Annotated in this window: 105 protein-coding genes, 4 tRNA genes and 1 pseudogene (2 of these 110 cut by a window edge); 69 read left to right on the top strand and 41 right to left on the bottom strand. The window is 67.4% G+C overall.

Features of this window, described 5'->3' with window-relative positions; all coding sequences use genetic code 11:
* On the top strand, nt 1–1,010 hold the 3' portion of the coding sequence (locus BM133_RS14940; protein WP_093434741.1) for an inorganic phosphate transporter. The gene continues 1 nt to the left of window position 1, outside the view; the window shows 1,010 of its 1,011 coding nt (coding positions 2–1,011); its start codon straddles the left edge of the window (only 2 of its three bases are visible, at nt 1–2); its stop codon occupies nt 1,008–1,010.
* A 95-nt stretch (nt 1,011–1,105) separates the two neighbouring features.
* Here the strand turns inward: BM133_RS14940 and BM133_RS14935 are convergent, their stop codons facing one another.
* Nucleotides 1,106–1,552, bottom strand: coding sequence for a TM2 domain-containing protein (locus BM133_RS14935; protein WP_093434740.1), 447 nt, complete (start codon nt 1,550–1,552; stop codon nt 1,106–1,108).
* Entirely contained in the window at nt 1,549–2,073 is a 525-nt protein-coding gene (locus BM133_RS14930) for a GNAT family N-acetyltransferase (protein ID WP_093434738.1), read from the bottom strand. Before BM133_RS14930 ends, BM133_RS14935 begins: the two co-directional genes overlap by 4 nt.
* A 191-nt stretch (nt 2,074–2,264) precedes the next feature.
* Here BM133_RS14930 and rpsP point away from each other — a divergent pair, with 191 nt between their 5' ends.
* The 7 genes from rpsP to hisC all read left to right on the top strand — a co-directional run bounded on the left by rpsP (nt 2,265) and on the right by hisC (nt 7,370).
* The gene (gene rpsP / locus BM133_RS14925; protein ID WP_013540078.1) at nt 2,265–2,528 is read left to right on the top strand and encodes a 30S ribosomal protein S16; all 264 of its coding nucleotides are present in this window, start codon (nt 2,265–2,267) and stop codon (nt 2,526–2,528) included.
* Between the two features lie 15 nt (nt 2,529–2,543).
* Nucleotides 2,544–3,101, top strand: a complete 558-nt coding sequence (rimM, locus tag BM133_RS14920; RefSeq protein WP_093434737.1) for a ribosome maturation factor RimM — start codon at nt 2,544–2,546, stop codon at nt 3,099–3,101.
* A 17-nt stretch (nt 3,102–3,118) separates the two neighbouring features.
* Nucleotides 3,119–3,865: a tRNA (guanosine(37)-N1)-methyltransferase TrmD gene (gene trmD, locus BM133_RS14915; RefSeq protein ID WP_093434735.1), complete on the top strand. Its 747-nt coding sequence runs from the start codon at nt 3,119–3,121 to the stop codon at nt 3,863–3,865.
* Nucleotides 3,866–3,978: 113 nt separating this feature from the next.
* On the top strand, nt 3,979–4,362 hold the full coding sequence (rplS, locus tag BM133_RS14910; protein ID WP_018903298.1) for a 50S ribosomal protein L19: 384 nt from the start codon (nt 3,979–3,981) through the stop codon (nt 4,360–4,362).
* A 125-nt stretch (nt 4,363–4,487) separates the two neighbouring features.
* Complete coding sequence (locus BM133_RS14905; RefSeq protein WP_093434733.1) at nt 4,488–5,228, top strand: CoA pyrophosphatase; 741 nt, start codon at nt 4,488–4,490, stop codon at nt 5,226–5,228.
* A 41-nt stretch (nt 5,229–5,269) separates the two neighbouring features.
* The gene (locus BM133_RS14900) at nt 5,270–6,271 is read left to right on the top strand and encodes a CobD/CbiB family protein (protein WP_093434732.1); all 1,002 of its coding nucleotides are present in this window, start codon (nt 5,270–5,272) and stop codon (nt 6,269–6,271) included.
* Between the two features lie 10 nt (nt 6,272–6,281).
* On the top strand, nt 6,282–7,370 hold the full coding sequence (gene hisC / locus BM133_RS14895) for a histidinol-phosphate transaminase (RefSeq protein ID WP_093434730.1): 1,089 nt from the start codon (nt 6,282–6,284) through the stop codon (nt 7,368–7,370).
* Here the strand turns inward: hisC and rsgA are convergent.
* The 3 genes from rsgA to BM133_RS14880 are packed head-to-tail and all read right to left on the bottom strand — an operon-like array spanning nt 7,364 to nt 9,983.
* Nucleotides 7,364–8,323 (bottom strand): ribosome small subunit-dependent GTPase A, encoded by a 960-nt coding sequence (rsgA, locus tag BM133_RS14890; RefSeq protein ID WP_093434729.1) that lies wholly within the window; start codon nt 8,321–8,323, stop codon nt 7,364–7,366. The genes hisC and rsgA overlap by 7 nt on opposite strands.
* 12 nt (nt 8,324–8,335) lie before the next feature.
* A complete protein-coding gene (locus tag BM133_RS14885) occupies nt 8,336–8,686 on the bottom strand; it encodes a 4a-hydroxytetrahydrobiopterin dehydratase (protein ID WP_093434727.1) in 351 nt (116 codons plus the stop codon).
* A gap of 31 nt (nt 8,687–8,717) precedes the next feature.
* Nucleotides 8,718–9,983 carry a M48 family metallopeptidase gene (locus BM133_RS14880; protein WP_093434726.1) on the bottom strand — a complete coding sequence of 422 codons (1,266 nt, stop codon included), beginning with the start codon at nt 9,981–9,983 and terminating at the stop codon, nt 8,718–8,720.
* A 59-nt stretch (nt 9,984–10,042) separates the two neighbouring features.
* Here BM133_RS14880 and orn point away from each other — a divergent pair, with 59 nt between their 5' ends.
* The 6 genes from orn (at nt 10,043) to BM133_RS14850 (ending at nt 16,783) form a co-directional block, all read left to right on the top strand.
* Entirely contained in the window at nt 10,043–10,639 is a 597-nt protein-coding gene (gene orn, locus BM133_RS14875; RefSeq protein WP_177224805.1) for an oligoribonuclease, read from the top strand.
* Between the two features lie 251 nt (nt 10,640–10,890).
* The gene (locus BM133_RS14870) at nt 10,891–12,828 is read left to right on the top strand and encodes a DEAD/DEAH box helicase (protein WP_177224804.1); all 1,938 of its coding nucleotides are present in this window, start codon (nt 10,891–10,893) and stop codon (nt 12,826–12,828) included.
* Between the two features lie 215 nt (nt 12,829–13,043).
* Nucleotides 13,044–14,117 (top strand): NAD/NADP-dependent octopine/nopaline dehydrogenase family protein, encoded by a 1,074-nt coding sequence (locus BM133_RS14865; RefSeq protein WP_093434721.1) that lies wholly within the window; start codon nt 13,044–13,046, stop codon nt 14,115–14,117.
* Nucleotides 14,107–15,111, top strand: a complete 1,005-nt coding sequence (locus BM133_RS14860) for a 3-hydroxybutyryl-CoA dehydrogenase (RefSeq protein WP_093434720.1) — start codon at nt 14,107–14,109, stop codon at nt 15,109–15,111. Before BM133_RS14865 ends, BM133_RS14860 begins: the two co-directional genes overlap by 11 nt.
* Nucleotides 15,108–15,908: an alpha/beta fold hydrolase gene (locus BM133_RS14855; protein WP_093434718.1), complete on the top strand. Its 801-nt coding sequence runs from the start codon at nt 15,108–15,110 to the stop codon at nt 15,906–15,908. Before BM133_RS14860 ends, BM133_RS14855 begins: the two co-directional genes overlap by 4 nt.
* A complete protein-coding gene (locus BM133_RS14850; RefSeq protein WP_093434717.1) occupies nt 15,905–16,783 on the top strand; it encodes a quinone oxidoreductase family protein in 879 nt (292 codons plus the stop codon). The genes BM133_RS14855 and BM133_RS14850 overlap by 4 nt, the downstream gene beginning before the upstream one ends.
* Before the next feature lie 10 nt (nt 16,784–16,793).
* Here the strand turns inward: BM133_RS14850 and BM133_RS14845 are convergent, their stop codons facing one another.
* Nucleotides 16,794–17,276: a MarR family winged helix-turn-helix transcriptional regulator gene (locus tag BM133_RS14845; protein WP_093434715.1), complete on the bottom strand. Its 483-nt coding sequence runs from the start codon at nt 17,274–17,276 to the stop codon at nt 16,794–16,796.
* A 144-nt stretch (nt 17,277–17,420) separates the two neighbouring features.
* On the opposite strand from BM133_RS14845, the gene BM133_RS14840 reads away from it, so the two are divergent.
* The 22 genes from BM133_RS14840 to BM133_RS14735 all read left to right on the top strand — a co-directional run bounded on the left by BM133_RS14840 (nt 17,421) and on the right by BM133_RS14735 (nt 42,057).
* Nucleotides 17,421–19,613 (top strand): thiamine pyrophosphate-dependent enzyme, encoded by a 2,193-nt coding sequence (locus BM133_RS14840; protein ID WP_093434714.1) that lies wholly within the window; start codon nt 17,421–17,423, stop codon nt 19,611–19,613.
* Between the two features lie 4 nt (nt 19,614–19,617).
* Nucleotides 19,618–21,123: an indolepyruvate oxidoreductase subunit beta family protein gene (locus BM133_RS14835; RefSeq protein WP_093434712.1), complete on the top strand. Its 1,506-nt coding sequence runs from the start codon at nt 19,618–19,620 to the stop codon at nt 21,121–21,123.
* 14 nt (nt 21,124–21,137) lie between these two features.
* A complete protein-coding gene (locus BM133_RS14830) occupies nt 21,138–22,130 on the top strand; it encodes a PDR/VanB family oxidoreductase (protein ID WP_093434711.1) in 993 nt (330 codons plus the stop codon).
* Nucleotides 22,131–22,146: 16 nt separating this feature from the next.
* The gene (locus BM133_RS14825; protein ID WP_093434709.1) at nt 22,147–23,460 is read left to right on the top strand and encodes an aromatic ring-hydroxylating dioxygenase subunit alpha; all 1,314 of its coding nucleotides are present in this window, start codon (nt 22,147–22,149) and stop codon (nt 23,458–23,460) included.
* On the top strand, nt 23,460–23,948 hold the full coding sequence (locus BM133_RS14820) for an aromatic-ring-hydroxylating dioxygenase subunit beta (RefSeq protein WP_093434707.1): 489 nt from the start codon (nt 23,460–23,462) through the stop codon (nt 23,946–23,948). Before BM133_RS14825 ends, BM133_RS14820 begins: the two co-directional genes overlap by 1 nt.
* Before the next feature lie 7 nt (nt 23,949–23,955).
* The gene (locus BM133_RS14815; protein ID WP_093434706.1) at nt 23,956–25,581 is read left to right on the top strand and encodes an AMP-binding protein; all 1,626 of its coding nucleotides are present in this window, start codon (nt 23,956–23,958) and stop codon (nt 25,579–25,581) included.
* Nucleotides 25,578–26,750, top strand: a complete 1,173-nt coding sequence (locus BM133_RS14810; RefSeq protein ID WP_093434704.1) for a thiolase family protein — start codon at nt 25,578–25,580, stop codon at nt 26,748–26,750. The genes BM133_RS14815 and BM133_RS14810 overlap by 4 nt, the downstream gene beginning before the upstream one ends.
* Nucleotides 26,747–28,000, top strand: a complete 1,254-nt coding sequence (locus BM133_RS14805; protein ID WP_093434703.1) for an SDR family NAD(P)-dependent oxidoreductase — start codon at nt 26,747–26,749, stop codon at nt 27,998–28,000. Before BM133_RS14810 ends, BM133_RS14805 begins: the two co-directional genes overlap by 4 nt.
* Before the next feature lie 16 nt (nt 28,001–28,016).
* Complete coding sequence (locus BM133_RS14800) at nt 28,017–28,829, top strand: cyclase family protein (protein ID WP_093434701.1); 813 nt, start codon at nt 28,017–28,019, stop codon at nt 28,827–28,829.
* Nucleotides 28,826–29,557: an SDR family oxidoreductase gene (locus tag BM133_RS14795; protein WP_177224803.1), complete on the top strand. Its 732-nt coding sequence runs from the start codon at nt 28,826–28,828 to the stop codon at nt 29,555–29,557. Before BM133_RS14800 ends, BM133_RS14795 begins: the two co-directional genes overlap by 4 nt.
* 48 nt (nt 29,558–29,605) lie before the next feature.
* Nucleotides 29,606–30,775, top strand: a complete 1,170-nt coding sequence (locus BM133_RS14790) for an ABC transporter substrate-binding protein (protein WP_093434700.1) — start codon at nt 29,606–29,608, stop codon at nt 30,773–30,775.
* Between the two features lie 50 nt (nt 30,776–30,825).
* A complete protein-coding gene (locus BM133_RS14785; protein ID WP_093434698.1) occupies nt 30,826–31,971 on the top strand; it encodes an ABC transporter substrate-binding protein in 1,146 nt (381 codons plus the stop codon).
* Between the two features lie 16 nt (nt 31,972–31,987).
* Nucleotides 31,988–33,307 carry an aromatic ring-hydroxylating dioxygenase subunit alpha gene (locus BM133_RS14780; protein ID WP_093434697.1) on the top strand — a complete coding sequence of 440 codons (1,320 nt, stop codon included), beginning with the start codon at nt 31,988–31,990 and terminating at the stop codon, nt 33,305–33,307.
* Nucleotides 33,304–33,768, top strand: a complete 465-nt coding sequence (locus BM133_RS14775; RefSeq protein WP_093434695.1) for an aromatic-ring-hydroxylating dioxygenase subunit beta — start codon at nt 33,304–33,306, stop codon at nt 33,766–33,768. Before BM133_RS14780 ends, BM133_RS14775 begins: the two co-directional genes overlap by 4 nt.
* Before the next feature lie 40 nt (nt 33,769–33,808).
* Nucleotides 33,809–34,972: an ABC transporter substrate-binding protein gene (locus tag BM133_RS14770; protein WP_093434694.1), complete on the top strand. Its 1,164-nt coding sequence runs from the start codon at nt 33,809–33,811 to the stop codon at nt 34,970–34,972.
* Between the two features lie 71 nt (nt 34,973–35,043).
* Entirely contained in the window at nt 35,044–36,099 is a 1,056-nt protein-coding gene (locus BM133_RS14765) for a branched-chain amino acid ABC transporter permease (protein ID WP_093434692.1), read from the top strand.
* Nucleotides 36,096–37,883 carry a branched-chain amino acid ABC transporter ATP-binding protein/permease gene (locus BM133_RS14760; RefSeq protein WP_093434691.1) on the top strand — a complete coding sequence of 596 codons (1,788 nt, stop codon included), beginning with the start codon at nt 36,096–36,098 and terminating at the stop codon, nt 37,881–37,883. Before BM133_RS14765 ends, BM133_RS14760 begins: the two co-directional genes overlap by 4 nt.
* Complete coding sequence (locus tag BM133_RS14755) at nt 37,880–38,611, top strand: ABC transporter ATP-binding protein (protein ID WP_093434689.1); 732 nt, start codon at nt 37,880–37,882, stop codon at nt 38,609–38,611. Before BM133_RS14760 ends, BM133_RS14755 begins: the two co-directional genes overlap by 4 nt.
* Nucleotides 38,601–40,187 (top strand): ATP-dependent acyl-CoA ligase, encoded by a 1,587-nt coding sequence (locus BM133_RS14750; protein WP_093434688.1) that lies wholly within the window; start codon nt 38,601–38,603, stop codon nt 40,185–40,187. The genes BM133_RS14755 and BM133_RS14750 overlap by 11 nt, the downstream gene beginning before the upstream one ends.
* A 93-nt stretch (nt 40,188–40,280) precedes the next feature.
* A complete protein-coding gene (locus BM133_RS14745) occupies nt 40,281–41,057 on the top strand; it encodes an SDR family NAD(P)-dependent oxidoreductase (protein WP_093434686.1) in 777 nt (258 codons plus the stop codon).
* Nucleotides 41,054–41,584 (top strand): MarR family winged helix-turn-helix transcriptional regulator, encoded by a 531-nt coding sequence (locus BM133_RS14740; protein WP_093434685.1) that lies wholly within the window; start codon nt 41,054–41,056, stop codon nt 41,582–41,584. The genes BM133_RS14745 and BM133_RS14740 overlap by 4 nt, the downstream gene beginning before the upstream one ends.
* 8 nt (nt 41,585–41,592) lie before the next feature.
* Nucleotides 41,593–42,057 (top strand): acyl-CoA thioesterase, encoded by a 465-nt coding sequence (locus BM133_RS14735; protein WP_093435352.1) that lies wholly within the window; start codon nt 41,593–41,595, stop codon nt 42,055–42,057.
* Nucleotides 42,058–42,060: 3 nt separating this feature from the next.
* Here BM133_RS14735 and BM133_RS14730 read toward each other — a convergent pair whose 3' ends face one another.
* A complete protein-coding gene (locus BM133_RS14730) occupies nt 42,061–42,444 on the bottom strand; it encodes a hypothetical protein (protein ID WP_093434683.1) in 384 nt (127 codons plus the stop codon).
* A gap of 155 nt (nt 42,445–42,599) precedes the next feature.
* Here BM133_RS14730 and BM133_RS34620 point away from each other — a divergent pair, with 155 nt between their 5' ends.
* From BM133_RS34620 to BM133_RS14710, 5 genes are all read left to right on the top strand, one after another.
* On the top strand, nt 42,600–42,803 hold the full coding sequence (locus tag BM133_RS34620; protein ID WP_143100134.1) for a hypothetical protein: 204 nt from the start codon (nt 42,600–42,602) through the stop codon (nt 42,801–42,803).
* 376 nt (nt 42,804–43,179) lie between these two features.
* A tRNA-Arg gene (locus tag BM133_RS14725) sits at nt 43,180–43,256 on the top strand.
* 36 nt (nt 43,257–43,292) lie between these two features.
* On the top strand, nt 43,293–43,499 hold the full coding sequence (locus BM133_RS14720; RefSeq protein WP_093434682.1) for a short-chain dehydrogenase: 207 nt from the start codon (nt 43,293–43,295) through the stop codon (nt 43,497–43,499).
* Nucleotides 43,500–43,524: 25 nt separating this feature from the next.
* A tRNA-His gene (locus BM133_RS14715) sits at nt 43,525–43,598 on the top strand.
* 53 nt (nt 43,599–43,651) lie between these two features.
* Nucleotides 43,652–44,215, top strand: coding sequence for an HNH endonuclease (locus tag BM133_RS14710; RefSeq protein ID WP_093434680.1), 564 nt, complete (start codon nt 43,652–43,654; stop codon nt 44,213–44,215).
* 87 nt (nt 44,216–44,302) lie between these two features.
* On the opposite strand, the gene BM133_RS34615 is transcribed toward BM133_RS14710, so the two are convergent.
* Nucleotides 44,303–44,668, bottom strand: a complete 366-nt coding sequence (locus tag BM133_RS34615; protein ID WP_143100133.1) for a hypothetical protein — start codon at nt 44,666–44,668, stop codon at nt 44,303–44,305.
* Between the two features lie 83 nt (nt 44,669–44,751).
* On the opposite strand from BM133_RS34615, the gene BM133_RS14705 reads away from it, so the two are divergent.
* The gene (locus tag BM133_RS14705) at nt 44,752–45,174 is read left to right on the top strand and encodes a hypothetical protein (protein WP_093434679.1); all 423 of its coding nucleotides are present in this window, start codon (nt 44,752–44,754) and stop codon (nt 45,172–45,174) included.
* A 71-nt stretch (nt 45,175–45,245) separates the two neighbouring features.
* On the opposite strand, the gene BM133_RS14700 is transcribed toward BM133_RS14705, so the two are convergent.
* Nucleotides 45,246–45,321 (bottom strand) — tRNA-Lys (locus tag BM133_RS14700).
* Between the two features lie 142 nt (nt 45,322–45,463).
* Here BM133_RS14700 and BM133_RS14695 point away from each other — a divergent pair.
* Nucleotides 45,464–46,171: an SDR family NAD(P)-dependent oxidoreductase gene (locus BM133_RS14695; RefSeq protein ID WP_093434677.1), complete on the top strand. Its 708-nt coding sequence runs from the start codon at nt 45,464–45,466 to the stop codon at nt 46,169–46,171.
* Between the two features lie 51 nt (nt 46,172–46,222).
* Here BM133_RS14695 and BM133_RS14690 read toward each other — a convergent pair.
* Nucleotides 46,223–46,298: transfer RNA gene (locus tag BM133_RS14690), tRNA-Ala, on the bottom strand.
* A gap of 89 nt (nt 46,299–46,387) precedes the next feature.
* Here BM133_RS14690 and BM133_RS14685 point away from each other — a divergent pair.
* Entirely contained in the window at nt 46,388–47,254 is an 867-nt protein-coding gene (locus BM133_RS14685; RefSeq protein WP_093434675.1) for an alpha/beta hydrolase, read from the top strand.
* Nucleotides 47,255–47,279: 25 nt separating this feature from the next.
* Here BM133_RS14685 and BM133_RS14680 read toward each other — a convergent pair whose 3' ends face one another.
* A complete protein-coding gene (locus tag BM133_RS14680; protein WP_093434673.1) occupies nt 47,280–48,257 on the bottom strand; it encodes a GMP reductase in 978 nt (325 codons plus the stop codon).
* Nucleotides 48,258–48,463: 206 nt separating this feature from the next.
* On the opposite strand from BM133_RS14680, the gene BM133_RS14675 reads away from it, so the two are divergent.
* The 3 genes from BM133_RS14675 (at nt 48,464) to BM133_RS14665 (ending at nt 56,355) form a co-directional block, all read left to right on the top strand.
* Nucleotides 48,464–50,881 carry a UvrD-helicase domain-containing protein gene (locus BM133_RS14675; protein WP_093434671.1) on the top strand — a complete coding sequence of 806 codons (2,418 nt, stop codon included), beginning with the start codon at nt 48,464–48,466 and terminating at the stop codon, nt 50,879–50,881.
* A gap of 123 nt (nt 50,882–51,004) precedes the next feature.
* Nucleotides 51,005–54,847 carry a DUF2339 domain-containing protein gene (locus BM133_RS14670; protein ID WP_305728062.1) on the top strand — a complete coding sequence of 1,281 codons (3,843 nt, stop codon included), beginning with the start codon at nt 51,005–51,007 and terminating at the stop codon, nt 54,845–54,847.
* Nucleotides 54,844–56,355 carry a DUF3999 domain-containing protein gene (locus tag BM133_RS14665; protein WP_093434667.1) on the top strand — a complete coding sequence of 504 codons (1,512 nt, stop codon included), beginning with the start codon at nt 54,844–54,846 and terminating at the stop codon, nt 56,353–56,355. The genes BM133_RS14670 and BM133_RS14665 overlap by 4 nt, the downstream gene beginning before the upstream one ends.
* Before the next feature lie 15 nt (nt 56,356–56,370).
* Here BM133_RS14665 and BM133_RS14660 read toward each other — a convergent pair whose 3' ends face one another.
* The 3 genes from BM133_RS14660 to BM133_RS14650 are packed head-to-tail and all read right to left on the bottom strand — an operon-like array spanning nt 56,371 to nt 58,686.
* A complete protein-coding gene (locus tag BM133_RS14660) occupies nt 56,371–57,201 on the bottom strand; it encodes a BPSS1780 family membrane protein (protein WP_093434665.1) in 831 nt (276 codons plus the stop codon).
* Nucleotides 57,202–57,217: 16 nt separating this feature from the next.
* Nucleotides 57,218–58,267, bottom strand: a complete 1,050-nt coding sequence (locus BM133_RS14655) for a homoserine kinase (RefSeq protein WP_093434663.1) — start codon at nt 58,265–58,267, stop codon at nt 57,218–57,220.
* 56 nt (nt 58,268–58,323) lie between these two features.
* Nucleotides 58,324–58,686: a hypothetical protein gene (locus BM133_RS14650; RefSeq protein WP_093434662.1), complete on the bottom strand. Its 363-nt coding sequence runs from the start codon at nt 58,684–58,686 to the stop codon at nt 58,324–58,326.
* A 97-nt stretch (nt 58,687–58,783) separates the two neighbouring features.
* Here BM133_RS14650 and polA point away from each other — a divergent pair, with 97 nt between their 5' ends.
* From polA to BM133_RS14635, 3 genes are read left to right on the top strand one after another with little or no spacing between them, the layout of a single operon-like run.
* Entirely contained in the window at nt 58,784–61,597 is a 2,814-nt protein-coding gene (polA, locus tag BM133_RS14645) for a DNA polymerase I (RefSeq protein WP_093434660.1), read from the top strand.
* Between the two features lie 29 nt (nt 61,598–61,626).
* Nucleotides 61,627–62,913, top strand: a complete 1,287-nt coding sequence (locus tag BM133_RS14640; RefSeq protein ID WP_093434658.1) for a M20/M25/M40 family metallo-hydrolase — start codon at nt 61,627–61,629, stop codon at nt 62,911–62,913.
* 16 nt (nt 62,914–62,929) lie between these two features.
* Nucleotides 62,930–63,832, top strand: coding sequence for a LysR family transcriptional regulator (locus tag BM133_RS14635; protein ID WP_093434656.1), 903 nt, complete (start codon nt 62,930–62,932; stop codon nt 63,830–63,832).
* Here the strand turns inward: BM133_RS14635 and BM133_RS14630 are convergent.
* Nucleotides 63,829–64,440 (bottom strand): FMN-dependent NADH-azoreductase, encoded by a 612-nt coding sequence (locus BM133_RS14630; protein ID WP_177224802.1) that lies wholly within the window; start codon nt 64,438–64,440, stop codon nt 63,829–63,831. The genes BM133_RS14635 and BM133_RS14630 overlap by 4 nt on opposite strands.
* A 148-nt stretch (nt 64,441–64,588) precedes the next feature.
* Between BM133_RS14630 and BM133_RS14625 the strand changes: the two genes are divergently transcribed.
* From BM133_RS14625 to BM133_RS14615, 3 genes are all read left to right on the top strand, one after another.
* Nucleotides 64,589–66,010, top strand: coding sequence for a MocR-like pyridoxine biosynthesis transcription factor PdxR (locus BM133_RS14625; protein ID WP_093434652.1), 1,422 nt, complete (start codon nt 64,589–64,591; stop codon nt 66,008–66,010).
* Nucleotides 66,011–66,117: 107 nt separating this feature from the next.
* Nucleotides 66,118–66,585, top strand: coding sequence for a carboxymuconolactone decarboxylase family protein (locus BM133_RS14620; RefSeq protein ID WP_093434650.1), 468 nt, complete (start codon nt 66,118–66,120; stop codon nt 66,583–66,585).
* Nucleotides 66,586–66,588: 3 nt separating this feature from the next.
* On the top strand, nt 66,589–66,909 hold the full coding sequence (locus BM133_RS14615) for a DMT family transporter (protein WP_093434648.1): 321 nt from the start codon (nt 66,589–66,591) through the stop codon (nt 66,907–66,909).
* 10 nt (nt 66,910–66,919) lie between these two features.
* Here BM133_RS14615 and BM133_RS14610 read toward each other — a convergent pair whose 3' ends face one another.
* Complete coding sequence (locus tag BM133_RS14610; protein ID WP_093434646.1) at nt 66,920–68,131, bottom strand: D-amino acid dehydrogenase; 1,212 nt, start codon at nt 68,129–68,131, stop codon at nt 66,920–66,922.
* Nucleotides 68,132–68,329: 198 nt separating this feature from the next.
* Between BM133_RS14610 and BM133_RS14605 the strand changes: the two genes are divergently transcribed.
* The 5 genes from BM133_RS14605 to BM133_RS14585 all read left to right on the top strand — a co-directional run bounded on the left by BM133_RS14605 (nt 68,330) and on the right by BM133_RS14585 (nt 72,385).
* Entirely contained in the window at nt 68,330–69,220 is an 891-nt protein-coding gene (locus BM133_RS14605; protein ID WP_093434644.1) for a transporter substrate-binding domain-containing protein, read from the top strand.
* A 24-nt stretch (nt 69,221–69,244) separates the two neighbouring features.
* Nucleotides 69,245–69,985, top strand: a complete 741-nt coding sequence (locus tag BM133_RS14600) for an aspartate/glutamate racemase family protein (RefSeq protein WP_093434643.1) — start codon at nt 69,245–69,247, stop codon at nt 69,983–69,985.
* A gap of 139 nt (nt 69,986–70,124) precedes the next feature.
* Nucleotides 70,125–71,024 (top strand): dienelactone hydrolase family protein, encoded by a 900-nt coding sequence (locus tag BM133_RS14595; RefSeq protein WP_093434641.1) that lies wholly within the window; start codon nt 70,125–70,127, stop codon nt 71,022–71,024.
* A gap of 109 nt (nt 71,025–71,133) precedes the next feature.
* On the top strand, nt 71,134–72,036 hold the full coding sequence (locus tag BM133_RS14590; RefSeq protein WP_093434640.1) for a ZIP family metal transporter: 903 nt from the start codon (nt 71,134–71,136) through the stop codon (nt 72,034–72,036).
* Nucleotides 72,037–72,172: 136 nt separating this feature from the next.
* Entirely contained in the window at nt 72,173–72,385 is a 213-nt protein-coding gene (locus BM133_RS14585) for a hypothetical protein (protein ID WP_093434638.1), read from the top strand.
* 6 nt (nt 72,386–72,391) lie between these two features.
* Here the strand turns inward: BM133_RS14585 and BM133_RS14580 are convergent, their stop codons facing one another.
* From BM133_RS14580 to BM133_RS14545, 8 genes are read right to left on the bottom strand one after another with little or no spacing between them, the layout of a single operon-like run.
* Nucleotides 72,392–73,849, bottom strand: a complete 1,458-nt coding sequence (locus BM133_RS14580) for an N-acyl-D-amino-acid deacylase family protein (protein WP_093434637.1) — start codon at nt 73,847–73,849, stop codon at nt 72,392–72,394.
* A gap of 16 nt (nt 73,850–73,865) precedes the next feature.
* Nucleotides 73,866–74,861 (bottom strand): ABC transporter ATP-binding protein, encoded by a 996-nt coding sequence (locus BM133_RS14575; protein ID WP_093434635.1) that lies wholly within the window; start codon nt 74,859–74,861, stop codon nt 73,866–73,868.
* On the bottom strand, nt 74,858–75,883 hold the full coding sequence (locus tag BM133_RS14570; protein ID WP_093435351.1) for an ABC transporter ATP-binding protein: 1,026 nt from the start codon (nt 75,881–75,883) through the stop codon (nt 74,858–74,860). Before BM133_RS14570 ends, BM133_RS14575 begins: the two co-directional genes overlap by 4 nt.
* A gap of 7 nt (nt 75,884–75,890) precedes the next feature.
* Complete coding sequence (locus BM133_RS14565; protein ID WP_093435349.1) at nt 75,891–76,781, bottom strand: ABC transporter permease; 891 nt, start codon at nt 76,779–76,781, stop codon at nt 75,891–75,893.
* Between the two features lie 26 nt (nt 76,782–76,807).
* Nucleotides 76,808–77,743 (bottom strand): ABC transporter permease, encoded by a 936-nt coding sequence (locus tag BM133_RS14560; protein WP_093434634.1) that lies wholly within the window; start codon nt 77,741–77,743, stop codon nt 76,808–76,810.
* A 24-nt stretch (nt 77,744–77,767) separates the two neighbouring features.
* On the bottom strand, nt 77,768–79,348 hold the full coding sequence (locus BM133_RS14555; protein WP_093434632.1) for an ABC transporter substrate-binding protein: 1,581 nt from the start codon (nt 79,346–79,348) through the stop codon (nt 77,768–77,770).
* A gap of 41 nt (nt 79,349–79,389) precedes the next feature.
* On the bottom strand, nt 79,390–80,841 hold the full coding sequence (locus BM133_RS14550) for a M81 family metallopeptidase (RefSeq protein WP_093434630.1): 1,452 nt from the start codon (nt 80,839–80,841) through the stop codon (nt 79,390–79,392).
* A 41-nt stretch (nt 80,842–80,882) separates the two neighbouring features.
* A complete protein-coding gene (locus tag BM133_RS14545; protein ID WP_093434629.1) occupies nt 80,883–82,043 on the bottom strand; it encodes an NAD(P)/FAD-dependent oxidoreductase in 1,161 nt (386 codons plus the stop codon).
* Nucleotides 82,044–82,247: 204 nt separating this feature from the next.
* On the opposite strand from BM133_RS14545, the gene BM133_RS14540 reads away from it, so the two are divergent.
* The 4 genes and pseudogenes from BM133_RS14540 (at nt 82,248) to BM133_RS35750 (ending at nt 86,546) form a co-directional block, all read left to right on the top strand.
* Nucleotides 82,248–82,982: a helix-turn-helix domain-containing protein gene (locus BM133_RS14540; protein WP_093434627.1), complete on the top strand. Its 735-nt coding sequence runs from the start codon at nt 82,248–82,250 to the stop codon at nt 82,980–82,982.
* 46 nt (nt 82,983–83,028) lie between these two features.
* Nucleotides 83,029–84,054, top strand: coding sequence for a phosphotransferase enzyme family protein (locus tag BM133_RS14535; protein ID WP_093434626.1), 1,026 nt, complete (start codon nt 83,029–83,031; stop codon nt 84,052–84,054).
* 435 nt (nt 84,055–84,489) lie between these two features.
* Nucleotides 84,490–85,635 carry an MFS transporter gene (locus tag BM133_RS14525; RefSeq protein ID WP_256219174.1) on the top strand — a complete coding sequence of 382 codons (1,146 nt, stop codon included), beginning with the start codon at nt 84,490–84,492 and terminating at the stop codon, nt 85,633–85,635.
* Nucleotides 85,636–85,653: 18 nt separating this feature from the next.
* Nucleotides 85,654–86,546: pseudogene (locus BM133_RS35750) on the top strand (SDR family oxidoreductase).
* 19 nt (nt 86,547–86,565) lie between these two features.
* Here the strand turns inward: BM133_RS35750 and BM133_RS14515 are convergent.
* Both BM133_RS14515 and BM133_RS14510 read right to left on the bottom strand, forming a co-directional pair.
* Nucleotides 86,566–86,895: a hypothetical protein gene (locus BM133_RS14515; protein WP_093434623.1), complete on the bottom strand. Its 330-nt coding sequence runs from the start codon at nt 86,893–86,895 to the stop codon at nt 86,566–86,568.
* A 108-nt stretch (nt 86,896–87,003) separates the two neighbouring features.
* Nucleotides 87,004–87,408 (bottom strand): Imm70 family immunity protein, encoded by a 405-nt coding sequence (locus BM133_RS14510; protein ID WP_093434621.1) that lies wholly within the window; start codon nt 87,406–87,408, stop codon nt 87,004–87,006.
* A 752-nt stretch (nt 87,409–88,160) separates the two neighbouring features.
* On the opposite strand from BM133_RS14510, the gene tuf reads away from it, so the two are divergent.
* Nucleotides 88,161–89,354: an elongation factor Tu gene (tuf, locus tag BM133_RS14505; protein WP_218158365.1), complete on the top strand. Its 1,194-nt coding sequence runs from the start codon at nt 88,161–88,163 to the stop codon at nt 89,352–89,354.
* 185 nt (nt 89,355–89,539) lie between these two features.
* On the opposite strand, the gene BM133_RS14500 is transcribed toward tuf, so the two are convergent.
* On the bottom strand, nt 89,540–89,890 hold the full coding sequence (locus BM133_RS14500; RefSeq protein WP_093434620.1) for a hypothetical protein: 351 nt from the start codon (nt 89,888–89,890) through the stop codon (nt 89,540–89,542).
* Nucleotides 89,891–90,255: 365 nt separating this feature from the next.
* On the opposite strand from BM133_RS14500, the gene BM133_RS14495 reads away from it, so the two are divergent.
* On the top strand, nt 90,256–91,524 hold the full coding sequence (locus tag BM133_RS14495; protein ID WP_093434618.1) for a glutamate carboxypeptidase: 1,269 nt from the start codon (nt 90,256–90,258) through the stop codon (nt 91,522–91,524).
* Nucleotides 91,525–91,548: 24 nt separating this feature from the next.
* On the opposite strand, the gene BM133_RS14490 is transcribed toward BM133_RS14495, so the two are convergent.
* The 11 genes from BM133_RS14490 to BM133_RS14435 form a co-directional block, all read right to left on the bottom strand.
* Entirely contained in the window at nt 91,549–93,555 is a 2,007-nt protein-coding gene (locus BM133_RS14490) for a DUF3300 domain-containing protein (protein ID WP_256219172.1), read from the bottom strand.
* A 198-nt stretch (nt 93,556–93,753) separates the two neighbouring features.
* A complete protein-coding gene (locus tag BM133_RS14485) occupies nt 93,754–94,275 on the bottom strand; it encodes a CHAP domain-containing protein (RefSeq protein WP_093434617.1) in 522 nt (173 codons plus the stop codon).
* A complete protein-coding gene (locus BM133_RS14480; protein ID WP_093434615.1) occupies nt 94,272–94,940 on the bottom strand; it encodes a hypothetical protein in 669 nt (222 codons plus the stop codon). Before BM133_RS14480 ends, BM133_RS14485 begins: the two co-directional genes overlap by 4 nt.
* 12 nt (nt 94,941–94,952) lie before the next feature.
* Nucleotides 94,953–96,152: a hypothetical protein gene (locus BM133_RS14475; RefSeq protein WP_143100132.1), complete on the bottom strand. Its 1,200-nt coding sequence runs from the start codon at nt 96,150–96,152 to the stop codon at nt 94,953–94,955.
* Nucleotides 96,153–96,322: 170 nt separating this feature from the next.
* The gene (locus BM133_RS14470) at nt 96,323–96,970 is read right to left on the bottom strand and encodes a DUF3299 domain-containing protein (protein WP_093434612.1); all 648 of its coding nucleotides are present in this window, start codon (nt 96,968–96,970) and stop codon (nt 96,323–96,325) included.
* Nucleotides 96,971–96,973: 3 nt separating this feature from the next.
* Nucleotides 96,974–98,236 carry an ABC transporter permease gene (locus BM133_RS14465; RefSeq protein WP_093434611.1) on the bottom strand — a complete coding sequence of 421 codons (1,263 nt, stop codon included), beginning with the start codon at nt 98,234–98,236 and terminating at the stop codon, nt 96,974–96,976.
* On the bottom strand, nt 98,233–98,979 hold the full coding sequence (locus tag BM133_RS14460; RefSeq protein ID WP_093434609.1) for an ABC transporter ATP-binding protein: 747 nt from the start codon (nt 98,977–98,979) through the stop codon (nt 98,233–98,235). The genes BM133_RS14465 and BM133_RS14460 overlap by 4 nt, the downstream gene beginning before the upstream one ends.
* A gap of 4 nt (nt 98,980–98,983) precedes the next feature.
* Nucleotides 98,984–99,562 carry a DUF2796 domain-containing protein gene (locus BM133_RS14455; protein WP_093434608.1) on the bottom strand — a complete coding sequence of 193 codons (579 nt, stop codon included), beginning with the start codon at nt 99,560–99,562 and terminating at the stop codon, nt 98,984–98,986.
* Nucleotides 99,559–100,467 carry a sulfurtransferase gene (locus BM133_RS14450; protein ID WP_093434606.1) on the bottom strand — a complete coding sequence of 303 codons (909 nt, stop codon included), beginning with the start codon at nt 100,465–100,467 and terminating at the stop codon, nt 99,559–99,561. Before BM133_RS14450 ends, BM133_RS14455 begins: the two co-directional genes overlap by 4 nt.
* Before the next feature lie 26 nt (nt 100,468–100,493).
* Nucleotides 100,494–101,411, bottom strand: coding sequence for a DMT family transporter (locus tag BM133_RS14445; RefSeq protein WP_093434605.1), 918 nt, complete (start codon nt 101,409–101,411; stop codon nt 100,494–100,496).
* Between the two features lie 147 nt (nt 101,412–101,558).
* On the bottom strand, nt 101,559–102,698 hold the full coding sequence (locus BM133_RS14435; RefSeq protein WP_093434603.1) for an aromatic ring-hydroxylating oxygenase subunit alpha: 1,140 nt from the start codon (nt 102,696–102,698) through the stop codon (nt 101,559–101,561).
* 388 nt (nt 102,699–103,086) lie between these two features.
* Here BM133_RS14435 and xseB point away from each other — a divergent pair, with 388 nt between their 5' ends.
* The 4 genes from xseB to BM133_RS14415 all read left to right on the top strand — a co-directional run bounded on the left by xseB (nt 103,087) and on the right by BM133_RS14415 (nt 107,337).
* Nucleotides 103,087–103,353: an exodeoxyribonuclease VII small subunit gene (xseB, locus tag BM133_RS14430; RefSeq protein ID WP_093434602.1), complete on the top strand. Its 267-nt coding sequence runs from the start codon at nt 103,087–103,089 to the stop codon at nt 103,351–103,353.
* On the top strand, nt 103,350–104,264 hold the full coding sequence (locus tag BM133_RS14425; protein WP_093434600.1) for a polyprenyl synthetase family protein: 915 nt from the start codon (nt 103,350–103,352) through the stop codon (nt 104,262–104,264). Before xseB ends, BM133_RS14425 begins: the two co-directional genes overlap by 4 nt.
* 19 nt (nt 104,265–104,283) lie before the next feature.
* Nucleotides 104,284–106,140: a 1-deoxy-D-xylulose-5-phosphate synthase gene (gene dxs / locus BM133_RS14420; protein ID WP_093434599.1), complete on the top strand. Its 1,857-nt coding sequence runs from the start codon at nt 104,284–104,286 to the stop codon at nt 106,138–106,140.
* Between the two features lie 114 nt (nt 106,141–106,254).
* Nucleotides 106,255–107,337, top strand: coding sequence for a TRAP transporter substrate-binding protein (locus BM133_RS14415; RefSeq protein ID WP_093434597.1), 1,083 nt, complete (start codon nt 106,255–106,257; stop codon nt 107,335–107,337).
* Between the two features lie 116 nt (nt 107,338–107,453).
* On the opposite strand, the gene BM133_RS14410 is transcribed toward BM133_RS14415, so the two are convergent.
* Together BM133_RS14410 and BM133_RS14405 are read right to left on the bottom strand one after the other, a co-directional pair.
* Nucleotides 107,454–109,307, bottom strand: a complete 1,854-nt coding sequence (locus BM133_RS14410) for a TRAP transporter large permease (protein WP_093434596.1) — start codon at nt 109,305–109,307, stop codon at nt 107,454–107,456.
* 26 nt (nt 109,308–109,333) lie between these two features.
* A complete protein-coding gene (locus BM133_RS14405) occupies nt 109,334–109,987 on the bottom strand; it encodes a TRAP transporter small permease subunit (RefSeq protein ID WP_093434594.1) in 654 nt (217 codons plus the stop codon).
* 163 nt (nt 109,988–110,150) lie between these two features.
* Between BM133_RS14405 and BM133_RS14400 the strand changes: the two genes are divergently transcribed.
* Entirely contained in the window at nt 110,151–111,449 is a 1,299-nt protein-coding gene (locus tag BM133_RS14400; RefSeq protein ID WP_093434593.1) for an SUMF1/EgtB/PvdO family nonheme iron enzyme, read from the top strand.
* A gap of 27 nt (nt 111,450–111,476) precedes the next feature.
* Here the strand turns inward: BM133_RS14400 and BM133_RS14395 are convergent, their stop codons facing one another.
* Nucleotides 111,477–112,045, bottom strand: the 3' end of a protein-coding gene (locus BM133_RS14395; RefSeq protein ID WP_093434591.1) for a pectin acetylesterase-family hydrolase. 1,141 nt of this gene lie beyond the right edge of the window; only the last 569 of its 1,710 coding nucleotides appear in the window; the start codon falls outside the window, past its right edge — the gene reads right to left on this strand; the stop codon is at nt 111,477–111,479.

Below are 112,045 nucleotides of genomic sequence, written 5' to 3'. Positions count from 1 at the left end.
TGGCAACGGTTCAGGTCGCCCTCTGGGTGGTGATAGTGCTGGTCGTGCTCGCGATCCTGTTCGACTTCATGAACGGGTTCCACGACGCCGCCAATTCGATCGCGACGGTGGTCTCCACCGGCGTGCTCAAGCCCGGGCAGGCCGTGGTGTTCGCGGCTTTCTTCAACCTGGTCGCGATCTTCATCTTTCATCTGAGCGTGGCCGCCACGGTGGGCAAGGGCATCGCCCAGCCCGGGGTGGTCGACGTGCACGTGGTGTTCGGCGCGCTCATCGGCGCCATCAGCTGGAACCTGGTGACCTGGTACTACGGCATTCCGAGCAGCTCGTCGCACGCGCTGATCGGCGGCATCGTGGGCGCGGTGATCGCCAAGACCGGCACCACGGGCCTGGTGGCCTCGGGCATCTGGAAGACGGTGGCCTTCATCTTCGTGTCGCCGCTGCTGGGCTTTCTCCTGGGCTCGATGATGATGATCGCGGTGGCCTGGGGCTTCCGGCGTGCCACGCCCTCGCGCGTGGACCGCTGGTTCAGGCGGCTGCAGCTGGTGTCTGCCGGCGCCTACAGCCTGGGCCACGGCGGCAACGACGCGCAGAAGACCATCGGCATCATCTGGATGCTGCTGATCGCGACGGGCTACGCCTCGGCCGCCGATTCGGCACCGCCGACCTGGGTCATCGTGAGCTGCTATACCGCCATCGCGCTGGGCACCATGTTCGGCGGCTGGCGCATCGTGAAGACGATGGGCCAGAAGATCACCAAGCTGAAGCCGGTGGGCGGCTTCTGCGCCGAGACGGGCGGGGCGCTGACGCTGTTCCTGGCGACGGCGCTGGGCATTCCGGTGTCGACCACCCACACCATCACCGGCGCCATCGTGGGCGTGGGCTCCACCCAGCGCGCGAGCGCGGTGCGCTGGGGCGTGGCGGGGAACATCGTCTGGGCGTGGATCTTCACGATCCCGGCGTCGGCCTTCGTGGCCGCGATTGCCTACTGGCTGAGCATTCAGCTGTTCTGACAGCGGCCGGACCCTTCAAGGGGCGCCGCGCACGGCCGCCCCGGCAGGGGATAGGCGAAGCGACACGAAGTGCGCGCTGCCCGGAGGCGAGCTGATTACTGCGAAATCTTTCGGCCTTCTTCGATCTGGTGCTCGAAGTACCGCTGGAAGCTGAACACGATGCTGGCCATCAGGATCGTGCTGCCGAAGAAGAGCGACAGCACCACGGCGCCGATGGTGAACCAGTTGGTCTGGCCCGGCGCGGCATCCACGGGTGCGCTCGCGTTGAAGCGGGCATTCCACTTCTCGGGTGTCATGAGCCCGTAGACGATCGCCATCAGCGCGCAGCCTGCGATGGTGAAGCCCAGCAGCGGAATCAACGCCCAGCTCAGGCCATCGTCCACGCCGTACATGCGCACGCGCTCGATGCCGTAGATGCCCAGCGCCGTCGGAATGGGCAGCAGCCAGCCCAGCAAGTCGCCCATGCCGCGCAGGTAGAAGCGGTGCAGCCCCAGGGGGCCACCGAGGAAGGAGAGCCACGCTGCGGTAGTTTTGTTTTTCATTCGGGTTTTGTCGTGCTGCCTTCGCCGAGCACCTTTTCCATCAGGACCACGTCGCGCCATTCGCCGAACTTCCAGCCGCAGTCCTTCAGCACGCCCACGTGCGTGAAGCCCTGGCTGCGATGCACGCCGACGGAGCCTGCATTGGCGGAGTCGCCGATCACCGCGATCAGCTTGCGCACGCCGACAGCTTGCGCAGCCTGCGAGAGCGCCGCCAGCAGCTTGGCGCCCAGACCCTTGCCGCGTGCTGACTCCGACATGTAGATCGAGTCTTCCGCGGAGAAGCGGTAGGCCGGGCGAGGCTTGAACCAGTTGCAGTAGGCAAAGCCCAGTATTTCGCCATCTTCCTCGGCGACCAGGTAGGGCAGGTTCTTGCCCAGCACGTCGGCGCGGCGCGCGGCCATGTCGGCGGCGGAGGGCGCCTCGGTCTCGAAGGTGCCCGTGCCGTGCAGCACATGGTGGGCGTAGATGGCCGAGATGGCCGCGACGTCGTCGTCGCGGCTGGGGCGGATGCAGAGGGTCATGGGTGAAAAAGAGACGGCGCGGGGCCGAAAATTCGGAGAAAACGCGTAGCGGGCTATAATCGCAGGCTTTTCAGCGTGTCGCTGGCCGGGTGGCCATGTCGCGTGTCTCGACGCTGGAAGAACATTGTGACCGGGCCTTCTCATCTAGAAAATCTGGAGATGGGGCTTGTTGCACCACCCAAGGATAAATCATGGTCGTCATTCGACTCTCCCGCGGCGGCTCCAAAGGCCGTCCGTTCTTCAACATCGTCGTGTCGGACAAGCGCGTTCGCCGCGATGGCCGTTTCATCGAGCGCCTGGGTTTCTACAACCCGACCGCCAAGGAAAACGAAGAAAGCATCCGCATTGCCCAGGATCGCCTGACCTACTGGAAGAGCGTTGGCGCGCAAGCCTCGCCCACGGTCCTGCGCCTGATCAAGCAAGCTGCAGCCGCAGCGCCCAAGGCGGCAGCCTAAGCCGCCGGCCCGGCGATGTTGCCCGCACTCGAAGCCGCCGAATTGCCGGCGGACGCGATCGAGGTAGGACGCATCGCCGATGCATGGGGCATCAAGGGCTGGTTCAAGGTCCTGCCCCACAGCGCCCAGCCCGAGGCGCTTTTTTCTTCCAAGCGCTGGTTCCTGCAGGCTCCTGGAGCCTCGTCGAAAACCGCCGCTTTCCGGCTCGCGATCCGCGAAGCCAAAGAACATTCCGACAGCATCGTCGCCTCGTCCGAGGACGTGCCCGACCGCAATGCGGCCGAGGCCCTGCGCGGCGCGCGCGTGTTCGTGCCGCGCTCCAGCTTTCCGACCGCGGGCATCGATGAGTACTACTGGGTCGACCTGATCGGCCTTTCGGTCGTCAACCGCGAAGGCGTCACGCTCGGCACGGTGCGCGAGCTGCTCGCCACCGGTCCGCAGACCACGCTCGTGCTCACCGCCGAAGAAGACGGCAAGGCCGTCGAGCGGATGGTGCCCTTCGTCTCTGTCTTCGTCGACAAGGTCGATCTGCCCGGCCGTCTCATCACGGTCGACTGGCAACCCGAGTTCTGACCCCGGGCCGCGCACGCATGCGCTTCGACGTCCTCACGCTCTTTCCCGAACTGTTCGCGCCCTTCATGGCCAGCGGCGTGACGCGCCGTGCCTACGAGTCCGGGCAGGTCGAGGTCGTGCTCTGGAATCCGCGCGATTTCGCGCAGGGCAACTACAAGCGCGTGGACGACCGCCCCTTCGGCGGCGGCCCCGGCATGGTGATGATGGCCGAGCCATTGACGGCCTGCCTCGATGCGGCGCTGGCCGCGCGTGGCGCGGCGGCGCCCGTCGTGCTGTTTTCCCCCATCGGCGAGGCGTTGCGCCACGAAGCGGTCGAGCGCTGGTCGGCCAGCGAAGGCGCGGTGCTGGTCTGCGGTCGCTACGAAGGCATCGACCAGCGTTTCATCGACGCGCGTGTCACCCATCAGATCAGCCTCGGCGACTTCGTCCTCTCGGGCGGCGAGATCGCGGCCATGGCGCTGCTCGACGCCGTGGCGCGGCTGCAGCCCGGCGTGCTGGGCGACGAGGCCAGCCATGTGCAGGACAGCTTCAACCCCGCGCTCGACGGCCTGCTCGACTGCCCGCACTACACCCGGCCCGAGCAGTGGAACGGGCAAGGCGTTCCGGCGCCCTTGCTCTCGGGCCACCATGCGCAGATCGAGCGCTGGCGCCGTGACCAGCGGCTGGCCATGACAGCTGCCCGGCGCCCTGATCTCATCGATGCCGCCCGCGCTGCCGGCCGCCTGGACAAGGCCGATGAGACGGTGCTGAAAAAAAAGCTATAATCTCGGGCTCCCCGATCCTCTGCCCGGCCGCGCCTGGCCTTCTGCCCACCCCCGGGTGACAGATACCAACGGCGCCTTTTGTGTAGCCCGACACGATCGAATATCAGGAAATCATGAACCTCATCGAAACCCTCGAGCAGGAAGAAATCGCCCGCCTCGGCAAGAAGATCCCCGATTTCATGCCCGGTGACACGGTCATCGTCAGCGTGAGCGTCGTCGAAGGCACCCGCAAGCGCGTGCAGGCCTACGAAGGCGTCGTGATCGCCAAGCGCAATCGCGGCCTCAACAGCGGCTTCACCGTGCGCAAGATCTCCAGCGGCGAAGGCGTGGAACGTACGTTCCAGACCTACAGCCCGCTGATCGCCGGCATCGAAGTCAAGCGTCGTGGCGATGTGCGCCGTGCCAAGCTGTACTACCTGCGCGAACGCAGCGGCCGTTCGGCACGCATCAAGGAAAAGCTGCCGGGCAAGTCGCAAGCAGCATCGGCCGCCAAGTAAGCAGCCCTTCCTGCAGTGCAAAAAGCCGCCGTTCTGGCGGCTTTTTGCGTTGTTGTTTTCGCTCAAAGACAACTTTCGATTTTTCCGCTCTACTTCTTCTTTCCGGCTCCGGTACTTTTCATCTCTTGACCTCCTCATCCACTTCCCCGCAGGACGCCTCCCTCGAACCCGTCAACGCCGTGGCGCCGTCCACGCTGCCGCCGTTCGATCCGCGCAAGGCGCCATTCGCGGTGAAGAACGATGGGCTGCCGGCAGTGCCGGCCGCGCAGTTGACGGCGCAGGCCCTGCGGGCGCGTTTCGAGACGCCACCGGTCTGGACCCCCGAGCTGCGCCGCGAGCCGCGAATGACCGAGCGCGCACCTGCTCAGGCCGCCGTGCTCGTGCCGATCGTGCAACGCCCGCAAGGCGCGACCGTGCTGCTGACCGAGCGCACCGCACACCTCTCGACCCATTCGGGCCAGGTCGCATTTCCTGGTGGGCGTGTCGACCCCGAGGACGCGAACCTCGCGGCTGCCGCGTTGCGCGAGGCCTGGGAAGAGGTCGGCCTCTCGGCGCAGTACATCGAAGTGCTCGGCAACCTGCCGACCTACACGACGGTCACCTCCTTCATCGTGACGCCGGTGGTCGCGCTGGTGCAGCCCGGGTTCGAACTCACCCTCAATCCCTACGAAGTCGCCGATGCCTTCGAAGTGCCGCTCGAGTGGCTGATGGATCCGGCCAACCATCGCCACCACACCGTGCCGGCCCCCGACGGCACGAAGCGCCAGTGGTACTCGATGCCCTACCAGGACGGCGCCGACGAGCGCTTCGTCTGGGGCGCCACCGCCGGCATGCTGCGCAATCTTTACCGTTTCCTGAGCGCCTGACCCTCGCCCGAACCTTCGGGCTCTCTCGCTATCATCGAAGGATGAGCTTCTTTGCCATCCTGTGCGCGTTGCTGATCGAGCAAGTGAGGCCGCTGGGCCCTCACAACCCCGTGTACGGCACCGTTCTCGCGTGGACCCGCTGGACCAGCCGCAATTTCGATGCGGGCAAGCCCCATCACGGATGGATCGCCTGGGGGCTCGCCGTCTTCGTGCCCACGCTCGTGTCGCTCGGCGTGCATTGGCTGCTGGTGCTCACGCTGGGCCTGCCGTTCGCGGTGCTCTGGAGCATCGCGGTGCTCTACGTCACGCTGGGCTTCCGGCAGTTCAGCCACCACTTCACCGACATCCGCGATGCGCTCGACGAGGGCGACGAGCCGCTCGCGCGCTCGCTGCTGGCGCACTGGCAGGGCGTCGATGCCGCCGAGTTGAAGCGCAGCGAAATCGTGCGCCATGTGATCGAGCATTCGGTCATCGCCGCGCACCGCCACGTGTTCGGCGTGCTGGCGTGGTTCTCGGTGCTCGCCGCCATCGGCCTCGGACCGGCCGGCGCGGTGTTCTACCGCATGAGCGAATTCGTCGCACGCTATTGGGCCCACAAGAACGGCGCGGCAGTACAGCCGTCGAGCGTCTCCGTGCAGCAGGCGGCCGAGAGCGCCTGGCACGGCATCGACTGGCTGCCCGCGCGCATCACGGCGCTCGGCTTCGCGGTGGTTGGCAGCTTCGAGGAAGCCATCGACTGCTGGCGCAACGACGCCCGGCGCTTTCCGAACGAGAACGACGGCGTGATCCTCGCGGCCACCTCCGGCGCGGTCAATGTGCGCCTGGGCGGCGGTTCGCTGAGCCCCATTCCGGTCACCGACCCGCTGCCGCGCGCGCAGGCCGGCGAATCCGTGATCGACGACCGCAGGCCCGACAGCGGCAGCACGCCGGGCCGCGAGCCCGAGCCCGGGCACCTGCGCAGCGTGGTCGGCCTCGTCTGGCGTTCGGTCGTGATGTGGATGGTGCTGCTGGCGTTGCTGACGCTTGCCCGTCTGCTCGGTTGAGCGGCGCGACATGACCACCGCAGTACCGGTCTTCTGGAGCCCGCGCATCGGCGCGCTCGAACCTTACGTGCCCGGCGAGCAGCCGCGCATCGCGAACCTCGTCAAGCTCAACACCAACGAGAACCCGTATCCGCCGTCGCCGCTGGCCATCGACGCGATCCAGCAAGCCGCTGCGAATGGATTGGAGCGCTACCCCGATCCCACCTCGCTCGCGCTGCGCGAAGCGGTCGCGCAACGGCACGGGCTGGCGGTCGACCAGGTGTTCGCCGGCAATGGCTCGGACGAGGTGCTCGCGCACGCCTTCTTCGCCTTCTTCCAGCAGGCCGAGCCCTTGCTCATGCCCGACGTGAGCTACAGCTTCTACAAGGTCTATGCCCAGCTCTACGGCATTGCCTGCGAACTGCAGCCGGTCGATGAGGGCCTGCGCATCGACGTCCAGGCCATTGCGGCGCGTGCACGCGGCGGCTGTGCGGGCATCGTGATCGCCAATCCGAATGCGCCCACGGGCATCGGGCTGCCGCTGCCGCAGATCGAACAGCTGCTCTCGGCGTGTCCCGACCGCGTGGTGCTGGTGGACGAGGCGTATGTCGATTTCGGCGGCGAGAGTGCGCTGCCCTTGATCGGCAGGTACCCGAACCTGCTGGTGGTGCAGACCCTCTCCAAGTCGCGTTCGCTGGCCGGGCTTCGCGTCGGCTTCGCCTGCGGCCAGCAGCACTTGGTCGAGGCCCTGGTGCGCGTCAAGGACAGCTTCAACTCCTACCCGCTCGACCGGCTCGCCACGGCGGGCGCCGTGGCTGCGCTAAAGGACGAGGCGTGGTTCGACACCACGCGCAACAAGATCATCGATACGCGCGAAGGGCTCAGCCTTCAGCTTGAAGACCTGGGCTTCGAGGTGCTGCCTTCGCAGGCCAACTTCGTGTTCGCGCGCCATCCGCAGCGCGATGCGGCCGAGCTGGCTGCCTTGCTGCGCGAGCGCGCGGTGCTGGTGCGCCATTTCAGGCAACCGCGCATCGCGCAGTACCTGCGCATCAGCATCGGCACGCGCGAGCAATGCAGCGCGCTGGTGCAGGCGCTGCAAGCCATCCTGGACGCTCAGTAGCGCGTCTGGCTCAACTCGGCGAACAGCTCGCCGTAGATCTTGTAGCGCGATGCGCTGATCGGGCCCGCGTGCGTCGGCGTCTCGACGTTCGAGATCACGCCGCAGCCGGGTTCGTGCAGGTGGGTGCAGTTGTAGAACTTGCAGTCCCCCGTGTGCTCGGCGATGTCGGGCATCAACCCGGCGAGCTGCATCGGCTCGATGTGGTTGAGGCCGAATTCCTGGAAGCCCGGCGAGTCGATCAGGCCGGTGGTGCGGGCTTCGTCGATCCAGTACCAGGTGGTGCTCGTGGTCGTGTGCTTGCCCGAATTCAGCGCCTGCGAAATCTCCTGGGTCAGCACCGTCGCGCCCGGCACCAGCAGGTTGGTCAGCGTGCTCTTGCCCGAGCCGGAAGGGCCGAGGACGAGGGTGGATTTGCCGGACAGCAGCTTCATCAGCGAGGCGTAGTCCGCCTCGCCCGATGCCTTGAGCGAGAGCGGCAGCACGCCGTGGTGCATGCGGCGATAAGGCGCCAGCTTGTTCCAGGCGCGCTCGAAGGGCTCGACCAGGTCGCTCTTGTTGAGCGCGATGATCGGCGTGATGCGCTGGGCTTCCGCCGCGATCAGCGCACGCGCCAGTTGGTGCTCGGAAAACTCCGGCTCGGCCGCGATCAGGATCAGCACATGGTCCAGGTTCGCTGCAAAGGACTTCGTGCGGATCTCGTCCTGCCGGTAGAAGAGGTTGCGCCGCGGCAGCACCTCCTCGATGGTGCCTTCGTCCTCGGTGGCCTGCCAGCGCACGCGGTCGCCGACCACGGCCTGGCTCTTCTTGCCGCGCGGGTGGCAGATCAGCCGCTCGCCCGTGGGCGTTTCGACGAGGCAGTGACGCCCGTGGCTGGCAACGACGAGGCCGTCGTGGTGCGCCTTCCCCGCGTTGTGCGCAGCGGGGGTGAAGGCGGCGCGGCCCGGCTTAGCCACAGGCGTGTTTCCTCACGCGGCGGGGCTCGCAACCAGCGCGTCGGCCTGCCGCGCGCAATCGAAATCGGTGACCGACAGGCCATTCACGTCGTGCGTGTTGAAGCGCACCACGCAGCGGTTGTAGTGCACCAACAGGTCGGGATGGTGGTCCTGCGTGTGCGCCACGAGCGCCAGCGCGTTCACGAAGGCGATGGTCTCGAAGTAGTTGGCGAAGGTGAAGGTCTTCTCGATGGCGACATCGGCGCCGTCGCCGGTGAGCTTCCAGCCGTCGAGCTTGGCGAGGCCGGAAACGATCTCGGTGGCGCTCAGGGCCTGGCGGGGAGGAAGGCTCTTCCAGTCCTTGGGTTTGAACATGCTGCTCATGAGGGGCTCTGCTGAAGGGTGGGGCGGTTGATCACGCCGCGGTCATGCGCGCAAGGCGCTCGGACGCGGGCGGATGGGAGTAGTAGAACTTGACGAACACCGGGTCGGGCGTGAGCGTCGAGGCGTTGTCCTGGTAGAGCTTGAGCAGCGCAGCGGAAAGGTCGGCACCGCTGGTCTGCGCGACGGCATAGGCATCGGCCTCGAACTCGTGCTTGCGCGAAAGGCGCGCCGGCAACGGCGCCACGAAGAAGCCGAACACAGGCACCGCGAGCATGAACAGCAGCAGGGCCAGCGCGCTGTTGGGCGCGGCTGGCGACATGTTCGGCTGCACGCCCAGGCCGGTATAGAACCAGACCTGGGTCGAGACCCAGCCCAGCAGCGCGAAGCCTGCCAGGCTCAGCGCGAACATCGCGATGAGCCGCTTCACGATATGGCGGTGCTTGAAGTGGCCGAGTTCGTGCGCGAGCACGGCCTCCACTTCGCCGGCATTCAACTGGCGCAGCAGCGTGTCGTAGAACACCACGCGCTTGCTCGCGCCGAAGCCGGTGAAGTAGGCGTTCGCGTGGGCGCTGCGGGTGCTGCCATCCATCACGAACAGGCCCTTGGCTGCGAAGCCGCAGCGCTTCATCAACGCCGTGACGCGCGCCTTCAGGGTGGGGTCGTCCAGCGGCTTGAACTTGTTGAACAGCGGCGCGATGAAGCTCGGGTAGATCAGCATCAACAGCAGGTTGAAACCCATCCATGCAGCCCAGGCCCAGAGCCACCAGAGCGTGCCGGCAGCGCCCATGAGCCAGAGGATCAGCGCCGCGATCGGCAGTCCGATCAGCGCACCGAGCAGCGTCGACTTGACGGCGTCCGCCAGCCAGAGCTTGAAGGTCATCTTGTTGAAACCGAAGCGCTCTTCGAGCCTGAAGGTCTGCCACAGGGTGAACGGCAGTTCGAGGAGGCCGCCGATGGCCGCGAAGGCGGCCAGCAGCAACAGTTGCTGCACCATCCCGCCACCGAGCCACACCAGCAGCAGCTTGTTGAGCACATCGAGCCCGCCGAGCAGCGTCCAGCCCAACAGCAGCGCCGCGCTCCAGGCCATTTCGACCAGGCCGAAGCGGGCCTTGGCGATCGTGTAGTCGGCCGCCTTCTGGTGGGCTGCGAGCGTGATGGTCTGCGCGAAGGCTTCCGGCACGGTGCCGCGGTGCTGCGCCACATGGCGCACCTGCCGGGAAGCGAGCCAGAACTTCACGAGCAGGCCCGCAACGAGCGCCACCGCGAAAGCGATGGTGAAGATGAGTGAATAGGACATGGAGCGGCGAGTTTAGTCTCCGGTAAATCGGGGCGCAGGCCTTCGACGACAATCCTGCGATGCCCGAATCCCTTGACCCGACGCCCCCCGCAGCCGTACCCACCCTGAAGAAAAGCGACCAGAACCTGGTCTGGCTGGACTGCGAGATGAGCGGCCTGGACCCCGAGAAAGAGTTCCTGCTCGAGATCGCCGTGGTCGTCACCGGCCCCGACCTCACGCCCCGCATCGACGGCCCGGTGCTCGTCATCCACCAGAGCGATGCCGTGCTCGACGCCATGGATGCCTGGAACAAGGGCACCCACGGCCGCAGCGGCCTGATCGACAAGGTGAAGGCCTCCACGCTGGACGAAGCCGCGGCCGAACAGCAGCTGCTCGAATTCATCGCCAAGTACATCCCCCGCAGCGGCTCGCCGATGTGCGGCAACACCATCGGGCAGGACCGGCGATTTTTGGTCAAGTTCATGCCCAGGCTCGAGGCGTACTTCCACTACCGCAACCTGGACGTCAGCACCCTGAAGGAACTGGCCAAGCGCTGGAAGCCCTCGGCCTACAGCGCCTTCAAGAAACAGCAGGCGCACACCGCGCTGGCCGACGTGCACGAGTCCATCGAGGAACTCGCCCACTACCGCGAAACCTTCATTCGCCTGACCGATTGACAAGGGATTAGGTAAAAACCCGAAGCCGTGCCATAATCGCAGGCTTCGCTGATTTGCATTTGTCACAGGACACAGTTCAGCGTCTCTTGCATCTCCCTATCTTGCACACCGCGCCCGATCGCATCCGCTGATCAAAAAGGGCCACAGCCTCAGGCGTTAGCCGGAAGCTGAATGTCGTTGGATGGTTGATGTTTTTAACCACCAACGGGGCGCCGCCTACGGCAGCGCTCGCGTTTGAGATTGATATTCACATGACCGACGCTTTTGAAGCGCAGGGCGAGTTCGCGCCTGTGCAATCCGCTACCAACAACGAATTCACCGCCGCCGTGGACACTGTGTCCGAAGCGCCGATCCTCGAGGCGCTCGATGCAGCCGCCCCCGAGGCCGCTGCGGTCGAACAAGAACCCAGCCTGCCCAACGGTTTCATCCGCCTGGGCCTCGCACCTGAACTGATCGCCGCCGTGGCCGACCTGGGCTTCACCCAGCCGACCACCGTGCAAGACAAGGTGATCCCGCTCGCCATGGGCGGTGAAGCCGGCCAGGACGGCAAGGCCCGTTTCGTCGACCTGATGGTCTCCAGCCAGACCGGTTCGGGCAAGACCGCAGCCTTCCTGCTGCCCGTGCTGCACACCCTGCTGAAGCGCCAGGCCGAAGCCGAAGCCGAAGCCAAGGCCGAATTCCAGCGCCAGGCCGCCGAAGCCGCCGCCCGCGGTGAAGCTGCCCCGAAGAAGCCCAAGCGCAAGGACCCGACCAACGCCCGCCACTTCAAGGCCGCCACCCCCGGCGCCCTGATCCTGTGCCCGACGCGCGAACTCGCGCAGCAGGTCGCGCACGACGCCATCGAACTGGTTCGCCATTGCCGCGGTCTTCGCATCGCCAACGTGGTGGGCGGCATGCCTTACCAACTGCAGATCGCCAAGCTGCAGAACGCCGACCTCGTGGTTGCCACGCCCGGCCGCCTGCTCGATCTGCAACGCTCGCAGCAACTCAAGCTCGACCAGGTCAAGTTCCTGGTGGTCGACGAAGCCGACCGCATGCTCGACCTGGGCTTCTCCGACGACCTGGCCGAAGTCAACCAGCTCACCATCGAGCGCCAGCAGACCATGATGTTCAGCGCCACCTTCGCGCCGCGCATCCAGCAGCTGGCCCAGCGCGTCATGCGCGAGCCGCAACGCATCACCATCGACAGCCCGCAGGAAAAGCACGTCAACATCAAGCAGTCGCTGTACTGGGCTGACAACAGCCAGCACAAGCGCAAGCTGCTGGACCACTGGCTGCGCGACACCAGCATCAACCAGGCGATCGTGTTCGCCAGCACGCAAGTCGAGTGCGACGGCCTCGCCAACGACCTGCAGCAAGAAGGCTTCAGCGCCGTGGCGCTGCACGGCGCCCTGAGCCAGGGCCTGCGCAACCGCCGCCTGATGGCGCTGCGCCAGGGCCAGGTGCAGATCCTGGTGGCCACCGACGTTGCCGCCCGCGGCATCGACGTGCCGACCATCACCCACGTCTTCAACTTCGGCCTGCCGATGAAGGCCGAGGACTACACCCACCGCATCGGCCGCACCGGCCGTGCCGGCCGCGATGGCCTGGCCATCACGTTTGCAGAGTTCCGCGATCGCCGCAAGATCATGGACATCGAGCAATACAGCCGCCAGCAGTTCAAGGCTGAAGTGGTTGCCGGCCTCGAGCCGCAACAGCGCATGCCGCAATCGCGCCCCCCGATGGGCGAGTACCGCGGTGGCCGTGGCGACAACCAGTCGCGCGACCGCAAGTTCGGCAATGGCGGTGCAGGCGGCGGCGGTGGCTACCGCGGCAACAACGGCGGCGGCTACGCCGGTGCCAGCGGCTTCAACGACCGCAATGCACGCGGTCCGGCGCCGAGCCAGGGTCATCAGGCCCCGCGCGGCTACCAGGGCGGCAACAACGCCGGCTTCGGCGGCGGTCGTGACGACGGCGGCAACAACGGCGGTGGCGGTTACGGTCGCAAGCCGGGTTGGGGCGACAGTGCTCCGCGCGGCGGCCACGGCCACGGTGGTGGTCGCGGCGAAGGCGGCGGTTTCGCTCCCCGTGAAGGCTTCGCACCCCGCGAAGGTTTCGCACCGCGCGGCAATGGCGCAGGCCACGGCGGCCCGGGCAAGGTCTTCGTGCCCCGCGACGCACAAAAGCGTGCGTTCAAGCCCACGCGCTGATCCATTTCAGAGCGGCCGAACGGCCGTCTCGCCCCAAAAGAAAGCCCGCGCTTCGCAAGAAGCGCGGGCTTTTTCATTGCGGGTTTCCGAGGGGGCCGTTGGCGCTGGATTTGATTGACATCTGAATCGATGAAAAGTAATGTAATAGCGCATTGCCTCTCCGGGGCCGCACATCGGTTACCGGTTCATCGACATCTGCTTTCAAAATCCCGAACATGAAAATTGCGATTCTTGGCGGTGGTCACGGTGCTTACGCAGCTGCCGCGGACCTGTCCGAAGCTGGCCACGAGGTGCGCTTGTGGCGTCGCGATGCCGCCGCGCTCGAGCCAGTCATGCAAGCCGGCGCGATCACGCTGAAGGATGCGAAGGGCACGCGCGAGGTGCCGTTGGCGCTTGCGACGCCCGATATCGGCGCGGCCCTCAAGGGCGCCGAGCTGATCGTCATTCCCACGCCCGCCATCGCCCAGCACGACATCGCGCTCGCGATGGCGCCGCACCTGGTCGACGGCCAGGTCGTCTTCCTGCCGCCCGGCACCTTCGGCAGCTACGTGATGGCGCGAACGGTGAAAGAGGCCGGCAACCGCGCCGACGTGGCCTGGGCCGAAACCGGCACCCTGCCGTATCTCGCGCGCAAGCACGGCGAGCGCGAAGTGAATGTCACGGTCCGCGCCATCCGCCTGCCGACCGGCGTCTACCCCGCGCGCAAGGAGTCCGAGGCGATCGCCGTGATCCGCAAGGCCTACCCGGCCGTGCATGGCTGCGGCGACGCGCTCTCGGGTGCGCTGATGAACGCCGGCCCGGTCATCCACCCGCCGCTGATGGTCATGAACGCTGCCCCGCTGCAGCACTTCGAGCGCTGGGACATCCACAACGAAGGCACCCAGCGCGCGGTGCGCGACGTGACCGACCGGCTCGACCGCGAGCGCATGGCCGTGCGCGAAGCCTTCGGACAGGGCGCGCCGCACTATCCGCTGGCCGATCACTACAACAACGACCAGTGGATGTACGGCGACGCGCACAAGCAACTCGTCAAGTCGGGCGACTGGCGCGAGAACATCGACCTGCACACGCACCGCTACATCACCGAAGACACCGAACTCGGCCTGGCCTTCCTCGCCTCGGCCGCGCGCCATGCGGGCGTGGATGCGCCCATCGCACACGGCCTGCTGGCCATCGTGGGCGGTTTTCTCGGCCGCGACCTGCGCCATGGCCCGCGCACTTTCGAAAGCCTGGGGCTCGCCGACCTGAGCGCGGCGCAACTCAAGCAGAGGCTGCACGATGGCGAATGAGCGCGCGCTGCCCCGCTTCGCAGCCGTCGGCGCCGGCCGCATGGGGCGCGGCATCGCGATCGCGTTCGCGTATGCCGGCCATCGCATCTCGCTGATCGACCTGCGCCCGCGCGGCGACGAAGCCTGGCGGCGCCTGCGCGACGAAGCGAAGGCGGAGATCGAAGCCAGCCTCGCAGGCCTCGCGCAACTCGGCGTGATCGATGCAGCGCAGATCCAGCCCATCGCCGCCCGTGTGGATTTCGTGAATGCGGCGGCCGCCCCGCAGGCGCTCGCCGCCGCCGAACTGGTGTTCGAAGGCGTCCCCGAAACCATGGACGCCAAGCGCGAAGCCTTCGAGCAAATCAACCGCCATTGCCGGGACGACGCCATCCTCACCTCGACCACCAGCAGCATTCTGGTGACGCAGCTCGCGGCGCTCGTGCGGTTGCCCGAACGCTTCCTCAACATGCACTGGCTCAACCCGGCCTACGTGATCCCGGTGGTCGAATTGAGTTGCCACCCCGGCACCGACGCCGTCGTGCTCGCGCGCACCAAGGCGCTGATGGAAGAGATCGGCAAGCTCCCCGTGGTCTGCGGCGCATCGCCCGGCTACATCGTGCCGCGCCTGCAGGCGTTGGTGATGAACGAAGCCGCCCGCATGATCGAGGAGGGCGTCGCCACCGCCGAGGAAATCGACAAGGCCACGCGTTACGGCCTGGGCCTGCGCTTCGCCGCGCTCGGCGTGGTCGAGTTCATCGACTTCGGCGGCTGCGACATCCTGCACCACGCGAGCCGCGAGATGTCGGCCTCGATCGACAAGGGCCGCTACACCGCGCCGGCCATCGTCGATCGCATGGTCGGGGAAGGGCGCCTCGGCCTGAAGAGCGGCAGCGGCTTCTACGACTATGAAGGCCGCGACATCGCCGCGTACCGGCGCGACGTGCTCTCGCGCACGCTGGGCGAGTTGAAGCACGCGGGCCTCTGGCGCGCGCCTGCCGGCGAGACGCTGTCATGACGATCCGCCGCGCCTTTGCCGACCTGTCGGTGGGACAGGTGCACTGCGCGTCGTGCGGCGATGCGGATGCGCCGGCCGTGCTGCTGCTGCACCAGTCGCCGCGCAGCTGGGCCGAGTACCGCGACGTGCTTCCGCTGCTCGGCGCGCGGTACCGCGCCATCGCGATGGACACCGCGGGCTTCGGCGATTCCTCGGACGGCGGTGTGCCCGCGAGCATCGGGCAATGGGCGCGCGTGGCGTGCGAGTTGCTCGATGCGCTGGGCATCCGGCAGGCCGATGTCGTGGGCCATCACACGGGCGGCGTCGTTGCGATCGAACTGGCGGCCGCGTTTCCGGACCGTGTGCGCAGCCTGGTGTTGTCGTCCACGCCATGCACCGACGAACCCTTTCGCATCGCGCGCGCCCAGCGGCCGCCCATCGACGAGGTTGCGCCGAGCGAAGACGGCAGTCATCTGGCTGCCCTTTGGCAAAAGCGCCAGGGCTTCTATCCGGCGGGGCGGCCCGACTTGCTCGAAGCCTTCGTGCTCGACGCATTGAAGGTCGGCCATCGCGTGGAAGAGGGCCATCGCGCCGTCGCGTCCTACCGCATGGAGGATCGCATCGGCCGCGTGACACAACCCACCCTCATCATCCGCGCCACCGACGATCCGTTCGCCGCACCGCATGCGGTCGAGCTGCAGCACCATCTGCCGCAAGCGCGCATCGTCGACATCGAAGGCGGCATGGTGCCCCTGCCGGACCAGATGCCCGAAGCCTTCGCGCAGACCGTGATCGACTTTCTTTCGACGCTGCCATGAAAGCCATTCGTATCCACGGTTTCGATGCGGTGCCCGTGCTGGAAGAGGTGGCCGAGCCGGCGCCGCGCCCCGGCCGCAGCATCGTTCGCATGCAGGCCGCCACGGTCGGTCACATCGACCGCACGGTGTGGCGCGGCAGCTTCCTGCGGCATCCGCCGTTGCCCTACACACCGGGTGTGGAGGCCGCGGGCATCGTCGTCGCGAGCGAGCGCCACGAGGTCGGGCAGCGCGTGTGGCTGCGCGGCAGCGGGCTGGGTACGCTGTTCGACGGCACCTGGAGCGAACTGATCGATGCGCCCGACGAAGCCCTCGGCCTCTTGCCCGATGCATTGCCGATGATGCTCGGTGCCGCATTTTTCTCGCCCACCACATCGGCATGGGTCGCGCTGCATGAGGTCGCGAAGCTGCAGGCCGGCGAACGGGTGCTGGTGACAGGCGCCAGCGGTGCCGTGGGCTCTCTGGCGATGCAGCTCGCACGCGATGCGGGTTGCACCGCGACGCGGGTCGATCCCGACGCCGGACCGCCCGCCGTTGCCAGCGCAGATCTGCTCATCGACACGGTCGGCGGGCATGTCCTTGCGACGGCGTTGCCCGCCGTGCGGCCCGGTGGACGGGCGGTGCTGATCGGCTACACCGCAGGCCCCGCGCTGCAACTGGACATCGCGCATTTCCTGCAGCGCGACGTCGCACTGTTGCCGCTCAACATGTTCAGGCGGGAGGCGGCAGGCCGTGCCGCCGCGCCCGAATTGCTCGCGCGATTGGCCGATGGCCGCCTGCATCTCGATGTGCAGAGCTTCGCGCTGGCCGACGCCGCGACCGCGCTCGATTGGATCGCGCAGCGCGGCCATCGTGGCCGCGCCGTGCTGGTGCCCTAGGGCGCCTGCCTCAGTCTTCTTCCGGCTCCGGTTCCTCGAGCGGCACATGCACGTGCAGTTCGATCATTCGCCGCAGCGTTTCCTTCAGTTCTTCGGCCCGCCGCAGGCCGAAGGGCTCGAGCACGCGCCGCTCGTGCTCGCGCGCCAGTTCCATCAGGTGTTCGACCGCCTTCAGTCCCTTGCGCGTGATGCGCACCAGCGTGATGCGGCGGTCACTTTCGTGGGGCAGGCGCTCGACCTGCCCGCGCGATTCCATGCGGTCCAGCAGGCGCGTCACCGTCGGCTGCTTGGTCACCGTCACCTGCGCGAGCTGGCCGATGCTGATGGGCTCGCTGCCCGCCAGCGACGCCATCACGCGCCACTCCGACACCGAAAAGCCCTGCTGCCGCGCCACCTCGTGGAACTCCGAAGAGATCAGCTGGCTGGCCTGCGCCAGCAGCGCCGGCAAGTAGTCGTCGACGAAACGATGCGACTCGACGGATTCATCAGCCATGAAGGTGCCTCACGGTTGCTGCGGGCACACTGCTTGCATGTCTAGGGTAATTCATGATTGTGGATACATTCATTTGTCAACATTATAGAAAGCGTGATGTGGCACCTGAAGCGCATCCTCCCACGAGAAAGAAGAAGGACCCACATGGCTGAGCGTTCGTTCGTCGAAGAAGTCAAGAAGCTGCGGCTTTCGGATGGCGAGGTATTTCGCGGTGAAGGCATTCTGGCGGTCACCAAGGCCTTGCTCGAATCGGGAGTTTCCTATGTGGCTGGGTACCAGGGCGCACCCATCTCGCACCTGATGGACGTGCTGGCCGATGCGCAGGACATCCTTGCCGAGCAGGGCATCCGCTTCGAGAACAGCGCGAGCGAAGCCACCGCCGCCGCCACGCTCGCGGCCTCGGTCAACTACCCGCTGCGCGGCGCCGTCACCTTCAAGGCGACCGTGGGGACCAACGTCGCGTCGGACGCACTGGCCAACCTCGCCTCGGGCGGCGTGACCGGCGGCGCGCTCATCATCGTGGGCGAGGACTACGGCGAAGGCTCGTCGATCATGCAGGAGCGCAGCCATGCGTTCGCGATGAAGTCGCAGATCTGGCTGCTCGATCCGCGGCCCAACCTGCCCAGCATCGTCGATGCGGTGAAGACGGGCTTCGATCTCTCCGAGGCCAGCAACACGCCCGTGATGCTGCAGCTGCGCATCCGCGCCTGCCACGTGCACGGCCACTTCATCGCCGGCGACAACAAGCGCGCGAAGTTCACGCTGCAGGAAGCGCTGGAGAACCCGCAGCGCGACGTCAGCCGCATCGTGCTGCCGCCCGCGAGCTTCGTGCACGAACAGGAGAAGGTGAAGGACCGCTGGCCCGCCGCGGTGCGCTTCATCGAGGAGCGCCAGCTCAACGAGTTCTTCTCCGAAGACGCCGACGACATCGGCATCATCGTGCAGGGCAGCAGCTACAACACGCTGCTGCGCGCGCTGGAGCGGCTCGACCTGGCCGACGTGTACGGCAACACCAAGGTCCCGCTCTACGTGATGAACGTGGCCTATCCCGTCATCGAGAGCGAAGTCATCCGCTTTTGCGAAGGCAAGCGCGCGGTGATGATCGTGGAAGAAGGCCAGCCCAACTTCGTCGAGCAGAACCTGGCGACCATCCTGCGCCAGGCCGGCTCGACGACCGCGCTGCACGGCAAGGACATGCTGCCCGTCGCCGGCGAATACACATCGTCCGAATTGCTCAAGGGCGCACGCACCTTCTGCGAGCGCTACGAGCGCCTCGCACCGCTGCCCGTACCTGTGCCGGTGCGCAAGGTGATCCCGCTCAGGGAAGTGGCCGCCATCGGCGTGGACGCCGCGCCCGAGCCGGTCGTGCCGTCTTCCGCGCTCGGCGACGTGGTGCATGCCCGTCCGCCGGGCTTTTGCACCGGCTGCCCCGAGCGCCCGATCTTCAGCGCCATGAAACTGGTCGAGCGCGAACTCGGCGCGCACCACGTGAGCGCCGACATCGGCTGCCACCTGTTCTCGATCCTGCCGCCCTTCAACATCGGCAACACCACCATGGGCTACGGCCTCGGCGGGGCGGGGGCCTCGGCACTCAATGCACCGGCCGGCAAGCGTGCGATCTCGATGATGGGCGACGGCGGTTTCTGGCACAACGGCCTCACCAGCGGCGTGGCGAATTCGGTCTTCAACAAGAGCGACAACCTCACCATCGTCGTCGACAACAACTACACCTCGGCCACGGGCGGGCAGGACATCCTCTCGTCGAACGCCGTCAACAAGACGCGCAGCACCGGCCACGAAATCGAGCGCGCCGTGCGCGGCGTGGGCGTCGAGTGGGTGAAGACGCTGCGCCGCACCTACGACGTGGCTGGCATGCGCGATGCGCTGAAAGAAGCGCTCACCACGACGAAGAAGGGGCCCAAGGTCCTGATCGCGCAGTCGGAGTGCATGCTCAACAAGCAGCGCCGCGAGAAGCCGCTGGTGCGCAAGGCCATCGCCGATGGCAAGCGCATGGTGCGCGAAAAATTCGGCGTCGATTCCGACACCTGCACCGGCGATCACTCGTGCATCCGCTTGTCGGGCTGCCCGTCGCTGTCGATCAAGCCCAACCCCGATCCGCTGCGCACCGACCCGGTCGCGACCGTGCTCGACAGCTGCGTGGGCTGCGGCGTGTGCGGCGAGGTCTCGCACGCCGCGGTGCTGTGCCCCTCGTTCTACAAGGCGCAGATCGTGAGCAACCCGAGTCGCTGGGATGTGCTGCGCGAGCGCGTGCGCAGCGCCGTCATCGGCTGGCTGCAACGTGGCGAAGCGCGCCGCCGCGAAACCTATGCGTTCTGAAGCGATGACGAACAAGGCGCAACCCATCAAGATCGCGATCCTCGCCATGGGTGGTGAGGGCGGCGGCGTGCTGGCCGACTGGATCGTCGACATGGGCGAAGCCAACGGCTACGTCGCCCAGACCACCTCGGTGCCGGGCGTGGCGCAGCGCACCGGCGCGACCATCTACTACGTCGAGCTGTACCCGATCGCGCAAGCCGATGCGGACGGCGGGCGGCCGGTGCTGGCGCTGATGCCGTTGCCCGGCGACGTCGACGTGGTGCTCGCATCGGAACTCATGGAAGCTGGCCGCGCCGTACAGCGTGGGCTCGTCACGAACGATCGAACCACGCTCATCGCCTCCACGCACCGCGTGTTCTCCATTGCGGAAAAGAGCGCGCTCGGTGACGGCCGCGTCGACAGCGCCCAGTTGCTCGCGCACACGGCCAAGGCGGCCAAGCGTTTCATCCGTTTCGACATGGAGAAGGCGGCCGAAGCTTCGGGCAGCGTGATCAGCGCAGTCTTGTTCGGTGCGCTGGCGGGCTCGGGCGTGCTGCCGTTCAGCCGCGCGCAGTTCGAAGCGACCATCGAACGCGGCGGCGTCGGCGTGAAGCCGAGCCTCAAGGCTTTCGGCGCGGCATTCGCGCGCGCCCTGGGCGGCGACGACGGCGAGACCCCGCCGGAAACGGTGGCCGCCACAGCGGCCCCGCAGCCGCGTCATCCGGCCGTGCGTGCGCTTGTCGAGCGCGTGCAGCACGACTTTCCCCTCGCCGCGCAAGACTTCCTGCTCGAGGGCGTGCGTCGCCTCATCGACTACCAGGACATTGCCTACGCCGGCCTGTACATCGATCGCGTCGCCGCCGCCGCGCTGCCGGGCGACGAAGACCACCGCCTGCTGCGCGAAACAGCCCGCCACCTCGCGCTCTGGATGTCCTACGAAGACACCGCGCGCGTCGCGGCCCTCAAGACCCGCGCCACCCGCTTCGAGCGCGTGCGTGGCGAGGCCCGCGTGCAGCCGGGCCAGGTGCTCGCCATCAACGAATACATGCACCCGCGCCTGCAGGAAATCTGCGAGACGCTGCCGGGCGGCATCGGCCGCTGGCTCATGGGCTCCAGGCTGCCGAAGAAGATCGTCGAGCGCTTCACCCAGCACGGCCGCGTGATCCAGACCAGTTCGCTGCGCGGCTACCTGATGCTGCGCACCGTCGCCGCCATGAAGCGCTGGCGTCGCTCGACGATGCGCTACGCCGAAGAAAACCGTCGCATCGAGGAATGGCTGCAGCGCATCGCCGCCACCGCGCAGCGCAACCCCGAACTGGCCGTCGAGCTGGCGCAGTGCCAGCGCCTGGTCAAAGGCTACAGCGACACGCACGAGCGCGGCATCCGCAACTACGACACCGTGATGCGCGCGGTCGAGCGCGCCGGCGCGCAGCTCGCACCCGCCACGTTGCGCGAGCTGCGCGACGCGGCGCTCGCCGACGAACACGGCCACAAGCTGCAAGCCGCGCTGGTGCAGCACGCACTGGCCTGAAGAGACAACGCACGATGACCGCTCCCACCGCCACGCTCCAGCTTCGCGTCGCCGAAGCGCGCGAACTCAACCCGCTGATCCGCATGCTGCGCCTGCGCGCGGAAGACGGTCGCCCACTGCCGGGCTTTGCAGCCGGCGCGCACATCCGCGTTCAGGTGACGCTGCCCGATGGCAAGACTGATTGGCGCCACTACTCGCTGATCAACTTCGGCACGGCACGCAACGCCACCAACGCGCCCACGGAATACGTGATCGCCGTGCGCAAGGAGGCCGAAGGCCGGGGCGGCTCGCTCTTCATGCACGAGAAGCTGAACGAAGGCGACACGCTCGCCATCGAGGCGCCGAAGAACGACTTTCCGCTGCACACCGGCCCCGGCGGCTCGGTGCTGGTCGCCGGTGGCATCGGCGTCACGCCGCTCGCCACCATGGCCGCTCGTCGTCGCGCCGAAGAGGCACCGGTGCGGATGCACTACGCCGGCCGCAGCCGCGAGCTGATGGCTTTCCTGTCCGAACTGCAGGCGCTGCTGGGCGACGACCTTCGCGTGCACACCGACGCAGAGGCCGGCGCGCCGCTCGACATCGACGCGCTGCTGGACGACGTGCCTGCCGGCGACCGCCTCTACGTCTGCGGCCCCAAGGTCATGCTCGACGCCGTGCTCGCGCGCACCCAGGCTCGCGGTTGGGAGCACGATCGCGTGCACTTCGAGCTCTTCACCGAATCGGTCGCCGAAGCGGGCGACCAGCCCTTCGAGGTCGAACTCGCCCAGTCCGGCCAACGCTTCACCGTCGCGGCCGACCAGAGCATCCTGGACTGCCTCATCGACAACGGCTGCGACCCGATGTTCGACTGCAAGCGCGGCGAATGCGGCGTGTGCGCCGTGCCGGTGATCGAAGGCGAGATCGAACACCGCGACTACGTGCTCACCGCCCGCGAGAAGGCGGAGGGCAACGTCATGCAGATCTGCATCTCGCGCGCCAAGGGTGCGCGCCTGGTGCTCGACCTCTGAAGGAGCCGTGAGACCCATGACCTCGTACCGAGACAACCCCGGCGCCGTGCGCGCACTCGTGCGGAACGACCGCGTGCACCGCGACCTGTACACCAGCCAGGAACTGTTCGAGCTGGAGCAGGAACACTTCTTTGCCAACACCTGGAATTACGTCGGCCACGAGAGCCAGTTGCCGAAATCCGGCGACTGGATCAGCAACGAGATCGCCGGCCGCCCGCTGATCGTCGTGCGCCACACCGACGGCAGCGTGCGCGCGATGATGAATCGCTGCGCGCACAAGGGCTCGCGCCTGGTGAGTGCGCCCTGCGGCAACACCGGCAAGTTCTTTCGCTGCCCGTACCACGCGTGGACTTTCAAGACAGACGGCTCGCTGCTGGCGATTCCGCTGAAGACCGGCTACGAGAACACCGCGCTGCACGAATGCGAATCCGCCAAGGGGCTCACCACGCTGAAGCACGTGCGCAGCCACCGTGGCTTCATCTTCGTGAAGATCAACGACGCGGGCCCCGACTTCGAGGCGTACTTCGGCGACTCGCTGAGCTCCATCGACAACATGGCCGACCGCTCGCCCGAGGGCGAACTGGAAATCGCCGGCGGGTGCCTGCGCTTCATCCACCAGTGCAACTGGAAGATGTTCGTGGAGAACCTCAACGACACCATGCACCCGATGGTGGCGCACGAGTCCTCCGCCGGCACCGCCAAGCGCATGTGGGCCGACAAACCCGCCGATGAACCCAAGCCCATGGCGGTCGAGCAGTTCGTGCCTTTCATGTCCGACTACAAGTTCTTCGAGGACATGGGCATCCGAACCTACGACCACGGCCACAGCTTCACGGGCGTGCACTTCAGCATCCACAGCAAGTACAAGGCGATCCCCGAGTACGACGACGCGATGAAGGCGCGCTACGGCGAAGAGAAGACCGCGCAGATCCTGGGCATGGCGCGGCACAACACGGTGTACTACCCGAACCTCACGATCAAGGGCGCGATCCAGGCGATTCGCGTGGTCAAGCCCATCTCGGCCGACAAGACGCTGATCGAGAGCTGGACCTTTCGCCTGAAGGGCGCCCCGCCCGAGCTGCTGCAGCGCACGACCATGTACAACCGGCTCATCAATTCGCCGTTCTCGGTGGTGGGACACGACGACCTGCAGGCCTATCGCGGCATGCAGGCCGGGCTGCACGCGAGCGGCAACGAGTGGGTGAGCCTGCACCGCGACTACGACCCGTCGGAGCTGAAGGGCGGCGAAATCACCACCGGCGGCACCAACGAGTTGCCGATGCGCAACCAGTATCGAAGCTGGGTCGAGCGCATGACGGAGACGATGTGATGGCCGGCACCGAAGTCACGCGCCAGGACCTGATCGACTTCGTGGTGAACGAAGCGCACCTGCTCGACACGCGCCGCTACGAAGAATGGAACGCGCTTTTCACCGACGACGCCTTCTACTGGGTGCCGCTCGTGCCCGACCAGGAAGACGGCCTGAACCACACCTCGCACCTCTACGAAGACAAGCTGCTGCGCGAGCTGCGCATCGAGCGCCTGAAGAGCCCGCGCGCGTTTTCGCAGCAGCCGCCGAGCCGCTGCCACCACCTGCTGCAGGTGCCGGTGGTCGAGACCTTCGATGCCGAGGGCAATCGCTTCGTGGTGCGAACCGGCTTCCACTACACCGAGTCGCAGGGCGACGAACTGCAGTTCTACGTCGGCACCTTCTTTCATCACCTCACGGTGCACGGCGGCGCATTGCGCATGACGCTCAAGCGCGTGAACCTGCTCAACTGCGACGCGGCGCTTCCGGCCGTGCAGCTTTTCATCTAAGGACGCGATGCAAGACTCCACCGTCCATCAAGTCTTCGCGGCGACCGCCGCGCGCACGCCGCAGGCCGAGTTCCTGTTCACCGAATCGGTGACCGCAGCCGCCTACGGCATCGCGGCCGGCGCCATTCGCTGGGGCGAGGCTGCAGCCGAGGTCGAGCGCCTGCGCGCGGCCTATGCAAAGGCCGGCTACGGGCATGGCCATCGCGTCGGCCTGCTGCTGGAGAACCGGCCCGCGTTCCTCTTTCACTGGTTCGCACTCAACGCCCTGGGCGCGAGCGTGGTACCGATCAACGCCGAGATGCGCTCGGCCGAACTCATCTACCTCATCGGGCACAGTGAAATCGGTCTCGCGGTGACCCTGCCCGAACGCGCTGCCGACTTGCGCGCGGCTGCGGCGCAAGCCGGCGTGGCCTTCGAGACGATGGGGCCCGACGATGCGGTGCCGAGCGCGAAGACGACCGCACCGCGCGCCGGGGACGCGATCGGCGCCGATACGGAATGCGGCCTCCTCTACACCTCGGGCACCACCGGGCGCCCCAAGGGCTGCATCCTGAGCAACGCCTACTTCCTGCGTGCAGGCGAGTGGTACGCAGCGCTCGACGGCGTGTGCGGCATCCGCCCCGATACCGAGCGCGTCATCACGCCGCTGCCCCTGAACCACATGAACGCCATGGCGTTCTCCACCATGGTGGTGCTGGTGGCGGGTGGGTGCCTGGTGCAGCTGGACCGCTTTCATCCGAAGACCTGGCTTGCCAGCGCCCGCGAAAGCGGCGCGACCATCGTGCATTACCTGGGCGTGATGCCGGCGATGCTCTTGTCGGCCAATGCGTCCGCGGCCGACAAGGACCATGCGATCCGCTGGGGTTTCGGCGCCGGCGTGGACCGCAAGAACCACGCCCCTTTCGAAGAGCGCTTCGGCTTCCCGCTGGTGGAGGCCTGGGCCATGACCGAGACCGGCGCGGCCGCCTGCATCATGGCCAACCGCGAGCCGCGCCTCGTGGGCACGAGCTGCTTCGGGCGGCAGGAAGAGTTCGTCGAGCTCCGGCTCGTGGGCGAGGACGGCAACGACGTCGGCGTCGACTTGACGGGTGAACTGCTCGTTCGGTCAACCGGCGGCGACCCAGAACGCTACTTCTTCTCCGGCTACCTGAAAGACGAGGAAGCCACGCGCGAAGCCTGGTCCGGCGGCTGGTTCCACACCGGCGATCTCGTGCGGCGCGACCCCGAGGGCAACTTCTTTTTTGTCGACCGCAAGAAGAACGTGATCCGCCGCAGCGGCGAGAACATCTCGGCCGTCGAGGTAGAGAGCGTGCTCAACCAGCACCCGGCCGTGAAGACATCGGCTGTGGCCGCCACGCCCGACGAAGTGCGCGGCGACGAAGTGCTCGCTTGCATCGTGGTGCGAGAAGGCACCGATGCATCGCAACGCGCGCAGATCGCCGCGAGCATCGTCGAGCATGCGCTGGCCCAACTCGCTTATTACAAGGCGCCCGGCTACGTCGCTTTCGTCGACGCGCTGCCTCTCACGCCTTCGCAGAAGATCCAGCGCGGGCAACTCCGCGAGATGGCGCATGCATTGCCCGGGCAGGGCCATTGCATCGACACCCGCGCGATGAAAAAGAGGCAGCCATGAGCCGCAACCGACTTTCCTACGAAGGCGTCGCGGTGGCCGTGCCCATCACGGTGCCCTATGTGCGCTACTCCACGCGCACCGCCCACTGGTTCATCGGCCAGGCCGTCGAGGCGCTGGTCCAGGCGAGCGGCGTCGCCAAGGAGCAGATCGACGGCCTGTGCCTCAGCAGCTTTTCGCTGGCGCCGGACACGGCCGTGGGCGTCACCCAGCACCTGGGCCTCTCGCCGCGCTGGCTCGACCATGTGCCCACGGGCGGCGCCTCGGGCGTGATGTGCCTGCGCCGCGCCGCGCGCGCCGTGCAGGCGGGCGATGCCGACATCGTGGCCTGCGTGGGCGCCGACACCAACCATGTCGACTCCTTCCGTCAGACGCTCGGCAGCTTCAGCAACTTCGCGCGCGATGCGAGCTACCCCTACGGCTCGGGCGGGCCGAACTCGATCTTCGCGTTCATCACTGCCAACTACATGCGCACCTACGGCGCGAAGCGCGAAGATTTCGGCCGCATCTGCGTGGACCAGCGCACCAACGCGCTCGGCAACCCGAACGCGATGTTCAAGAAGGCGCTCACGCTGGACGAGTACATGGCCGCACGCCCCATCTCGGACCCGATCCACCTCTTCGACTGCGTGATGCCCTGCGCCGGCGCCGATGCCTTCCTGGTGATGAGCGAGGAGCGCGCACGCGACCTGGGCCTGGCGCACGTGGTGATCCGCGGCGCCATCGAGCGCCACAACGCCTATGCCGACGATCCGGTGATGGTGCAGGGCGGCTGGCGCAAGGACCGCGACGACCTCTATGCGCAGGCCGGCGTGCAGCCCACCGCACTCGACTTCGTGCAGACCTACGACGACTATCCCGTCATCGTGATGATGCAGTTCGAAGACCTGGGCTTTTGCGAGAAGGGCGAGGGCTCGGCCTTCGTGCAATCGCACACCATGACTTTCGACGGCAGCTTTCCGAACAACACGAGTGGCGGGCAGCTTTCGGCCGGGCAGGCTGGTGCGGCGGGCGGCTTCCTCGGCATGGTCGAGGCGATCCGCCAACTGACGGATCAAGCCGACAAGCGCACGGTGCCCGATGCGCAACTGGGCCTCGTCGCCGGCTTCGGCATGGTGACCTACGACCGCTGCCTCTGCACAGGCGCAGTCATCCTCGGGAGACCCGCATGACGATGCCGATGATGCGCCCCCCGCGCAAGAACCCGGTGCTGCGCACCCGGCAGATGAACCTGCCGCCCGGCGCGCGCGGCCGCGTGGCGCTCGGCCTCACGGCCGCCGCCGCAGAAGGCCGCTTCGAACTGCAGACCTGCGAGGACTGCGGCACCGTGCAGTACCCGCCGCGCGAGGTCTGCCACAAGTGCCTTTCTGCTGCGCTGCGCTGGCGCCAGCAGAGCGGCGAAGGCGAACTGCTCGGCAGCACCACGCTGCATCACAGCAACGACCTGTTCTTCCGCGAGCGGCTGCCCTGGCGGCTGGGCCTGGTGCACCTGGACGTCGGCCCGACGCTCATGGTCCACCTGCACGGTGAAGTCGGCGACGCGCCGACGCGAGTGCGTGTCGGCGCCCGGCTCGACCGCGCGGGCCAGGCCGTTCTCATTGGTTTTCCGAATGAAGGGAGTGCCCACATGGCCGACGACAAGATGCTCCGAGAAATGACCAGCGACCCCAAGTTCCGCAAGGCGCTGGTGACCGACGGCAAGACCGAGACCGGCCAGGCCATCGTGCGTGCGCTGGTGAAGGCCGGCGCCGACATCGTCTGGGTCGGCCACGCCGAGCCCTGGAAGAAGATGGGCGACGGCCTGGACGACATCTCGGCGTTGCCGCAGGTCACGCTCGTGCCGCTGGACCTCACCAACGGCCGGCAGGTGACCGAGCTTGCGGGCTCCATCGGCGGCAAGGTCGACATCGTGATCAACAACGCCGAGGTGCACCGCACCTTCGGCATCGGCGCGCGGCGCGGCACCGACGTGGCCAAGGCCGAGATGGACATCAACTACTTCGGCCTGCTGCGCCTCGCGCAAGAATTCGGCCCCGCGCTCAAGGGCCGCTCGGCCGATGGCGCGACGGGCGCGACGGCGTGGGTCAACCTGCTGTCGATCTACGCGCTCAGCAACTTCCCGCCGCACGGCACCTTCAGCGCCTCGAAGGCGGCGGCGCATTCGCTTGCGCAGTGCCTGCGCGCCGAGATGCGGCCGGCCGGCATCCGCGTGATCAACGTGTTCCCGGGGCCCATCGACGACGAATGGAACCAGCACACGCCGCCGCCCAAGCTGGCGCCCACGGCGTTGGCCAACGCCATCGTGAAGGCGCTGCGCGATGGCGTCGAAGACGTCTATCCGGGCGACGTGGCGCAGGAGTGGCTGGAGCGCTGGCGCGACAACCCCAAGGTGCTCGAACGCGAACTGGCCGCAGGCGGCTGAGAACAGGAGCCACACGATGACGACAACCACCGAACCGATGTCCGCCGCCGAAATCCTCGGTGGCCTGGTGACCGCGATGGCCACTGGCCGCATCCGCGTGATCGACCTCACGCAGACGCTCACGCCCGAGTTCCCGCAGATCGCGCTACCGCCCGAGATGGGCCAGTGCTGGCCCTTCCGCATCGAGGAGGTGTCGAAGTACGACGAGCGTGGCCCGGGCTGGTACTGGAACAACTTCTCCTGCGGCGAGCACACGGGCACGCACTTCGACGCACCGATCCACTGGATCTCCGGACGCGACCTGCCGAACAACTCGGTGGACACCATCCCCGTGCAGAACTTCGTGGCGCCGGCCTGCGTGATCGACTGCTCGGCCGAGGTGCAGGGCAACGACGACTACCTGTTGAGCGTGGCCGACATCGAGCGCTACGAAGCCGCCCATGGCCGCATCCCGAAGGGCGCGTGGGTGCTGATGCGCACCGACTGGTCCAAGCGCAGCGACCCTGAGGCGTATCAAAACTTCGACGAAACCGGCCAGCACACGCCCGGCCCGAGCACCGAGGCCGTGCGCTTCCTGGTGGAGCAGCGCGACGTGCTGGGCTTCGGCTCGGAGGCCATCGGCACCGATGCGGGGCAGGGCTATCACCTGCGTCCACCGTATCCGTGCCACTACTACATGCACGGCGCCGGGCGCTACGGGTTGCAGTGCCTGAGCAATCTCGACCTGCTGCCGCCCGCGGGCGCGGTGCTGATCTGCCCGCCGCTCAAGATCGAGAAGGGCAGCGGCAGCCCGCTGCGTGTGCTGGCGTTGGTGGGAGCGCAGGCATGAACACGGTGCCCAAGGTCGCGGCCGTCACCGGCGGCAGCGCCGGCATCGGCAAGGCGATCTGCGAGGACCTGCTCGCGCAAGGCTACGAGGTGGTGTCGCTCGCGCGCCGCAAGGCCGAGATCGACCATCCGAAGCTGCACAGCCTCGAGGTCGACCTGAGCGACCGCGCCGCCACGGGCGAAGCGGTGCGTGAACTGGTCGAGCGCTTTGCGCCGACCACCATCGTGCACAACGCCGGCGTGATCCGCGCAGCCTTGTTGCCCGAGGTGAAGCTGGACGATCTCGATGCGCTGGTCGACTTGCACCTGGGCTGCGCGATCCAGCTCGTGCAGGGCGCATTGCCCGCCATGCGCGCGCAGCGTTTCGGCCGCGTGGTGCTGCTGTCGTCGCGCGCCGCACTGGGTCTTGCGACCCGCACCAGCTATTCCGCGACCAAGGCCGGCATGCTGGGCATGGCGCGCACCTGGGCTCTGGAACTGGCCGCCGACGGCATCACGGTGAACGTGGTGGCGCCGGGACCGATCCGCACCGACATGTTCTACGACGTCGTCGAAGCCGGCAGCGAGAAGGAGCGCGCGCTCGCGGCCTCCGTGCCCGTCAAGCGCCTGGGCGAATCGGCCGACGTGGCACGCGCCGTGCGTTTCTTCGCCGATGCGGACAACAGCTTCGTTACCGGCCAGGTGCTCTACGTGTGCGGCGGCACCAGCGTCGGCAGCCTGGTCCTCTAGTTCTCAGCGTTCGTTTCGTTCAAAAAACATCACCTCTGGAGCATCGCCATGAAAGTCCTGAACCGATTCCGTGCCCTCGCGGGCATCGCCGTGGGCCTGGGCGCCCTGAGCGCCGTCGCTGGCGCCTGGGCTGCTGACCTCAAGGTCGGCTTCATCACGTCGCTCTCGGGGCCGGTGTCGTCGCTGGGCATCCCCTACGAGAAGGGCATGAAGGCCGCGCTCGCCTACAAGGCGGACCTGGGTGGCCGCAAGATCCAGCTGGTGCAGCTGGACGATGCCTCGGACCCGACCACGGCCGCGCGCAACGCCCGCAAGATGATCGACGAGGACAAGGTCGACGTCATCATCGGCACGGCAGGATCGCCCGGCGCGCTGGCCATCGCGGGCGTGGCGCGCGAGACGAAGACGCCGCTCATCTCCATCGCCAACGCCAACCTGCCGGGCGAAGAGGGCGCGTGGATGGTCACGCTGCCGCAGCCCGCGCCGCTCATGGTGAGCGCGGTGGTCGAGCGCATGAAGAAGTCGGGCGTGAAGACGGTCGGCTACATCGGCTTCTCCGACGCCTGGGGCGACCTGGTGTACGACGCGCTGCAAAAGAGCGCGGAGCCGGCGGGCATCAAGATCGTGTCGAACGAGCGCTATGCGCGCGCCGATTCGTCGGTGACGGGCCAGGTGCTCAAGATCGTGGCGCTGCGCCCCGACGCGGTGATCACCGGCACCTCGGGCACGCCCGGCGCGCTGCCGTACCTGGCGCTCGCGGAGCGCGGCTACAGGGGCCAGATCTACGGCATGCATGCGCTCATCAACCCCGACTTCGTGCGCGTGGGCGGCGCGGCCGTCGAAGGCCTGCTCGCACCCACCGGCCCGGTGATCGTGGCCGAGCAGTTGCCGGGCGACAACCCGATCCGCAAGGTGTCGATGGACTTCCGCGCGGCCTACCAGAAGGCCAACGGCGCGGCGCCTACCGATGCCTTCTCGGCCTACACCTTCGATGCCTGGCTGCTGTACTTGGACGCCGCCCAACGCGCGCTCGCCACCAAGGCCGAGCCGGGCACGCCGCAGTTCCGTCTCGCGCTGCGCGACGCGATCGTGAGCACCAAGGAGCTGGTGGGCACCCACAGCGTCTACAACTTCAAGCCGACCGACCGCTATGGATCGGACGAACGCTCGCGTGTGGTCGTGAAGCTCGAAAAGGGTCAGTGGAAGCTGGTTCCCTGATTCAACGCACGCAACGCACACAACATACGCCACACGCTGGAGCAATCTCAATGAAAAAGAAACTGGCCCGCCTCCTCGGCCTCACCGCCGTCGCATTGGCAACTGCACAGGCCATGGCGGCCGACCTGAAGATCGGCTTCATCAGCTCGCTTTCGGGCCCTGTCGCCGCACTGGGCGTTCCCTACGAAAAGGGCATTCGCGCAGCCATTGCCGAGCGTCCCGAGATCGGTGGCCGCAAGGTCCAGTTGATCGTGCTCGACGACGCCTCCGACCCGACCACCGCCGGCCGCAACGCCCGCAAGCTGGTGACGGAAGACAAGGTCGATGTGCTCATCGGCACCTCGGGTGTGCCGGGCGCGATGGCCATCGCCTCGGTGGCGCGCGAGCTCAATACGCCGCTGATCTCGCCCACGCCGGTGACCATCGCCGGCCCGGAAGGCGCGTGGACGGTGACGGTGTCGCAACCGTTCCCGCTCATGGTCGCCGGCGTGGTGGACCGCATGCAGAAGTCGGGCGTGAAGACCGTGGCCTTCATCGGCTTTTCCGATGCGCTGGGCGACCTGGCCTACGACTCGCTGATGAAGAGCACGGCCGCCGCCGGCATCAAGGTGGTGGCGAACGAGCGCTATGCACGCAGCGATTCGTCGGTGGCGGGGCAGATCCTGAAGATCGTCGCGGCGCGGCCCGATGCCGTGTTCGCGGGCAACTCCGGCACGCCCGGTGCGCTGCCCTACATCGCGCTCGCCGAGCGTGGCTACAAGGGCAAGATCTATGGCACGCACGGGCTCATCAACGCCGACTTCGTGCGCGTAGGAGGTGCTTCCATCGAAGGCCTGCAGGTGCCCAGCGGCCCCGTGCTCGTGGCCGACCAGCTGCCCGACAGCAACCCCATCAAGAAGGTGTCGATGGGCTTTCGCAACGCCTACCAGAAGGTGAACGGCGCGGTGCCCACCGATGCCTTCTCCTCGTACACCTACGACGCCTACCTGCTGCTGGCCGACGCCGCCTCGCGCACCAAAGGCGAGCCGGGCACGCCGCAGTACCGCACCGCGCTGCGCGACGCCATCGTGAGCACGAAGGAGCTCGTGGGCACGCACGGCATCTACACCTTCAAGCCCGACGACCGCTATGGCTCCGACCAGCGCGGCGTGGTGATCGTGCAGATGAACAAGGGCCAGTGGAAGCTCGTTCCTTGAGAAGCCGAGTGCCCCGATGACCAGCTACCGCCATCATCCCGACCGCATCGCCGCCCTGGTGCAGGACGATCGCGTGCACCGCGACCTGTACCTGAGCGAGGAGATCTTCGCGCTCGAACAGGAGCGCCTGTTCGCGAACACCTGGGTCTTCCTCGGCCATGCGAGCCAGGTACCGGAAGCGGGCGACTTCGTGACGCAGGAGGTCGCGGGCCGACCGCTCCTGATGGTGCGGCAGCCCGACGGCGCGGTGCACGTGATGTACAACCGCTGCGCCCACAAGGGCACGCAGCTGGTGACGGACGAAAGCGGCAACACCGGCCGGTTCTTTCGCTGCCCGTACCACGCGTGGACCTACAAGCTCGACGGCGCGCCGCTCGGCGTGCCGCTGAAGAACGGCTACGAGGGCACGCAGCTCAAGGCCTGCGAATCGGGGCAGGGGCTCTCGGTGGTGAAACACGTGAAGGTCTACCGCGACTTCGTCTTCGTGCGGCTCTCCGACACCGGCCCTGCGTTCGAGGACTATTTCGGCGAAGTGCTCGGCGCCATCGACAACATGGTCGACCGTTCGCCCGAGGGCAAGCTCACCGTGGGTGGCGGCGTGCTGCGCAACATCGTCCATTGCAACTGGAAGATGTACCTGGAGAACATCAACGACACGGTGCATCCGATGTCGGCGCACGAATCGGCCACCAAGGCGGCCGAGGCGCTGTGGGAAGGCCATGCGCCCACCGATCCCAAGCCGATGGCGATGGAGCAGATCCTGCCCTTCGGCTCGGGCTACGAGTTCTTCGACAAGATGGGTGGGCGGGTGTTCGCCAACGGGCACAGCGTGCTGGGCGTGAACTTCAGCATCCATTCCAGCTACGCGCAGCTGCCCGAATACGAAGCCGCGATGCAGGCCGCGCACGGGGCCGAGCGCGCGGCCGACATCCTGCAGCGCTCGCCGCAGAACTCGGTCTTCTATCCGAGCCTGTCGGTGAAGGGCTCGCCGCAGGCCATCCGCGTGATCCGTCCGCTGGCGGCCGACCGCACGCTGATCGAGGCCTGGAGCTTCCGCGCAGCCGGCGCGCCCGCGCTGCTGTTCGAGCGCGCGATGAGCTACAACCGGCTCGTGTTCTCGCCGATGTCGGTGGTGGCGCACGACGACGTGCACCTGTTCGAGAGCATCCAGCAGGGCCTGCGCGCCGGCGGCAACGAATGGGTGAGCCTGCACCGCGACTTCGACGCGGCCGAGCTCGCGCGATCGACCATCACCACCAACGGCACGAACGAGTTGCTCATGCGCAACCAGTTCCGCGCCTGGGCGAAGGCGATGGCTTCGGAGGTCGCGGCATGAACGACCCGCGCGACTTCATTGCCCACGAGGCGGCCCTGCTCGACGAGCGGCGCTTCGACGACTGGCTGGCGCTGTTCTCCGAAGACGGCCACTACTGGGTGCCGCTGCTCGGCGCCGCGCAGGCCGATCCGTTCTCGCACAACTCGCTGGCCTACGAAGACCGGCTGCTGCTGCAGCTGCGCGTCGATCGCCTGAAGAACCCGCGCGCGCATTCGCAGCATCCCGCCAGCCACAGCCAGCACGTGCTGCAGCCCTCGCGCATCGAGAACGAGACGGGCGACGAGGTGCACCTGCGCACGCCGTTCCTCTATGTGGAGGCGCGCGGCGAATCCCAGATCCTGCTGAGCGGCACCGCGCGCCACCACCTCGTGCGCACCGTCTCGGGCTGGGCCATCCGCCAGAAGCGCATCGACCTGCTCAACGCCGCGCGCGCGTTGCCGGCGATCCAGTTGTTCATCTGAGTTACCCGTTCATTCCATCCATCCTCACTGGAGCTACGACATGAAGAGCCTGATGCTGACCCTGACGCGCGGTGCCCTCGCCGCGGCGCTCGCCGCCTGTGGCGTTGCGAGCGTTTTTGCGGCCGACCTGAAGGTCGGGCTGAGCGTGTCGCTGTCGGGGCCCAATTCCTCGCTGGGCGTGCCCTATGCGAAGGGCATGCAGGCTGCACTCGCCTACAAGCCCGAGATCAATGGCCGCAAGGTGCAGCTCATCGTGCTGGACGACGGCTCCGACCCGACCACGGCCGGGCGCAATGCACGCAAGCTGATCGAGGAGGACAAGGTCGACGTGCTCATGGGCACCTCGGGCGTGCCGGCCGCCATCGCGATGGCGCAGGTGGGCAAGGAGGCGAAGACGCCGATGATCGGCCTCACGCCCATCCTGCTCGACCCGAACGAGAACCCCTGGGTCATGACCGTTGCGCAGCCCACGCAGCTGATGATCGACGCCGTGGTCGAGCGCATGAAGCGCAACAACGTGAAGACCGTGGGCTACATCGGCTTCACCGACGCGTGGGGCGACCTGGTGTACGACGCGCTCATGAAGGCCGCACCGGGCGCCGGCATCAAGGTGGTGAGCAACGAGCGCTATGCGCGCGCCGATGCCTCGGTGACCGGACAGGTGCTCAAGATCGTGGCGCTGCGCCCGGACGCGGTGATGACCGGCGGTGCGGGCACGCCGGGCGCGCTGCCGTTCCTCGCGCTGCAGGAGCGCGGCTTCAAGGGCGGCGTGTACGGCCAGCACGGGCTGATCAACCCCGATTTCGTGCGCGTGGTCGGCGCAGCTGGCCAGAACGCGCTGATGCCCACCGGTCCGGTGATCGTCGCCGAGCAGTTGCCGGACAGCTACCCGACCAAGAAGATCGCGACCGAGTTCCGCGCCGTGTTCCAGAAGGTCAACAACGCACCGACCAGCGACGCCTTTTCGGCGTACTCGTTCGATGGCTGGCTGGTGTTCGCCGATGCCGCTTCGCGTGCGATGAAGAAGGCCGAGCCGGGAACCGCCGAGTTCCGCGTCGCATTGCGCGATGCCATCTTCAGCACCAAGGAAGTGGTGGGCACGCACGGTGTCTACACCTTCAAGCCGGGCAGCCTCTACGGCGTGGATGAACGCGCCCGCGTGATCGTCAAGCTGGACAACGGCCAATGGAAGCTGGCACCTTGACCAATGCCCCGTTCCCGAAGAAGACAAGAAAAAAGATGAAGAAAGATGAAAGCAATGCCTGAGGTTTTCCCATGACGTGGGACGTCGCGCTGATCCTCCTCACCGACGGCCTGGCCAACGGTGCCGTCTATCTGCTGGCCGGGCTCGGGCTGGTGCTGATCTTTTCCGTGACGCGCGTGGTGTTCGTGCCCTTCGGCGACATCGCGGCCTTCGCGGCCCTGTCGCTCGCGGCCTTCGAAACCGGCCGCGTGCCGGCGACCATCGGCATGGTGGCGGTGCTCGCGGTGCTGGCGCTGGCGACGGAAATCGGCAGCCTGCTGCGGCGCGGGGAGGCCTCGCGCATTCCCAAGGCGGTGCTGATGTGGGGCGTGCTGCCCGCGATTCCGTGCGTGCTCGCATGGCTGGCGGCCCGGCCGGGCGTGCCGGTGGCGGTGCATATCGCGGTGGCCGTATTGCTGGTGGTGCCCATCGCGCCGCTGCTCGCGCGGGTGGTGTTCCAGCCGATCGCCGATGCATCGGTGCTGGTGCTGCTGATCGTGTCCCTCGCACTGCACTTCCTGCTCTCCGGCCTGGGCCTGCTGTTCTTCGGTCCTGAAGGTTCGCGCACCACGCCGCTCACGAGCGCGGTGTTCACGCTGGGCGACGGGTTCACGGTCAGCGGCCAGGTGGTGCTGATGGTGGGCGCGGCGATCGTGTTGAGCGGCCTGTTCTTCCTGGTGTTCGAGCGCACGGTGGCCGGCAAGGCGCTGCGCGCCACGGCGGTCAATCGGGTGGGTGCGCGGCTGGTCGGCATCCGGCCGGTGCGCACGGCGCTGCTGGCGTATGGCTGTGCGTCGCTGCTGGCCGGGCTCATCGGCGTGCTGATCGCGCCGGTGACGACCATGTATTACGACTCGGGTTTCATCATCGGCCTGAAGGCCTTCGTGGCCGCGATCATCGGCGGGCTCGTGAGCTATCCGATGACGGCCGTGGGTGCGCTCGCGGTCGGCGTGGTGGAGAGCTTCGCCTCGTTCTGGAGCGGTGCGTTGAAAGACGTGATCGTGTTCAGCTTGCTCATACCGGTGCTCATGCTGCGCTCCTTCATGGTGACCCATTCGGAAGAGGAAGAAGACGAGGTGGACCAATGAACGGCAACCGCAAACGCATGGGCTGGATCGCCGCGGTGGTCGTCGTGCTGGCCCTCGTGCCGGCGGTGGCGGGCAGCTTCACGGTTTCGCTGCTCAACGACATCGGCATCGGCGCCCTGGTGGCGCTCGGTCTGGTGCTGCTCACGGGCGTGGGCGGCGCGACCTCGTTCGGGCAGGCGGCCTTCGTGGGCATCGCGGCCTATGCGACGGCGTGGCTCACGACGGCGCAGGGCATGTCGCCGTGGATCGGCCTCCTGTTCGCGCTGCTGCTCACGGGCCTCTCGGCGCTGGCCATCGGCATGCTCACGCTGCGGCTCGGCGGTCACTTCCTGCCGCTCAGCACCATCGCGTGGGGCCTGTCGATCGCGATGCTGTTCGGCAACGTCGATGCGCTCGGCCGGCACACGGGGCTTTCGAACATTCCGGCGCTGCAGGTCGCGGGCTGGTCGCTGGCCGATCCACGGTCGATGTACTACCTGATCTGGGTGGTGGTCGGCCTCGCCTGTCTGTTCAGCCACAACCTGCTGCAGTCGCGGCCCGGGCGCGCGATTCGCGGGCTGCGCGGCGGCGCGACGCTGCTGGCGAGCGTGGGGGCGGACGCGTACCGCGTGCGGCTCTCGCTGTTCGTCACGGCCGCGTTGTTCGCGGGGCTGGCGGGCTGGCTCTATGCGCACATGAACCGCTTCGTGAGCCCGTCGCCCTTCGATGTGCGCGCGAGCATCGAGTACCTGTTGATGGCGGTGGCCGGCGGGCTCGGGCAACTGGCGGGCGCGCTGGTGGGTGCCGCGCTGGTGCTGGTGCTGAAGAACGGGCTGCAGGACGTGTTGCCGATGCTCACGCAGCGCGCCGGGCAGCTGGAGGCCGTGGCCTTCGCCGCGCTCTTCATCCTGCTGCTGCACTTTGCGCGTGGCGGGTTGATGGGGTTGCTGCGGCGCTGGACGCGTCGGCGCGGCGGCACGCAGGGCGTCTCGCGCCACGAGGCGCCACGGGTCGATCCGCTGCCGCATCGGCAATTGCCGGCGCGTGGCACGCAGGTGCTGTCGGTGAACGGCGCGGTCAAGCGCTTTGGCGGCCTCGTGGCGGTGAACGACGTGAGCTTCGACGTGAAGGCCGGCGAGATCGTCGGGCTGATCGGGCCGAACGGCGCGGGCAAGTCGACCATGTTCAACCTGCTGACCTGCACGCTGCCGATGACCTCGGGGCAGGTGCGCTTTCTCGACCACGACATCGCCGGCATGCCGCAGCGGCAGGTGGCGCGGCTGGGCCTGGCGCGCACCTTCCAGCATGTGAAGCTGCGGCCGCGCATGAGCCTCTTGGACAACGTGGCGCTGGGTGCGCATTCGCGCACGCGCTCGGGCATCCTGAAGGCGGGCCTGCGGCTGGACCGCACCGAAGAGAACCAGATCCTGCAGGAGGCGCAGCGCCAGCTCGACCGCATCGGCCTGGGCGACCGCGCGCACGAGCTCGCGGGCAGCCTGCCGCTGGGCACGCAGCGCATCCTGGAGATCGCGCGCGCGCTGGCCGCCGACCCGGTGCTGCTGGTGCTCGACGAGCCCGCGGCGGGCCTGCGCCGCAAGGAAAAGATGGCGCTCGGCGACCTGTTGCGCAAACTCCGCGAGGAGGGCGTGACCATCCTGATCGTCGAACACGACATGGACTTCGTGATGAAACTGGTGGACCGTCTGGTGGTGATGAACTTCGGCTCCAAGCTCGTGGAGGGCGTGCCGTCGGCGGTGCGCGCTGACGAGCGTGTGCAGGCGGCTTACCTGGGGAGCGTCGTATGAGCGCGATGCTGGAGATTGGTGACCTGCATGTCTCTTATGGACAGGTCGAGGCGGTGCGTGGCGTGTCGCTCGACTTGCAACCCGGCCAGATCATCTCGGTGATCGGGCCGAACGGCGCGGGCAAGACCACGCTGCTGGCCGCCGCCATGGGCTTGCTGCCTTGCAAGGGCACGCTGCGCTTCGAGGGTGAAGACCTGCAAGGGCTCGATGTGGAGGCGCGCGTGGAGCGGGGCCTGTGCCTCGTGCCCGAGAAGCGCGAGCTGTTCGGCGAGCTCACCGTGCTCGACAACCTGCAGCTGGGCGCGTATGCCAAGCGGCTGCGCGGCGATGCAATGAAGAAGCGACTGCAATCGGTGTACGACCGCTTTCCGCGGCTGGCCGAGCGCCGTGCGCAGCGCGCCGACACGCTCTCGGGCGGCGAGCGGCAGATGCTGGCGGTGGGGCGGGCGCTGATGTCGGCGCCGCGCCTCCTGATGCTCGACGAGCCCAGCCTCGGCCTCGCGCCGCTGATCGTGCGGGACATCCTCACCATCGTGCGCAAGCTGCGCGAAGACGGTGTCTCCATCCTGCTGGTCGAGCAGAACGCCCGCGCGGCGCTCGAAAGCTCGGACGAGGGGTATGTGCTGGAGACGGGCGAGATCGCGCTCTCGGGCGCTTCGGCCGAACTGGCGAGCGATCCGCGCGTGCAGGCGACCTATCTCGGAGGGGGCACGCACGATGACGAGTGAGGTGCGCGCACTGCCGCCGGCGCAGCGCACGCTGCCCGCGATGCTGCAACGGCAGTCGGCGTTGTTCGGTGCGCGTGCGCTGCTGCGGGTGGCGGGGCGGCAATGGACGCACGGCGACGCGGCGGAAGCCGCTGCGGTACGTGCCGGGGCACTTGCGCAGGCCGGCGTGGCGCGCGGCGACCGCATCGCGGTGATGTGCGGAAACCGCATCGAGTTTCTTGAAACTTTTCTCGGCGCGGGATGGATGGGCGCGTCGGTCGTGCCGGTCAACACGGCGTCGATGGGGCCGCAGATCGAATACTTCCTGGCCAACAGCCAGGCTAGGCTGCTGGTGATCGAGGCGGGTTTTCTCGAGCGGTTGAAGACGGCAGATCTCGGGCGTACGTTGCTGCGCGAAGTGTGGGTGGTAGGCGAAGGCGATGCGTCCTGGGAGCCGCCCGCCGATGTGCGCGTCTCGAACTACCCGGAAGGCTCGCAAGCCATTGCGCCTGCCGCGGTGCAGCCGGGCGATCCGCTCGCCATCCTCTACACCTCGGGCACCACCGGGCCGGCCAAGGGCGTGATCTGCCCGCATGCGCAGTATTTCTGGTGGGGCGTGAACAGCGCCGAGGTGCTCGGTGTCGGGCGCGACGACGTGCTGTGCACCACGCTGCCGCTCTTCCACATCAATGCGCTCAACACTTTCGCGCAGGCCGCGCTGACGGGGGCCGAGGTCGTCTTCGAATCGCGCTTCTCGGCATCGGGCTTCTGGCCGTCGATGCGGGCGAGCGGCGCGACCGTGGTCTACCTGCTGGGGGCGATGGTGCCGATCCTGCTCGCGCAGCCCGAGGGCGAAGGCGAGCGCGATCACCGCGTGCGCATCGGGCTCGGGCCGGGCGTGCCTGCGGCCGCGGGGCAGGCTTTCAAGGCGCGCACGGGCGTGTCGCTGCTCGAAGGCTATGGTTCGACGGAAACCAATTTTGCGATCGCCACTGCGCCGGATTCGCCGCGCGGCGGTGTCATGGGCTGGTTGCGGCCCGGCTTCCAGGCCTGCGTGGCCGATGAAGACGACGCCGCGCTGCCCTCCGGCGAGGCCGGCGAGTTGCTGCTGCGCGCGGACGAGCCCTACGCCTTTGCGAGCGGCTACTTCAACATGCCGGAGAAGACCGTCGAGGCCTGGCGCAACCTGTGGTTCCACACGGGCGACCGGGTGGTGCGCGATGCGGACGGCGCGTTTCGGTTCGTGGACCGCATCAAGGACGCGATCCGCCGGCGCGGGGAGAACATCTCTTCGTTCGAGGTCGAACAGGTGCTGCTGAGCCATGCGGCCGTGGCCTCGTGCGCCGTGTATCCGGTGCGCTCCGAACTCGCGGAGGACGAAGTGATGGCCGCGCTGGTGGCCCGCGAAGGTACCCATATCGATCCGGTCGAGCTCGCGCGCTTCTGCGAAGGGCGCCTGCCTTACTTCGCGGTGCCGCGCTACATCGACGTGCTGCCCGACCTGCCGCGCACCGAGAACGGCAAGGTGCAGAAGTTCAAGCTGCGCGAGCGCGGCGTGGGGCCGCAGACCTGGGACGGCCGGCCGCGGGCTTCATGACGGGGGCGCTGGATCTCGAAGGGATCGTTTCATGCAGTGACAGTCCGGGCTATCGGACATCGCTAAAATGATTCAGAACTAAACCATTCAGGTATGCAATCAAATTTACTCACTGGCCGTCATGCCCTGGTCACCGGCGCGGCGCGCGGCATCGGCGCCGAGATCGCCCGCACCCTGGCGTCCGAAGGCGCTGTGCTGACCTTGCTGGGGCGCGACCGCGAGGCACTTCAGCGCGTGGCCGATACGCTCGCCGGCAGCGGTCACGGCGTGGCGGCAGCTGACGTGGCCGATCAGGAGGGCGTTCAGGCGGCCTTCGCGCAGGCTCGTGCGGCGCGAGGCCCGATCGCCCTCCTGGTCAACAACGCAGGCGCTGCAGAGAGCGCGCCGTTCCTCAAGACCTCGGTCGAACTGTGGCAGCGGATGCTGTCGGTGAATCTCACCGGCAGTTTTTTGTGCGCGCAGGCTGCATTGCCCGACATGCTCGAGGCGGGCTGGGGCCGCATCGTCAACATCGCGAGCACCGCGGGGCAGAAGGGCTACGCCTACGTCTCGGCCTACACCGCGGCCAAGCACGGCGTGATCGGCCTCACGCGCTCGCTCGCGCTCGAAGTGGCGCGCAAGGGCATCACGGTGAATGCCGTGTGCCCGGGCTATACCGACACCGACATCCTGCGCAACAGCGTCGCCAACGTGGTCGGCAAGACCGGGCGCAGCGAGGCCGATGCGCTGGCGGAATTCTCCAGCGTCAACCCGCAAAAGCGCATCGTGCAGCCGTCCGAAGTGGCCGATACCGTGCGCTGGCTGTGCGGGGAGGGCGCGGCGTCGGTCACCGGCCAGTCGATCTCGGTTTCGGGAGGAGAAGTGACATGACACGCAACGACGCCTCGCACGCCGCGCTCAGCGATGCCGAGGAACTCGGCCACGAGGGGCGCGCCGGCCACGAGGACCACGCGATGCTCAAGCTGTGGCTGCGCATGCTCGCGAGCACCACGCAGATCGAGGCCGAGATTCGCCGCCGTCTGCGCGAGCGCTTCGGTATCTCGCTGGCGCGCTTCGACTACATGGCGCAGCTGCATCGGTACAAGGACGGGCTCAAGATGCGCGTGCTGTCGCGCTACCTGATGGTGACCGGCGGCAACGTGACGGGCCTGACCGACGAGCTCGAGCGCGAAGGCATGGTGGCGCGTGCCCCGAGCCCCGACGATCGCCGCGCATGGATCGTGAGCCTCACGCCCGCGGGGCGGCGCACCTTCGAGACCATGGCGAGCGAGCACGAGCAGTGGATCCTGGAGATGTTCTCGGGCCTGGACATGAAGACGGTCAAGCAGATGCACAGCCAGCTCGGACTGCTGCGCGTGCATGTGATGCGCGGCGAAGCCGGGGTCGAGGAGGGTTGAGCATGAGCATGAGCGACGCCACGCATGTCGACCTCGCGGCGGCGAGCACGGAGTTCCGGCGGCCGCGGCTGATCCGGTTTTCGGACTGCGATCCGGCGGGCATCGTGTTCTATCCGCAGTACTTCGTGATGCTCAACGGGCTCATCGAAGACTGGGTGAACGAAGGCTTGGGGCTCAGTTATCACGGGCTCGTGGCCGAGCGCCGCATCGGGCTGCCGACCGTGAAGCTCGAGGTGGATTTCCGCGCCGTGAGCCGGATGGGCGATCGGGTGATGCTGGGCCTTGCGGTGGAGCGGCTGGGTTCGCGCTCGATGACGCTGGCGGTGCGCTGCTTCGGTGCCGAGTCCGGCGAAGTGCGCATGCAGATGACGCAGGTGATCGTGACGACATCGCTCCAGACGCATCGCGCCGTCGCCATTCCCGATGACATGCGCGCTGCGATCCTGCGCGACGCGCCCGCATTGGCGGGTTGAAATTCAGGGCGGCGGGTCGGCGTCCTGGACGTGTTTCTTCAGCCAGCCGCCGAGTTCTCGTTTCCCTTTGGCATTGGCGGTGCGCCATGCCTGTCTTGCGGCCGCGATGAATCGATCTTCCGCAGCATCCGGCACCTCGGAGGGCCGGTCTTCCTTGTCGAGCCAGCCGGCCTCCACATCGCAATGCCGCTCGATTTGCCGCGCGAGGTTGTCGCCGATGGGCCGGGAACTCTTGATCTGGCTCCACATGCTGGGGGAGATTTCGATCTTCTTCGCAAAGGACTGGTCCAGCCCCTTGGCTGGCAGGCCCGCGGCAACGGCGCCCTCGAGAAAGCGGCGATGCAGCGCAAGGACATTGCGACGACGCGCGACGGTGATATTGGGCACTGTTCAAAAACAACAACAACGAGACAAGAAAAGATTGTCCCGGTTGTTGACGTCGCCGTAAACACTATTTACAGTCAACCTCACTCGCGGCTCAAGCCGTCCCCTTTTTCCAACCCTTAACAGCCGACAGCGGCAATTTTTGATCAGGAACCATCGTGAACACCGCATTGACCCTCACCAACATTCGACCCGCATCGGGCCGGGCGTTCGTGCGCGTGTGGTCGTGTGGCGGTGGGTTCGGCATGCCGTCGTCGAAATCGAATCTGCGCCAGAGCCATGTGCATGCCACGCAAACCGCAGCCCGCCTGCGCGTTGGCAAGTTCGAGGATCAGGTGCTACCGGGTGGAGGTTGCGCATAGGCGCATACCTTCCAAGCTCTCTCCAGCAGAGGCCCGGACACCGAAAGGTTTCCGGGCCTTTTTGTTTTGTTTTTTGCTTTTGCTTGTCGTGCTTTGCCATTTCGGGTGTGCCTTCACCACACCGCCAGGACCCACCGCGTAGACGGTCTGGCGGGATGTGCAGGAACTGATCCCTCCTGTGCAGCGACGTCGTACGGGACAGCGCCCAGCGCGCTGTCCGTCGCGTGAGGACACAACCGAAATGGAAAAGCGGTCATTCGTTTTTTCGCACCGAACCCGAGCGGGACCGGGCCATTGCAGATGGTCCTTCCGCGGAAACCGGCCGCAAAGATTGGGCGGCGCCGGAACTCGTAACCGGACACTTTTTGCTTTTCATCCCGCGTTAGCTCAATGGATCAGAGCACTTGCCTACGAAGCAAGGGGTTGCACGTTCGAGTCGTGCACGTGGGGCCATTTTGTTTTGCTGTCACCAACAACCAAGGAGTCACCATGCGCAAGCGCAACACCCCGATCCGGATGATCACCGTGCGCCCGGCCCAGCCGCGCAGCCGCATGGTGCTCGCCTGGCTTCGCCGTTTCGGTATCGGCGCCGATGCGCGGCGTGCAGCGGCGAATTCGTCCGCTTCGCTTGGTCATTCGCGCCTGCGCGAGTGCCTCGATCTCGACCAGCGCGTGCGCGAAGTGGGCGAGTGGTAGCTGGCCGACCGGCTTTCTCTTCACGGTGCGCGTAGCTCAACGGCAGAGCCGCGGGCTGTGATCCCGCTGACGACGGTTCGATTCCGTTCGTGCACCCCATCTATTTTTTCCTTCAACTCATTCGACCATCGCCGCAAAGGAGGCGAGCCATCATGCACCCTCACGTCCTGCAACTCGATATCCAGGGCACGCCGCAGGCCTGGATTTCACTGGAGCAGGCGGTGTTGCACTACGCCACCGGATCGGTCGCGTGGGAAGACGGCGTCCTGCCGCTGGCCACGCTGCGCGGCGGTTTCAACGTCGCGCGTGGTGTGCAGTCGCGCATCGACGTGGCGCCCATCATCGCGCTGCGTGGTGCCTCGAAGATCAACCTGTTCGACGTGGTGCCCGGCGTCACCAAGGGCAAGCTGGTGCGGCGCGATCGCCACACCTGTGCGTACTGCGCGGGCGTGTTCCACGAGCGCGACCTGCAATGCGAGCACGTGCTGCCCGAATCGCGCGGCGGTCCCTGGACCTGGACCAACCTGGTGAGCGCGTGCGCCGTCTGCAACAACAGGAAGGCCGCGCGCACGCCCGAGGAAGCCGGCATGCCGCTGGTCTATCTGCCCTACGTGCCGAGCCGTTTCGAGAACTTCCTGCTCGAGGGCCGCAACATCCGCGCGGACGTGCACGAGTGGCTGGCCAAGCGGCTGCCCAAGGGCTCGCGGCTTCAGTGAGAGGGCGTTGCTGTGCATTGGCTCGGCCCTCATGCAAAAAGCCCGCTGTCATTGGACAGCGGGCTTTTTGTTGTGTGGACGGAACGCTCAGCGCCCGACGCCGAACACGCGGTAGGCGATCACCCCCGCAGCCGCGAGGCCGCCGATGATGATGCAGAGAACTTTGGTGACCCGACCATTGCCGCGCCTGGAGCGGCCCCAGTGTTCCGGCCCGATCAGGTCGATGGGGACGGTGGGTTTGCCTATGTCGGAAGCCTTTTCCATGGCAGAAATATAGCGCAGGCCAGCAACCACTTCGCCGGGCCCGTGGATTGTGTTGTCGCCGAACGTCGCTGTTCGCCCTGGATGCGGGAGGGCAAAAAATAACCCGCCGAAGCGGGTCCAACGAGCTTTTCGCTTCGAAGTTGATGTCCCTGGAATCCTGATTGTTGTGATGCGTGACAGCAGGTACAAGATGCCATGTCGCGCACTGGACTTTGTGGATCTGCGTTTTCGAAGGCCAGAACTGACAGTCTTAAATGTGAAATAGTGCTTGTATGAACAAAGAAATCATCCTCGAGAGTTTGACGCGTGCGCTCGAAAGCTGGGTTCGCAATGCGTCCGCGGCACAGCTCTGGCAGGTGCATCAGGCGGGCGGGCTCGGCGCGTCCATTCATTCGGACAGCGACGTCGTCCAGGTGCGTGTCGCGCTCGGCGCCCCGCGCAATGCACTGTCGGACATCGGCAAGACCGATGGGCGGTTGCCGGTCACCGAAGCGTTCCTGGGCAAGAGTGTTGCCACCTGGGGCACGCCGCCGCCGCAAGGCAGCCCCGTGCGGGAGCAGTGGTTCCTGTCGAACGAATTGGCCCAGGAACATGCACGCCAATATCTGGCGGCCGAGATCGGCGAGAAGCGGGATGTGCTCGCGCGTTTCGTCGACGACTGGATGATGCGGCAGGGTGAGGCAGGTTCGCCGTGATCCCAGCGGGCAAATAAAAAAGCCTGCTACCGGTGAGGTAGCAGGCTTTTTCAGCGTTTCCGCCATGTTGGTGGTGGGCCCTGAGTGACTCGAACACTCGACCTACGGATTAAGAGTCCGCTGCTCTACCAACTGAGCTAAGAGCCCCAGCGCTGTAAACGACTAGCGTTTTCAGGCAAGACCACGAGTATATCCCAGAATTTTCCGGCGTCCAAAAATTTTGTGAGTCGCAGCGTTAGGATGCGCCACCGATGGGGCCACGCCCCTCCTCAATCAGGAGCATTTTCTTATGAGCGATGCAAACACCACGCCCCATGTCGTGATCACCGGTGCCGCGGGCGCGCTGGGTCGTGCGGTGGCGCAGCACTTCCTCGACCAAGGCGCGCGTCTTGCCCTGGTCGACCATCATGCGGGCCGCTTGGCTGAAGTCTTTCCGGGGCTGGACAACTCGCAGCACCTGCTGCTCGCAGGCGATGTGACCTCGGCGCCCGACATGGCCGAACTGACCGGCCAGGTGCTCAAGGCCTTCGGCCGTGTCGATGCGCTCGTGCACATCGCCGGTGGTTTCGAGATGGGCGAGGCAACGCATGCGCTGTCGCGCGCGAGCTGGGACCGGATGATGAATCTCAACGCGTGGTCCTTCGTCGCCGTGACGCAGGCCGTGCTGCCTTCGATGATCGAACGCAAGGCGGGCCGCATCGTCGCCGTGACAGCGAAGGTCGCGGCACGTGGCGTGCCGGCGATGGCTGCCTACATCGCCTCGAAGAGCGCATTGCAGCGCCTGGTGGAAGCCATGGCGGCCGAAGCCGCGCCGCACGGCGTCAGCGTGAACAGCGTGGCGCCCAGCGTGCTGGACACGCCGGCAAACCGGCAGGCGATGCCCGATGCGAATCCGGCCGAGTGGGTGTCGACGTCGGTCGCTGCGCAGACCATCGGCTTTCTCGCATCGCCCGCAGCCGCGGCGTTGCATGGCCAGCATCTGACGCTCGATACCTGAGTCACCCAAAAGAAAAGGCCTTGGCGGTTGCCAAGGCCTTTTCAAATCGGTTGGTGGAGAGGATGAGGATCGAACTCACGACCTCCGCATTGCGAACGCGGCGCTCTCCCAGCTGAGCTACCCCCCCAACACGACGTAAATTCTAACCAGACTCCCGCCCCCGCGCACGTTGTCGTGCCAAGATTCGCGCCTCGCAAAACCAAGAGCAGCAATCGCATGGCCTCGTACGACCCCGCCTGGCTGGAAGGCATGTACAACAACCTCGCGCGGGTGAAAGACCACCCGGCGTACTTCGAGCGGTGGACGCGCGAATCGGCAGCGGTGCGCGATGCCTTGCCCGGCCGGATCGACCTGCGCTACGGCGAGGGCCCGAACGAGACGCTCGACGTCTTCCCCGCGCCGATCCCCGACGCGCCGGTGCTGGTCTTCATCCACGGCGGCTACTGGCGCGCAATGGACAAGAGCCAGCATTCCTTCATCGCGCCGTCGTTCAACGACCGCGGCATCTGCGTCGTCGTGCCCAACTACGCGTTGTGTCCCGGACCGGTCGAGGCGCCCGTCACGGTGCCGGGCATCCTGCTGCAGATGGTGCATGCGCTCGAATGGACCTGGCGCCACGTCGCGGCCTATGGCGGCGATCCTTCGCGCATCACCGTTGCGGGGCATTCGGCCGGCGGCCACATGGCGGCGGCCTTGTTGTCCTGCGATTGGAAAGCCGTTGCCCCCGATCTGCCCGCGCAGCTCGTGCGCAACGCGCTCTCGATCTCGGGCCTGTACGACCTGCGGCCGCTGCAGCGCACGCCGTTCCTGGAGAACACGCTGAAGCTGACCGATGCGGACGCCCGTCGTGCGAGCCCGGCGCTCTGGCCCGCGCCACCGCGCGGCCAGCTCTACGCGGCCGCCGGTGGCGAAGAGAGCCCCGAATTCATCCGCCACAACGCGATGATCCGCAACGCCTGGGGCCACAACACCGTGCCGGTGTGCGAGGTGCTCCCGGGCCTGGACCACTTCGGCGTGGTCGATGCATTCGCCGATCCGGCCCACGCGTTGCACCGCCATGCGGTGCAACTGCTCGAAGCCTGACCGACACAGCCCTGGGGCAGGGCACTTACATCAACAGGTGCTCACCCGCGTTGTCGCCGCCCAGCGTGACGTAGTTGACCTTGCGGATGTCCATCAGCGTGCGGCCGCCCGCGTAGCTGATCGAGCTCTGCACGTCCTGCTCCATCTCGATCAGCGTGTCGGCCAGCTTGCCCTTGATGGGCTCCAGGATGCGCTTGCCCTCGACGTGCTTGTATTCGCCCTTGTTGAAGTCGCTGGCCGAGCCGTAGTACTCCTTGAAGAGCGTGCCGTCGACTTCGACCGTCTTGCCGGGCGACTCCTCATGGCCCGCGAACAGCGAGCCGATCATCACCATCGATGCGCCGAAGCGCACGCTCTTGGCGATGTCGCCATGGTCGCGAATGCCGCCGTCCGCAATGATCGGCTTGGTCGCCACGCGCGCGCACCACTTGAGCGCCGACAGCTGCCAGCCACCCGTGCCGAAGCCGGTCTTGAGCTTGGTGATGCAGACCTTGCCCGGGCCGATGCCGACCTTGGTCGCGTCCGCGCCCCAGTTCTCCAGGTCGATCACGGCCTCGGGCGTGCCGACGTTGCCGGCGATCACGAAGGCCTTGGGCAGCTTTTCCTTCAGGTAGCCGATCATGTTCTTCACGCTGTCGGCGTGGCCGTGCGCGATGTCGATCGTGATGTATTCGGGCACGAGGCCCTGGGCCACCAGCAGGTCGACGGTCTCGTAGTCGGGCTTCTTCACGCCCAGCGAGATCGAGGCGAACACGCCCTTGCCCTGCATGTCCTTGACGAATTTCACGTTGTCCAGGTCGAAGCGGTGCATCACGTAGAAGTAGCCGTTCTGCGCGAGCCACAGGCAGATCGACTCGTCGACCACCGTCTTCATGTTGGCAGGCACCACCGGCAGGCGGAAGGTGCGTTCGCCCAGCGTGACGCTGGCGTCGCATTCCGAGCGGCTCTCCACGCGGCACTTGCGAGGGAGCAGAAGGATGTTGTCGTAATCGAAAATTTGCATGACCAGGCTCCTGAAAGGAATCGTTGAGAAGAACGAAAGAGCGCTTGGTCCGGCCGGCTTTTGCGGCGCCTTTTGAAGAAAAGACGGGCACAAAAAACCGGGCGCAAGAATCTTGGGCCCGGTGATTGATTTTACGCGGTGTCCCGATGGCGGGTCTTCCAGTTCTTCGTATAACCCGCATACGCGGTGGTTTCTACAATCGGTGGATGTTGTTTAACGATCCCGCGGCTGATGCCAACCCCCCGAATCATTCGGACATGCCCCTGCTGCAGAACCTGAACCCGGAGCAGCGCACTGCGGTCGCCCTGCCCGCGGGCAATGCGCTCATCCTGGCGGGCGCCGGCTCCGGCAAGACGCGGGTGCTCACCACCCGCATCGCCTGGCTGCTGCAGACGGGCCAGGTCTCCGCAGGCGGCATCCTGGCCGTGACCTTCACCAACAAGGCCGCCAAGGAAATGATGACGCGGCTGACGGCGATCCTGCCGGTCAACGTGCGCGGCATGTGGATCGGCCCCTTCCACGGCCTGTGCAACCGCCTCTTGCGCGCGCACTGGAAGCTGGCCAACCTGCCTTCGACCTTCCAGATCCTCGATACGCAAGACCAGCTCTCGGCCATCAAGCGCCTGATGAAGCAGTTCAACGTGGACGACGAGCGCTTCCCCGCCAAGCAGACCCAGTGGTTCATCGCCGGCGCCAAGGAAGACGGCCTGCGCCCGAAGGACGTGGAGATCCGCAGCGACGACGACAGGAAGAAGGTCGAGCTCTACCAGCTGTACGAAGAGCAGTGCCAGCGCGAGGGCGTGGTCGACTTCGGCGAGCTCATGCTGCGCAGCTACGAACTGCTGCGCGACAACGACCCGGTGCGCGAGCACTACCAGCGGCGCTTTCGCCACATCCTGATCGACGAGTTCCAGGACACCAACCGCCTGCAATACGCGTGGATCAAAATGCTCTCGGGCCACACGGTCGGCGGGCAGTTCACGCCGAACCCGAACAACAGCGTGATCGCCGTGGGCGACGACGACCAGAGCATCTACGCCTTTCGCGGCGCGCGCGTGGGCAACATGGCCGACTTCGTGCGCGAGTTTGACGTGCAGCACCAGATCAAGCTGGAGCAGAACTACCGCAGCTACAGCAACATCCTCGACTCGGCCAACGAGCTCATCAGCCACAACAAGAAGCGCCTGGGCAAGAACCTGCGCACCGACCAGGGCCCCGGCGAGCCGGTGCGCGTGTACGAGTCGCCCACCGATCTGGCCGAAGCGCAGTGGATGGTCGAGGAAATGCGCCAGCTCGTGCGCGACGGCTTCGACCGCAAGGAGATGGCCGTGCTCTACCGCAGCAATGCGCAGAGCCGGGTGATCGAAACCGCGCTCTTCAATGCCTCGGTGCCGTACCGTGTGTACGGCGGCCTGCGCTTCTTCGAGCGCGCCGAAATCAAGCAGGCGCTGGCCTACCTGCGCCTGCTGGAGAACAAGGACGACGACACCAGCTTCCTGCGCGTCGTCAACTTCCCGCCGCGCGGCATCGGCGCGCGCACGCTCGAAACCCTGCAGGACGCGGCGCGCGCGGCCGGGCGCTCGCTGCACGATGCGGTCAGCGTCGTCGGCGGCAAGGCGGGCGCGAACCTCACCGGCTTCGTCGCCAAGATCGACGTGCTGCGGGAGCAAACCCAGGGCGTGAGCCTGCGCGAGATCATCGAGCTGGTGCTCGACCACAGCGGCCTTGTCGAGCACTACAAGACCGACCGCGAAGGCGCCGACCGGCTGGAGAATCTGGAAGAACTCGTGAACGCGGCCGAGAGCTTCGTCACGCAGGAGGGCTTCGGCCGCGACGCGGTGGCGCTGCCTGTCGACGAGCTGCGCCAGTCGCCCGCGAGCCAGGGCATCGATCCGAGTCGCCCGGTGCTCGACGAGCCGCTCGCGCCCGATGCCGAGACTGGCGAAACGCTGAGCCCGCTGGCCGCGTTCCTCACGCACGCCGCGCTCGAATCGGGCGACAACCAGGCGCAGGCCGGCCAGGACGCGGTGCAGCTCATGACGGTGCACGCCGCCAAGGGCCTGGAGTTCGACTGCGTGTTCATCACCGGCATGGAGGAGGGGCTCTTTCCGCACGAGAACTCGATGAGCGACTTCGAGAGCCTGGAGGAAGAGCGCCGCCTGATGTACGTGGCGATCACCCGCGCCCGCAAGCGCCTGTACCTGAGCCATTCGCAGACGCGGATGCTGCATGGGCAGACCCGCTACAACGTCAAGAGCCGTTTCTTCGACGAACTGCCCGAAGGCGCGCTCAAGTGGCTCACGCCGAAGAACCAGGGCTTCACGCCATCGGCCTTCGGCTACGGCGGCGGCTACGCCAGCACGCGCGGCGGCAGTGGCGGTTACAGCGGTGGCAGCAGCTACGGCGGCAGCAAGGACACCTTCGCCAGCCCGCCGGTGCCACCGCAGAAGACAGCGCCTTCGCACGGCTTGCGCTCGGGCATGCAGGTGTTCCACAACAAGTTCGGCGAGGGCACGGTGGTGGCCCTCGAAGGCTCGGGCGACGACGCGCGTGCGCAGGTCAAGTTCACGCGCCACGGCGTGAAGTGGCTGGCACTGTCGGTGGCCAAGCTCACGCCGGTCTGAAGTTGCTACCAAAGCTATAGCTGACGGCATAGGCAGGACGGGCATCACGGCGGTTTTCGCCGGGATCAGCCGTACACTCCGGACTCGCCAAAACATGGGGAGTCAGGGATGTGGTTCATAGGCATGATTGCCGGCCTGTTCATCGGGGCGATCTTCGAATCGGTGCCCGTGGCGCTGGTTCTCGCACTCGTCGGCGCGTTCGCGTTCTCGCAGCTGTTCGGCAAGAAGAAAAAAGACGCGCCGCAGCGCACCGAGGCTGAAGGCGCGCTGTCCGACGGCCGAGCCGCCGGCGCACCGTCGGCAACGGGTGCGCCCGCAGGCGGCGTGCTGAAGCTGCAGCAGCGGGTGACCGAGCTCGAAGAGCGCGTGAGCCAGCTCGAACGCCGGCTCGCGCAGGGCGCGGGCGAGGCGATCGCTGCACCCGCACCGGCCATCGCGCCGACCGGAGATCTCGCCACATCCATGGGCGGCAAGCCCGTCGCGCAGGCGCCTTCGCTGCCGTTGGGCCAACCGGCGACCGCACGCGCCGCCGAGATGACGCGGCCGCGCATCGCGACCATGCAGGTTCCGCCGCCCGCCGTCGTCGCCAAGACGCCCATCGCAGAGCCGCAGGCCACACCCGCACCCGCACCCGCCGCACCCGCCCTCGACAAGCCCGCCGCACCGCGCCCGCCGGAAACCGTCGCCGCACCCGCGCCAGTCGCCGTGCCGCCGCTGGTGCGCCGTCCGCCACCGCCGCCGCCCCCACCCCCGGTCCCGCTGCGCGACCGCCTGCCCGCACCGATCGCCAACCTGATCTTCGGCGGCAACATGCTGGTGAAGCTGGGTGTGCTGATCCTGTTCCTCGGCCTGGCCTTCCTGCTGCGCTACACGGCCGAGCGCGTGACGGTGCCGATCGAACTGCGCTACGCCGCAGTCGCCCTGGTGGGCGCGGTTCTCCTGGTGCTGGGCTGGCTGCTGCGCCACAAGCGCGCGGGCTATGCGCTGATCCTGCAGGGCGCGGGCATCGGCGTCTTCTATCTAACGACGCTTGCGGCCATGAAGCTCAGCGGCCTGCTGCCGGCCAGCGTGGGCTTCGCGTTCCTGTTCGGCGTGGCGGTGCTCAGCGCTGCACTGGCAGTGCTGCAGAACGCGCCCTTGCTCGCCATCGTCGCGGCGCTCGAAGGCTTCGCGGCGCCGGTGCTGGCATCGACCGGCTCGAACCAGCCGGTGGGCCTCTTCACCTACCTGCTGGTGCTCGACGTGGGCATCGTGCTGATCGCCTGGTTCAAGGCCTGGCGCGTGCTCAACCTGATCGGCTTCGTGGGCACCTTCACCCTCGCGGCCGGCTGGGCGCACAAGTACTACACCGACGACCAGTACGGCATCGTGCAGCCGTTCCTCGTCGTGTTCTTCCTGCTGTTCACCGCGATCGGCCTGTTCTTCGCGCGCCGCACGCTGTTCGATGCGCCGGTGCAGCCCGCGCAGCCGCTGGCCACGCGCGCGCTCGACACGCTGCGCCGCGCCGGCCGGGTCGACAGCTCGCTGGTGTTCGGCACGCCGATGGTCGCCTTCGGCATGCAGTACCTGCTGATGCACCCGTGGGAATACGGCGCCGCGTTCTCGGCGATGGCGCTCGCGGCGTTCTATCTCGTGATGGGCCGGCTGGTGTTCGCCACGCAGCCCAAGGGCCTGGCGCTGCTGGCGGAGGCCTACGCCATCGTCGGCGTGATCTTCGGCACGCTCGCCATTCCGCTCGGCCTCGAAGGGCAGTGGACCGGCGCGGCGTGGGCGGTCGAGGCCGCAGGCATGTACTGGCTGGGGGCGCGGCAAGGGCGCGTCTATGCGCGCGCCTTCTCGTTCCTCGTGTTTGCCGGCGCAGTGTGGAAGCTGCTCGAAGCCACGCAGGTCGATGGGGCCGCCGGGCACCCGCTGCTGCAGGGTTCGGTGATCGGCCCGCTGCTGGTGGCGGCGAGCGCCTTCGCGATGTGGGCCATGCACCGCCGCGCGAAGCTCGACGTGGGCGACAGCCTCGAAGCCATCGTCGGCAGCGCCTTGCCATGGCTCGGCATGGCCGCGCTCACGCTGCTCGTGTGGCAGTGGTTCACGCCGCCCTGGGCCGCGGCCGCGACGGCGGTGCTCGCATCGGCCACCTTCGCGGTGGCGGTGCGTTTCGCGCTGCTGCCGCTCACCTATGTGAGCTTCGGCATGCAGGCGCTGGCGGTGGCGGGTTTCATCGCCACGCTGCATCGCGCGGGCGATGGCCTCGATGCCCGGCAGGCGCTCGAAAGCGGCTGGCAGGGCGCCGCGGCCGCGTGCCTGATCGCGCTCAGCGTGCTCGGCAACGCCGCCTGGTCGATGCTGCAGGCGCACCGCGCGGCACTCGCGCGCGGCGTGCAACCCGTGTGGTCGGTCGGCAATGTGGTGGGCGTGATCGCGGGCGTGGGCCTGCTGCACCTGGCGATGCTGTTCCAGATCAGCCTCACGCAAGCCGCGCTGCTGTGGCCGCTGACCGCCACCGTCGTGCTGTGGGTCGCGCTGCGCATGGCGCACCTGCCGCTCGCGGCGTTCGCCGGCGTGCTGCATGCGGTCTCGGCGATCTTCTTCATCGTGCTGGCGGAGATGGGCGGCGACATGCGCGTGCTGCGCCCCGCCTTCGGGCACCTGGGCTTCTGGACGCCGGTGGTGCTGGGCCTTGCGGCGCTGCTGGCCGGCGACTGGCTGCGCGACGAGGCGCGGCCGCGCGCGGGCGAGCCCACCGGCGTGGCGCGCAAGCGCTGGGTCAACGCGTGGTGCGCCCATCCGGTCGTGCTGTGGGTGCCCGTGGTCTGGGGCCTGGGCTGGTGGCTTTTCGGCATGCTGGACGAAAGTGTCCGCGCGCTGAACCTTCACGCGCTCGCGAGCCACGTGCCCGCGGCCGTCATGGCGGTGGTGCTTGTCACGTCGGTGCTGTCCGCGCTCGTGGCGCATCGGCGCGACTGGTCGCAACTCGGCCAGGCGACGATCGCCACGCTGCCCGGCTTTGGCCTGATCGCCGCCTACGGCATCGCGGGCGGGCCGACGCCGTTCTACGTGCCGTCGAGCGCCCTCGGCTGGATCGCCTGGCCGCTGGCGCTCGCGTGGCACCTGCGCCTGCTGCGCGCGCAGAAGCGCTGGTTCGGCGCCTCGGCGCTCACGCCGTTCCATGTCGCGGGCTTCTGGCTCTTCCTGCTGCTCGCGGCGCGCGAATGCCAGTGGCAGCTCGGCCGCATCGGCGCCGAATGGTCGAGCTGGCAACTGCTGGGCTGGGCCGTCGTGCCGGCGCTCGTGCTGTGGGCGCTGCGCTCGCGCGTGCTGCTGCAGCGCTGGCCGCTCAGCGAGTACCGCAGCGCCTACCTGGAGTTCGCGGCGACGCCGGTGGCGGTGTACCTGCTTGCATGGGTGTGGGTCCCCAACGCCGTCAGCCCCGGCGATGCGGCGCCGCTGCCTTATGTGCCGCTGCTCAATCCGCTCGAACTCGCGCAATGGCTCGTGCTGTTCGCGCTGGTGCTCTGGTGGCGCGCGTTGCCCGAGGGCTCGTTCGCGCGCGTGCAGCCGATGGTCGCCAAGGGCGCGGTCGGCTTCACCGGCCTCGCGCTGCTGACCGGCATGGTGCTGCGCACCTGCCATCACTACGCGGGCGTGGAATGGCGCTTCGACGCGCTCTATGCCTCGTGGCTCACGCAGGCGGCGCTGTCGATCACCTGGGCGATCTGCGGCGTGGTCGCGATGGTGCTCGGCCACGGGCGCCGGGTGCGGACCTTGTGGATCGCGGGGGCTGCGCTGCTCGGCGTGGTGGTGCTGAAGCTGTTCTTCGTCGAATTGGCGGACCGCGGCGGGCTGTTCCGCATCGTGTCGTTCATTGCGGTCGGCGCGCTGCTGCTGTTGGTGGGGTACTTCGCGCCCGTGCCGCCGAAGAAGGAAGAGGCGGCGCCGAAGCAGGCCCCGGCCGAAGGAGGTGCAGCATGAGCGCCCACGCAATGCGTGTCGTCTTGGCCGCACTGATGGCAACGGTGGGCGCTGCAGAGGCGCAGCCAACCACCTCCGTGCCCATCGCGCTGCAGGGCACCGGGCCGTACCACCGGCTCACGCTGCCGCTCGCCATCTACGGCCGCGCCGCCTACGGCGACCTGAGCGACCTGCGGGTGCGCAACGCCGCCGGGCATGCGGTGCCCTACGCCTGGCTGCGCAACGAAGCCGCCGCGCCACGCACGGCCTCGCAAGCGGTGCCGATATTCGCCTTGCCCGGCAACCCTGCATCGGGCGACACCGCGCTCGCTTTCACCGTGCGGCCCGATGGCTCTCTGGCGCTGGACAGCAAGACCGCTGCCAAGCCGAACGACGCGGCGCAGTGGCTCATCGACGTGAGCCAGGTCAAGGGCAGCCTGCTGCAGGCGCGCCTGGAGATCGCGCCCGATGCGCGCGGCCTGTTCGCCTTCCGGCTGGAGGCCAGCGAGGACCTGCGGCAATGGCGCCCGGTGGGCGACGAGGAGCAACTGGTGCGCCTGGCCCATGGCGGCCAGACCATCGAGCGGCTGGCGGTCGACCTGGGCAACCTGCGCACGCGCTTCCTGCGCCTGCGCTGGAGCGATCCGCAGCGCGGCGCGCCGCTCGCCAAGGTGGAGATCGACAGCGTGCAGGAGGTCGAACCGGTGGCGCCGATCGAATGGTCCGGCGCGCTGAAGCCGGAGCGCTGCGCGGAGGACCACTGCGACTACCTGCTGCCGCGCGGCCTGCCGGTGCAGAGCCTGCGCATCGACCTGGCCGACATCAACACGCTGGCGCAGGTCGGCGTGTCGGGGCTGGTCGATGCTGCGCCGGCTTCGGCTTCGGCTTCGGCTTCGGCTTCGGCTCCGTCGCCGCAGTTCGTGCCGCGCAATCCGCTCTACGCATTGCGGAACCAGCAACGTCGAACCACCGCGCTGCCCAGCGGCCCGGGCGAAGCGCCGCTGCTCGACACGGTGGTGTACCGCCTTGCCCAAGCTGGCGGCGAGGCGCGATCGCCGGTGCTGGCACTCGATGGCGCCGTGTATTCGCGCCTGCGGCTGCGCACTTCCGGCCCGGTGAGCGTGCTCGGTGCAACGCCTCCGACGATTGCGGTGGGAGCCACGCCGCGCACGCTGGTGTTTCTCGCCCAGGGTGGCGCGCCGTTCTCGCTGGCCTGGAGCGCGGCAGTCGGCAAGGGTGCGGTGCAAGGTGCGGTGCCGGGTGCGCCGCTCGCGCTGTCCACGCTGATCCCGGGCTACGCCGCGGACAAACCTGTCGCGGCGGATGACGCCTCGGTCACGCTGCCGGTGGCTGCGGTCGATGCCGCTGTCGCAGCCGCGGCGCTTGCGCCCGTTCCCGAGACGGCGCCGCACGATCCGTCGCGCAAGTGGTGGCTCTGGGGTGCCCTGGGTGTCGGCCTGCTGTTGCTGGCAGGCATGGCGTGGTCGCTGTTCGCGAGCCTGCGCAAAGACAGGGCTGCAACGGACTGAGCGGACCGACCGCGGTCAGTTTGGATCGAAGCTGTCGCGGAAGGTGAACCAGGTCGAGCTCAGCGACATGGCCGCGAGCACCAGCGCCGTGCCGATCATCAGGATGTTGCCGACCGCTACGGCCGCGCCGCCCGCGCCCAGCGCGCCGACGCCCACCAGCACGGTCGCGACCAGGCCCATGGCGATGCCGGCCAGCAGGAACACGCCGAACCACGCGAGCACGAACAGCGCATAGGCGCCGAAGTTGCGGAACAGCGCGACGATGCTGAAGAAGATGCTCTTGACCGGCTCCACGCGATGCCAGTGCACCAGCGCCGGCGCATGCCACATGGCCAGCGACAGCGGCAGGTTCAGGCACATCAGGAGCACGCGAGCCAGTTGGAAATCGCTGCTGGCCATCACCTCGGGTGTGATCGCGTCGTCCAGCAGGTAGGCACGCATGAGCTGCCCGCCATCGACCAGCGCGGTGACCATCACCGCGAACACGAAGTAAATCGCCGAGATCACGCCCAGCACCACCAGCGAGCGCCACTCGGCGCGCATGGCGCCGAACACCGCCACGAACATCGCGGAGCCCGTGGGCCGCTGCGCATCGCCAGCATGGCCGAGGCCGTCGGCGTTGTCGTCGTAGGCCACCGAGGTCGCCACCATCAGGCCCAGCGTCATGAAGGGCAGGAACACCGGCGCGACGATGCTGCCGATGAGCGGAAGCACCGACACCGTCGAGATCACCGCCATCAGCAGGAAGAACAGCGAGATGAAGGCGAGCGGCTGCCGCCAGAAGGTCTTGAGCCCGGAGCGGACCCATTCGGCGCCGGTTCGCGCCGGCACGAGGTTGAGTTTCATGGGTTCCGGATCGGGATCATGCGGCCATGAGCGGCTCGAGGGCCTGCGCCATGGCATGCGGGTGGGTGGCGCGTTGGCGCAGCACGCGCTCGAAGTGCGTGGGGTCGTGGGGCTTGAGCATGCTGGCCTCGCGCGGCAGGTGGAAGTCCCACAGGCGCGAGATCCAGAAGCGCAGCGCCGCGGCGCGCAGCATCGCGGGCAGCAGGGCGCGCTCGGAGGCGTTCAGCGGGCGCACGGTCTCGTAGGCCGAGAGCAGGGCGTCGGCGCGCCCGGCGTCGTGTACGCCGGTGGCCAGGTCGATCGCCCAGTCGTTCAGGCACACCGAGAGGTCGAAGAGCCAGGTGTCGGTGCCGGCGAAGTAGAAGTCGAACACGCCAGTGAGAAGCGGCGCCGAGCCGGGCTCGCCGCCGGTCGCGAACATCACGTTGTCGCGGAACATGTCGGCGTGCACCGGCCCGCGCGGCAGCGCCGCGTAGGCCGACGATTCGGCGATGTGGTTCTGGTAGGCGAGCTCGGCGCGCAGGAGCGCGGCCTGCGGCTCGTCGATGTAGGGCAGCACCACCGGAACGGTCTCGTTCCACCATGGGAGGCCGCGCAGGTTCGGCTGGATGCGCGGGAAGTCGCGCGCGGCGATGTGCATGCGCGCCAGCATCGCGCCCAGTTCGGCGCAGTGGGCCTGGGTCGGGGCGAGTTCGCTGTGGCCCGACAGGCGCTGCACCAGCGCCGCCGGCTTGCCCGCCACGATGTGCAGCAGCTCGCAGGGCGCATTGGCGGGAACCGTCAGCGCGTGGCCCTTGGGCGCCTGCACCGCAGGGTCGGCCACGGGCTCCGGCACCGGCAGGCCGCGGCCGGCCAGGTGCTTCATGAGACAAAGGTAGTAAGGCAGTTGCTCGGCACTCAGGCGCTCGAACAGCGTGAGCACGAACTCGCCGGACTCGGTGGTCGCGAAGTAGTTGGTGTTCTCGATGCCGCCCTCGATGCCGCGCAGGTCGCGCAGCGCGCCCATGCCCAGGCGCTGGACGAGCGCGTCTGCCTCGCCGAATTCGACTTCGGTAAAAACTGCCATGGGGGTGCTCAGCGAAGAGCCGGAAATGCGGTGAACAGGAGCGGCGAAGGCACGGGTCAGAACTTCATCACGTTCCAGACGCGGGCGCCGGTGCCGGAGGAGTTCGTTTCGTTCCCGCGGGCGGTGCCGGCGTCGTTGGGCAGCACTTCGTAGCCCGGCATGTTCGACTTGGGCTTGACGTTGATGCTCTGCGTGCGGCCGCCGTAGCGGACTTCGTCGACCGAGGCGCCGCTGTCTTCCGTGTGGATGTGCTCGACCTTCTGGTTGCGCCGGCCGTCGGCCTGCTCCTGATTTTGTAGCGGCTCCGCCGGGGCCGGGGTGGCAGCGGGCGCGGTTTGCGCGTGCACGGCGGCGAAGGGGGCTGCAAAGGCCAGCGCCAGCAGGATGCGGCGGGCGATCAGGAGTGTGGAGCTAGGCATGCCTTGATTGTAGGCGCGCCCCCGCGCGAGGGGTGTCGGCGCGCAGCGCATGGCGTCGTGGTTCCAGGCGCCGGTCCGGGCACGGCAAAATGGCCCGATGACCGACAAGAAAACGCTGCTGCTCGTCGATGGCTCGAGCTACCTGTACCGGGCCTTCCACGCCATGCCCGACCTGCGCGCCGTGCCCGGCGATTCGAAGAGCCCCGCCACCGGCGCCATCCGGGGAATGATCAACATGATGACGGCGCTGCGCCGCGAGGTGCGCGCCGACTACGCGGCCTGCATCTTCGATGCGCCCGGCAAGACCTTTCGCGACGACTGGTACCCCGAATACAAGGCCAACCGTTCGCCGATGCCCGACGACCTGCGCAGCCAGATCGACCCCATCCACGAAGTGGTGAAGCTCCTGGGCTGGCCGGTGCTCAGCGTGCCCGACGTGGAAGCCGACGACGTGATCGGCACGCTCGCCAAGATTGCGGCGGCGCAGGGCGTCGAGGTGATCGTCTCCAGCGGCGACAAGGACCTGAGCCAGCTGGTCGACGAACACATCACCATCATCGACACGATGAACGGCAAGAAGCGCGACGTGGCCGGCGTGACGGCCGAGTTCGGCGTGCCGCCGAACCTCATGGTCGACTACCAGACGCTGGTGGGCGATACGGTCGACAATGTGCCCGGCGTCGAGAAGGTCGGCCCCAAGACGGCCGCCAAATGGCTGCTCGAATACGGCTCGCTCGACGCGCTGGTCGAACGAGCCGCCGAAGTGAAGGGCGCCGCCGGCGAGAACCTGCGCAAGGCGCTCGACAAGCTGCCGCTGAGCCGGCGCCTGGTCACCATCCGCACCGACTGCGACCTCGAAGGCCACGTCACCGGCCTGCCGTCGCTCGAAGGCCTGCCGGTCGGCGCGCCGCAGACCGAGGAACTCAAGCCCTTCTACGAGAAGTTCGGTTTCAAGAGCCTCGTCAAGTCGCTCGAAGCGCAGGCGGTTCCGCCCGAGCTGATCGAAGAGAACATCAAGAAGAAGGCCGCCAAGGCCGACACCGACCAGGGCGGCCTGTTCGATGAGCCCGCCGACCTGAGCGCGCTCGATGCCGCCGCGCCCGCGAGCAACCTCAAGTACGACACGATCACCACCTGGGAGCAGTTCGACACCTGGCTCGCCAGGCTCGAAGCCGCAGAGCTCGCGGCGGTCGACACCGAGACCACCTCGCTCGATGAAATGGTCGCGCAGATTGTCGGCGTGAGCTTCAGCGTCGAGCCCGGCGAGGCGGCCTACATTCCGCTCGCGCACAACTACCCCGATGCACCGGCGCAACTGCCCATCGACGAGGTGCTCGCGAAGCTCAAGCCCTGGCTCGAGAACGCCGAGAAGAAAAAGCTCGGCCAGCACATCAAGTACGACCGCCACGTGTTCGCCAACCACGGCATCGAGGTGGAGGGCTACGCGCACGACACCATGCTGCAGAGCTATGTGCTCGAAGTGCACAAGCCGCACGGCCTCGCGAGCCTGGCCGAGCGCCACCTGGGGCGCAGCGGCATCTCCTACGAAGACCTCTGCGGCAAGGGCGCGCACCAGATCTCCTTCAGCCAGGTCGACATCGCCAAGGCGGCCGAATACTCGTGCGAGGACAGCGACCAGACCCTGGACGTGCACCGCACGCTGTGGCCGCAGCTCGAGGCCAACGAGAAGCTGCTCTACGTCTACCAGCTCGAGATGGATTCGAGCGAGGCGCTGTACCGCGTGGAGCGCAACGGCGTGCTGATCGACAGCCCCACGCTCGCCGCGCAGAGCCACGAACTGGGCACGCGCATCATGGCGCTGGAGCAGGAGGCCTACGAGATCGCGGGCCAGCCCTTCAATCTCGGCTCGCCCAAGCAGATCGGCGAAATCTTCTTCACCAAGCTGGGGCTGCCGGTGGTCAAGAAAACGCCGAGTGGCGCGCCCAGCACCGACGAAGAGGTGCTGGAGAAACTGGCGGAAGACTATCCACTCCCCGCCAAGATCCTCGAACACCGCGGCCTCTCCAAGCTCAAGGGCACCTACACCGACAAGCTCGGCCAGCTGGCCAACCCGCGCACCGGCCGCGTCCACACGCACTATGCGCAGGCCGTGGCCGTCACGGGGCGCCTGAGCAGCAACGACCCGAACCTGCAGAACATCCCGATCCGCACCCCCGAAGGGCGCCGCGTGCGCGAGGCTTTCGTGGCACCGGCGGGCAGCGTGATCGCCAGCGCCGACTACTCGCAGATCGAGCTGCGCATCATGGCCCACATCAGCGGCGACGAGTCGCTCCTGCGCGCCTTCACCGAAGGCATCGACGTGCACCGCGCAACGGCGGCCGAAGTGTTCGGCTCCACGCCCGACCAGGTATCGAGCGAGCAGCGCCGCTATGCGAAGGTCATCAACTTCGGCCTCATCTACGGCATGAGCAGCTTCGGCCTCGCGCGCAACCTGGGCATCGAGACCAAGGCCGCGGCGTCGTACATCGAGCGCTATTTCGCGCGCTACCCGGGCGTGAAGGCGTACATGGACGAGACCAAGGCGCTTGCCAAGGAGCAGGGCTATGTGGAGACCGTGTTCGGCCGGCGCCTGTACCTGCCCGAGATCAACTCGCCCAACGGCCCGCGCCGCGGCGGCGCCGAGCGCGCGGCCATCAACGCGCCGATGCAGGGCACCGCGGCCGACCTCATCAAGCTGAGCATGGTGAAGGTACAGAACGTGCTTGACGAAGAGAAGCGCGCCACCAAGATGATCATGCAGGTGCACGACGAACTGGTGTTCGAAGTGCCCGAGGCCGAGGTCGAATGGGTGCGCACCGAAATCCCGCGCCTGATGGCCGGCGTGGCGGCGCTGAAGGTGCCGCTGCTCGCCGAGATCGGCATCGGTCCCAACTGGGACAAAGCCCACTGACGAGACAAGACGAAAGAAGAACCGCATCCATGAAAATCCAGCCTCGCAAATTCCTGCTCGCCGCCGTCTGCGCCGCCTTCCTGGGCACCGCCTTCGCCGCGCCCGATGCCCGCATCGCCTCGCTCGCCGCGAAAGAAAAGCCCGCGCTGCTCGACACGCTCAAGGAGCTGGTCTCCATCGAGTCGGGCAGCCGCGACCTGGAAGGCCTGGAGAAAATCTCCGACCTCATCGCCGCGAAGTTCAAGGCGCTGGGCGGCGAGGTCGAGCTGATCGATCCGAGCGCCGAGGCGTACCGCATGGACGACACGCCCGAGAAGATCGGCCGCGTCGTGCGCGCCACCTTCAAGGGCACGGGCACGAAGAAGATCATGCTCATCGCGCACATGGACACGGTCTACACCGTGGGCATGCTCAACCGGCAGCAGTTCCGCATCGAGGGCGACAAGGCCTACGGCCTGGGCATCGCCGACGACAAGCAGGGCGTGGCGGTCATCACCCACACGGTGGCGATGCTGCAGGCGCTGAAGTTCAAGGAGTACGGCACGCTCACCGTGCTGATCAACGGCGACGAGGAAATCAGCTCGCCGGGCGCACGCGCGCTCATCACGCGGCTGGGCGGCGAGCACGACGCGGTCATGTCGTTCGAAGGCTCCTCCATCAAGGACGACAAGCTTTCGCTCGCGACCGCGGGCATCGCTTCCGTCACCCTGCATGTCGCGGGCAAGGCGTCGCATGCGGGCTCCGCGCCCGAGTTGGGCGTGAATGCGCTGTACGAACTCTCGCACCAGATCCTGCAGATGCGCGATCTCTCGGACCCCGCCACCGGCCTCAAGATGAACTGGACCATCTCGAAGTCGGGCACCAACCGCAACGTGATCCCGGCGTCGGCCACCGCGAGCGCCGACGTGCGCGTGCTCAGGGTCGCCGACTACGACCGCATCGAGCAGCAGGTCAACGAGCGCGTGAAGAAGCAGCTGATTCCCGAGGCCAAGGTCGAGCTGAAGTTCGAGCGCCGCCGTCCGCCGCTCGAAGCCACCGCCGCCTCGGTCGCGTTCGCCAAGCATGCGCAGGCCATCTACAAGGACGAGCTCGGCCGCCCGCTGGGCGCCGACGACAAGGCCGCCGGCGGCGGCACGGATGCCGCCTTCGCCTCGCTCAAGACCAAGGCGCCCGTGGTCGAGCGCTTCGGCCTGCAGGGCTTCGGTGCGCACTCGGCCGATGCCGAATACGTGCTGCTCGATTCGATCGAGCCACGCCTGTATCTCGCCACGCGCATGGTGATGGACATCTCGCGCGGCAAGACCGGCGGCAACTGATCCCCACCACCCGTTCATGCGGCTGCGCCACATCGAGGTCTTCAACGCGATCATGCTGACCGGCAGCGTGAGCGCGGCGGCGCGGCTCATCAACATCACGCAGCCGGCGGTGAGCCGCACCTTGCAGCATGCCGAGCTGCAGCTGGGCTTTCCGCTCTTCCAGCGCGCCAAGGGCCGGCTCTCGCCGACCACCGAGGCGCTCACGCTGTACCCGCACATCGAGCGCCTCTTCGCGCAACTGGACGAAGTGCAGCGGCTGGCGGCCAACCTCAAGGCCGGCAGCGACACGGGCGAGCTGCGCATCCTGAGCGTGCTCGCGCTGAGCTACGAGATCTTGCCGCGCGCGCTCAAGGCCTTCCGCGAAAAGCACCCGGGCTATGCGATCACGGTCGAGTCGCTGCATTCGCCGCAGATCATGTCGGCGCTGCTGCTGCAGGAGGCCGACGTGGGCTTCGTCTTCAGCCCCGCGGTGCATCCCTCGCTCACGCAGGAGACGCTGGCCGACAGCCGCATGGTGTGCATCGCGCCCAAGGGCATGCTGCCGCGCGCGCTGGTGCGCAACGGCTCGGTGGCGCTGCACGACCTGGTCGACCGTCCGGTGATCGGCCTCGACAGCCGCGACCCCGTCGGCACGAGCCTGAGCCAAGCCTGCCGGCAGGCCGGCGTGGGTTTCCAGCAGGCGGTGGTGACGGTGCAGACCTACCACGCGGCGCTCGCCATGGCGCACCACGGCCTGGGCGTGGCGCTGGTCGATGGCTGCACGGCGCGTTCGGCCGATCGCGAGAAGGTCGACGTGCTCACGCTCGAGCCGCACATCCCGGTGCCGGTGCGCGCGCTGCGTTTCACCGGCCGGCCGGACTCGGTGGCGGTGCGCGGCATCACGCGCTGCATGCAGCAGGCGATTCAGGAAACGCTTTAGCCGCGCGGCAAAAAATACGCCTGGAGAGCCTCGTCGGCGTGCATCCTGGACTTCTCGAGAATCTCCGGCCCCAGGCCCGTTCCCTGGACGGAGAAGAAATGCAGGTCCTTCAACCCGATCTGGGCCAGGATGACGGTCAGGTACGGCGTGAGGAAATCCGGCTGCCGCGCGTACTCCCCGGAAAAACTGCCACCCGACGCCACGGCGATGAACACCGGCCGGTCGCGCAGCAGGCCCACCTTGCCGCCCGGGCCCGTGTCGAACGTGCGGCGCGCCCGGACGACATGATCGATCCACGCCTTCAGCGCCGAGGGCACGCCGAGGTTGTGCATCGGCGTTCCGATGACCACGGCATCCGAATCTTCCAGCTCCCGGATCAGTTCATCGGACCGGGCCACGGCCCCGTCTTGCGTGATCCCGGGCGTGGCCGAATGCTGGCCGAGCGCATAGTTCGCGTCGATGTGGGAGAGGGCATTGCCACCGATCACCCGGTCCATCACCGTTGCGGCCGGCTCGCGGCCCATCAGGCGCGCGACGATTTTTCGGGAGAGCCTGTAGCTCTCGGAGGCTTCCCCGCGGGGGCTGCAGACGACATGCAGGATCTTCATGGTGACTACTTCAGGTTCTTGTGAAAGGAGGCAGTCTAGGAAGCGCATGGCCTATGTCATAGATCCATGAATGAAGATTGAGGCTGATCCATAATTTGCCTCACCGCGGCGCGCCCATCCCGGGCGGGCCGATCGAAAAGGCACCGCCATGACCGCCGGCAAGACCAGCAACATCCCGCCCCTGGACCCCAGCGCGGCCGAGCCTTTCTACCGCCAGATCTACGAGCGCTTTCGCAGCGCCATCGCCAGCGGGCTGCTCAAGCCGGGCGACCGGATTCCTTCGGCGCGTGCGCTGACGAAAGAACTGGGCCTGGCACGAGGCACCATCGAGACCGCGTATTCGCTGCTGGCGGCCGAGGGGTACATCCAGGCCCGCGGCCAGGCCGGCACCATCGTCACGCCGGGCCTGAAGCCGCGCACGCCCGTGGCCACCCCGCCGCCCGTGATCGACACCGGGACTTCCTCGATCGGCTTTCGTCCGTATTCGATCCTTCCGTTCCAGATGGGCTTGCCTGCGCTGGACGAATTTCCCCGAAAGATCTGGGCCCGCCTCGGGGCGCGGTGCGCGCGCGCCATGCAGCCGTCCGACATGACGCACCCCTCCGTCTTCGGGCAGCCGATGCTGCGCGCGGAAATCGCCGCGTACCTGCAGATGTCGCGTGGCATCCACTGCACGGCATCGCAGGTGTTCGTGACCTCGGGATACCGTCACAGCATCGAGCTCGTCGCCCTTGCGCTGCTCAAGGCGGGAGACCGGGTGTGGCTTGAAGACCCGGGCTATCCGCCCACGCGCGAGCTGCTCGCGCAGATGCACATCGCGACCGTTCCGGTGCCGGTGGACGCGGACGGCATGGTCATTGCCGAGGGCATCCGGTCGGCGCCGCGTGCGCGCATGGCCGTGGTCACGCCGGCGCACCAGAGCCCGCTGGGCGTGTCCCTGTCGCTGCAGCGGCGCCTGGCGCTGCTGGACTGGGCGGGGCGGAACAACGCGTGGATCGTGGAGGACGACTACGATGGCGAGTACCGCTACGTGAGCCGCCCGCTGCCCGCGCTCAAGAGCCTGGACCGCGACGGGCGCGTGCTCTATGCGGGCACTTTCAGCAAGGTGCTTTTTCCGAGTCTCCGGCTGGCCTATCTCGTGGTGCCGCAGCCGCAGGTCGAGCGCTTCGAGCAGATCGTCCAGACCTTTGCCGGCGGCAGCCCCGAGCTCACGCAGTCCATCGTCACGGCCTTCATCAAGGAGGGGCACTTCGCGCGCCACATCCAGCGGATGCGCAAGCTCTACGCCGAGCGACGCGAGGCGACGAGCGCGGGCCTGGCAAGCGTGCTGGGCCAACGCGTGCGCATCGACGCACTGCCCGGCGGCATGCACCTCATCTTGCGGCTGACAGGCCGCCAGTCGGACCGCAAGCTCATGCTGCGCATGCGGGAGGACGGCCTCTTCGCCGAGGCGCTGTCGGAATGGCAGCAGATCGGAAAAGGCCCCTCTGCCTTGCTCGTCAACTTCACGAACATCGACTCCCGGGCCACGGCCGAGAAGCTGGGCAAGCGCATCCTGGCCTTGATGTGATCCGCAAGATCATGGCCTAGAACCGAATGCCGTTCATGGCTCTTCTGGACTGGACCAAGATATCCGACGATAGAGTCCTTCTCAACCAGCACACGCAAGGACTCCCCATGAGCAATCGCATCGACTACGCCAAGATTTCGCCCGACGTCTACAAAGCCTTCGGCGGGGTATACGTCGCCGTCCAGAAAAGCGGCCTGCCCAAGCAACTGGTCGATCTCGTCTACCTGCGGGTGTCGCAGATCAACGGCTGCGCCTACTGCATCGACATGCATTCGCGCGACCTGCTCAAGTCCGGCCTCGCGGTCGACAAGCTCGTGCTGGTGCCCGTGTGGCACGACGCGGGCGCGGTGTTCAGTGCGCGCGAACGCGCGGCGCTCGCCTGGGCGGAAACCGTGACGCGGGTCGCCGAAACGGGCGTGCCAGACACCGACTACGAAGCCGCCTCCGCCGAGTTCGGCGACAAGGAACTGGCCGACCTCACCTACGCGATCGGCCTGATGAACGCCTTCAACCGCTTCGGCGTCACCTTCCGCTCGACGCCCGCGGCCACGGTTGCTGCTGCGGCCGAGGCCTGAGCCATGGCTTGGGCATTGCTCGGCGTCGCAGGCCTTCTTGAAATCGTCTTCGCGTTTGCCATGAAATCGTCCGAAGGCTTCACGCGGCTGGTGCCCGCGCTGTTCACGGTCGGTGCGGGCCTCTCCAGCGTGGTGCTCCTGTCGCTCTCGATGCGCACCTTGCCGATGGGCACGGGCTATGCGGTCTGGACCGGCATCGGCGCGGCGGGCACGGCGATCGTCGGCGTGCTGGTGATGGGCGACTCGGCCGCGCCGATGCGGCTCTTGTGCATCGCGCTCATCCTGGCGGGCGTCATCGGGCTGAAGCTGGTCTCCAGCAACTGAGAAGGCGAGTTCAGGCCGGCAGCGCCTGCCCGATCTTCAGCGCCGAGCCGAAGGCCAGCGTGAAGCCCAGCGCGCCGTGGCCGGTGTTGAACAGCATGTTCGACGGCGCGCTGTCCAGCCGGCCGATGATCGGCAACCCCTTCGGCGTGGCCGGCCGCATGCCGGTCCACGGGTGCAGTTCTTCCAGCCGGCTCGCATGCGGGAACACCGCGCGCGTCGCGGCGGCCAGCGTCTCGATGCGCGTCGCCGGAATGCTCGCGTCGTGTCCCACCAGCTCTGCCATGCCCGCCACGCGCAGGCGCGAGCCGATGCGCGCGAACACCACCTTGCGGGCGCTGTCGGTCACGTTCACGCTGGGCGCCGCGCCGGGCGAGGGATCGACCTCCACCGTGATGCTGTAGCCCTTGAGCGGATACACCGGCAGGTACGCGCCCAGCGCGCGGCCGAGCTTGTGCGAGGCCGAGCCCAGTGCCATCACGAAGGCATCGGCCTCGATGTCGCCTTCGCTCGAATTCACCGCGGCCACCCGTGCGCCGTTGTGCGCAAACCCGTGCACGTCGGTGCCGAGCAGAAAGCGCACGCCGCGCGCGCGCAATGCGCCCATGAGTTCGGCGCACACCTTGAGGCAATCGGCCGCGCATTCGCTGGGCGTGTAGACGGCACCCGCGATCTGGCCGCGGTAGCTCGCGAGCGCGGGCTCGATGACCACGCACTCCTGCGGCGTGACCATGCGCTGCTGGCTGCCCATGGTGCGCTGCAGTTCGAGCTGCGCGCGCGCGCCTTCGAGCGACGACGCATTGCCGTAGAGCACCAGCTTGCCGGTGGCCGAGAAATCGCAGTCGGGCGAGAGCTCCGCGCGCATGGCCTCGAACTCCACGCGGCTCGATGCGGCCAGCGCGAGCAGTTGCGAGGTGGTGTCGCGCGAGGTCTCTGCATTGCAGGCGGCCAGAAATTCGAGCCCCCAGCGCCACTGCAGCGGATCGAGCTGGGGCCGCAGCTTGAGCGGCGAACTCGGCGACAGCAGCAACTTGGGCAGTTGCCGCCAGATCGACGCGTCGGCCAGCGGCTGCACGTACGAGTAGCTGAGCTGGGCGCCATTGCCGCCGCTCGCGCCGGCGCCCGGCGTCGCGCGATCTATCACCGTGACCTGATGACCCCGGCGTTCGAGTTGCCAGGCAGTTGCCAGGCCCACGATGCCGGCACCGAGCACACACACATGCATGAAGGCAACTTTCCGGGAGTGAAGATAAAACAAGAGATTGCTTGCGACTGTAGGGGTGCCCCGCGCCGCCCGGAAATGCCAAAAGAACCCCCGCCCATAACCTTTGGGCATGACCCCGGGGTTATTTGGAATTGTCGCGATGTGTCACTCCTTCTTACACTGCGCTTCTCTGTTCAATCCAACCGAATGAAGGCTCGAATGAAACTCTCCGTTTTGATGGCATCCATGGCTGCCGCGGTGCTCTTTACCGCCACCGGCGCGCAAGCCGCCGACACGCTCGCCAAGATCGCCGAGTCCGGCAAGATCACGCTCGCCTACCGCGAGTCGTCGGTGCCCTTCAGCTACCTGGACGGCCCCAACAAGCCGATCGGGTTCTCGGTGGAACTCTCCAACGCCGTGGTCGAAGCGGTGAAGAAGAAGCTGAACAAGCCCAACCTGCAGGTCTCGCTGATGGCGGTCACCTCGCAGAACCGCATTCCGCTGATCACTAACGGCACGGTCGACCTGGAGTGCGGCTCCACCACCAACAACAGCGCGCGCGGCAAGGACGTGGCCTTCGCGGTCAATCACTTCTACACGGGCACGCGGCTCCTCGCGAAGAAGTCCTCCAAGATCAAGGACTACGCCGACCTCGCCAAGAAGACCGTGGCCAGCACCACCGGCACCACCAACGCGCTGGTCATGCGCAAGTACAACGCCGAGAAGAACCTCGGCATGGACATCGTGCTCGGCAAGGACCACGCCGATGCGTTCCTGCTGGTGGAAAGCGACCGCGCCGTGGCCTTCGCCATGGACGACATCCTGCTGTTCGGCCTGATCGCCAACTCCAAGAACCCCGCCGACTACGAAGTGGTGGGCGAGTCGCTGCAGGTCGAGCCCTACGCCTGCATGCTGCCCAAGGACGACCCGGCCTTCAAGAAGCTGGTGGACGACACCTTCACCAACATGATGAAGAGCGGCGAGTTCGAGAAGCTCTACACCAAGTGGTTCATGCAGCCGATCCCGCCGAAGAACGTGCCGCTGAACCTGCCGATGAGCGATCAGCTGAAAGAAAACCTCAAGGCCTTCAGCGATAAACCAGCGACCTGACCGGATCGCAAAGAGAGACAAGACATGGTCGCAGCAACGCAGGTCGTCGGCATCCTCGGGGGCATGGGCCCCGCGGCGGGGGCCGACTTCGTCCGGCTCTTCGTGCAGGCCTGCGCGCAGCAGATGCGCGCACGCGGCGAGCCGGTGCGCGACCAGTCCTTTCCCGAACACTGGCTCGCGCAGGTGCCGGTGCCCGACCGCAGCGGCGCGCTGGCCTCGGATGCGAGCGGCGCGCACCAGCCGCTCGAACCGATGCTGCAGGCGCTGGGCCGGCTGGCCGCGCTCGGGAGCCGCGCCGTGGCCATCGCCTGCAACACCGCGCATGCCTGGCACGGCAACCTGCAGGCGCGTTTTCCGCAGGTCGAGCTGCTGCACATGGCGCGCGAGACCGCGCAGCAACTGGCCGCAGAGGGCGCGACCGAGGTGGCGCTGATGGCCACCGAGGGCACCTACCGCATACGGCTCTACGAGGAGGCGCTGGCCGAAGCCGGGCTCGGCTGCCACGTGCCGCTGGCCGATGAGCGCCAGACCATCATGCGGGGCATCTTCGACGGCGTGAAGGCCGGCAACATGCCGCTCGCGCAGCAGTGCTTCTCGGAGGTCGCGCTGCGGCTGGCCGAGCGGCACGGGCCCGTCGCCATCATCATGGGCTGCACCGAGGTGCCGTTGGGGCTGCAGGGTTCGGCCGCGGTGGCCGGGCTGAGCCTGGTCGATCCGGCGCAGGTACTGGCGGCCGCGTTGGCACGCCGGGCATACGGGGCGTAGCGGGCGTAGCGAGCAGAGGCGCAGGCGCAACCCCACTGAATTTCCGGTCATAGAGGCGCACGCGGATTTCGCCTACATTGCGGCGTGCGTTTTTTCGCGCAGCGCCCCCTTGTCCGACGATTCAACTGGAGCCCCTCCAATGTCCCAACTCGACGACAGCCGTTCCGACTTCGATTCGCTTCGCCCCGGCGACAGCACCGAGCAGGGCGCCACGCGCCGCACCGCCCTGAAGGCGGCCATCGGCGTCGGTTACGCAGCCGCCGTGATGCCGGTGATGGCGCAGACCGCCATCAGCACCTCGGCCGAAGGCCTGAAGGCCGGCCCGATCAAGTACACCGTCAACGGCTTCGAGGTGCCCGCCTATGCCGCCGCGCCCGCCGGCAAGACCGGCCTGCCGGTGATTTTGGTGATCCAGGAAATCTTCGGCGTCCACGAATACATCGCCGACACCTGCCGCCGCTTCGCCAAGCTGGGCTACCTGGCCATCGCGCCCGAGCTCTATGCGCGCCAGGGCGATCCGCGCGGCTACACCGACATTCCGAAGCTGCAGGCCGACATCGTCGGCAAGGTGCCCGATGCGCAGGTCATCGCCGACCTGGACGGGGCGCTCGCCTATGCCAAGGCCAACGGCGGCGACACCAGCAAGGCCGGCATCACCGGTTTCTGCTGGGGCGGGCGCATCGTCTGGCTCTATGCCGCCACCGGCAAGGTCAAGGCCGGCGTGGCCTGGTACGGCCGGCTGGTCGGGCAGGCGAGCGAACTGCAGCCGAAACACCCCATCGACATCGCCGCCAGCCTGCAGGCGCCGGTGCTCGGCCTCTACGGCGGAAAAGACCAGGGCATCCCCCTTGACACGGTTGATAAGATGAAAGCTGCTCTGGCCACTGGAACTGCAGCGGCCAAGGCTTCGAGCTTCGTCGTGTATCCCGAAGCAGGCCACGCGTTCCATGCCGACTATCGCCCCAGCTACGTCAAGAGCGCAGCAGACGACGGATGGCAGCGCGCCACCGCCTGGTTCAAAGCCAATGGCGTCGCCTGACGACGGCGCCTGGTAGCCACTCCCCGCCGAAGGCCGTCCTGTGTGACGGCCTTTTCCTTTTTATGAACGGCATGCGGTCCTCGCGACCACTCTTCTTGCGCAAGCAGCTATGAATTTGATAGTCATCATCGCGGCGACCCTGGTCGCCGGCATCGGAAGCGTCTGGCTGGCAGCGTTGCTGCTGCGCGTGGGCGTACGCAGCGGCTCCGGCGGGGTGAACCCGCAGCACCTCTTGAGCCTGGCGGCGGGCGCGCTGCTGGCCACCGCCTTCATGCACCTCTTGCCCGAGGCCTTCGAAAGCCGCATCGAGCCGGCGCTGCTGTTCGCGGTGCTGCTGTTCGGCCTCGTGTTCTTCTTCCTGCTCGACAAGGCGGAGCTCTGGCACCACGGGCACGAGCATCACCATGGCAACACCCACGAAGGGCCGGATGCGCACAAGGGCCATGACCATGGTCACGACCACGACCATCACGGCCATGCACACGGCCACGCGCCCAAGGGCGGCGGTAGCTGGGCCGTGCTCACCGGCGACAGCGTGCACTGCTTCGGCGACGGCATCCTGATCGCCTCGGCCTTCATCGCCGACATGCGCCTGGGCCTCGTGGCCGCCATCGCCGTGCTCGCGCACGAGGTGCCGCACCACATCGGCGACCTCGTGGTGCTGCGCCAGAGCTCGGCCAACCAGCGCGCGGCGCTCGTCAAGGTGTCGCTCGCCGGCACCATGACCATGCTGGGCGGCATCGCCGGCTGGTGGCTGGTCGACCAGTTGCACAGCTGGCTGCCCTACTTCCTGGTGCTGGCCGGCAGCAGTTTTGTCTACGTGGCACTGGCCGACCTGATTCCACAACTGCAAAAACGCCTGCCCGCCCGCCAGACCGCCGCGCAGGTGCTGTGGCTGGTCGCGGGCATCGTGCTGGTCACGCTGGTGAGCCGGCTCGCGCACGGCGAGCATGGACATGACCATGGCCACGACGCGGGACACGGCGAAACCGGCCACGTCCACAAGGACTGACGGCGGGGCTCGCAGGGAAGGCGCGCGCAGGGCGGGAAACTTTCCGACACCGACGCTGCCGATCGGATGAGCCGGAACGGCCGAAACAGGCGCACCATAGGGGGCCGTACAGCATTCATCTGCCGAGGAGCCGATCATGAATCACGTCGACGCCACCGCGCGTTCCGCCTCGCCATCCGAAGACGATGACGACAACAGGCCAGCCGACGATTTCGAGGAAACCGACAGCGACATCACCGACGACCTCTCGGAAGAAACCGGCATCGATCTCACCGATGCCAGCGAACTCGATGCCGACAACGTCCCCGCGGACGAAGAGTTCGACCGCGTGATGAACGCCCCGGACTGACCCCCGTCAGGCCGCGTCGCGCCGCACGATCACCTGCCCGTTGCGCGCACCGCTGTGCACGCCGTGCTGCCAGGTGAGGGCGCCGTTCACGATCACCGCATCGATGCCTTCGGCCGGCTGCGTCGGCGTTTCGTAGTTCGCGGTGTCGCGCACCGTGGCCGCGTTGAAGATCACCACGTCGGCGTGGTGCCCCGGCTTCAGCGTGCCGCGCTCGTGCAGGCCGAAGTTGCGCGCGGTGAGACCCGTCATCTTCCACACCGCAGTCTCCAGCGGGAACAGACCCACATCACGGCTGTAGTGCCCGAGCACGCGCGGGAAGGTACCCCACAGGCGCGGATGCGGCTTCTCGCCGAGCGGGATGCCGTCGGAGCCGATCATGGTGTCGTCGAACGCGAGGATGCGTTGCACGTCGTCCTCGTCCATCATGAAATAGATCGCGCTGCCCGGTTGCAGGCGTTTGGCCGCCTCTTCGCCCGACACGCCCCATTCGGCCGCGATGTCCTTCAGGTCCCGGCCCGCGCATTCGGGGTGCGGCACGCTCGATGCGATGAGCACGCGGCCGTCCATCATCCCGCGGTCGGTGCGGATCATGGTGGAGCCTGCGGTGTACGGATAGCAGTCCAGGCCGATGCACTGGTGCTGCATCGCTTCCTTGATGAAGGGCAGCGTCACCTTCGTCTTGCCGAAGTTCTGTGCGTTCTGCACCTTGTGGTGCGATACCACTACCGGAATGTCGAGTGCGCGGCCGATGTGGAAGGTTTCTTCGAGCGACTCCATCACGCGGTCGCTCTCGTCGCGCATGTGGGTCACGTAGAGCGCCTTGCGCGCTGTGAGCGGACGGCCGACTTCGATGATCTCCTCGGTCGTCGCCTTCACTGCGGGCGGGTAGAAGGTGCCGGTGGAAAGACCGATGGCGCCGGCCTGCATCGCTTCCTCGACCAAGGCCTGCATCGCGGCGATTTCAGCTTCGTTCGCAGGACGATCGAGGTCGGACATCACCACCGCACGCAGCGTCGAATGCCCCACCATCGCGGCCACGTTCACCGACGACGGCGTGGCGCGCAGCGCATCGAGGTATGCAGCGAACGTGGTGAAGCGGCCCTCGGCCGGCGTGTCCAGCAGGCTCAGCGGCATCGGCAGGTCCATGTCCACGCGCAGCGGCGCGGCACTGATGCCGCAGTTGCCGGCCACCACCGTGGTCACGCCCTGCGACACCTTGAACGGCATCTGCGCCTGCGAGAGCACGGCCTGGTCGTCGTGCGTGTGCGAATCGATGAAGCCCGGCGCGACGATGCGGCCGGTGGCGTCCAGCGTCTTGTCGGCGGTGTGGCCGGCGAGCTGGCCGATGGCGGCGATGCGGCCGCCCATGATGCCGACGTCGGCATCGAAGCGCGGTGCCTTGGTGCCGTCGATCACGGTGCCGCCGCGGATCAGCAGGTCGTAGTGGGGTGTCTTGTCGGTCATCGGTGGGGTTCTTTCTTCAACGGAAATGGCAGGCGACCAGGTGCGTGCCGGTGCCGCCGTTCGAGGACGAAGGGCGTTCGCTCAGCTCGGGCGTCTTCTCCTTGCACACAGCCTGCGCCATCGGGCAGCGCGTGTGGAAGCGGCAGCCCGAAGGCGGATTCGCGGGGCTCGGCGGATCGCCCTGCAGCAGCATGCGGCGCGCGGGCGTGCGCGGGTTGGGCACGGGCACGGCCGACAGCAGGATCTCGGTGTACGGATGCAGCGGCGCGGAGAACAGCGTGTTCCGGTCCGCGATCTCCACGATGTGCCCGAGGTACATCACCGCCACGCGGTGGCTGATGTGCCGCACCACCGCGAGGTCGTGCGCGACGAAGAGGTACGCGATGCCGAACTCCGCCTGCAGGTCCATCAGCAGGTTTACCACCTGCGCCTGCACCGACACGTCGAGCGCGGACACCGGCTCGTCGCAGACGATGAGCTTCGGGTTCAGCGCCAGTGCGCGCGCGATGCCCAGGCGCTGCCGCTGGCCGCCGGAGAACTCATGCGGGAATTTCTTCGCCGCCTCAGGCCTGAGGCCCACGCGCGAGAACAGCCATTGCACGCGCTCGCGTCGTTCAGCCGCAGCGCCCATGCCGAAGTTGCGCAGCGGCTCGGCCACGATGTCGCCGGCCGTGAGGCGCGGGTTCAGCGAGGCATACGGGTCCTGGAAAATGATCTGCAGCTGGCGGCGGCGCAGCCGCATCTCGTTGGCCGAGAGCGTCAGCAGTTCCTCGCCATCGAGCGCCACCGACCCCGAGGTCGGCTCGACCAGCCGCATCACTGATTTCGCGGTCGTCGTCTTGCCGCAGCCCGACTCGCCGACCAGCGACAGCGTTTCGCCACGCGCGACCGAAAACGACACCCCATCGACGGCTTGGATCGCCGGCTTCGCGGGCCGCAGCCAGCGCTTGGGCGAGATGTAGTGCTTGCGCAGGTCGCGCACCTGGAGCAGCGGGGCTGCGGTCGTCGTCATGCGGTCACCTCTGCATCGGCCCATTGTTCTTCGACGGCAAAGCACGCCACCACGTGGTCCCCGCCTTGCTGCGTGAGCTGCGGCGTCTCGACGCGGCAGCGCTCGCGCGCATGGCTGCAGCGCGCGGCGAAGGCGCAGCCGCGCCCCAGTTCGTGCGCGGCCGGCACCAGGCCCGGAATTTCCGTGAGCCGCGCGCTCGCCGTGTTCATCGCCGGCATCGAGGCCATCAGCGCGCGCGTATACGGATGCAGCGGCCGGTCGAAGAGATCGATCACGTCGGCCTCCTCGACCTTCTTGCCCGCATACATCACGACCACGCGGTCGCAGCTTTCGGCCACCACGCCCAGGTCGTGCGTGATCATCACCACGCCCATGCCCAGCTCCTTCTGCAGCCGGCGGATGAGGTCGAGGATCTGCGCCTGGATCGTCACGTCGAGAGCGGTCGTCGGCTCGTCCGCGATCAGCACCTCGGGGTTGCAGGCCAGCGCCAGCGCGATCATCACGCGCTGCCGCATCCCGCCCGAGAGCTGGTGCGGGTACTCGTTCACGCGCCGCTCGGGCTCGGGGATCTGCACCACGCGCAGCATTTCGACCGCGCGCTGCATCGCCTCGGCGCGGCTGGCCTTCTGGTGCAGCTGCACCGTCTCGGCGATCTGCCGGCCCACGGTGAGCACCGGGTTCAGCGAGGTCATCGGCTCCTGGAAGATCATCGAGATGCGGTTGCCGCGGATCTGCCGCATCTCGCGCTCGCTCAGCTGCATGAGGTCGGTGCCGCGCAGGCGCACGGCGCCCATGTGGCGCCCGGGTGGCGTGGGCACGAGCCGCAGGATCGAGAGCGCCGTCACGCTCTTGCCGCAGCCCGATTCGCCCACCACGCCGAGCGTGCGGCCCGCGCGCACCGTGTACGAGACACCATCGACCGAACGCACCACGCCGTTCAATGTGTGGAAGTGCGTGCGCAGGTTGTCGACTTCGAGCAAGGGCTCGCCGGGGGCGAGCGCGACATGGGACATGGGCTTCATGGTGCGCTCACAGTTGCCGAGCGAGACGCGGATCGAGCGCATCGCGCAGGCCGTCGCCCAGCAGGTTGATCGCCAGCACCGTGGCCGCCAGCAGCAGCCCCGGGTACAGGATGATGTGGAACGCCACCGCCACGAAGTTGCGGCCCTCGGCCATCATGTTGCCCCAGCTGGGCGTTTGTGCGGGCACGCCCACGCCGAGGAAGGAGAGCGCCGCTTCGGTCAGCACCGCGGCGGCCGCGACGAAGGTCGATTGCACGATCAGCGGTGCCACCATGTTGGGCAGCACGTGGCGAAACAGGATGACAGGCAGCCGCGTGCCCACCGCATGCGCGGCTTCCACGTAGAGTTGCTCCCGCAGCGTGAGCGCCAGCGAGCGCACCAGCCGCACCACGCGCGGAATCTCGGGCACCGTGATGGCGACGATCACCGTCGTGAGGCTGGCGCGCGTCACCGCCATGAGCGCGATGGCCAGCAGGATGCCGGGAATGGCCATGAGCCCGTCCATCACCCGCATCACCGGCCCGTCGGCCCAGCGCACGAAGCCCGCGAACAGGCCGATCAGCACGCCGAACACCGTCGCCAGCACCGCGACCGAGGCGCCGACGATCATCGACACCTGCCCGCCCCACACCGCGCGGCTGAACACGTCGCGGCCCAGCGCGTCGGTGCCGAACCAGTGCTCGACCGATGGCACCTGCATGCGCGCGAGCGGGTCGATGTCCTGCGGGTCGTGCGTGGCGATCCACGGCGCGGCGATGGAGAGCGCTGCCACGGCGATCAGGAGCAGCGCGCCGACGATCAGCGTCGGGTGCTTGCGCACCCAGCGCCAGCGCGGCGGCACGAAGGGCGCTTCGTCGGCCGGGGCCGCGTGTGCGGCAGGAAGGGGGAGGTCACTCATCGGGAGTACGGTGGACATGGGCTCATCTAGTACTGGATGCGCGGATCGAAGAGCCTGTAGCTCAGGTCGATCAGCAGGTTGATCAGCACGTACACGCCCGCCGACAGCAGCAGCACGCTCTGGATCACCGGGTAGTCGTGGCGCTGCACCGAGTCGATGACCAAGCGCCCCACGCCCGGAATGGCGAACACCGTCTCGGTGACCACCACGCCGCCGATCAGCAGCGCAATGCCCACGCCGATGGTGGTCGCGATGGGGATCGCCGCATTGCGCAGCGCATGCCCCAGCACCGGCAACACGCCCAGGCCCTTGGCGCGCGCGGTGCGGATGTAGTCCTCGTGCAGCACTTCGAGCACCGTGGCGCGCGTCATGCGCGTCACCAGCGCGATGTACACCAGCGCCAGGTTCACGCACGGCAGCACCAGCGAGCGCAGCCACTCGCCCGGTCCCTCCGCAAAGCGAACGTAGCCCTGCACCGGAAACCACGGCAGCTGGATCGCGAACGCATAGATCAGCAGATAGCCCACGAGAAACACCGGCACCGAGAACGCGAGCACTGCGAACACCATCACCAGCCGGTCGACCCAACTGCCCGCGCGGTAGGCCGCGAGCGTGCCCAGCGGCACCGCCACCACCAGCGTGATGAGCATGGTGAGCGCGGCGATCGACACCGTGGGCTCCAGCCGCTGGCCCAGCAGCTGCGACACCGGCACCTGCGTGAAGATCGAGGTGCCCAGGTCGCCGGTGAAGAGCTTGCCCAGCCACAGCGCGAACTGCTGCCACAGCGGCAGGTTCAACCCGAGCGCGGCGCGCAGCTTCTCGATGTCTTCCACGCTCGCGAGGTCGCCCGCAATCAGCGCGGCCGGATCGCCCGGCGACAGGTGGATCAACAGAAAGACCACCACGGCCACCACCGCCATGACGGGAAGCGTCGAGAGAAAGCGTCGAACGATGTAGCCCATGGCAGTGCGCGCGTCGCGTGGCCGTCAGCGGTCCAGCGCCCAGAACATCGGCATGCCGGCCCAGAGCTTGTCCAGCCCCTTCAGGTTGGCGCGCGCGGCGAAGGCGGCCGAGTACTGGCCCGCGTTGATGTACGGCACCGCCTCGTAGGCGCGGGCCTGGAAGGCGTCGAGCAGCTCCTTGCGCTTGGCGGGCACGGTCTCCTTCAGCCATGCGGTGCGCAGGTCGTCCAGCTGCTTGTCGCAGGGCCAGCCCGGCAGCGTGTTGCCGCAGGCCGCGCCCAGGTAGGCGTTGCTGATCGGCGAGTTGGCATCGAACTCGCCCGCCACCGTCACGTACATGTTCCAGCCGCCGGCCTCGGGCGCATCGCGTTTGGCGCGGCGCGCGCCGATGGAGGCCCAGTCCAGGTTCTGCGCATCGACGTTGATGCCGATGCTCTTCATGGTCTGCGCGGCCATCAGTGCCTCGGCGTTCAGGTAGGGCACGTCGCTCGGAACCAGCAGCACCACCTTCTCGCCCTTGTAGCCCGCATCGGCCAGCATCTTCTTGGCCTTGGCCACGTCGGCCTTGCGGTAGGGCTCGGCGCCGGCCGCCGTTTCATTGGGGCTGCCGCAGATGAAGAAGGTGGGGCAGTAGGCCATGCGCATATCGAGCGGATAGCCCATGGCCGCGACGAAGCGCTCCTGGTTCACCGCCTGCAAGAGCGCCTGGCGCACCTTCGGGTTGTTGAAGGGCGGGTGCAGCTGGTTCATCACCAGGAAGCCCTGGTAGGCGCCGCCCGAGCCGATCTTCACGCTCGTGTCGGCGCGCAGCGGCGCGATGTAGTCGGGCTGCAGTTGTTCGACCAGGTCGACCTCGCCGCGCTTCAGGGCCGCGATGGCGCTGTTCGAGTCGGGCAGGTACAGCCACTCGACGCGATCGAAGTTGCTCTTCTTGCTGCCCGCAAGGCCGTTGGGCGGTTCGCTGCGCGCCACGTAGTTGGGGTTGCGCACGAACACCGCCTTGTTGCCCGGCACCCATTCGTCGCGCTTGAAAATGAAGGGGCCCGAGCCCAGCACCTCGGTGAGCGGCGCGGTGGCCGGCAGCTTGGCAATGCGCTCGGGCAGCACCACCGGCGGAAAGCCCGAGGGCTTGGCCAGCGCATCGAGCACCATGCCGAAGGGCTCGGTGAGCGTGAGGGTGAAGGTGCGCGCATCGACCTGCTTCCACTCGGCGCCGCTCGCGGTCATTGCGCGGCCCAGGCTGTCGCGCGCGGCCCAGCGCTGCAGCGAGGCGACCGCGTCGGCCGAGGTGACGGCGCTGCCGTCGGAGAACTTCAGTCCCGGGCGCAGCGTGAAGCTCCACTGCTTGCCGTCTTTCGATGCGGTGTACTTCTCGACCATCTGCGGCTGCGGCTTGCCGCTCGAGTCCTGCGCGAACAGCGTGTCGTAGACCATGTAGCCGAAGTTGCGCGAGATGTAGGCGGTGGTGAAGGTCGGGTCGAGGATCTTCAGGTCCGCATGCGCCACCACCTTGAGCGTCTTGGGCGCGGGTGTCTGGGCGAGCGCCGGGAGGCACGCGGCGGAAAGCGCCAGGGCGGCAAATGCGGCAAGCGTTCGTCGTTTCATCGTCGGTACTCCGGGTGGGCAAAAGAAAAAAGGAAAGGGAATCACGCGGCGACGCCGATGGGCCACTTGGGCAGCCGCGCTTTTTTATAGGGCAGGGTGTTCAGGTCGAGCGTCACGGCACCCGGCGCGCCGGCGTAGATCACGTGCCTGGCCACCTTCGAGTACGACGCATAGAAGTGCTGCGACGACTTGACGACGATGATCTTCTTGGCCGCGAGGTCGCAGCCAAGCTGCGTGAACAGGTCGGTGCCCATCGCCTGGTTGCGCAGCGTGATCAGCACGATCTCGATGCCGTTGGTCTCGATGAGCGCGCAGTCGCCCATCGGCGTGGGCGTACCCGCGAGGCCCGTCATCACCAGGTCGTGCTTGAGCGCCTTCACGGTGCATTCCGCATCGAGCGGATCGCCCGAGAGCGGGCTGATCTTGCCGCCGATGCGCATCGCCAGCTTGGCGCCCACGCCCGCATCGAAGGCGATGCGCACGGCGATCGGGTCCCACAGCGGACCGAGCGCCGCGTTGGCGATGCCGCGCTCGACCATGCGGCGCAGGATGAAGGTGGAGTCGCTCGCCGCGCCGCCGCCGGGGTTGTCGGCACCGTCGGACAGCACCACCGGGCCGCCGTCGAAGGCCAGCGCCTCGTCGAGCGAGGCGTCGATGCTCGGGTAGTTCACGGTGAGGCCGTCGCGCATCGCGATCACTTCGTCGGCGAGCTGACGTGCCAGGGCATCGGCCTTGGCCTGGTCGCCGTCGGTGTACACCAGCACCTTGGTGCCCATCTCCGGCACGTCGCCCCACGAGAAGCCGTGCGTGAGCGAGACCGACAGCACGCCGTCCTTGCCTTCGAGCGACTGCATGCGCTTGACGAAGCCAAGCGCAGGTTCCCGCGAGGTGTGGACCGTGACGATCATGTCGCAGTCCACCACCGCGGCCACCGGCTTGACCTTGCCCTCGACCATCGCGGCGCAGATGTCCACCAGTTCGAGCCCGCGCTCGAGCACGTCGGTGTGCGGGTACTCCTTGAAGGAGATCATCAGGTCCGAATTGGCGACCATCTCGGGCGTGAGGTGGTTGTGCGGATCGAGCTCTGCGCCGATCACCACCTTGGGCCCGACGATCTGCCGCACGCGCGCCAGCAGGTCGCCTTCACAGTCGTCATAGCCGTCGGCCACCATCGCGCCGTGCAGGCCGAGCAGCACCATGTCCACCGGCAGCACCGCGCGCAGGTCGTCGAGCAATTCGTCGCGCAGCGTCTCGTAGGCGTGGCGCGTGGTGGTGCCGCTGGGCTGCGCGCCGGCCACCATGCCTTCGAAGAGTTGCCAGCCCTTGTCCGCGCCGCGCATGCGTGCGGCCCACAGCGGGCCCGAGAACAGCGTCATCGCATCGGGGTGCTTGCCGGCGGGGAAGTGGCCGCGGTCCTTGAAGGAGGCCAGGCCGGTGGGCATCGGGCCGAAGGTGTTGGTTTCGGTGGCGAGGGAGGCACTGAAGACACGCATGGGGATGGTCTCTGTGGTTGTAGGAGTGAGGGGTGTTCTTGTCAGGCGACTGCGGCGGTGCGCAGCCGCTGCGGTCCGAGCATTTCGGCCGTGAGGCCGAAGCCCGCGATGCGCTCGGGCAGCGGCAGCCCGCGGGCCAGTGCGGCGCAGGCTTCGCCCATCGCCGCCGAGGTCTGGATGCCGTAGCCGCCCTGCGCCGCGACCCAGAAGAAGCCGGGCGCATCGGGCTCGAAGCCGCCGACCAGGTCGCCATCGGCCACGAAGGAGCGCAGGCCCGCCCAGGTGCGCGTGGGGCGGCGGATGGCCAGCGTGGTCGCCTCCTCGATGCGGTGGATCGCGATGGCGATGTCCATCTCCTCGGGCTGCACGTCCTGCGGATCGACCGGATCGGCATTGGCCGGCGAGCCGAGCAGCATGCCGGCGTCGGGCTTGATGTACCAGCCTTCGTCGGCACCGAAGACCATGGGCCAATGCGCGACGCTCTCGCCCTCGGGTGGCGCAAAGATGAAGGCCGAGCGGCGGCGCGGCTCGATGCCCAGCGGCTGCACGCCCGCGAGCTTCGCGACGGTGTCGACCCATGCGCCCGCGGCGTTGAGCACCACCGGCGCTTCGTAGACGTTGCCGCCGGCCGTCACGCGCCAGCGCTCGCCGATGCGCTCCATGGCCGTCACTCCCGCATCGCACACCAGCTGGCCGCCGGCCTTTCGCATGCCGCGCAGGTATCCCTGGTGAATGGCATGCACGTCCATGTCGGCCGCATCGGGTTCGTACACGCCGCCGGCCACCTGCCCGGGCCGGAGGGCAGGCACCATCGCGAGCGCTTCTTCGCTGCTCAGGCGCTGGGCGCCCGTGTCCATGGCGCGCAGCACGTCCCAGTGGGCGTCGAGCTCGGCGAGTTGTGCCGTGCCGCCGACCATCAGCGCGCCGCGCGGCGTGAGCAACGGGTGTTCGCAGAAGCCTTCGGGCGGATGCTGGAGAAACGCGCGGCTCGCCATGGTGAGGGCGCGCACCTGCGGCGTGCCGTAGCTTTCCATGAAGAGCGCAGCCGAGCGGCCGGTGGAGTGATAGCCCGGCTGGGCCTCGCGTTCGAGCAGGATCACGCGGGCATGCGGCGCGAGCCAATGGGCCACCGAAGCCCCGGCAATGCCGCCGCCGATCACGAGGAAGTCGACCACTGTGGGCGTTGTTGTACTGGATGTCATCGCCGAAAAGTGTAGAAAGAAATTTGCGGATACGCAAATTATTTGCGGCGCACCAAGGGGAAACCATGGTGCACCTCATCGGTGAAATTTGCGTCAATGCAATTTGCGTATACGCAACTTCTGCGCCCGGGTCATCCGGGTTGCCATGGATGGCGTGCGATGCCGCTGGCAGAATCGCCATGCACTACAAAGAGAAAGCCAAGCGTGAATCCACACACAGGGACCAAGACGGGCATGAAACCCGGAATGAAGCCGAAGGACGAGGCGCCCACGCTGGACCGCACCACTTTCGGTCACCGCCTGCGCACCGCGCGCAAGCGTTTCGGCTGGACGCTGGCGCAGTTGGCCGAGCGTTCGGGCGTGTCGATCACCACCATCTCGCGCGCCGAGCGCGGCCAGCTTGCGCTGGGTTATGAAAACTTCGCCGCGCTGGGCCGCGCGCTCGAGATGGACATGAACGCGATGTTCGCGGGCGCCGGCGTCAAGCCCGCGCAGTTCGACGGGCCCGTGATCACGCGCGCGGGCAAGGGCGTGGTCTACCGCGGCCTCTCGTTCGCCTACGAGTTCCTCGGCACCTCGGCCGCCGGCAAGCAGATGAGCCCCGTCGTCGGCACGGTGCACGCGCGCCGCATCAACGGCCCGGAAGACTTCGCGCGGCATCCGGGCGAAGAGTTCGCCTATGTGCTGTCGGGCGAGATCGAGGTGCACTTCGACACGGGCGACGTGGTGCACCTGGCGCGCGGCGATTCGCTGTACTACGACAGCAGCATCGGCCATGCGTATGTGAGCGTGAGCCGGCAGCTTGCCAAGATCGTCGGGGTGACTTCGGGGGAGAGCGGGCACATGAAGTCGGCGCGCGAGGCGCCTGTGCTCAAGCCGGCGCGCAAGGTGGCGCGCAACGTGGCGGCGAAGAAGACCGGGCGCGGCGGCAAGGGCTGATGACGGGGAGCCTTTGTGAGGCCCACCGTTCGAGGAACAATGCGCCATGACCGATAGCAAAAAGAGCGACCCCAATCTCGTCCCCACCCACACCACGGCTGCCGCCTTCTCTGTTGCACGCTGGGTGGCGCAGCACCATGGTTTTCCGGTGCAGCAGTGCCACCTGATCCGCCGGGGTCTGAACGACAACTACGCGCTGCGTTCGGCCGATGGGACCCGGTACGTCGCGCGCCTGTACTCGATCCGTCCGCGCGGCGGCTTCAACGTCGATTTCGAAGTCGCGCTGCTGACGCACCTGGCGGCCAACGGCGCGGGAGTGGCGGCGCCGGTGCCGGCGGCGAACGGGAGCACGCACATCCAACTGCAATTCCCCGAAGGTCCGCGTGCATTGGCCTTGTTTCACCACGCAGAAGGCTCGATTCCCGACACGCTGGACGAATTCGAACTGACCGGCCGCGCGCTGGCCCACATCCACGAGGCGGCGCGCGATTACGCGGGCCCATCCAGTGGCTACACGCTCGACGGCGAGCACCTTGCCGGCAAGACGCTGGGCTACCTGAAGGCGTACCCGGAGCTTGATGCGGACCTGTTGGAAACCTATCGCCGGCTGGTCGACCGCGTGCTTGAAGAACTGGTCGCAGCCGAAGGCGGCCTGACGCGGGTCGTCTGCCACGGCGACACGCACGGATTCAACAACCATGTGGGTACGGATGCGACCGGCACCAAGAAAACCGTGTTCTTCGATTTCGACGATGCCGGCCCGGGGTTCCTTGCATACGATCTGAGCGTGATGCCTTGGTCGTACCTGTTTCGCAAAAGCCTCAAGGAACCTGACGACACGCTGCGCGAGCGCTGGATGCACTACCTGCGCGGCTACCGGGCGGGCGGCGGAAAAATAAGTGACCGCGACGTGGCCGCATTGCCGCTGTTCATTCAGCTTCGGCACTTGTGGAACCTCGGCGAGGCAGCCGGCCGGCTGCATCACTGGGGGACAAGTTCGGTGCCTGCGGACTGGCTGCGAAAGCAGGTGGAGGTGTTCGAGGCGTGGAGAGGGCTGGACCTGCACGCTTGATGCCTACCCGGCTGCCACGCCGTATGCAAAGGAAGCTGGTTCGGCGGCGCTTTTCGTGGTCCGATCGATACTTGCAGGCATCTTTCGTGCGACGGAATTGAGCGTGCACATCGATGCCGCGGGCTTCGAAATACTCGCCATCGAAAGCCACGCAACGAAGGGCAACGACAACCGCCCGTACATCGGAGCCCCCAAGAAGTGAAGTCGCGAGAACGGATGACGGGTGCTGCAAAAGGGTATTGACCGCGTCGAAGCGACGAAGTTATAGTCGCCGCCGCAGCGCCTTCGCGGCACTGTCGTAAGCGTTACCGTCATCCAACGCGTCCTTTGTCGAGAGGATCCCAGTAGGGAATATCTCGATCCATAAAGACGCGCCTTGGCATGACATCAATTTTTTCCCCTGCATCCGTTCGCCCGTTCGGGACCCCCTCTGCATTGACGGGGCTTGCTCCCGTGGTACTGGCGGTCTTCCTCGGATTCCTTGCAATCAGCGTCCCGCTGGCCGCCCTGGCCCTGGAGGTACGCGACCATCTCGGGTTCGGCGCGGCCACCGTCGGCTGGGCCATCGGCCTGCAGTCGCTCGCGACATTGCTCACACGCCATCGGGCGGGCACGCTCTGCGACCAGCGCGGGCCCCGCGCCGCCGTTCTCCTGGGGCTTCCACTCACCGCCTGCTCGGGCCTGGCCTATGGCCTGTCGAGCGTGCTGCCCATCGACCCTGCTGCAAAGCTCGCCGTGCTGCTTCTCGGACGCGTGGTGGCGGGCCTTGGCGAGAGCCTGTTCCTCACCGGCTTGATGAGCTGGGGCATCGCGCGCGTGGGGCCCGCGCGCACCGGCAAGGTCATGTCCTGGACGGGCATCGCGATCTATGCCGCGCTCGGGCTCGGCGCGTCGCTCGGGCTGGCCGTGCAGGCGGCTTATGGCTTCGTCGGTGTCGGCGCCTTGACGGTGCTCACGCCGATGCTCGCCTGGGCCATTGCGCTGCGCCTGCCGGCCGTTCCCGGCGCCGGTGGGCAGCGCGTGGCGTTCCACCGCGTGCTCGGGTTGATCTGGCGACCGGGCCTCGTGCTCGCGCTGGCCACCGTGCCCTATGCCGCGATGGCCGCGTTCCTTACGCTCGACTACGCCGCGCACGGCTGGCCGCATGCCGGCACGGCGCTCATCGGCTTCGGCGCCGCCTACGTGCTCGTGCGCCTGGTCGGCTCGGGCCTGCCGGACCGCTTCGGCGCCACGCGCGTTGCCATCGGCTCACTGGCGTTCGAAGCCATCGGACAACTGCTCGTCTGGGGCGCGCATGCGCCGGGCATGGCCCTCTTGGGGGCGACGCTCACGGGCCTGGGATTCTCGCTCGTGTTCCCCGCGATGGGCGTGCTTGCGACGCAGTCCGTGCCGCCCGAACAGCGCGGCCGCGCGGTGGGCAACTTCATCGCCTTCGCCGATATCGCGATGGGCGTGACCGGGCCGGTGGTCGGGTTCGCGATCCAGTGGTTCGGCATCACCGCGGCTTTTCTCGTGGGCGCCGGCGCGACCTGCGCGGCCCTGTGCCTGCTGCCTTCCCTGCGGCTGGGTCGCAGCGAATAACGCCGCAATCTTTTGCGCATGGGGAGCGCATCCGCGTTCCTCCATGGCCCAACTTTCTTTTTTACGCGGCGCATCGACCGACCTCTTCGAGGACGAGAGGCGAGGGCGCCATCACTCCCCCTGCTACGACCCCGACGCAACCAAGGAACATCGACCATGAAAATGACCGGCAACACCATCCTCATCACCGGCGGAACCAGCGGCATCGGCCGTGCGCTCGCCGAGGTTTTCCACGACCGCGGCAATCGCGTCATCGTCACGGGGCGACGGCAAGCGCTGCTCGACGACATCACGGCGCGCCGGCCTGGCCTGGTCGGCCTGCCGCTCGATCTCGGCGACCCCGCCTCGCTGCCACGCCTGGCCAGCGACGTTCGCGCGCGCTTCCCGAACTCAATGTGCTCATCGCCAACGCCGGCATTTCGCGGGCGGAGAACATGGCCGAAGATGGCTGGGACGCGTCCGTTGTCGAGGCCATCGTGCAGACCAACATCCTGGGCGTGCTGCGCGTCGCGGCGGCGTTTTTGCCGATGCTCAAAGGGCAGCCGGACGCGGCCCTCATGGCGACCAGCTCCAACCTCGCCTTCGTGCCCCGCGCCGACTTTCCGGGCTATTGCGCGAGCAAGGCGTTCCTGCACTCATGGCTTCAATCGCTGCGGCATCAGCTGCGCCATGTCCCCGTCGAAGTGCTGGAACTGGCACCGCCTTATGTGCAGACCGAGCTCACGGGCGACAGCCAGGCGTCGGACCCGCGCGCCATGCCGGTTGCCGTGTACGTGGCCGAGGTCATGCAGTTGCTGGAAGCGGGAGATCACCCCCGGGGCGAAGTGCTGGTCGAGCGCGACAAGGCCCGGCGCTGGGCCGAGCGGGACGGGCGCTACGACGCCACTTTTGCGGCAATGAATCCGGCGTGACGTTTGTGTCCGGTCGTTCCTACTCCCGTGTGCCGCGCAACACCTGGATTCCGAAAAACGCCATGAAGAAGATCGAGAGCGCGATCCCCACCACGGGAATCGGCCATTGCACATCGTTGCGCGCCAGCACAGCAGCGCAGCCCAATCCAAGCAACAGCGATATCGCAAAACGCACGGCGGGATGGACCCGTTGCCCGATCGCATCGTCCACACCTTTGCGGCGCGCCCACGAATGCATTGCGGCCGCCAGGCCACCGATAGCCAATGCCACTGCGATGCCACCCAGGAGCCAGGGCCGCAGGCTCTCGATTTTCCAGATGGCTTCGATTCCATGAATAACATCGCCCATTCAAACCTCCTTCGACTGCATTTTTTTATAAGTCACTGACCTTCCAACTGCTCCTGGCCGTCACCCGTCATGCGCGTCGAAAGTCGGCATCCAGTCGACGGAAACCTGTCACTGAAGGACGGCATCCCGCCGCTCTTGGGCCGAAGCTGCAAGAGCTCGCTCGAGAACATCGAACACGTCACGCCCGCTGCTTGTGTAATTGCCCAGGCTCGTGATGTGCGATGCGATGTTGTTTCCCCACGGAGGTCTGGCCTGGCGGTTCTCGATGTCCCACACCACGGCTGAAGGAGGCAATTTGCCCAGCGTGGCTTTTGCCAGCCGCAGTTCATCGAGCGCGCGCAAGGCGTTCCCATGAGGCAGGTGTCCTTGGTAAAGCTCGTTCATCAGATGCGGGAACTGGCTGCCCCACCCGTCGGGTTCGCAATGCGCGCTGATGGTCGAGAAGAACGAGTGAACGAACGATGGCGCACCGAGTTCGTTCGTGATTGACCCTGCCGTCACTCCCACTGCCATGAGCGCTCCTCGTGAACTGGCGCGGCACGATGCGTTGCCTTGCATGACTGCTATCGGGCGGATTCTGCCTTGAAGCTGGCTGGCTGCTCTTGGCCCGCGTTCTGACGTGATCTGTGCCACAGCGCCACGAACGCGGCCTGCCGACATTTGCGATGAAGCGCGGCGCACACCTGGTGGTGCTCGCGTGCAACGCTCCTGTTGTCGGATCGTTGGAGCGGTGTTAGCCTCCGACCCCCAAAGATCAACCATCACGTTGCGGCCAGCCGCACGAGCCCCATGAAGCAATTCCAGACAACGCAAGACGCATCGACGACCCGCACAGCCGCGGCGACTTCGCTGCGCTCTTTTGGCGCCGAATTGTTTTCATAGAGCCTTTGCACCTGGAGGCTTGGCCTCCTGAGTTCCACAAGACCCGGTAGGCCTCAAGCCACCGGGTTTTTTGTTTTCTGCCTGCTCAACTGGAGATTTGGACATGAGCCTCGAACGAGAACTTGTTTTCGCCGCACGCGCTGCCAGCGCGGTGTTGTGCGTCGCTTCCGTGGAGTGGTTCGTGTAGAGCCTCCAGGCCCTTGTGCGCCTGGAGGTCATCCTTCAGGCAAGAAAAAAGCCTGTCGGGTGGTCCACCCCGCAGGCTTTTTTTTCGCCCGCACGGCGGGCACCGCGAGTTTGGCGCGCGCGCGCCGACAACCCGCCGACTCTTTCGCCTGGCCAGCGGATCGAGCCGGTTTTTAATCCTCAAACTGGAGAAAACCATGATGAACAAAGTTCATGTGAATGTCGGAACCATCGGTCACGTCGACCATGGCAAGACGACGCTGACGGCTGCGCTGACGTTCGTGCAGGCCTCGCGCATTGGCGGCCGTGCGCTGTCCTATGGGCAGATCGACAACGCGAAGGAAGAGCGCGAGCGCGGCATCACGATCAATACCTCGCACGTCGAGTACGAATCGGACAGCCGTCACTACGCGCACATCGACTGCCCGGGGCACGCCGACTACATCAAGAACATGATCACCGGCGCTTCGCAGATGGACGGCGCGATCCTGCTGGTGGACGGCACCGAAGGCGCCGCGCGGCAGACCATCGAGCATGTGCTGCTGGCGCGTCAGGTGAACGTCGGCCACATGGTGGTGTTCGTGAACAAGATGGACCTCGTGGCCGACAGCGATCGCGCGGAGATCGAGCAGCTGATCGAAATGGAAATCGGCGCGCTGCTGGCGGCGCACGGATATCACGATGCCCGCTTCGTTTTCGGCAGCGCGCTGAAGGCCCTGGCCGCCGCCGAACGCGGCGACCTCGAAGGGCTCGACGTGCAATGCATCGTCGAACTCGTGAACGCCTTGGACTCGGGAATTCCCGATCCGGTGCGCGACTACGACGCGCCGTTCATGATGCCCGTCGAAGGTGTGCACACCATCACGGGCCGCGGCACCGTGATCAGCGGCCGTGTCGAACGCGGTGTGATCCGTGTCGGCGACAACCTGGAGATCGTCGGGCTCAGCTCGGTCGGCGACGAAAAGGTGGTCGTCACCGGCGTGCAGTCCTTCCACAAGGACGTCGCCGAGGGGCGCGCCGGCATGAACGTCGGCCTGCTGCTGCGCGGGGTCAAGCGCGACGATGTCGTGCGTGGCCAAGTGGTCGTGAAGCCCGGTGCGCTGAAGCCGTACCGGACGGGGCGTGCACAGATCTTCGTGCTCAGCAAGGACGAAGGCGGTCGCCATACCCCGTTCGGCTCCGGCTACCAGCCGCAGTTCTTCTTCGGCACGACCGACGTGACGGGTGTCATTCGCGTCGAGACCGAGACCGGCTTGGTCAAGCCGGGTGCACAGGCGCAGATCAGCTTCGAGCTGAACAAGCCCGTGGCCATCGAGAACGGCATGCGGTTCGCCATGCGCGAAGGCGGCAAGACCGTCGGCGCCGGCATCGTGACCGAGGTGCTCGGCTGAAAGGCTGATGCAGCCCTTGCCCCTGTCGTCTGCTTGTCGGGCGGCAGGGGCTTTTTTTTGACCAGATGCAGTACGGACATCCTGCCGGCTCGCCTATATCCGTGGGCCCGAGGGCACCATCGTCGCGCGCATCCACGGGACTGAACCTGACAGCCGTCGGTGTGGAAGTGAATCAGATGAATGAACTACGGCGTCAGTGCATCGCACTGCTCTTCGATCCGCGCGTGCAGCAGGCCCAGCGATGCCGCGAGAAGCCGCTGCAGCGATTCGCGCTGGCACGCGTTGAATAGCGGCGCGGGGCCCGCATCGGTCGCCGCCTCTTCGCGCCGGTCTTCGTCCCAGTTGAGCAGTTGGGCCAGCGTCTGTGTGCCTTGCACCACGTCGCGCGCGTCGTTCAGGAATGAGGCGCGGCGCTGCCGGGAAACGTCGAGCCCTTCGCTCTGAACCCATTCGAAGGGCTTGAACTGAACGGCGGGAAGAGAAGAAGACGTGCCAGAGCAGCCGGTGTCGGTGCTCGCGTTTGTAGTTTTGGCCATGGGCCTCCCAAGATGTCGATTTGCAACAACCGACGCACCCGACGCCAATCGGGGGCGGCAGCTCGAACGGGTTGGCGTACCGGGACATCTTGCGAAAACCGGCAGGGCGCGAGCCCTCCCATTCGAGCCGCCTAAAAAAGGAAGCAGGAACGAAAAAGCCGCAGACCCTGTGTGCGGTAACTGCGGCTTTCGTCGCAGATGTCAGCGGGACGCCAATCCCGACTTCGTTCATCACGAAGCAGGGGCAATGTACGCGTTCTCGACAACGCCCGTCAAGTCATCGCACTGTCGCCAATTTGCGCCGCGTTCCACCAGCGGCTCGCTATGCTGTTTCCCGCCATTCACTTCGAGTAAAGAGAACCATCATGACCACGCGCTCCTCGTCCTTCTTCGCCCTGCGCTCCGTCGCACTGGCCTGCGGCCTCGCCCTGGGTGCCGCCGCCGCGCAGGCCGCGCCCGACGCGAAGCTGCTCGCCGCCGCAGAGAAGGCGCAGCCCGCCGTCATCGACAACCTGAAGGAGATGGTGCAGATCGAATCGGGCAGCCTGAACGTCGAGGGCCTGCTCAAGATGGCCGACGTGATCGAGGGGCGCCTGAAGGCCGCGGGTTTCAAGACCGAGCGCCGCAAGACAGAAGCCGGCGCGGGCGCCGACATCGTCATCGGCACGCTCAAGGGCACCGGCAAGCGCAAGATCATGCTGCAGGGCCACATGGACACGGTGTATGCGGCGGGCATCCTCGGCAGCCAGCCCTACAAGGTGGACGGCAACCGCATCTACGGCCCCGGCATCGCCGACGACAAGGGCGGCATCGCGGTGATGCTGGCCTCGCTCAAGATCCTGGCCGATGCGGGCTGGCGCGACTACGACACGCTCACCGTGCTGGTGAACCCCGACGAAGAAGTGGGCTCGATGGGCTCGGGCGAACTCATCGCCACCACGGCCGACCTGCACGACACGGTGCTGTCGTTCGAGCCGACGGCCGCCAAGTCGGTGGCCAAGGGCGAGTCGCTGCTGCTGGGCGCGGCCGGCATCGCGCAGGCCACGATGGAGGTGAAGGGCCGCGCAGCGCACGCGGGCGCCGCGCCCGAGCTGGGCCGCAATGCGCTGTACGAGCTGTCGTACCAGATGCTGCAGACCAAGGACCTCGCCAAGGACATTCCGGGCGTGACGCTCAACTGGACCGTGGCGCGCGCCATCGGCCCGATCAACCAGATCACCGAGAAGGCGCAGGCGCTGGGCGACATCCGCATCACGCAGCCGGGCGCCGAGAAAAAGCTCAACGAAGTGCTGCAGGCCAAGATCGCGAGCGGCAAGCTGATTCCCGACACGGAGACGACGGTGAAGGTCGAGGTCGGCCGCCCGGCGTTCGTGGCAGGCGCGAAGGGCCGCGCATTGGCCGAGAAGGCGCAGGCGATCTACAAGGAAATCGACCGCGACCTCGCGCTCACGCCGATGACCGGCGGCGGCACCGACGCGGGCTATGCGGGCCGCTCGGGCAAGGCCACGGTGGTCGAGAGCTTCGGCCTCGCGGGCTTCGGCTACCACGCACGCGACGAGTACATCGAGGTCGATTCGATCGTGCCGCGCATCTACCTGGTCACGCGCCTGCTGACCGAGATCGGCAAGCAGTAACAGGCGTCGCCGAAGCCGCCGGCCTCAGGGCTGCTGGCGTGGTTCGCCGGGGCGGCCCGGTGGACGGCGGGCCGCGGCCGCAGCGGCTTGCTGTTGAGCTTGTTGTTGCTGTTGCTGCTGGCGCATCTGGGCCTGTTGCGCCTGATGGGCCTGCTGCTGTTGCTGCGCCTGCTGCTGGCGTTGCTGCTGCTGTTGTTGCATCGCCTGTTGCTGCTGTGCGCGTGCGGCCTGGGCCTGTTGCTGCATCTGTTGTTGCTGCTGCTGGCGGCGCGCTTGCTCCTGCTGCTGGCGTTGTTGTTGTTGCTGCGCCTGCTGCCGCTGCATCTGCTGTTGTTGGGCCTGTTGCTGCTGGGCCGCGCGGGCTTGGGCTTGGGCTTGTTGTTGCGCCTGCTGTTGCTGCTGCATCTGCTGGCGCCGTGACTGGTCCTGCTGGGCTTGCTGCGCCTGGTGAGATTGCTGCTGCTGCTGCTGCTGGCGCTGCCGATCCTGCAGTGCGCGCTGCTGCTGTTGCTGGGCTTGCTGGCTCGCGGCGCGTGCCTGCTGTTGCTGTTCCATCTGCTGGCGCCGCAGTTGATCCTGCTGTTGCTGTTGCTGGAGGCGGGCCTGTTGCTGCTGCGGTTGCTGCTGATTGGCGGCGCGCGCCTGCTGCTGGGCCTGTTGCTGTGCCTGCTGCGCTTGCTGGCGCCGGACCTGGTCCTGCTGCCGTTGCTGCTGTTGCGCCTGCCGGGCCTGTTGCTGCTGTTGTTGAACTTGCTGGGCCTGCAACTGCTGCGCCTGTTGTCGCTGTTGTTGTTGAGCCTGCTGCTGCGCACGTTGCTGGGCTTGCTGTTGCGACTGCTGCTGTTGTTGTGCCAAGGCCTGCTGCTGCCGCGCCTGCTGTTGTTGCTGTTGCTGTTGCTGCTGCGCGAACTGCGCTTGCTGCTGCTGCGCAAAGTTGGGCGGCGGCGCGCCGGGCGGCATGCCACGCGGCCCGCCGTTGCGGTCGCCGCGATCGTTGTTGTAGACGTTCCGCACGTTGCTGTTGACCACCGTGGTCGAGCGCGAGATGTACGTGCTGTTGTTGTAGATCACTGCGGGCCGCGCGAAGGCCGGTTGCGCGACGCGGTCGCGATCATGATCGCGGCCATGCCTGCGATCGCGCGGCGCGCCCCAGTTCATGTTCCATGAGTTCCAGCCCCAGCCGTGGCGCTCCAGCGCCGCGCCCACGATCACGCCCGTGCCGAACGCCAGCGCGCCGGCCGCGGCGACCTGGCCGCGGCTGTAGCCCGGCGCGACCTCCACGGGTGGCGGCGCATAGGCGTAGCCGGGGTAGACGGGCAGGGGCTCGCCGTAGATCACCTGCGGGTCGTAGCTGGGCACGTACACCACGTCGGGCTGCACGGGTTCGATGGTGATCAGCTGCTGCGGCGGCTCGATGATGGCGGGGCCGCCGTACACCGGCTGCATGTCCGGTGCCGGCACGTAGTCGCGCGGCGCGGCGGCGCTCGCGACGCGCAGCCTGTTGTTGTTCTTCAGGCGGCCTGCGGCCGATGCGCGCTGCCGCATGACCTGGATCGCGTTCATCACGTCGGCCGGGTCGTTGTAGTAGGCCTTGCCGAGCGATTCGGTCCACGCGACGTTGCCCGCGAGCTGGTCGAGCACGGGGCGAAAGGCGGTGAGCGACTTCACGCTCGGGTCCCACGGCTGCTGGTTGGCCGCATCGGCAAGCGGGCCGGCCTTGAGCGATTTGTTCTGCCCGAGCCACTCGTGCGCGGCGGCGATCTGCTCGGGGTAGGTGGCACCGGCGAGGATCTGCGCGACCAGCTTGTCGGGGTAGAGCGCGATGGGCGCGACCAGCTGGTAGAGCTGCTCTGCCGATGGTGGCGTGTAGGCGACCGGCACCGGTGCCGCAGGCGCAGCGGCGGGTGCCTGCGGCACGGTGGGCGCAGGCATCGAGATGGCCGGGTCCATGGCCGCAGCAGGGCTCGGTGGCGCGGCCTTGTCGCAGCCTGCGAGGGCGAGTGCGCCCACGCACACTGAGATCGCGAGCAATCGGGGAAGAGGCCGTGGAAGAGGGGGACGTTGGAGGTTCATCTGGAGTTCCATCAAGGCGCCGACGTCACGCCTGACTCCTTCAACGGTCCCTGACGGTCTGCGATGACCTACCCTGCGCCGGTGATGCAACCGTCTGTGTCGTCCGCGCGCTGCTGCCCGTGTCGGGCATGACCCACAAGCGGCGAGGCCGGCGGGTCAGCTGAAGATGCGGATGTAGCTCTTGGCCAGGGTCGGCACGCGCTGCTTGACCCACACGCCGTCGCCCGTCACGCTGTCGCGTTCGCCCTTGCCGTTGGTGTTGCCTTCGATGGTGGCGAGCTTGCGGCTGGCGAGCGGCTGGTCGTCGGTGACGATGCCGATGTGCGAGAAGTCGAACACCACGAAGTCGCCCGCGCGGGCCTTCTGCGTTTCGTCGAGCACCTGCAGCTTGCGTTGGCGCGCCCACTTCTCCCAGCCGAAGGCGCTCGCGTCGCGGCAGCGCCATTTGTCGGCGAGCGAGAACGTATCGAGGTGCAGTGCTTCGCGAACGGCCTCGTTCTCCAGCCACTCGCGCATCACCCACGCGGTGAAGGCCGCGCACCACGGCCACGCGCCGGGTGCGAGCCAGGTGGCGCCCTGGTATTCGACGATGCGGGCGCCCGTGTTGTTGACGGCCGCTTCGCGCGTGCCGACTTCGGTGCGCGCGATCTCCAGCATCTGGTCGATGAGTTCCTTCATGGCTGTTCCTCCGGTGGTGATGGCGGCGTTGCGGCAGCAGGCTTCTTCGCGGGCGCGGCGCGCGGCTTGCCCGGCAGCGCGCGCCACACGGTGATCGCGACCACGTAGAGCGCGGTCGTCAGCAGCATCGAGAGAAACATGTACCAGCGCTCCAGCTGCCCGGTCATGGCCTGCTGCGCGCTTTCTTCCCACAGCAGCTCGCGGCTCATGACGAGCTGCGGGCCGCCGAACATCTTCACGGCCTCGGCGATGCTCATGCCCTTGCTGCGCTTCTGGCCCATCTCGTGCAGCTCGCCGCGGATGTAGCGCGTCTGCTCGGCCGATGGGCGCTCGGCGGGGTACGCGTACACATGGGCGCGCACCACGTCGCGGTAGGTGAAGAAGGCCCAGAACGCCGCGGCCAGCAACACCAGTGCGAGCACCGCGAGCCAACGCTGACGCGCGGACGAGAGGCGCTTGCGGATCAACAGGCTCAGCGCCAGCAGCACGATGGTGGTGCCGAACGACACCATGCCGATGGACACCTGCGCGCCCTCGATGGGCGGCACGAGGTCCGACAGGAAGGAGTGGAAGAGCGCGAGCGTCGCGCCGACCGCGGCAGCGGCCGAGGCGACGATGGCCACGAGGCTGTCGAACGGTCCGATGGGGCGTGTTTCTGTGGCCATGGTGATCGCGGATCAACGCACGGGCGGCACCGTGATGCTCGCGGGTGCCATGAACAGCAGGTCGGGGCTCGCCGCATCGAGCAAGTGCCCGTGCACCGGCATGAAGTTCGTCAGGCCGCGGGCCATGACCAGATCGGCCATCTCCCTGTACTTGAAATCGGGCCCAACCCACAGCCGCATCTCGCCGCGCTGCACCTCGCCGGTCGAGGGCGAGGTCGGGCGCTCGAAGCTCAGCAGCGTGAGCAATTCGAGGATGAGCTCCGGGTCGTCGGGCTGGTCCACCAGGCCCGCGGGCAGCACGTACACGCGCAGGGGTTCGCGCAGGTCCTTGCCGTCTTCGCCGCGCACCTTCACCGTGACCTGGCGGAACTCCAGCGGCTTCTGGCCATTGACCATGCGCGCCTGCATGGCCTGCACCGGCCGGGAGGCGTCGGCGAGCTTCTGCAGCTCGGGCTCGCCGATGGGGCGCGTGGCGGCCTGCGCGTTGATCTGCTGCGCCACGCCGTTGGCATTGCGCAGGTAGTAGCGCGAGAGCGCGAGCTCGCGCGAAGGCAGCGCGGGCGCACGCTGCGCGACCAGCCGCGCGGTGCTGTCGACGCTGGCGAGCAGGTTGCGGTGCTGGTCGATGTCCACGGGGCGGCGGTAGGCGCTCGATGGCAGCTGCAGCGCCTTGGCCTGGATGAGGCTGGTGCGATCGACCTCGACGGCCGCCGTGTAGCGCGCGGCCTGCGCCATGTCGACACGCGCGCGGGGCTGCAACGCGGTGGCGGGCCGGCCCGTGGAAGCCTCGGGCACGAAGGCCGAGACGCGCGTCTGCGCCGGGATGCGGTTGGTGGTGGTGACCTGCGGGTTCATCGCGCGAAAGGCCTCGACCGTGGGCCGGTCGGCCACCACGCCGCGGCGCTCCAGGTACTGGTTCACCGTCTGCTGGCGCGGCACGATCTCGACCTGCCGGACGATGCCGGTGTCGGACGGCGGGCGCAGGGCCGAGGCTGCAGGCATATCGCGCTGGGATGGGCGCTGGGATGGGCGCTGGGGCGCCGACCATTGCGCGGCGGGCGGTGCGCGATCGGGGCTGCGTTCCAGCGGAATGGCGGTGGCGGCGCGGTCGGGGCGCGCCATGCGCGGGGCGGGCTGCGCGAGCGCATCGCCCAGGCTCGTTGCGAGCAGGGGCAAAAGCAGCAAGACAGGAATGACCGGCAGGACCCGCATGGCGCCTTCTCCATCTGGGACGACGCTGGCCAATCTAGGCGCGGAGGGCGCGCCGCGCATCCATCGAACGCGGGATGCGGCGCCGCCGTGCGTTGTAGGCACGGCCGGCGGCTAAGCCATCCGGCCTGTGCCTCGGGCGCGGATGAGGCCCTACGGCCTACAGGAGAGCGTTACTTCGCGCCGCCCGAGTACTTGGTGACGCTGCTGGCGCTCACGTGGTAGCCGCTCACGCCCATCATCGAATCGTTGCGCTGGGTCTGCAGCTTGCCGGTGACCCACACGGTGTCCATCGCGCGGAACTTGGCGCCCTTCTGCGGAATGACGTGCAGGATCTGGTTGGCCGGCGGCGGCGGCGTGTGGATGCAGGCGCCGAAGTAGGGCACCAGCAGGAACTCGGTGACCTCGCCCTTGGCCTCTTCGAGCGGCACGATGAAGCCGGGGATCTTGATCTCGGCGCCGTTCATCGCGGGATTGGTCGGCGCGTTGTTCGACACCTCCTGCATCTTCATGAGCATCTCGTTGGCGCGCGGGTCGCCGTCGTCCAGCGCGCTCAGGTCCATGCCCTTGAAGTCCTTGGCCGGGTCCCAGTCCTTGGGCACCAGTTCTTCCCAGGTGATCTGGCGCGGCTGGCCCGGCGTGCCCTTGGCCACGGCGGGTGCAGCAGGTGCAGCGGCCTTGCCGCCGAGCGGGTTCGATGCGGTGGTGTCCTTGGGCGCGGGCTCGGCGGCCCACGCTGCCGCTGCGAGGCCGGCGCCGGCCAGCAGCATTGAAAGGCGAGTGAAAGCCGTGATCGTGGAAGTCTTCTTTGCGATGCGCATGGTTCAAATCCTCGGTGAGAGGCCGTCCGCCAGTGAGAGCCGGTAGGCACGAATGCCGGGCAGGAGGCTTGCCAGCCAGCCTGCGACCAGCAGGCTCGCCATCAGCAGCCATTCGTTGAGTGTAGGTTCCGAGAGGCTCAGTGTCAGCCCGAACTGCGACTGCAGCCACGGCGAGAGGAGTGCGATGCCCAGCACCGCCATCACCACGCCCAAGGCCACGCCCAGCACGGTGACCATCGCGCCTTCGAGCGCGAGCAGCGCCAGCACGTGGCGCAGGCCCGCGCCCACGGCGCGCAGCACGGCCAGCTCGCGGCGCCGTTCGTTCAGGCCTGCCATCACCACGGAGACGAGACCCGCGAGGCTCACCAGCGCGACCAGCGCGGACATCAACAAGAGCGCGTTCTCGCCGATGCCGATCACGCTCCACAGCTCGTCCAGCGCCACGCCGGGGAGGATGGCCATCAGCGGCTCGCCGCTGTAGGTGGAAATCCAGCGCTGCACCCCGAACACCGCCGCGCGGTTCTTCAGGCCCACGAGCGCGGCCGTCACGTTCTTGGGCGTGAGGTCGAACTTGCGCACCTGCTCGGCGGGAATCTTCACGCCCGGCATCGGCGCGCCGCCCACCCATTCGAGGTGGATGGCTTCCATGGCCTCCAGGCCGATGTGCACCGTGCGGTCCACCGGCGTGCCGGTGCGCGCGAGCACGCCGACCACGGTGAAGGGCTTGTCGGCATGCTCGGCCACGTTGAGCTCGCCGCTGCCGTGCGCGAGCGTGATTTTCTGGCCCACGTGGTAGCCGAGCTTGTCGGCCACTTCGGCGCCCACCACCGCGTCGAAGAGGTCGCTGAAGGGCTTGCCTTCGCGCATCTTCAGCAGCTGCTTGTCGCCGTAGCGAAAGTGCGCGAAATACTCGGGCGAAGTGGCCAGCACCGCGAAGCCGCGGTGCGAATCGCCCAGCGACAGCGGCACGACCCAGTCCACGCCCTGGTGCGCGGCCAGCGCCTGCACGCTCTTCCACGAGATGTTGTTGGTGGCCGCGCCTATGCGAAACACCGAGTACAGCAGCAGTTGCGTGGAGCCGGTGCGCGCGCCGACGATGAGGTCGGTGCCCGAGACGGACGAGGCGAAGTTCTCGCGCAGCTCGGTGCGGATGCGTTCGACGCCGAGCAGCAGGAAGGTCGAGAGCGCGATCGAGAACACGGTGAGCGCCAACGTGAAACGCCGGTTCCACGCACTGCGCCATGCGATGGAGAAGAGCGCGTTCATGCGTCCACCGCCATCGCAGTAGAAGCTGCGCGATTGATCTCCGGCAGCAGCACATGCCGCGCAAAGCGCTGCGCGATGCGCTGGTCGTGGCTCACGAACACGAGCGCGCTGTGGTTCACGGCGCAGGCCGTCAGCAGCACGTCGAGAAAGGCCTCGCGCCGGTCTTCGTCGAGCGCGGACGTGGGCTCGTCGGCAATCACCACTTCAGGTTGCCCGATGAGCGCGCGCGCCGCGGCCACGCGCTGCTGCTGGCCCACCGAGAGCTGCAGCGCCTGGCGCTTCCAGAGGTTGCGGTCCAGGCCCATCTGGTCGAGCAGGTGCTCGGCCTCTTCACGCGAACTGCCGTTGCGCGCGGCCTGCGCTTCGCGCCGCGCCGAGAAGCGGCAGGGCAGCAGCACGTTGTCCAGCACGCTCAGGTAAGGCAAGAGGTTGAACTGCTGGAAGATGTAGCCCACATGGGCCACGCGGCTGCGGTCGCGCGCGGCGCCCGAGAGCTGCGACCAGTCGTGCCCCAGCAGCATGACGCGGCCTTCGTCGGCCACCAGCACGCCGGCCAGGAGCGACAGCAGCGTGCTCTTGCCGCAGCCGCTCGGGCCGTGCAGGAACACCGATTCGCCGGCGCTGATGCGGAAGGCCTCGATGTCGATGCACGGCGCTTTCACGCCGGGCCATGCGAAGCGCAGGGACTCGGCCGCGAGCACGACGCGCAAGGGCGTCGGGTCGGCCTGCGAAACGGTGCCCACAGTGCTACTTGCCCCAGCCAAGGCGTGCGGGCTGGGCCGCCTGCGCGCCGGCGGGGCGCTTGATCTGGCGCTTGAACTGGCCTTGTGCCGAGGCGATCTGCGAATCGATCTGGCGCAGGCCCTTGAACACGCTGAACAGGTTCAGGTCGATGAACTTCGCGGCGGCCGCGTTGGTGCAGTTGAAGGAGAAGGTGGCGTCCAGGTCCGCGTGGCCCACGGGCTCGCTCGGGTCGGGGTTGCCCAGGCCCAACGCGCCGGAGCGCAGGTCGACCGGGCCGAGCTTGCAGTTGGCGGCGGGGTCGATGGCGAAGAGCTTGTCGGCCGCGCGCAGCTGGGCGATGGCGGCTTCGACGGTGGCTTTTTCGGCATCGGTCTTCGGGGCGCGTTCGAAGCCGACGATGTTGTCCAGGGGCGACTCCATGTCGATCACCACGGTGGGGCCGTCGATGGCCACGTCCAGCTTCATCTGGCCGTGCACATGGGCGTGCTGCTGCTGGGCTTGCGCGGAAAGGAACGGGGCTGCAGCGAATGCTGCCGCGGCAATTGCGAGACCGGAGATGCGTCGGAGTCGGATGTGTTTCATGGTTCTGCGCCTTGCCGGGTCGGCAGCCCCGGCGTGTTGCTCCATTCGCTCCAGCTGCCGGCATAGAGCGCGGTCGTCCCGAGCCCGGCGATCTGCATCGCAAGCAGGTTGGGCACCGCGCTCACGCCGCTGCCGCATTGGTGGACGACTGTCGCCGCGTCGCGTCCCGCGAGCAGCGCTTCGAACTCGGCACGCAATTGCGATGCCGGCTTGAACTTGCCGTCGGGGCCGAGGTTCTCGGCGAAGGGCCGGTTCAGGGCCCCGGGGATGTGACCGGCAATCGGGTCCAGAGGTTCCACCTCGCCGCGATATCGTGCACCGGCCCGTGCGTCGATCAGCTGCTGGTCAGGCTGGCCGAGCCGATGCAACACGGTGTCGGTAGTCACGAGCCTGGCCAACGGCTCGCCCTGTACGAAATTCGACTGGAAGCGCGCGGGCTCCTCGCGGTCGGTCACCTCGCCGCCTGCTGCCTGCCAGGCCTGCAGGCCGCCGTCGAGCACGGCCACGGCGTCGTGGCCCATCCACTTGAGCATCCACCACAGGCGCCCGCAGTAGTTGGCGCCGTTGCGGTCGTACACCACGGCCTGCATGTCGTTGGAGAAGCCGATGCCCGAGAGCCAGGCCGCGAACTTCTCGCGGCTGGGCAGCGGGTGGCGACCGCCCGAGGCGGGCACGCCGTCTTCCTGCGCCACCACCACGTCGCCATGGGCGCCGGGCAGGCCGTGCTTCGCGCTCAGGTCGGTGTCCAGGTTGGCGTACAGCGCGCCGGGAATGTGGGCCGCCGCGTAGAGCTGCGGGCCAGCCTCGGGTTTCATGAGTTCGAAGCTGCAGTCGAACACCATGTGCGGCGTCTCGCTGTTGTGCAGTTGCTGGAGTTGTTCGACGCTGACGAGGGTGGTGTACATGGCGTGTTCTCCTTGGATGAGATGCTTCAGTGTTCTTCGGCCGGCGCCTTGGGCACCGCCCGCTGGCGCAGCACGGTGGCCGCGATGCCGCTCACGACGATGAGCGCCATGCCGGCCCAGCCGGTGGCATCGATGCGGTCGTCGAACACCACCACGCTGTAGAACGCCGCGAAGATGATGCCCGAGTACTGCAGGTTGGCCACCACGAGGGTGCCGGCTTCCGTCTTGGCCGTGGCGTAGGCGCGCGTCATGCAGAGTTGCCCGAGGGCGGCGAGCAGGCCGATGGGCAGCAGCCACAGCGCATGCTGCCACGTCCACGAACTGCCGCCCGAAAACCCGGTGGCGGCGGTGGCGAAGGCGCCGGCCACGGCCGAGCCGACCGCGAAATAGAACACCGTGCGCAGCTCGGGCTCGCCGATGCGCGAGAGCGCCACCACCTGCATGTAGGCGAAGGCGGCCGTGAGGCCCGACAGCAGGCCCAGCATGCCCGCGAAACCTTCGTTGCCGCTGACCGTGGGCTTGAGCATCAGCACCACGCCGATGAAGCCTGCGAGCACCGTCATCGCGAGCGCGCCCTGCAGCGGCGGGCGTGCCACGCGGCCGTCGCGGCCGGGCACCGGCACCCATGCGAGCAGCGCGCCGCCGATGAGGAAGGCCGCCACCCACACGCTGCTCATGTAGTTGAGCGTGACGGCGGTGGCCAGCGGCATGTGCGCGATGGCGTAGAACCATGCGCCCAGCGAGATCACGCCGATGGTGCTGCGCCAGGCGTGCATGCCGGGGTACTTGGTGGCGAGCGAGATGCGCATCTTGCGCGCGAGGAGCCAGAGAAAAATGATGCCGATGAGGCCTCGGCCCAGCACCATCTCGCCGCTGTTGAACCACTGCGAGGCCACCTTCACCACGACGCTCATCGTGGCAAACAAAAAGGCGCCGAGCACCATCCAGAGCGCTTGCACTATTGACTCTCCCCCAGGCTTCGCGCACTTCGTGTCGCTTCTCCTACCCCCTCACCGGGGGCACCACCTGCGGCCCGGCAAAGCCGGTTCCGCGGTGTTCCCAGAACACCCTTCGACGCGGCAGTCATCGACTCAGGTGCTCTGCATCGCGGCCTTGTACCACTCGTGGAACTGCTGCATGCCGTCTTCCATCGGGCTCTGGTACGGGCCGGTCTCGTTGTCGCCGCGCAGCATCAGCGCGCGGCGGCCGGCGTCCATGCGCTCGGCGATCTCGTCGTCTTCCACGCAGGTTTCCATGTAGGCGGCCTGCTGGGCCTCGACGAACTCGCGCTCGAAGGCGACGATTTCCTCGGGATAGAAGAACTCGACCATGTTGAGCGTCTTCGTCGGGCTCACCGGGTGCAGCGTCGACACGGTGAGCACGTGCGGATACCACTCGACCATCACGTGCGGGTAGTAGGTCAGCCAGATCGCGCCGTACTTGGGCGGCTTGCCGTCGCGGTACTTGAGCAACTGCTCCTGCCACTTCTGGTAGACCGGGCTGCCCGCGCGGCCGAGGCGGTTGGCCACGCCCACGGTCTGCACCGAATAGTTCTGGTTGAACTCCCAGCGCAGGTCGTCGCAGGTGACGAAGCTCCCGAGGCCCGGGTGGAACGGGCCGACGTGGTAGTCCTCCAGGTAGACCTCGATGAAGGTCTTCCAGTTGTAGTTGCACTCGTGCAGCTCGACGCGATCCAGCGCGTAGCCCGAGAAGTCGAGGTCGGCCTGCGGGCCCAGGCCGCGCATGTCCGCGGCCACGTCGCGGCCGGTGCCATCGGCGTTCTTCTCGAACAGGAGGCCGTTCCACTCGGTGAGCGGGTAGTTGTGCAGGTTCAGGCACGGGTCCTGGTCGAAATGCGGCGCACCGATCAGCGTGCCGGTGGTGCGCGCATCGCTCGCGGCGTAGGTCCAGCGGTGCAGCGGGCAGACGATGTTGCCGCCGGCCTGGTTGTCCAGCTGGCCGCGGCCCTGCAGGATCAGCGCCTGGCGGTGGCGGCACACGTTGGAGATCAGCTCCACGCCCTTGGGCGTATGGACCAGCGCGCGCCCCTGGTGCTCCTGGGGCAGGGTGTGGAAGTTGCCCATTTCGGGCACGGCGAGGCGATGGCCGACGTAGCGGGGCCCTCGCGAGAAAAGGTTTTGCATTTCGCGGGCGTACAAGGCCTCGTCGAAATACGCGGAAACTGGAAGTTGGCTCGCGGCCTGCTGCAGTTGAAGACTTAAATCAGACATGGAGGACCTGACCAAGCTCCCCACAGGGAGAAAAAAAGGAAATAACGGAAGGCGCCGTCTGGAAGGTTCAACGGCCCGAAGAGTGTGTTGGTTTGCCAACAAGAAGAGTTCGCATTGTACCCGGTGGGCATTTTTTGGCCCCCCGGCTTTTCACTGCGCTTCGCTGCGTGTAATTCGCCACCCCCCGAGGGGGAGGCGCGGCTCGCCTTGGGGCGGCCCGGCGGCGGCCGCATTTCATTTCGCCCCCCGGCTTTTCACTGCGCTTCGCTTCGTGTAATTCGCCACCCCCCGAGGGGGAGGCGCGGCTCGCCTTGGGGCGGCCCGGCGGCGGCCGCCGTCCGATTCGGTCCCCGTCCTAAAATGCCCCGTTTCACCCACGTTCCGTTGCATGCCCAAGGTGCCTTCCCCTTCCTCTTCCAGCCCGGCGGCCACGCCCGATACGGGGCCGTTGCCCGCCAGTTACGAAGCCGGGCTTCAGGAACTGGAGCAACTGGTCGCAGAACTCGAATCGGGCCAGTTGCCGCTGGACCAACTGCTGGGCAGCTACCAGCGCGGCGCCGCATTGCTCGCCTTCTGCCGCGACAAGCTGCAGGCGGTCGAAGACCAGATCAAGGTGCTCGACGCGGGCAGCCTGAAGGTCTGGACGGCCGAATGAGCGCGGCCACCATGACCGACTGGAATGCCGCCCGGCTCGCCGGCTGGAGCGAACCGCACCTGGCCCGCGTCGAAGCGGCGCTCTCGCGCTGGGTCGGCGTCGATTCGCCGGTGCTGCTGGGCGATGCGATGCGCTATGCGGTGCTCGACGGCGGCAAGCGGCTGCGGCCGCTCCTGGTGCTCGCGGCCAGCGAAGCGGTCGGCGGCAACGAAGCCGCCGCGCTGCGCGCGGCCTGCGCCACCGAACTGATCCACGCCTATTCGCTGGTGCACGACGACCTGCCCTGCATGGACAACGACGTGCTGCGCCGCGGCAAGCCCACGGTGCATGTGAAGTTCGGCGAGGCCGATGCGCTGCTCGCGGGCGATGCGCTGCAGGCGCTGGCCTTCGAGCTGCTCACGCCCGAGGGCGACGAGATTCCCGCGGCCACGCAGGCCACGCTGTGCCGCCTGCTCGCGCGCGCCGCGGGCAGCCAGGGCATGGCGGGCGGCCAGGCGATCGATCTCGCGAGCGTCGGCATCGCACTGAACGAAGCACAGCTGCGCGAAATGCACCGCCTGAAGACCGGCGCGCTGCTGCAGGGCAGTGTCGAGATGGGCGCCGCCTGCGGCCACGTGTCCACCGCCGCGCTGAAGGCGCTGTGCGAATACGGCGCGGCCATCGGTCTCGCATTCCAGGTGGTGGACGACATCCTGGACGTCACCGCCGATTCGCAAACCCTGGGCAAGACCGCCGGCAAGGATGCCGCCGCCGACAAGCCCACCTACGTGTCGCTGCTCGGCCTGGACGGCGCGCGCACGCAGGCCCGCCAACTGCTGGCCGATGCGCTCGCCGCCCTGGCCAGGAGCGGCCTGGCCGACACCGCCGCGTTGCGCGCGCTGGCCCACATGGTGGTCGACCGCCACCACTGAGAAAAGAACAACACTCCACATGGCTCCGCTGCTTCCCACTCTCCACGACCCCTCGCCGATCCGCCAGTACGACCGTGCACAGCTGCGGCAACTGTCCGACGAGGTGCGCGCCTGCGTGCTCGACAACGTCTCGCGCACCGGCGGCCACCTGAGCTCCAACCTCGGCACGGTCGAGTTGACGGTCGCGCTGCACCACGTGTTCAACACGCCGCACGACCGGCTGGTGTGGGACGTGGGCCACCAGACCTATCCGCACAAGATCCTCACCGGCCGGCGCGAGCGCATGCCCACGCTCAGGCAGATCGGCGGCATCTCGGGCTTTCCGCAGCGAAGCGAGAGCGAGTACGACACCTTCGGCACTGCGCACTCGTCCACCAGCATCTCGGCCGCGCTCGGCATGGCGATGGCCGCCAAGCAGAAGGGCGAAGACCGCTACACCGTGGCCATCATCGGCGACGGCGCATTGACGGCCGGCATGGCCTTCGAGGCGCTCAACAACGCGGGCGTGTGCGACTGCAAGCTCCTGGTGATCCTGAACGACAACGACATGTCGATCAGCCCGCCGGTGGGCGCGCTCAACCGCTATCTCGCGCAGCTGATGAGCGGCAATTTCTACGCCGCTGCCAAGAACGTGGGCAAGAGCGTGCTGCGCGCCGCGCCGCCGCTCTTCGAACTCGCCAAGCGCTTCGAGCAGCATGCCAAGGGCATGGTCGTGCCGGCGACGCTCTTCGAACAGTTCGGCTTCAACTACGTCGGCCCGATCGACGGCCACGACCTCGATTCGCTGGTGCCCACGCTGGAGAACCTGAAGCACCTGAGCGGCCCGCAGTTCCTGCACGTGGTCACGAAGAAGGGGCAGGGCTACAAGCTGGCCGAAGCCGATCCGGTGGCCTACCACGGGCCCGGCAAGTTCGATCCGCAGGTGGGCCTCGTCAAGTCCGCCGCGGTGGCCAAGCAGACCTTCACGCAGGTGTTCGGCCAGTGGCTGTGCGACACGGCCGCGCACGACGGCCGGCTCGTGGGCATCACGCCCGCGATGCGCGAAGGCTCGGGGCTCGTGGAGTTCGAGCAGCGCTTTCCCGATCGCTATTACGACGTCGGCATCGCCGAGCAGCACGCGGTGACTTTCGCGGCGGGCCTCGCATGCGAAGGCCTCAAGCCCGTGGTCGCGATCTACTCGACCTTTTTGCAGCGCGCCTACGATCAGCTGATCCACGACGTCGCGATCCAGAACCTGCCGGTGGTGTTCGCGCTCGACCGCGCGGGCCTCGTGGGCGCCGACGGTGCCACGCACGCGGGTGCCTACGACATCCCGTTCCTGCGCTGCATTCCCAACATGAGCATCGCCTGCCCCGCGGACGAACGCGAGTTGCGCCAATTGCTCACGAGCGCCTACGAGCAGAACCATCCAGTGGCCGTGCGCTACCCGCGCGGCGCGGGTGCCGGCGTCGCGCCGCACCTCACGCTCGCCGGGCTGCCGCTCGGCAAGGGCGAAGTGCGCCGCGAAGGCAAGCGCATCGCGATCCTCGCGTTCGGTTCGCTCCTGTATCCCGCGCTCACCGCAGCCGAATCGCTCGATGCGACGGTGGTCAACATGCGCTGGGCCAAGCCGCTGGACGTCGAACTGCTGCTGAAGGTGGCGGGCACGCACGATGCCATCGTCACGCTCGAAGAGGGCGCCACCATGGGCGGCGCGGGCAGTGCGGTGCTCGAGGCATTGCAGGCGGCCAACGTGCAAAAGCCCGTGCTGCAGCTGGGCCTGCCCGACCGCTTCGTCGAACACGGCGATCCGGCCAAGCTGCTCGCATCGATCGGGCTCGATGCAGCGGGCATTGCGGCATCGATCACGCAACGCTTCGGCGCCGTCGCAGGGTAAACCCCCGCCGGACGCCTGTAAGGCGGTTTTTACAATCAAGAAGACTTATACAAAAGTCCCCAACGCGGCCACAAGCCGCGTTTCGTTTTTTTCAAAAGAACCCGGAGTGAATCAATGGATCGTCGTTCCCTCATCAAAAACGCTGGCATCGCCGGCGTTTTGGCCGCCGGCATTGCACCCGCCGTGCATGCGCAGGCAGCAGTGCGCTGGCGCCTCGCGTCGAGCTTCCCTCGCTCGCTCGACACGATTTTCGGCAGCGCTGAAATGCTCTCCAAGACCGTCAAGGCGCTGTCGGGCGGCAAGTTCGAGATTTCGGCCCACCCCGCCGGCGAACTGATGCCCGCGTTCGGCGTCGTCGACGCGCTGCAGGGCGACACGCTCGAGATGGCGCAGACCGCCGCCTACTACTTCACCGGCAAGGACCCGATCTTCGCGTTCAGCTGCGCCGTGCCCTTCGGCCTGACCGCGCGCCAGACCGATTCGTGGAAAGAGTACGGCAACGGCCGCAAGCTCCTGGACGCCTTCTTCGCGCAGTACAACTTCCGTACCGCCAGCGCCGGCAACACCGGCACGCAGATGGGCGGCTGGTACCGCAAGGAAATCAAGGCGGTCGAAGACCTGAAGGGCCTGAAGATGCGCATGGGCGGCGGCGTGTTCGGCGAGGCCATGGCCAAGCTGGGCGTGGTGTCGCAGAACATGCCCGCCGGCGATGTGTACCAGGCGCTCGAGAAGGGCACGCTGGACGCCGCCGAGTTCGTCGGCCCGTACGACGACGAGAAGCTGGGCTTCAACAAGGTTGCGCCGTACTACTACTACCCCGGCTGGTGGGAAGGCGGCGCCGACCTGGAGTTCTTCATCAACAACAAGGCCTGGGCCAAGCTGTCGGACGAGAACAAGGCCATCCTGGATGCGGCCACCAAGGTTGCCGCGCGCGACATGATCGCCAAGTACGACGCCTTCAACCCGCTCGCGATCAAGCGCCTCGTGGCCGCCAAGACGCAGCTCAAGCCGTTCCCCAAGGCCGTGATGGACGCGGGCTTCAAGGCCTCGATGGAAGTGTTCGCCGAGCACGAAGCCAAGTCGGCCGACTTCAAGAAGATCCACCAGGACATGCGCGCCTTCCAGCGCGACCAGATCCTGTGGAACCGCTTCTCGGAGTACCCGTTCAACCAGTACATGAACTCGGTCAAGATCTGACGCGACGCGCTGCCGCCGGCTTGTCGGCGGCACGCGGCAAAAAGGCCGGTCTGCTTTCGCGGACCGGCCTTTTTTCATGGGGCCTGCCTCCTGGGGGAGGAGGCTCCGTTCAGTGCTCAGGGCTTGGGGTTCTGCGCCTTGAGCGCGTCCTGCATCGCCTTCATCGGATCGCTCTCGGTGCTTTCCGCCGACGGTTCCGGCACCGCGGGCGCGGCACCTGGAGCGGCACCTGGAGCGGCGTCCGGCTCGGTTTTCGGCGCTGCGCCCGGTGCGGCCTCCTCGGGGCCGCCATAGGGATCGGTGGGCGTCGCGCCCTCGTCGGACTTCAGGCTGTCGCGCATCTGCGCGCCGATGTCGTCCAGGTTGACCTTGACCTCCTTGTCCAGGCTGCCGGTCACGATCTGCGGGAACGCGATGAGGATGCCCACCATGGTGAGCTGGATCAGCACGAACGGGATCGCGCCCTTGTAGATCTGCATCGTGGTGACGGGCTCCATGACCTTCTGGGTCACGCGGTCCACATACTGCTTCTCGGGTGCGACCGAGCGCAGGAAGAACAGCGCGAAACCGAAGGGCGGATGCATGAACGAGGTCTGCATGTTCACTGCGAGCAGCACGCCGAACCAGATCAGGTCGATGCCCAGCTTGTGCGCCACCGGCGCCAGGAGCGGCACCACGATGAACGACAGCTCGAAGTAGTCGAGGAAGAACGCCAGGAAGAACACCAGCACGTTCACCGCGATCAGGAAGCCCACCGGGCCGCCGGGCAGCGACGACAGCAGGTGCTCCACCCAGATCGGGCCATCGGCGGCCTGGAACACCAGGCTGAACACTGTGGCGCCGATCAGGATGAACATCACGAAGCTGGACAGCCGCGTGGTCGAGCCCAGCGCCTGCTTGAGCAGCGAGAAGCTCATGCGCCGGCGGACCCAGGCCATGACCAGCGCGCCCATGGCGCCCATCGCCCCGCCTTCGGTGGGCGTGGCCACGCCCAGGAAGATGGTGCCCAGCACCAGGAAGATCAGCAGCAGCGGCGGAATCAGCACGAAGGTGACCCGCTCGGCCAGGCGCGACAGCAGGTTGAGCTTCAGGCCCTTGTTGATGAGAGCGATCACCAGCGCCACGAACACGCCGCCGCACATGGCCACCACGACTTTTTCGTCGGTCGCCACGAAGGTCACTTCACGGCCCTGGAACCAGGTGTGCACGGCCTCCATGTTGCGCGCGAGGATCACGGCCACGACCGCCGACAGCGCGGTGATGCCCACCAGCGAGGTGTAGCCGCCGCTGCCATCGGGCTCGCGGAAGGTGCGTGCCTCGGGCGGCAGCGCGGGCACCTGCGTGGGCTTGAAGATCGCCAGGAACACCACGTACAGCACGTACAGGCCCATCAGCATGAAGCCGGGCAGGAAGGCGCCCTTGTACATGTCGCCGACGCTCTTGCCGAGCTGGTCGGCCATGATGATCAGCACCAGCGAGGGCGGAATGATCTGCGCCAGCGTGCCCGAGGCGGCGATGACGCCGCTGGAAAGGCGCCGGTCGTAGCCGTAGCGCAGCATGATCGGCAGCGAGATCAGGCCCATCGAGATGACCGAGGCCGCCACCACGCCGGTGGTGGCCGCCAGCAGCGCGCCGACGAAGATCACCGCCAGGGCGAGGCCGCCGCGCATCGGACCGAAGACCTGGCCGACGGTGTCCAGCAGGTCCTCGGCCATGCCGCTGCGCTCCAGGACGAGCCCCATGAGCGTGAAGAAGGGAACGGCCAGCAGTGTGTCGTTGGCCATGATGCCGATCAGCCGCTGCGGCAGCCAGGCCATCACCGACGACTGGAACACGCCCAGCTCGATGCCGACGAAACCGAAGAAGAGGCCGCAGGCCCCGAGGCTGAACGCCACCGGGAAACCCAGCAGCAGGAAGCAGATGAGCCCCGCGAACATGATCGGGGCGAAGTTGGCGACGATGAATTCCATGGTGTTTTTTTCTGGCGCCCGGCGGTTCAGTGTTGCGGCTTGGGCGTCGCGCCCGTGCCCGTGCCTGCTGCAGCAGCAGCGGCCGCCTTGGCGGCGTCCGCCTCGGCCTGCAGGCGCAGCGCTTCGATGAGTTCGGCCTCGGCCGTCTTGTCGGTCAGCCGGCCCATCGGGTCGGGGCCCTGGCCGCGCAGGAAGGCGATGCGCTTGATCAGCTCCGACCAGCCCTGCAGCAGCAGCAGCGTGAAGCCGAACGGCAACGCCGCCCACACGGGCCAGCGGATCAAGCCGCCCGAGTTGCCCGACATCTCGCCCGACTGGTACATCTGGATCACCACGGGCATCGACAGGTAGAGCACCGTCAGGCACAGCGGCGTGAGGAAGAACGCGAAGCCGAGGATGTCGATCCACACCTGCTTGCGCTTGGACAGGCGGCTGTTGAGCACGTCGATGCGCACGTGCTCCCGATGCAGCAGCGTGTAGCCGGCGGCGATCAGGAAGGACCAGGCAAACAGGTACCACTGCACTTCGAGGAAGGCGTTGGAACTGGTGTTGAAGACCTTGCGCACGATCGCGTTGAGGGCGCTGATCGCCGTGGCGGCCAGGATGAGCCAGATGGCGTATTTGCCCACTTGGGCGTTGAGCCAGTCGATGGCCCGGGACAGCTTGAGCAAGCCTTGCATTACGTCTCCATTTTTGTATTGGATGCCCCAGATACGAAGGCACCCGACGCGCTGGCCTTGTGTGCCAGCGGGTCGGGTGCGTGAGGCGGTGCGGATTCTATCGGTGTACTGGAAAAGTTCCTTGAGGGCGTACCCAGGGGCTGCGGCTGGTCATAATGCCGTCATGGCCCAGACACCGAGACGCACCTCGTCTGCCGCCGGGGCGGCGCCGCATTCCATCGATTCGCCCGACATGTGCCGCGCTGGCCGCGACCTGCTCTCGCTGGCCCTGATCGACGCGCGCAACCACACGCTTCACCTGCTGACCCTGTACGAAGAGGCGCTGGGCTCCGAGGCCCTCGCCGTGCCGCCCGTGCCCGAGGACGAAGGCGTGGTGCCCCCGGTGTGGCTGGCTGGGCACATCGGCTGGTTCGCGGAATGGTGGATCGGCCGCAACACGCAGCGCGCCTTCGGCATCGACTGCCCGGTGCGGCCCACGCGGCTGGCGGCCATCGAGCCGAGCGCCGACGACTGGTGGAACCCGGCGCAGAGCGCGCCCGGCCGCCGCTGGTCGGCCGACCTGCCGTATCTCGGCCAGACCAAGGCCTACCTGCTCGAAACGCTGGAGAGCACGCTCGAGCTGCTCGAGCACGCGGCCGAGACCGATGCGGGCCTGTACTTCTATCGCCTCGCGCTGTTCCACGAAGACCTGCGCGGCGAGCAGTTCGTGGTGATGGCGCAGACGCTCGGGCTGCCCCTGGGCATCGAGCAGGCGCCCATCGCCGTCACGCACGAGCCGCTCCTGGTGCCCGCCACGCGCTGGGAGCTGGGCCTGTCCGGGAGCGGCTTTGCCTTTGCGCAGGAGCGCGCCGCGCACCGCATCGACGTGCCCGAGTTCGAGATCGATGCGCAACCGGTCACCTGGAACCAGTACATCGAATTCGTCGACGACGGTGGCTACGACCGCGAGGAGCTGTGGCAGGCCGAGGGCTGGCGCTGGCTGGCCGCGCAGGTGGAGGGACGGCGCGGGCCGCGCCATGTCGAGCAGATCGGCGCGGCGCGCAACGGCACCGGCGGCTCGGTGCTGCAGCACCGCTTCGGCGTCACGGTGCGCGCGGCAGGGCACCACAGCGCCGTGCACCTGAGCTGGTGGGAGGCCGACGCCTGGGCGCGCTGGGCGGGGCGCCGCATCGCGACCGAGGTCGAGTGGGAGATCGCGGCGCACACCGCGGCGCGGCGCGGCTTCCGCTGGGCCGACGTGCACGAGTGGACCGCGGGCACGCTGCAGCCGTGGCCGGGGTTCCGCGCCGATCCGTGGAGCGCGGGCGGCGAGTTCGATCCGGTGGCCGCCTTCGGCCGTGCGCGTGTGTTGCGCGGCGCATCGTTCGCCACGCGTGCGCGGCTTCGTTCGCCGCGCCGCCGGGGCTTCGCGCTGCCGGAGCGCGACGACGGCTTCTTCGGTTTTCGCACCTGCAGCCTTTGACGCGCCTCGCGCCCGGCCTGGCGCCGGTCAGCCGAACACGTTGAACAGCGACAGCAGCCAGCCCGCCACCCCGGCCAGGTTCAGCGGCTCGGCCTTCTCCGGGCCCACTTCCTTCAGCACGGGCTCCGCCTCCAGGCTGTTGGCGCTCAGCAGGTTGTTCAGGAAGTGCCCCACATCGCCGTCGAAGGCCGGCTGGATGCGGCCGCCGTCGTCGCGCATGTTCGCGGCGCGCGAGGTCTCGGTGCCCGCGAAGGTCAGCGCCGTCGTGACGTGGCTGCCGATCACGAGGTACCGCGACCACGGCATGTAGTAGCCGAAGTTGGGCAGCGGACCGAGGTTCGCGCGCACCAGGTCCAGCTCCTTGTGAAAGAGCTCGAGCTTGGCATCGCGCAGCGCCGAGCCCTCCAGGCCTGCGACCTCGGCGTTCTGCGCCCCGACGAAGAAGAAGCGCGAGATGACCTGGTCCTGCTGGAAGCTCGCGAGCCCGAAGCGGTCGTCGGGGTAGCGCCTGGACAGCAGCGTGCTGAAGCTGCCGGTGTCGCCGCCGGTGGCCTTGGTGATGTTGAGCTTCTTGCCCGTCGTCTTCTCCCACCGCG

This window comes from Variovorax sp. 770b2, from assembly GCF_900115685.1.
Taxonomy (GTDB): domain Bacteria; phylum Pseudomonadota; class Gammaproteobacteria; order Burkholderiales; family Burkholderiaceae_C; genus Variovorax.
The sequence above is the reverse complement of the archived record's forward strand: the minus strand, read 5'-3'. Positions and strand labels throughout refer to the sequence as shown.

Excerpts from the sequence above, each read along its gene's own strand:
- BM133_RS14935 (WP_093434740.1), bottom strand. The coding sequence starts at position 1,552 with ATGAAAAACAAAACTACCGCAGCGTGGCTCTCCTTCCTCGGTGGCCCC.
- BM133_RS14930 (WP_093434738.1), bottom strand. The coding sequence starts at position 2,073 with ATGACCCTCTGCATCCGCCCCAGCCGCGACGACGACGTCGCGGCCATC.
- rpsP (WP_013540078.1), top strand. The coding sequence starts at position 2,265 with ATGGTCGTCATTCGACTCTCCCGCGGCGGCTCCAAAGGCCGTCCGTTC.
- rimM (WP_093434737.1), top strand. The coding sequence starts at position 2,544 with ATGTTGCCCGCACTCGAAGCCGCCGAATTGCCGGCGGACGCGATCGAG.
- trmD (WP_093434735.1), top strand. The coding sequence starts at position 3,119 with ATGCGCTTCGACGTCCTCACGCTCTTTCCCGAACTGTTCGCGCCCTTC.
- rplS (WP_018903298.1), top strand. The coding sequence starts at position 3,979 with ATGAACCTCATCGAAACCCTCGAGCAGGAAGAAATCGCCCGCCTCGGC.
- BM133_RS14900 (WP_093434732.1), top strand. The coding sequence starts at position 5,270 with ATGAGCTTCTTTGCCATCCTGTGCGCGTTGCTGATCGAGCAAGTGAGG.
- hisC (WP_093434730.1), top strand. The coding sequence starts at position 6,282 with ATGACCACCGCAGTACCGGTCTTCTGGAGCCCGCGCATCGGCGCGCTC.
- BM133_RS14885 (WP_093434727.1), bottom strand. The coding sequence starts at position 8,686 with ATGAGCAGCATGTTCAAACCCAAGGACTGGAAGAGCCTTCCTCCCCGC.
- BM133_RS14880 (WP_093434726.1), bottom strand. The coding sequence starts at position 9,983 with ATGTCCTATTCACTCATCTTCACCATCGCTTTCGCGGTGGCGCTCGTT.
- orn (WP_177224805.1), top strand. The coding sequence starts at position 10,043 with ATGCCCGAATCCCTTGACCCGACGCCCCCCGCAGCCGTACCCACCCTG.
- BM133_RS14870 (WP_177224804.1), top strand. The coding sequence starts at position 10,891 with ATGACCGACGCTTTTGAAGCGCAGGGCGAGTTCGCGCCTGTGCAATCC.
- BM133_RS14865 (WP_093434721.1), top strand. The coding sequence starts at position 13,044 with ATGAAAATTGCGATTCTTGGCGGTGGTCACGGTGCTTACGCAGCTGCC.
- BM133_RS14860 (WP_093434720.1), top strand. The coding sequence starts at position 14,107 with ATGGCGAATGAGCGCGCGCTGCCCCGCTTCGCAGCCGTCGGCGCCGGC.
- BM133_RS14855 (WP_093434718.1), top strand. The coding sequence starts at position 15,108 with ATGACGATCCGCCGCGCCTTTGCCGACCTGTCGGTGGGACAGGTGCAC.
- BM133_RS14850 (WP_093434717.1), top strand. The coding sequence starts at position 15,905 with ATGAAAGCCATTCGTATCCACGGTTTCGATGCGGTGCCCGTGCTGGAA.
- BM133_RS14845 (WP_093434715.1), bottom strand. The coding sequence starts at position 17,276 with ATGGCTGATGAATCCGTCGAGTCGCATCGTTTCGTCGACGACTACTTG.
- BM133_RS14840 (WP_093434714.1), top strand. The coding sequence starts at position 17,421 with ATGGCTGAGCGTTCGTTCGTCGAAGAAGTCAAGAAGCTGCGGCTTTCG.
- BM133_RS14835 (WP_093434712.1), top strand. The coding sequence starts at position 19,618 with ATGACGAACAAGGCGCAACCCATCAAGATCGCGATCCTCGCCATGGGT.
- BM133_RS14830 (WP_093434711.1), top strand. The coding sequence starts at position 21,138 with ATGACCGCTCCCACCGCCACGCTCCAGCTTCGCGTCGCCGAAGCGCGC.
- BM133_RS14825 (WP_093434709.1), top strand. The coding sequence starts at position 22,147 with ATGACCTCGTACCGAGACAACCCCGGCGCCGTGCGCGCACTCGTGCGG.
- BM133_RS14820 (WP_093434707.1), top strand. The coding sequence starts at position 23,460 with ATGGCCGGCACCGAAGTCACGCGCCAGGACCTGATCGACTTCGTGGTG.
- BM133_RS14815 (WP_093434706.1), top strand. The coding sequence starts at position 23,956 with ATGCAAGACTCCACCGTCCATCAAGTCTTCGCGGCGACCGCCGCGCGC.
- BM133_RS14810 (WP_093434704.1), top strand. The coding sequence starts at position 25,578 with ATGAGCCGCAACCGACTTTCCTACGAAGGCGTCGCGGTGGCCGTGCCC.
- BM133_RS14805 (WP_093434703.1), top strand. The coding sequence starts at position 26,747 with ATGACGATGCCGATGATGCGCCCCCCGCGCAAGAACCCGGTGCTGCGC.
- BM133_RS14800 (WP_093434701.1), top strand. The coding sequence starts at position 28,017 with ATGACGACAACCACCGAACCGATGTCCGCCGCCGAAATCCTCGGTGGC.
- BM133_RS14795 (WP_177224803.1), top strand. The coding sequence starts at position 28,826 with ATGAACACGGTGCCCAAGGTCGCGGCCGTCACCGGCGGCAGCGCCGGC.
- BM133_RS14790 (WP_093434700.1), top strand. The coding sequence starts at position 29,606 with ATGAAAGTCCTGAACCGATTCCGTGCCCTCGCGGGCATCGCCGTGGGC.
- BM133_RS14785 (WP_093434698.1), top strand. The coding sequence starts at position 30,826 with ATGAAAAAGAAACTGGCCCGCCTCCTCGGCCTCACCGCCGTCGCATTG.
- BM133_RS14780 (WP_093434697.1), top strand. The coding sequence starts at position 31,988 with ATGACCAGCTACCGCCATCATCCCGACCGCATCGCCGCCCTGGTGCAG.
- BM133_RS14775 (WP_093434695.1), top strand. The coding sequence starts at position 33,304 with ATGAACGACCCGCGCGACTTCATTGCCCACGAGGCGGCCCTGCTCGAC.
- BM133_RS14770 (WP_093434694.1), top strand. The coding sequence starts at position 33,809 with ATGAAGAGCCTGATGCTGACCCTGACGCGCGGTGCCCTCGCCGCGGCG.
- BM133_RS14765 (WP_093434692.1), top strand. The coding sequence starts at position 35,044 with ATGACGTGGGACGTCGCGCTGATCCTCCTCACCGACGGCCTGGCCAAC.
- BM133_RS14760 (WP_093434691.1), top strand. The coding sequence starts at position 36,096 with ATGAACGGCAACCGCAAACGCATGGGCTGGATCGCCGCGGTGGTCGTC.
- BM133_RS14755 (WP_093434689.1), top strand. The coding sequence starts at position 37,880 with ATGAGCGCGATGCTGGAGATTGGTGACCTGCATGTCTCTTATGGACAG.
- BM133_RS14750 (WP_093434688.1), top strand. The coding sequence starts at position 38,601 with ATGACGAGTGAGGTGCGCGCACTGCCGCCGGCGCAGCGCACGCTGCCC.
- BM133_RS14745 (WP_093434686.1), top strand. The coding sequence starts at position 40,281 with ATGCAATCAAATTTACTCACTGGCCGTCATGCCCTGGTCACCGGCGCG.
- BM133_RS14740 (WP_093434685.1), top strand. The coding sequence starts at position 41,054 with ATGACACGCAACGACGCCTCGCACGCCGCGCTCAGCGATGCCGAGGAA.
- BM133_RS14735 (WP_093435352.1), top strand. The coding sequence starts at position 41,593 with ATGAGCGACGCCACGCATGTCGACCTCGCGGCGGCGAGCACGGAGTTC.
- BM133_RS14720 (WP_093434682.1), top strand. The coding sequence starts at position 43,293 with ATGCGCAAGCGCAACACCCCGATCCGGATGATCACCGTGCGCCCGGCC.
- BM133_RS14710 (WP_093434680.1), top strand. The coding sequence starts at position 43,652 with ATGCACCCTCACGTCCTGCAACTCGATATCCAGGGCACGCCGCAGGCC.
- BM133_RS14705 (WP_093434679.1), top strand. The coding sequence starts at position 44,752 with ATGAACAAAGAAATCATCCTCGAGAGTTTGACGCGTGCGCTCGAAAGC.
- BM133_RS14695 (WP_093434677.1), top strand. The coding sequence starts at position 45,464 with ATGAGCGATGCAAACACCACGCCCCATGTCGTGATCACCGGTGCCGCG.
- BM133_RS14685 (WP_093434675.1), top strand. The coding sequence starts at position 46,388 with ATGGCCTCGTACGACCCCGCCTGGCTGGAAGGCATGTACAACAACCTC.
- BM133_RS14680 (WP_093434673.1), bottom strand. The coding sequence starts at position 48,257 with ATGCAAATTTTCGATTACGACAACATCCTTCTGCTCCCTCGCAAGTGC.
- BM133_RS14675 (WP_093434671.1), top strand. The coding sequence starts at position 48,464 with ATGTTGTTTAACGATCCCGCGGCTGATGCCAACCCCCCGAATCATTCG.
- BM133_RS14670 (WP_305728062.1), top strand. The coding sequence starts at position 51,005 with ATGATTGCCGGCCTGTTCATCGGGGCGATCTTCGAATCGGTGCCCGTG.
- BM133_RS14665 (WP_093434667.1), top strand. The coding sequence starts at position 54,844 with ATGAGCGCCCACGCAATGCGTGTCGTCTTGGCCGCACTGATGGCAACG.
- BM133_RS14660 (WP_093434665.1), bottom strand. The coding sequence starts at position 57,201 with ATGAAACTCAACCTCGTGCCGGCGCGAACCGGCGCCGAATGGGTCCGC.
- BM133_RS14655 (WP_093434663.1), bottom strand. The coding sequence starts at position 58,267 with ATGGCAGTTTTTACCGAAGTCGAATTCGGCGAGGCAGACGCGCTCGTC.
- BM133_RS14650 (WP_093434662.1), bottom strand. The coding sequence starts at position 58,686 with ATGCCTAGCTCCACACTCCTGATCGCCCGCCGCATCCTGCTGGCGCTG.
- polA (WP_093434660.1), top strand. The coding sequence starts at position 58,784 with ATGACCGACAAGAAAACGCTGCTGCTCGTCGATGGCTCGAGCTACCTG.
- BM133_RS14640 (WP_093434658.1), top strand. The coding sequence starts at position 61,627 with ATGAAAATCCAGCCTCGCAAATTCCTGCTCGCCGCCGTCTGCGCCGCC.
- BM133_RS14635 (WP_093434656.1), top strand. The coding sequence starts at position 62,930 with ATGCGGCTGCGCCACATCGAGGTCTTCAACGCGATCATGCTGACCGGC.
- BM133_RS14630 (WP_177224802.1), bottom strand. The coding sequence starts at position 64,440 with ATGAAGATCCTGCATGTCGTCTGCAGCCCCCGCGGGGAAGCCTCCGAG.
- BM133_RS14625 (WP_093434652.1), top strand. The coding sequence starts at position 64,589 with ATGACCGCCGGCAAGACCAGCAACATCCCGCCCCTGGACCCCAGCGCG.
- BM133_RS14620 (WP_093434650.1), top strand. The coding sequence starts at position 66,118 with ATGAGCAATCGCATCGACTACGCCAAGATTTCGCCCGACGTCTACAAA.
- BM133_RS14615 (WP_093434648.1), top strand. The coding sequence starts at position 66,589 with ATGGCTTGGGCATTGCTCGGCGTCGCAGGCCTTCTTGAAATCGTCTTC.
- BM133_RS14610 (WP_093434646.1), bottom strand. The coding sequence starts at position 68,131 with ATGCATGTGTGTGTGCTCGGTGCCGGCATCGTGGGCCTGGCAACTGCC.
- BM133_RS14605 (WP_093434644.1), top strand. The coding sequence starts at position 68,330 with ATGAAACTCTCCGTTTTGATGGCATCCATGGCTGCCGCGGTGCTCTTT.
- BM133_RS14600 (WP_093434643.1), top strand. The coding sequence starts at position 69,245 with ATGGTCGCAGCAACGCAGGTCGTCGGCATCCTCGGGGGCATGGGCCCC.
- BM133_RS14595 (WP_093434641.1), top strand. The coding sequence starts at position 70,125 with ATGTCCCAACTCGACGACAGCCGTTCCGACTTCGATTCGCTTCGCCCC.
- BM133_RS14590 (WP_093434640.1), top strand. The coding sequence starts at position 71,134 with ATGAATTTGATAGTCATCATCGCGGCGACCCTGGTCGCCGGCATCGGA.
- BM133_RS14585 (WP_093434638.1), top strand. The coding sequence starts at position 72,173 with ATGAATCACGTCGACGCCACCGCGCGTTCCGCCTCGCCATCCGAAGAC.
- BM133_RS14580 (WP_093434637.1), bottom strand. The coding sequence starts at position 73,849 with ATGACCGACAAGACACCCCACTACGACCTGCTGATCCGCGGCGGCACC.
- BM133_RS14575 (WP_093434635.1), bottom strand. The coding sequence starts at position 74,861 with ATGACGACGACCGCAGCCCCGCTGCTCCAGGTGCGCGACCTGCGCAAG.
- BM133_RS14570 (WP_093435351.1), bottom strand. The coding sequence starts at position 75,883 with ATGAAGCCCATGTCCCATGTCGCGCTCGCCCCCGGCGAGCCCTTGCTC.
- BM133_RS14565 (WP_093435349.1), bottom strand. The coding sequence starts at position 76,781 with ATGAGTGACCTCCCCCTTCCTGCCGCACACGCGGCCCCGGCCGACGAA.
- BM133_RS14560 (WP_093434634.1), bottom strand. The coding sequence starts at position 77,743 with ATGGGCTACATCGTTCGACGCTTTCTCTCGACGCTTCCCGTCATGGCG.
- BM133_RS14555 (WP_093434632.1), bottom strand. The coding sequence starts at position 79,348 with ATGAAACGACGAACGCTTGCCGCATTTGCCGCCCTGGCGCTTTCCGCC.
- BM133_RS14550 (WP_093434630.1), bottom strand. The coding sequence starts at position 80,841 with ATGCGTGTCTTCAGTGCCTCCCTCGCCACCGAAACCAACACCTTCGGC.
- BM133_RS14545 (WP_093434629.1), bottom strand. The coding sequence starts at position 82,043 with ATGACATCCAGTACAACAACGCCCACAGTGGTCGACTTCCTCGTGATC.
- BM133_RS14535 (WP_093434626.1), top strand. The coding sequence starts at position 83,029 with ATGACCGATAGCAAAAAGAGCGACCCCAATCTCGTCCCCACCCACACC.
- BM133_RS14515 (WP_093434623.1), bottom strand. The coding sequence starts at position 86,895 with ATGGGCGATGTTATTCATGGAATCGAAGCCATCTGGAAAATCGAGAGC.
- BM133_RS14510 (WP_093434621.1), bottom strand. The coding sequence starts at position 87,408 with ATGGCAGTGGGAGTGACGGCAGGGTCAATCACGAACGAACTCGGTGCG.
- tuf (WP_218158365.1), top strand. The coding sequence starts at position 88,161 with ATGATGAACAAAGTTCATGTGAATGTCGGAACCATCGGTCACGTCGAC.
- BM133_RS14500 (WP_093434620.1), bottom strand. The coding sequence starts at position 89,890 with ATGGCCAAAACTACAAACGCGAGCACCGACACCGGCTGCTCTGGCACG.
- BM133_RS14495 (WP_093434618.1), top strand. The coding sequence starts at position 90,256 with ATGACCACGCGCTCCTCGTCCTTCTTCGCCCTGCGCTCCGTCGCACTG.
- BM133_RS14485 (WP_093434617.1), bottom strand. The coding sequence starts at position 94,275 with ATGAAGGAACTCATCGACCAGATGCTGGAGATCGCGCGCACCGAAGTC.
- BM133_RS14480 (WP_093434615.1), bottom strand. The coding sequence starts at position 94,940 with ATGGCCACAGAAACACGCCCCATCGGACCGTTCGACAGCCTCGTGGCC.
- BM133_RS14475 (WP_143100132.1), bottom strand. The coding sequence starts at position 96,152 with ATGCGGGTCCTGCCGGTCATTCCTGTCTTGCTGCTTTTGCCCCTGCTC.
- BM133_RS14470 (WP_093434612.1), bottom strand. The coding sequence starts at position 96,970 with ATGCGCATCGCAAAGAAGACTTCCACGATCACGGCTTTCACTCGCCTT.
- BM133_RS14465 (WP_093434611.1), bottom strand. The coding sequence starts at position 98,236 with ATGAACGCGCTCTTCTCCATCGCATGGCGCAGTGCGTGGAACCGGCGT.
- BM133_RS14455 (WP_093434608.1), bottom strand. The coding sequence starts at position 99,562 with ATGAAACACATCCGACTCCGACGCATCTCCGGTCTCGCAATTGCCGCG.
- BM133_RS14450 (WP_093434606.1), bottom strand. The coding sequence starts at position 100,467 with ATGTACACCACCCTCGTCAGCGTCGAACAACTCCAGCAACTGCACAAC.
- BM133_RS14445 (WP_093434605.1), bottom strand. The coding sequence starts at position 101,411 with ATGGTGCTCGGCGCCTTTTTGTTTGCCACGATGAGCGTCGTGGTGAAG.
- BM133_RS14435 (WP_093434603.1), bottom strand. The coding sequence starts at position 102,698 with ATGTCTGATTTAAGTCTTCAACTGCAGCAGGCCGCGAGCCAACTTCCA.
- xseB (WP_093434602.1), top strand. The coding sequence starts at position 103,087 with ATGCCCAAGGTGCCTTCCCCTTCCTCTTCCAGCCCGGCGGCCACGCCC.
- BM133_RS14425 (WP_093434600.1), top strand. The coding sequence starts at position 103,350 with ATGAGCGCGGCCACCATGACCGACTGGAATGCCGCCCGGCTCGCCGGC.
- dxs (WP_093434599.1), top strand. The coding sequence starts at position 104,284 with ATGGCTCCGCTGCTTCCCACTCTCCACGACCCCTCGCCGATCCGCCAG.
- BM133_RS14415 (WP_093434597.1), top strand. The coding sequence starts at position 106,255 with ATGGATCGTCGTTCCCTCATCAAAAACGCTGGCATCGCCGGCGTTTTG.
- BM133_RS14410 (WP_093434596.1), bottom strand. The coding sequence starts at position 109,307 with ATGGAATTCATCGTCGCCAACTTCGCCCCGATCATGTTCGCGGGGCTC.
- BM133_RS14405 (WP_093434594.1), bottom strand. The coding sequence starts at position 109,987 with ATGCAAGGCTTGCTCAAGCTGTCCCGGGCCATCGACTGGCTCAACGCC.
- BM133_RS14400 (WP_093434593.1), top strand. The coding sequence starts at position 110,151 with ATGGCCCAGACACCGAGACGCACCTCGTCTGCCGCCGGGGCGGCGCCG.